Raw genomic sequence first — 112,903 nt, 5'->3', positions numbered from 1 at the left:
TCTAAGCGATGAAATGGGCTGGACTGCTCAAGGCATTGAGACCATAAAGATAAATGAAGCAGAAGGCGATTATGGTTTATCCCGTTTATCTGAACTGATAAAGGACTATACTATAGATAAAATCGTGCTCGGCTTTCCTAAGAACATGAACGGAACAGTCGGCCCGAGAGGCGAAGCCAGCCAAACATTTGCGAAAGTGCTTGAAACAACGTACAATGTTCCTGTTGTGCTGTGGGACGAGCGTCTTACCACAATGGCGGCTGAAAAAATGCTGATTGCAGCTGACGTCAGCAGGCAGAAACGAAAAAAAGTCATTGATAAAATGGCGGCTGTTATGATTTTACAAGGATATCTTGACAGCTTAAATTAAAGCCAGAGGTGAAGAAAATGGAACACGGCGAAAAAAATATTACAATTGTTGACGATCAAGGAAATGAACAGCTTTGTGAAGTGCTGTTTACATTTGAAAACGAAGAGTTTGGCAAGTCTTATGTCTTGTACTATCCAATCGAATCAAAAGATGACGAAGAAGTAGAAATTCTTGCTTCCAGCTTCACGCCAAACGAAGACGGTGAAAACGGTGAGCTATTCCCGATTGAAACTGACGAAGAATGGGATATGATCGAAGAAACACTAAACACATTCTTAGCGGACGAAGACGAAGAATAAAACATCGCGCCAAACCAAAGCCGGAGCTATACTGCTCCGGTTTTTTTCTGCTTTATGCAGGCCTCTTTTTGTAATAAATTGCCGAAATACAATGAATCATGTAGTATAAGAGCTGATGGGAGGAGACCTAATGTATATCGATCAGCAAAAAAAATCGTTTTTTAATAAAAAAAGAATCATACTGTCTTCCATTGTTGTGCTGTTTCTCATCATTGGCGGGGCATTTTTATATGGGAAATCATTGCTTGAACCTGTTGAAAAAGACAGTAAAACGACAGTTAATATTAACATTCCGAGCGGTTCTTCTGTTTCAGCCATCGCATCGATATTAAAGAAAAATGATGTCATAAAAAGCGAGAAGGCGTTTCAGTACTATGTGAAATATAAAGGTGCTTCCGGGTTTCAGGCCGGATTCTACCATCTGAATAAAGGTATGGATTTAGATGCCATTATTCAGAAGCTGACAAGCGGGGCTACAGGCTACGCTTTTCAAATCACAGTGACTGAGGGAGCACAGCTGACCCAAATCGCGGCTGCTATTGCTGATGAAACAAATTACTCTAAAAAACAAGTCATAGCGAAGCTGGACGATGAAACATTTATCAATCAGCTGAAGAAAGAATTCCCGGACACTGTGACAAATGATGTTTTCAATAAAAACATTAAGCACCCGCTTGAAGGGTACCTATTCCCGGCTACATACCCTTTTAACGATCCGGACACATCACTTGAAGACATTATCAAGGCAATGATAAAGCAGACAAATTCTTATGTGGAAACATATAAATCAGAAATGAAGAAAAACAAACTTTCTGTGCATAAGCTGCTGACGATGGCTTCTTTGATAGAAGAAGAAGCGACTGAAAAAGCCGACCGCCATAAAATTGCGAGCGTCTTTTATAACCGCCTGAAAAAGAAAATGCCGCTCCAAACAGATCCGACCGTGCTGTACGCGGCAGGCAAGCATAAAGATCGGGTTCTTTATAAGGATCTGGAAATCGATTCACCATACAATACGTATAAAAACACAGGGCTGACGCCAGGTCCGATTGCCAATGCCGGCATGTCGTCATGGGAAGCGGCGCTGCATCCGGATAAAACGGATTATCTGTATTTCTTGGCCAAATCAAATGGTGAGGTCGTATTTACAAAAACGCTAAAAGAGCATAATAAAGCAAAAGAAAAATACATTTCCTCAAAAAACGAGAAATAAAAGGAGAGCAAAAAGCTCTCCTTTTGTTCGCTTTCCGCAAGGTTTTATGATAAAATATATCGGGTTGTTTACCGATGTATCATGATGTATTCAGAGAGTGTCCTGCGCATAAGACTGGGGCACTCCTTTTTAGAACGGGAGGCTGTTTGTAGTGACTGACCGGTATGAACAAATAAATGACTATATAGAAGCATTATTAAAGCCTCGGCCGGATAACGTGAAGAAGCTTGAAGCATATGCAGAAGAACATCATGTCCCGATCATGGAAAAAGCGGGCATGGAGGTGCTGCTTCAAATTTTGTCTGTGAAACAGCCGAAAAAAATACTAGAAATCGGAACGGCCATTGGTTATTCAGCCATTCGAATGGCGCTGGAGCTGCCGTCTGCTGAAATATATACAATTGAACGCAATGAGAAACGGCATGAAGAAGCGGTAAACAATATCAAGGAATTTCAGCTTGATGACCGGATTCATGTTTTTTACGGAGATGCGCTTGAATTAGCCGACGCCGTTCATGTAACTGCGCCTTACGATGTCATTTTTATTGACGCTGCAAAAGGTCAGTATCAAAACTTTTTTCATTTATATGAACCGATGCTTTCACCGGACGGGGTGATTATAACAGACAACGTGCTGTTTAAAGGTCTGGTGGCAGAGGATTACAGCAAAATAGAACCGAAGAGAAGGCGCAGGCTTGTAACAAAAATTGATGAATATAATCATTGGCTGATGAATCATCCGGATTATCAAACTGCGATTATTCCTGTCGGAGACGGACTTGCGATTAGTAAAAAGAAGAGGTGAACGTCATGAAAAAACCAGAGCTCTTAGTGACGCCGACGAGTACAGCGGACATTTTGCCGCTCATACAGGCGGGGGCAACTGCGTTTTTAGTTGGGGAACAGAGATACGGCTTGAGATTAGCCGGAGAATTTTCTCGTGAAGATATAACAAAAGCCGTAGAGATTGCTCACAAAGAAGGGGCAAAAGTATACGTTGCTGTAAATGCAATTTTCCATAACGATAAAGTGGGTGAGCTTGGCGAATATCTGGCTTTCTTGGCAGAAGCCGGTGTCGATGCAGCGGTATTCGGCGATCCTGCCGTGCTGATGGCTGCCCGTGAATCTGCGCCTGCTCTGAAGCTTCATTGGAGCACAGAAACGACAGGCACCAACTATTATACATGCAACTACTGGGGACGCAAGGGTGCGGCGCGTTCTGTGCTTGCCAGAGAATTAAACATGGACAGCATTGTTGAGATTAAAGAAAATGCTGAAGTCGAAATTGAAATCCAGGTGCATGGAATGACGTGCATGTTCCAATCGAAGCGTTCTTTGATTGGAAACTATTTTGAATATCAGGGCAAAGTCATGGACATTGAAAGAAAGAAAAAAGAATCAGGCATGTTTTTACACGATAAAGAACGTGATAATAAATATCCGATTTTCGAAGATGAAAACGGCACTCACATCATGAGCCCGAACGATGTGTGCATCATTGATGAGCTCGAGGAATTGATAGATGCCGGAATTGATTCTTTCAAGATCGACGGTGTTTTGAAAACGTCTGAATACCTAATAGAAGTCACCAAAATGTACAGAGAAGCAATTGATTTGTGCGTGGAAAACCGTGACGAATACGAAGCGAAAAAAGAAGACTGGATCGAACGCATTGAAAGCATCCAGCCAGTAAACAGAAAAATTGATACCGGATTCTTCTTCAAGGAAACGGTTTATTAATCAAAAGGAGGTTAAGCTATGACTGCCGTAAATGATAATATATCCACAATCGTTAATGGAAAGCGTGTGATTACGAAAAAGCCGGAGCTTCTTGCACCTGCGGGTAATCTTGAAAAGCTGAAAATCGCTGTTCATTACGGAGCGGACGCGGTCTTTATCGGGGGACAGGAATACGGGCTGCGCTCGAATGCCGATAACTTTACGATCGAAGAAATTGCAGAAGGCGTTGAATTCGCAAAGAAATATGGCGCGAAGATCTACGTAACAACGAATATTTTCGCTCATAATGAAAACATGGACGGGCTTGAAGACTATTTAAAAGCGCTTGGAGACGCCAACGTTGCCGGTATTATTGTGGCAGATCCGCTTATTATTGAAACATGCCGCAGAGTGGCGCCGAATGTTGAGGTTCACTTGAGCACACAGCAGTCTCTTTCAAACTGGAAGGCTGTCCAGTTCTGGAAGGAAGAAGGTCTCGACCGCGTCGTGCTGGCACGTGAAACAAGCGCTCTTGAAATCAGAGAAATGAAAGAAAAGGTAGATATCGAAATCGAATCCTTCATTCATGGCGCAATGTGTATTGCATATTCCGGCCGCTGCGTGCTGAGCAATCACATGACAGCTCGGGATTCCAACCGCGGAGGCTGCTGCCAGTCATGCCGCTGGGATTATGATCTCTATCAAACAGACGGTGCCAACGCCGTTGCTTTGTATGGTGAAGAAGATGCACCATTTGCGATGAGCCCGAAAGATTTGAAGCTGATTGAATCCATTCCGAAAATGATTGAAATGGGGATCGACAGCTTAAAGATTGAAGGCCGCATGAAATCCATTCACTATGTAGCAACTGTTGTCAGCGTATACCGCAAAGTAATCGATGCTTATTGCGCTGATCCAGAGAACTTTGTGATTCAAAAAGAATGGCTTGAAGAGCTTGATAAGTGCGCCAACAGGGACACTGCGACAGCTTTCTTTGAAGGAACGCCAGGCTATGAAGAGCAAATGTTCGGCGAACACGCCAAGAAAACGACATATGATTTTGTCGGCTTAGTGCTGAATTATGATGAAGATACACAAATGGTCACGCTTCAGCAGCGCAATTTCTTCAAAAAAGGCGACGAAGTGGAATTTTTCGGTCCAGAAATCGAAAACTTTACACATACGATTGAAACCATTTGGGACGAAGACGGAAATGAGCTAGATGCTGCCCGCCATCCCCTGCAAATTGTCAAATTCAAACTAGACAAAAAGATTTATCCGAGCAACATGATGAGAAAGGGGAAGTAACAGCCCATGGGTAAGAATCCAGTAGTCATTGGAATCGCAGGAGGTTCCGGTTCAGGAAAAACGAGTGTCACACGGTCCATTTATGAACAGTTTAAAGGACACTCGATTTTAATGATCCAGCAGGACCTTTATTATAAAGACCAAAGCCATCTTCCGTTTGAAGAAAGGCTGAACACAAACTATGATCATCCGCTTGCGTTTGATAATGACTATTTAATCGAGCATATTCAGGATCTATTGAATTACCGTCCGATTGAAAAGCCGATTTATGACTATAAGCTTCACACACGTTCAGAAGAAACGGTTCACGTAGAGCCAAAGGATGTTATTATCCTTGAAGGCATTCTTGTTCTTGAAGACAAAAGGCTTCGTGATCTGATGGATATCAAGCTTTATGTTGATACGGACGCTGACTTGCGTATCATCAGACGGATTATGAGAGATATTAATGAGCGCGGACGCTCTATTGATTCTGTCATTGAACAATATGTGTCAGTGGTCCGTCCGATGCATAACCAATTCGTCGAGCCGACGAAACGATACGCTGATATTATTATCCCGGAAGGCGGTCAGAATCACGTCGCAATTGATCTGATGGTCACAAAAATTCAAACCATTCTTGAACAAAACGCGATTTTGTAATACCATAGCATAGACATAAATAACTCTGACCATATTATGTATAGGCAGGAAGGGAATGTGCGAATTCCCTTCTTTCCCTGTTTATAAACGCGAAATATTTGCAGAACGACAAGATTCAGTTTAAGATAAACAGTACCTATATGGGAGAGAAGAACGAGGACTGCCCTGTGTTCTCATTCTTGTATTTTTTAGTTTATGCTCTCATACATAATCGAAGATGTTGAGGGACAACCAGAAGGAGTGAAGGGACATGGCACAAGAGAAAGTTTTTCCTATGACTGCAGAAGGAAAACAAAAACTTGAACAAGAATTAGAATATTTGAAAACGGTTAAACGAAAAGAAGTAGTAGAGCGCATCAAAATTGCGAGAAGCTTCGGAGACCTTTCCGAGAACTCTGAATACGATTCAGCGAAAGAAGAGCAGGCATTTGTAGAGGGCCGCGTGACGACTCTTGAAAATATGATTCGCAATGCGAAAATCATTGAAGATGACGGCGGCTCTAACGTTGTCGGTTTGGGTAAAACCGTCACTTTCGTCGAACTGCCTGACGGTGACGAAGAATCATATACGATCGTCGGAAGCGCGGAAGCTGACCCGTTTGAAGGGAAAATCTCAAACGATTCACCGATCGCAAAAAGCCTCTTGGGCAAAAAAGTAGATGAAGAAGTCACAGTACAAACACCGGGCGGAGAAATGCTCGTGAAAATTGTGAAAATTTCATAATATCTGTTTAGCAGCGAAACACCTCGTCCACAATGTGGGTGAGGTGTTTTTTTATGAAGATATCGAAACGAATGAAGCTGGCAGTCATCGCTTTTTTGATTGTATTTTTTCTGCTTCTGCTGAGGCTTGCAGAAATCCAGCTGTTTTTCACAGAATCATTTTCTAAAAAGAAAATTAATTTGATTCAAGAAAGTGTGAAACAGCGGACGGAGGAAGTGCTCATTTCAGATGGAAGAGGCTCTTTTTTAGATCGAAACGGGCGGGCGCTGACAGGACAAAGCGAGCCTGCGGTTGTTTTGTTCCCTTTTCTGCTGACGCAGGATTGGCCGATCAAAAAAGTTGCGGACATCCTCGGCATGTCTGAAGATGATTTGCGCCAGACACTAGGTAAGGCAAAAAAACCGGTCATTTTGCAGCAAAAGAAAATCAAAACACTTTCAAAACAATCTATCACAAAAATCAATTCTTTGAAATATCCCGGCATTTACGGCGTATATATGGAGAATGAAGACGAGCCCAGCCTTGCTTCACATACCATAGGGAGCACGAACCAAGATCCGGCGCTGCTTCGCAAGAAATATCCTGACAAGGAGAGCCTTCCGATTACAACAGAAATCGGAACAACCGGTTTAGAACGGACATTTGACGAGTTTTTGCTTCCGGAACAAGACACAAAGCTTTTATATCATGTGGACGGAAAAGGAAACCCTTTGTTTGGCATGGACGTCAAATATACAGCTGAAGCCAATACATTTTATCCGCTCCAGGTCAAAACAACGATCGATCAAAGCATTCAAAATGTGATGGAGGAGGTATTGGATGAACAGGGGCTGAAAAAGGGAGGAGCTGTGCTGCTGGACATCGAAAATAGCAGTGTTCTGGGAATTGTAAGCAAACCAGATGCGGATGTGTCCCGGCAAAACACACTTCAAAATTATATGCTGACGCCAATCTATCCCGGATCAGTTTTTAAAACAGTCATTGCCGCAGCTGCAATCGAAAATAATATGGTGAAGCCTAGTCAAACCTTTAATTGCAATTTAAATCTGTACGGGGAGCCGGGGGACGACAAAGGAACCTTGTCTTTTGATGAAAGTTTTGCCCAAAGCTGTAATTACACATTTACGAGCCTTGCAGAACAATTAATGAAAAAAGACAGCTCGGTTATTGAAGATATGTCCGAGAAGCTGGCTCTCACTGATCGGGCAGGCTGGGAGGGAAAACTGTACCACGAAACCGATTTCCGCCAGCTGTATAACGAAAAAAGCGGCGTGATTTGGGGGGATGAAAAAGACAAATCAGTCAAAAAAGCCATTGCGCAAACAGCAATCGGGCAGAAAAATGTAAAGGTAACGCCGCTGGAGGTAGCCAATATGATGGCGACAATCGCCCGCGGCGGAGAAAAACGGCAGGTGAAAATTGCCGAACAAATTGAGTATAAGAACGGCACAACGCTCGTTACGTTTAAAGATCAGAAGCTCAAAGGGGAAACGATAGACAAATATACGTCACAGCAGCTTCAAAAAATACTGCGGCGGGTGGTAGAATCTCCTTCCGGAACGGGCAGAAGGTTTCAAGATCTTCCGTATACTGTAGCAGGGAAGTCGGGCACAGCTCAGACAGGCAAGCTTTCAAAAGAGAAGGAAACACTCTATGAAAAATGGTTTGCCGGATATTTTCCCGCGGATAAGCCGAAATACGCTCTGGTTGTTTTACACATGGATACACCGGGAGATAAGGCTCTGACAAATTCGGTGTTTTATGATATTGTTAAAAAAGTACACGAAATTGAAATCAATCAGAAATAGAACAACTTCTCAGCACATGTTAAAATATATGCTGAGCCAAGAGGGATAAAGGAGTGCAGAATTATTGAGCAATAATCAATCTCGTTATGAAAATCGTGATAAACGCAGAAAAGCCAATTTAGTGCTTAACATTTTAATCGCAATCGTATCCATACTAATTGTCGTAGTAGCAGCGAATCTCTTCATTAACAGTCCTTCTAGCAAAGATGTCAGCAAGGATTCTGAAACGGCGCAAAAACAGGAATCTCCGGCTTCAGGAAAGACGGAAAAGAAATCGGATGAGGATATAAAAGACAGCAAGAAAGATACATCTGACAGCGAAAAGGATTCTGAGAAGTCTTCTGACTCTGATTCCAAAAAAGATGATTCTTCTTCTAAAAAAGATGACTCTGATTCAGATTCAAGCTCAGATTCAGCCGGTGACGGGCTTAAAGATGCAAAAGTAACAGAAGGCGGCTCATCGAACGATGTGGAAAAAACGTATGAAAATCCTGACTGGAAAGCAGTCGGAACTGAGCAGACTGGCGAGCATGCCGCTACTTATGATTCAAGCTCACAAGACTGGGCTGAGATGCTGAAAGCCATCTCGTACGCAACTGGTGTCTCAACAGATAACATGACGGTGCTCTGGCTTGGAAATAACGGCAGCCCTCAGGATGCCAAAGGCAAAATTTTGGACAAGGCGACTGGGAATAAATATCAAGTCACGATTACATGGGTCGATGAAAAAGGCTGGAAGCCGACAAAAGTAGAAAAGCTAAAATAAACAAAAGCAGCCGGATTACAACCGGCTGCTTTTGTTTTAGGCTTCAGCTGCGAAATGAACCACCGCGCTGTACAATATTCGTCCTTCTGCCACAGCAGTTTGGTGTGAAACAGATTTCACCCGGAGCATGATGGCTTTATTGTTTTCAATTTGTGTATTGATTTTCTTTTCAAGCTCCTGCAATGAAGCCGCTTCAAAAAATTCCACTTTGTCTTTAATCAGATCTAATTGAAAATTCATGTCTTGACCCTCCAGCTTTCACAAGTCATATGAAGTATAAGCTTTTTTGCGGTCAATGCGCAATATGAGATGGCATTAAATACACAAAGTGTTTTAGTACCTGCTTTTCAGAAGATGTGGTATTATAGGAACTGTTCCATCATTAATTCATAGTATGCTTATAGGAATTATTAAATATGGAGTGTGACAAATATGGGACGTGAATTTATCCCTCTCTTTGAAGATTGGGCAGCAACTTATGATCAAACAGTACAAGGTTTAGATATTCAGTATAAAGAAGCGTTCAGAGGCTACGATCATATCCTTGATGCCATCGTCAGCAAATCTGGAACTCATGTGTTAGAATTTGGCCCGGGGACCGGGAATTTGACAGCTAAGCTGCTCGATGCAGGCAAAACTGTATTTGGAATCGAACCTTCTCCAGCAATGCGTAAACTGGCTTCTGACAAGCTTTCAGGCAGGACGGAAATCGTTGATGGAGACTTCCTGACATTCCCTGAGCCGCCATTTCAGGCTGATACAATTGTCAGTTCATATGCTTTTCATCATTTGACTGACGAAGAAAAGCGGGCTGCCATAAAGCAATATGGCAAATACCTTCACTTGCATGATAAAATAGTGTTTGCCGATACCGTCTTTGAAGATGCGCAAGCGTATCAACAGGCTATCGATAAAGCCCGTTCTCAAGGCTTCTATCAGCTTGCAAATGATTTAGAGACAGAGCATTATCCTACATTGGATGCGTTGAAAGAAATGTTTACAGCTGAAGGTTTTGCAGTCCGATTCACTCAGCAAAACGACTTCGTGTGGATAATGGAGGCGATCAAACGGTAAAGTGAAGGGAATGTGAATAGATGAGACTAGCAGTCATCGGAGCAATGGAAGAGGAAGTTACCATCCTAAGAAACAAACTTGAAAATGCAAAAACAGAAACGATCGCACACTGTGAATTTACAACAGGCGAATATGAAGGAACTGAAGTGATTCTTTTAAAATCAGGAATTGGAAAAGTAAATGCTGCTATCAGCACAACGCTTCTGCTTGACCGTTACAAGCCTGATTATGTCATTAACACAGGCTCAGCCGGCGGATTTCATCATACATTGAATGTAGGGGATGTCGTTATTTCCACTGACGTTCGCCACCATGATGTAGACGTAACGGCTTTTGACTATGAATACGGCCAAGTGCCGGGCCTTCCGGCTGCTTATGCGGCGGATGAAAAGCTGATCAGCATCACGGAAGAAGCGGTATCTGAACTCGACGGCATTCAGGTTGCAAAAGGAACAATTGCAACAGGCGATTCTTTCATGAACGATCCGAAGCGGGTTGAAGAGGTGCGTGCGAGATTTTCTGATCTGTACGCGGTTGAAATGGAGGCTGCGGCAGTTGCTCAAGTGTGCCATCAATTTAAAACGCCGTTTGTCGTCATCAGAGCGTTATCTGATATCGCAGGAAAAGAATCACATGTTTCATTTGACCAATTTTTAGAGCAGGCGGCTGTCCATTCAACAGAGCTTGTGTTAAAGGTGATCAAACGAATTCATTAAAACGGGGAGAATGTTCTCCTCCGTTTTTTCTAAAAACAACCTCTAATTAGGAGGAGGACATATATGACAGTGATTACGGACATTACTGAGCTGATTGGGAATACACCGCTTCTCCGCTTGAAGAACTTTGATGTTCCAGAAGGAGTCGCGGTGTATGCCAAGCTTGAAATGATGAATCCCGGGGGTAGCATCAAAGACAGACTGGGAGATATGCTGATTCGTGACGCGCTCGATTCAGGCAAGTTGAAACCTGGCGGAGTGATTATAGAAGCTACAGCAGGCAATACAGGGATCGGCCTTGCGCTAAGTGCCAGAAAATATGGGTTGAAAGCGATTTTCTGTGTCCCTGAACATTTCAGCAGAGAGAAACAGCAAATTATGCAAGCGCTTGGCGCATCAATCATTCATACACCGCGTCAAGACGGAATGCAGGGCGCCATTCAAAAAGCCATTCAGCTGGAGACTGAAATTGAAAATTCTTATTGCGTTTTGCAATTTAAAAACCAAGTAAATCCATCGACTTACTATAAGACGCTTGGACCTGAAATGTGGGAAGCGCTTGACGGGAATATTCATACGTTTGTCGCAGGGGCAGGATCAGGGGGCACGTTCGCAGGAACAGCTTCCTTCTTAAAAGAAAAAAATCCAGCAGTCAAAACGGTGATTGTTGAACCGGAGGGCTCGATTTTAAACGGAGGGGAACCCCACGCTCATAAAACAGAGGGCATCGGCATGGAGTTTATCCCTGATTATATGAATAAGAGCCACTTTGACGAGATCTACACCGTAACGGATGAGAATGCGTTTAGACTTGTGAAAGAAGCGGCAGAAAAAGAAGGACTGCTGATCGGAAGCTCTTCAGGTGCAGCGCTTTATGCGGCATTGGAGGAAGCGAAAAAAGCATCTGCTGGAACTAACATTGTCACAGTATTTCCTGACAGCAGCGATCGATATATCAGCAAACAAATATACGAAGGAGGCATCTGATATGAAGAAAAAAACATTGATGATACATGGCGGAATCACAGGTGATGAGAAAACAGGCGCAGTTTCCGTGCCGATTTATCAAGTAAGCACGTACAAGCAGCCGAAAGCAGGGCAGCATACAGGCTACGAGTATTCAAGAACGGCCAATCCGACTCGAACCGCTCTCGAAGCACTTGTGACAGAACTGGAAAGCGGGGAAGCAGGCTATGCGTTCAGCTCAGGAATGGCTGCCATTACAGCGGTTATGATGCTGTTTAACAGCGGAGATCATGTCGTGTTGACTGATGATGTGTACGGCGGAACATACCGCGTGATGACAAAGGTGCTTAACCGTCTTGGCATTGAATCAACATTTGTCGATACGAGCAGCAGAGAAGAAGTTGAAAAAGCGATTCGCCCTAATACAAAAGCCATTTATATTGAAACACCGACAAACCCGTTGCTCAAAATCACCGACTTGACGCTCATGGCTGATATCGCAAAAAAAGCGGGTGTTCTGCTTATTGTAGACAATACCTTTTACACTCCTTATTTTCAGCAGCCGCTTACTTTAGGCGCTGATATCGTACTTCACAGTGCGACAAAATATCTTGGCGGACACAGTGATGTCGTCGGAGGTTTAGTTGTGACAGCTTCGAAAGAGCTTGGAGAAGAGCTGCATTTTGTGCAAAACTCCACAGGCGGCGTGCTTGGCCCTCAAGATTCCTGGCTGTTAATGAGAGGAATCAAAACGTTGGGACTCAGAATGGAAGCGATCGATCAAAATGCGCGGAAAATCGCAAGCTTTCTTGAGAATCACCCTGCTGTCCAAACGTTATATTATCCTGGTTCTTCAAATCATCCCGAACATGAGCTTGCAAAAACGCAAGGATCTGGCTTCGGCGGCATGATCTCCTTTGATATTGGCAGTGAAGAACGGGTTGATGCGTTTTTAGGAAATCTGAAACTGTTTACCATTGCTGAAAGCCTGGGGGCGGTTGAAAGTTTAATTTCTGTTCCTGCAAGAATGACACATGCTTCTATTCCGAGAGAACGCCGGCTTGAGCTCGGCATTACGGACGGCTTGATCAGAATTTCTGTAGGAATTGAAGATGCGGAAGACTTGTTGGAAGATATCGGCCAAGCGCTTGAAAATATATAACAAATGGATAGAATTGCTTTCTCTGTAAGCCGCCGGATTATATTATAATAGTCGTATACTATGAATCTGGCAGGTGATTCTTTTGAACAAAAATAGAATGAAATCTTTAAAAGAAGACTACAAGCATTTTGCTTTTACATTGCTTGCAGTCAGCACTTTTTTATATATAGGCGCAGTTCTCCCTGATCAAGGCTTAACATTAGGCCAGAAATCGACGATGTTTTTAGCGGATTGCTTATTTTTAGCCGGTGCCTTCTTTTGCGCTGACCGTTCACTTATTTACAAGAAGCGTTTGGAAGAAGCCGACGAATAAAAAAACAGCCATCATCAGCGATGGCTGTTTTTCTGTTATTTTTCTCGAAGTTCTTTTCCCATGCCTTTTAAAAACTGAAGGCCGAAGCCGACGGCTCTGTTGATGTCAGGATCGTTCATTGCTTTTAACAGGTCGAGAATCCCGACTTTCTTGTCTTCTTTTAAAAAGCTTTGTGCCTGTTCAGTCCCAGCCATTACGCTTTCTAAAAGCTTTGCTGTAAACTCAGGATCGGCTTTTGTCAATGCGCCTCCGGCGGCCATCATCGTGTTGATGAGGTTGGTGACAGGCTCGCGGGAAACTTGGCCAAGCGCAATCTTGGCAATGTCTTCCTTCGCTCTGAGCATGCTTGTTGCCGCATCAAAAATTCCAAGATCATTGAGTTCATTCATTAACGTCATCGTTTTAGAGACGGCGTCCTCATTTTCCGCCAGCAGCTCTTTCAGTTCTTCTATTTTTTCAAGCTTAATTTGCTCAGCTGTTTTTGTTTCTTTTTTGATCGTCGTAATCGGAGTGGCCATTCGTTTTCCTCCTATCGTTTAATCAGTCAGATGGACATAGCCAGGACGGTTCCATTTTCTTTCTGCTTCGACTCCGTTTTGCGGATGCCGTTTTTTGTTGCGCGGATTTGTTTTTGGAAGCGGCGCTGTTTCACAGCCGCCAAGCACTTCCATGCGAACCTTAGTCTGTTTATAAGCAGGCGTGTTCGTCCGTTTATCAGCTGCAGGGCCCGTCAAGAAGTTAATCGCTGACTCCTTGTCTGTCGAGTTCATTGGCAGATAGAGTTCATTTTTCCGTACCCGGTCTGTGATCAGCGCGTTCAATTTGACTGCTCCGAACGGAGAAACGAGCCGTACAAGCGAACCGTCACAAACACCTCGCTCTTGTGCAAGCTCAGGTGAGATCTCAACGAATACATTCGGCACTTTCGCTTGGATGCCTTTCGATTTATTTGTCATGTTTCCTTCGTGGAAATGCTCCAGCATCCGGCCGTTATTGATATGAAGGTCGTATTCCTCCGGAAATGCCGCTGGCTCGGTCCAATCAGAAAGGGCAAAGCGGGCTTTTTTGTCAGGGAAATTAAATCCGTCTTCATACAGAAGCGGTGTGCTTTCACCTGTGAAGCTGCCCCATAGGAAGCTGTTCCAGCCTTCAAGCACCTCATAGCTTGCTTTGGCAAACAGAGGAGAAAGACTCGCCATTTCAGAGAAAATGTCACTTGGATGGCTGTAAGTCCAATTCGCTCCTAAACGGTTTGCCACCTCTTGAATAATCCACCAGTCCGGTTTTGCGTCACCAAGCGTCGGAAGCGCCTGATACAATCGCTGGACACGGCGTTCTGTGTTGGTAAATGTTCCGTCTTTTTCAAGTGAAGGAGTGGCCGGCAAGACGACATCGGCATATTGAGCTGTTCTTGACAGGAAGATGTCCTGTACCACGAAGAAATCAAGGCTTGATAAAATATCATGCACATGGTTCGCGTTTGAATCGACCAGTGCCATATCCTCACCGACAAGATACATAGCTTTCATTTTTCCTTCTTCAATGGCATGAAGCATTTGAATATTATCTAAACCAGGCTTTCCATCTATCTCGACACCATATGCCTCTTCAAATTTAGCACGGGCTTTGTCATCTGTAATATGCTGATATCCCGGCAGCCAGCCAGGCAATGTTCCCATATCACAAGCGCCTTGCACGTTATTGTGTCCGCGCAGAGGATAAGCGCCGGCACCTGGACGGCGATAGTTGCCCGTAGCGAGAAGCAGGTTTGAAATGGCTGCTGATGTATCAGAACCGCCTGTATTTTGTGTGACACCCATTCCCCAAAGGACACAAGTGCCGTCAGCATCACGAATCATTTCAGCAATTTGAATGATGTTTTCTTTTGAAAGGCCTGTGATGCGTTCTGCATAATCAAGCGTATACGTTTTAAGGGTTTCTTTATAATCTTCAAAGTAATTGACGTTCTCATCAATAAACGCCTGATCGTGCCAGCCTTGGTCGATCATATATTTCGTAACAGCCATTAGCCAAACTTGGTCTGTGCCTTGTTTAGGGCTGATGAACAGATCAGATCGCTCAGCCATCTCATTTTTACGCAGGTCGGCAACAATCAGTTTTTGACCGTGGAGCTTGTGTGCCCGTTTGACGCGTGTTGCGAGCACTGGGTGTCCTTCCGCCGGATTGGCACCGACAATGATGACGAGACCTGCTTTGGCAATATCTTTAATCGTGCCGGCGTCACCGCCCATGCCGACAGTGCGGAACAATCCGTCTGTAGCAGGAGACTGGCAGTAGCGTGAGCAGTTATCGACGTTGTTTGTTTCAAATACCTGACGCGCTAGCTTTTGAATGACGTAGTTTTCTTCATTCGTAATTTTAGAAGAAGAAATAAACCCTACAGAGCCTTTACCGTACTGCTCTTTGATTGATCCTAATCTGCTTGCGACAAGATCGAGGGCTTCTTCCCAAGAAGATTCCACAAAGGCTCCGTTTTTACGGATTAAAGGCTTTGTGATCCGTTCTTTTGAATTGACGAAATCCCAGCCGAATTTCCCTTTGACACATGTGGAAATCGCGTTAACTGGAGCATCAGAAACAGGCTGGATCTTTAAAATATCCCGTCCTTTTGTCCATACTTCAAATGAACACCCGACACCGCAGAACGTACATACAGTTTTCGTTTTTTTCGTTCTTGTTTCACGCATTGCCGCTTCGACTTCAGAAATGGCAAAAATGCTGCCATACCCCGGTTCAACATTTTTCACGAGATCAATCATCGGTTCCATGACGTCCTCTTTAATGCCTGTCATAAAACCAGCCTGCCCGAGCATTGATTTTTCCATCAGTGCATTACATGGACATACTGTTACACACTGACCGCAGCTGACACAGGAAGATTCATTGATCGAAACTCCCTCATCCCAAATGACGCGAGGGCGTTCGCGTTCCCAGTCGATTGAGAGTGTTTCATTTACCTGAAGGTTTTGACAGACCTCAACACACTGGCCGCAGGCAATACATTGGTTTGGATCATAGCGGTAAAAAGGATGAGACATATCAACCGCGCAAGAAGGATCTTCTTTTGGCGTATATGGGTATTTTTGATGCTCGATCCCCATCATTTCCGCTGTATTATGCAGCGTACAGTTGCCATTGTTGTTATCGCAAACTGTACAATACAGCAAATGATTTTCAAGAAGGCGGTCCATCGCTTCGGTTTGCGCTTCTTTCACTCGATTTCCTGAAAGATCAATTGACATCCCGTTTTCTGCAACCGTCGCGCATGAACGAACCAGCTTGCCATTTGCTTCTACTATGCAAGTATCACAAGTTTGAATCGGGTCAACCTCTGGTACGTGGCAAATCTGCGGGTATTCAATTCCGTTTTCATTTAAAATATCTAAAATTGTGGCCCCTGCTCGTGCTTGAATTTCTGTTCCGTCTACACGGACACTGATCGACTTAACGTCCATCATATTCATATTCCCCTCCATCTTTCTTTCAAGAAGTCAAAAAAAGCCATGTATAGATACACCTGCCCTTAATTCTAAGAAGGTGTAAACACACATGGCGGAATAGTTCACTAGCAAGTCTTACTAACAGACCAATCCTTGATTTTTATAAAACGATAGACTCATAACAAGATCCTATTACAAATCCATCAACACTGCTTTTATTATAATGTGATATTTATTATAATACAATATGGCAGGAAAATTTTAACCAAGTGAAATGTCCTGAGGGGAACCGGGAAAAGCCTTTATAAGGCAATATCGGAAGGGGTAATCAGCATGTCTAAAAAAATTCATGAATTCAATGATATTATTCGAAAACTTCGTAAAGAATTGTTCGGAAAAGGGCCTGAGAGAATTCATACTGTATTTGTAGAAAACATGGCAGTTTCAACACTATACGGAAATCTGAGTGCAAGCGAGCAGTTTATCGCCCGCACGCCTGAAGGAAGAGAGATGGTACATGCGGCCCGGACAAGCCTAATTCAAGACCTTTATTCCAAACAAACACCGGAAGGAATGGAGGAACTCATGGGAGCTAAGCTAGTCCATTTATTTTCTGATATTAAAATTGAGGAAAACATCGCTGTATCTGTATTTGTTTTTGACCGAAAAATAGATGAGCAAAAAGAAGTTCTGCAAAGCTAGTATATTTGTCATTGACACAAATTTGTCACATTTGATATGATGTTGCTACAGTTATAGAAGGCTAAAGCAATGGAATGTATGCACGAACTGTATATATTCTCTTTCAATATCTTATATACTGCTTGATATTGTTGTATGGGTATGCATACAAGTTAGGCAGCATTCAAACGCCTGGTTTGACACAGGTTATTTGAGTGCTGCCTTTTTTATTGCCTTTCTTGCATAACTGTGAGAAAAGAAGAAGTAATGGAGGCGTTTAATTATGGCTTTTCGAAAACCGGATGAAATAGCGGAAGCAGCAATTGAAGCAGGGATGAAAAAAATAAAGCTCCCGCTGCCGTCACTGCTTGTGCTGGGGTTTTTAGGCGGTGCATTTATCGCGCTTGGGTATTTGCTTGATATCAGGGTAATCGGCGATCTTCCGAAAGAATGGGGGAGCCTGTCCAGTTTGATTGGTGCAGCAGTATTTCCAGTCGGTCTGATCCTTGTCGTTCTCGCTGGCGCTGAACTGATCACAGGCAATATGATGTCAGTTGCGATGGCGTTATTTTCGAGAAAAATATCAGTAAAAGAGTTAGCGATTAACTGGGGAATCGTCACAATTATGAACTTAATCGGCGCATTGTTTGTTGCGTACTTTTTCGGGCATTTGGTTGGATTAACTGAAACAGGTCCTTATTTAGAAAAAACGATTGCCGTTGCCCAAGGAAAGCTTGATATGAGCTTTGGCAAGGTTCTCATTTCCGCCATCGGCTGTAACTGGCTTGTATGTCTTGCAGTGTGGCTTTCTTTCGGCGCCCAAGACGCAGCAGGAAAAATCCTTGGCATCTGGTTCCCAATCATGGCTTTTGTGGCTATCGGATTTCAGCACGTTGTCGCCAACATGTTTGTGATTCCTGCTGCCATTTTTGCAGGCTCATTCACGTGGGGGCAGTTCATCGGAAACATCATTCCGGCTTTTATCGGTAATGTCATCGGCGGAGCTGTATTTGTGGGTCTCATTTATTTTATTGCATATCATAAGAAAGACCGCTCCAGAAAAGAAATGAAGCAGGTGTCATGACCAACGGGCAAATCCATTCGATGATTTGCACAATTTCCGTCCATTTTTAGAAAAAGATGTTTACAAAATGGAATTTGGTGGATATACTTACAAAGTAAGAAAAAAGCAAAGGAGGCTGAACCAAAATGACAATGAGACAACGACGTCAACCTGTACGTGATACACATGTAAAAGTTCATGGTTTATTCAGCCTGTGGAAGAGTTCGTGTCCTTCCTTAACCGATGCTTATCGCACGCATTAAATTCGGAATAGTCGGACATACGCAACTCCCCGCAGGCAGTAGAGGCATTGGTGTCTTCTTTTGTCTGCGGTTTTTATTTGCCCGCAGCAGAAGGGGTGTGCCGCGGGTTATTTCGCTTGTGCGGACTTTGAAAGGGGGTGAGCGATATGACGATTAACCTATTCTTTTTAACGTTAACGCTTAAAAAACGGTTTAAAAGCCTGGAAGAACTCGAACGAGAACAGCAGATTGAGCAGATTTATGATGAAATGAAAGAGTCTCAGTTAAAGCATCTTTATTTAACAAACTGGCGCTAAAAGCAACGAAAAAAACTGAAGGGGGAATGGCATATGCTTAGAATGGAATTATTGATGCATTATACAATGGAGAAGGACCAAGTTTAGCGAAACAGCTGTCAAGAAAATGCCTGCCTGCATACAATAAATCAACGTTACTGTGAGGCAGGTGATGGCATGATGAACGATTATCAAAAAAGGCTGCCGTCGATTGGCCATGGTTATGCGTCCATGCCGCATTCCTTCAAACATGGTTATGGAAATCCATTCCGACAGCAGAGGCTGATGGCAATGCAGCAGCAAAGGCTGTATGTATTCCCTTATCATTGGCATTAGAAAGAGGGCAGAAAACATTTTGTTTTCTGCTTTTTTTGCGGAAAAAAATGAAAAAGTTTAGTTCTATTGAAACATTTTTCAATACATTGCCGTCTAGTTGGTACCTTCCTTCACTTTTAGAATGAAGATGATGTTTATTTTTTGAATATAATAAATAAACATAGGAAACCAAAAGCAGGTGTTTAAAATGCTAGAAAATAGACTCTATAAACGATCGGATTTTTGGAAATTATTTTCTCGGAAATATAAGCTAACCAAAACAATTGAGCATATGATGATTGACTCTATAGATATACAAGGAAATGACAGAATTTTAGAAATTGGAATTGGAAATGACACTGTCTTTAAAAGCATAACCAAGAAACTAGAAAAGGGAAGCCTAAAAAGCATTGATCCTTCAAAACGAAAGGTAAGACAGATATCACGTGCGAATCGAAAGAACATGGGGAACGGGGAGGTTTGTCATGGCTATCCAGAGGACATTCCCTTTGATGACCGTACCTTTAATAAAGTCTTTTCTTTACATACGGTTCAAAGCTGCACCGATATTAGGCTTGCATTAAGAGAAATTTACAGGGTGCTTCAAATTGACGGCCGGTTTTATATCAGTATTGACACAAATACCGGTGAAAAAGAGAAAACGTATATTCAACTGCTGAAAGACCAGCATTTCAGGGATCTTTCTGTTATCCGGCGTGATTCCTGTCTATGTATTGTGGCTGTTAAATAAAAAATTTCTCGGGAAATATATCCAAGATCCTCGCTTTAGGATTTGGGTATATTTTCTTAATTTTTTATTTTTTGCATATACTTTATATTAAAAAAAGTTTTTTTCATATAAACTTATAACAGAAGAAAGAACAAAGAGGTGATTTCAGACAGGGCAGACATTCTTTGTGAACAAAAGGAATGAATATTCATTCCGCAAACGAATCGGAGGTTGTCAGATTACATGTTATCCGCATCCAGCAGTAAATACGACATGATTATGAAAGCGTCGGTCTCACTTTTTACGGAAAGGGGTTTTGACGCTACCACTATTCCTATGATAGCTGAACGTGCTCATGTAGGGACAGGAACGATCTATCGTTATTTTGACAGCAAAGAAACACTCGTCAACGTACTGTTTCAAGAAAGCATCCAGCGATTTACGGAAAAACTGAAGCAAGACGTTTCAGAATTGCCTGTCAGAGAAGGCTTTCACCACGTATTTTGCTGTCTCGTTCAGTTTACGAAAGAGAGCGACTATGCGCTTTTTTTTCTTGAAACCAAAAAAGATGCTCATTACTTAAATCATACAAGCAAAAAAATGATAGAAAATCTGACTCAAATGCTTGATGACTATTTTAATAAGGGAAAAGCGGAAGGCGTGATTCGCAACCTGCCCTCTAATGTGTTAATTGCGATTGTATTAGGGGCGTTTCTCAAGATATATCAGCTCGTCCAAACAGGTGATATAGAGATGGACACTGATTTAATTACTGAATTGGAACAATGCTGCTGGGACGCCATTAAGCTTCATTCATCACAAAAATAAGGAAAGGGAGATGTTAATGAAACAGGCAAGCGCAATACCTCAGCCCAAAACATACGGACCTTTAAAAAATCTTCCGCATCTGGAAAAAGAACAGCTTTCTCAATCCTTATGGCGGATAGCTGATGAATTGGGACCGATTTTCCGTTTTGATTTTCCGGGAGTATCCAGTGTTTTTGTCTCGGGCCACAATCTTGTGGCTGAAGTATGTGATGAAAGCCGCTTCGACAAGAACCTTGGCAAAGGCTTGCAAAAGGTGCGCGAGTTCGGGGGAGATGGCTTATTTACAAGCTGGACGCACGAACCGAACTGGCAAAAAGCCCACCGCATTTTGCTGCCGAGTTTTAGTCAAAAAGCGATGAAAGGCTATCATTCTATGATGCTGGATATCGCAACCCAGCTGATTCAAAAGTGGAGCCGGTTAAACCCTAATGAAGAAATTGATGTAGCGGACGATATGACACGTCTGACGCTTGATACGATTGGGTTATGCGGGTTTAACTATCGATTCAACAGCTTTTACCGTGATTCACAGCATCCCTTTATCACCAGTATGCTCCGTGCCTTAAAAGAGGCGATGAATCAATCGAAAAGACTGGGCCTGCAAGATAAAATGATGGTGAAAACGAAGCTGCAGTTCCAAAAGGATATAGAAGTCATGAACTCCCTGGTTGATAGAATGATAGCGGAGCGAAAGGCGAATCCGGATGATAACATCAAGGATCTCTTGTCTCTCATGCTTTATGCCAAAGATCCAGTAACGGGTGAAACGCTGGATGACGAAAACATTCGATACCAAATCATCACATTTTTAATTGCTGGACATGAGACAACAAGCGGGTTGCTTTCCTTTGCGATTTATTGTCTGCTTACACATCCGGAAAAACTGAAAAAAGCTCAGGAGGAAGCGGATCGCGTGTTAACGGATGACACGCCTGAATATAAACAAATCCAGCAGCTCAAATACATTCGGATGGTTTTAAATGAAACCCTCAGACTGTATCCAACAGCTCCGGCTTTTTCTCTATATGCGAAGGAGGATACTGTTCTAGGCGGGGATTATCCGATCAGCAAAGGGCAGCCAGTCACTGTTTTAATTCCAAAACTGCACCGGGATCAAAACGCTTGGGGACCGGATGCGGAAGATTTCCGTCCGGAACGGTTTGAGGATCCTTCAAGTTTCCCTCACCATGCGTATAAGCCGTTTGGAAACGGACAGCGTGCTTGTATTGGCATGCAGTTTGCTCTTCAAGAAGCGACAATGGTTCTCGGTCTTGTATTAAAGCATTTTGAATTGATAAACCATACTGGCTACGAACTAAAAATCAAAGAAGCATTAACGATCAAGCCGGATGATTTTAAAATTACTGTGAAACCGCGGAAAACAGCGGCAATCAATGTACAGAGAAAAGAACAGGCAGACATCAAAGCAGAAACAAAGCCAAAAGAAACCAAACCTATACACGGCACACCTTTACTCGTTCTTTATGGTTCAAACCTTGGGACAGCTGAGGGAATAGCCGGTGAACTGGCTGCTCAAGGCCGCCAGATGGGCTTTGCAGCTGAAACGGCTCCGCTTGATGATTATATCGGCAAGCTCCCTGAAGAAGGGGCAGTCGTCATTGTAACGGCTTCTTATAATGGGGCGCCGCCTGATAATGCTGCCGGCTTTGTAGAGTGGCTGAAAGAGCTTAAGGAAGGCCAATTGAAAGGTGTTTCCTATGCGGTATTCGGCTGCGGGAACCGGAGCTGGGCCAGCACGTATCAGCGGATTCCCCGCCTGATTGATGACATGATGAAAGCAAAGGGGGCATCGCGTTTAACAGAGATTGGGGAAGGTGACGCCGCCGATGATTTTGAAAGCCATCGCGAGTCTTGGGAAAACCGCTTCTGGAAGGAAACGATGGACGCATTTGATATTAACGAAATAGCCCAGAAAGAAGACAGGCCTTCATTATCGATTACTTTTCTCAGTGAAGCGACGGAAACGCCGGTTGCTAAAGCATATGGCGCGTTTGAAGGGGTAGTGTTAGAGAATCGAGAACTCCAGACAGCTGACAGCACGCGTTCAACCCGCCATATTGAATTGGAAATTCCGGCTGGTAAAACATATAAAGAAGGCGATCATATCGGAATCATGCCGAAGAACAGCAGGGAGCTTGTTCAGCGGGTTCTCAGCCGATTCGGTTTGCAGTCCAATCATGTGATAAAAGTAAGCGGAAGCGCTCATATGGCTCATCTGCCGATGGATCGGCCGATAAAAGTAGTGGATTTATTGTCGTCCTATGTAGAGCTGCAGGAACCGGCATCAAGGCTTCAGCTTCGGGAGCTGGCCTCTTATACAGTTTGTCCGCCGCATCAAAAAGAGCTGGAACAGCTCGTTTCAGATGATGGCATTTACAAAGAGCAGGTACTTGCAAAACGTCTTACCATGCTTGATTTTTTAGAGGATTATCCTGCTTGCGAAATGCCGTTTGAACGGTTTTTAGCACTTTTGCCATCACTAAAACCGAGATACTATTCCATTTCAAGCTCACCGAAAGTTCATGCAAATATCGTGAGCATGACGGTAGGAGTTGTGAAAGCCTCAGCATGGAGCGGCCGAGGTGAATACCGGGGTGTCGCCTCTAATTATTTAGCAGAATTGAATACAGGTGATGCAGCAGCCTGTTTCATTCGTACTCCGCAGTCCGGATTCCAAATGCCGGATGAGTCTGAAACGCCTATGATTATGGTCGGGCCGGGCACAGGAATTGCGCCATTCAGGGGCTTTATTCAGGCAAGATCGGTTTTGAAGAAGGAAGGAAGCACCCTTGGTGAAGCACTTTTATACTTCGGCTGCCGCCGCCCGGACCATGACGACCTTTACAGAGAAGAGCTGGATCAAGCGGAACAGGACGGTTTGGTCACAATCCGCCGATGCTACTCGCGCGTCGAAAACGAACCAAAAGAATATGTCCAGCACTTGCTCAAGCAAGATACGCAGAAATTGATGACACTCATTGAAAAAGGGGCTCATATTTACGTATGCGGTGATGGATCGCAAATGGCTCCTGATGTAGAGAAAACTTTGCGATTGGCGTATGAAGCTGAAAAAGGAGCAAGTCAGGAAGAATCAGCTGAATGGCTGCAAAAGCTGCAAGATCAAAAACGTTATGTAAAAGACGTTTGGACAGGAATGTAAAACATAAAATCCCGCCAATCTGATTGGCGGGATTGCTTTGCATGTGAGAAAACCGGCACGATAATGAAATCTACTGAAAAGGATGTTATAGGGAGTATCGCGCCGGCCTTATTATTCATATCGGCATGCAGAGGCAAAAGTTTAGTTCTTTTTACCTTATTTTTAAAAATAAATAGTCTAAAAGTCTTGTTTTTGATTTTCAACTCAGGCTTTTGGCATTTTGTTCTTGCTTATTCCTTAAGATCAGTCATCTGTTGAAGATTGATGCTTGAATTGCTGTTCCACATGCTTACGGTAATGAAAGTCATGAATCAGCCGGATCGTGGGCCTGATTAACAGCAGCAAGCTTCCGATCGCAAACAGCCAAATCCCTGCCGACATTAATCGGTCATAAAAAAAGAAAAAGCTCCCGACGAGAAACAAAGCACCAATAATAAAATCGTTTACTGTATAAAGAATCTTATATCGTTTTTTGAAAAAAAGCTCATATCGTTTCAGCTCTTTTTGGATGTCACGTTCTTCATTTACTGTCACCATCATCCCTCCATTCTATTTTGGCTTACCCTTACGTAAACGGAATGTAAACATAAGGGCTGCCTTGCTGAAAGGAGACATAATCAACGATTTTAAGCAGTTAGAATACTCTTCTGTTTGAATGTTTAGTTATAGTCGCAAGATCTTCCTTCAAAAACCAGAGGCAATTAGTAAAAAAGAGATCCCATAGAATCTCTTTTTTTACGATTTCATCGCCTGAACAATAAGAGCAGTCAAAGTTTTTGCCCCTTTAGGAATCAAGTGAACACCATCAGGGGTAAAATATTCTGGATGCTGAAGAGCTTCTGTATGCCAGTCAACTAACGTAACATTTTGATGTGCGCTTGCCTGGTGTTGTAAAGACTCATTAACCTTGCTTTCCCATTGGCGGGGAACCCGTGTATTGACAAGATAGATATGAGCTTTTGAGAAAGATTGAAGCAGTTGTTCGATTTGGCTGTTTGTAAAGTAGCCATTGGTTCCAAGCTCAATGATGACAGCCTTGTTCGGCTGATTAAAAGACTTGTACTCCCTTGCGAGTTCCAAAGCTTGAGACATTTGTCTTCCTACCTTTCCATCAATCGTCACATTTGAAAATGACTGACGCAGGTGTGAAGAAATATCAAGCATGACGGAATCTCCTATAGCTAAAACTTCTTTCGCAGTGTCTGCTGGTTTTTTCTGCTGTTGGGATTGCGTGTCTTTCTTTTTATGAGTCTCTTGCCCACTATCTTTGTTTTCCTTTTGACGTTGATCCGATTCTGTTGTCTTTTGTTCAGGATAGTGTTTTTTATTTGCTGCAGCGTTCTTTTTATCCCCAGAAGCCTGGCTGGAGTCAGCATTTGTTTCTTGTGAGCTATAGGTCCATTTGGTAGGGTGCTTTTGCTCGCCGGCTAGCCCTGACAGCCCGCCTGCAAAAATAAGTATAGCGAAAATAATGAAACCAATTGACAGTTTGCTGATGACAGATGTCGTTTTCCATTCCTTGATTCTATGTATAAAAACACGGCGGAAAAATGACCTAAACCCCTGTGTCCGTATCGGCTTCTCAATAAAATGATAGGAAAGCTCGGCAAGTATACATGTCAAAATGACCTTTAGCACGATATGCCAAAAAACAGGGTTTCCGATTTCTTGAACTGGCGTGCTTAACACAATAACAGGGTAATGCCAAAGATAAATTCCGTAAGACCTCGTTCCAAGCCACCGAAGCGGCCTCCATGAAAGCAGATTGCCTAAAAAGCTGCTCGGATGGCAAACACATGCAATAAGGATTGCGGCAGTCACGCTAATGAATAGCATTCCGCCTCTGTAAAGAAAAGGCTCGTATTCATCTGTGAAATAGACACACAACACTAAAATACAAAATGCCGAAAATTCAGTGGCGTGCAAAGTGTGCTTCAGTTTGCTTGGCAGCCTGTTGGAAGACAGCCTTTTCATCGGCCATACCAAAGCCAAGGCACATCCGATGAGAAGTCCAAACGAACGAGTGTCTGTGCCATAGTAAACGCGGCTCGGATCTCCGCCAGGTTCATACAGTACGCTCATCATCACGGCTGAACAAAGCGCAAGCAATGATATCACCGTAGCCAATCTGGCGCGGCTTTTCATTATGTACATTCCAACAACTAAGAACATCGGCCATATGATATAAAATTGTTCTTCAATCGCCAGCGACCAAAGGTTTTTTAGAGGTGATGGGGAACCGAAACTATCAAAATATGATAGCTTGTGAAAAATAAACCACCAATTGCTCATATAAAAGAGAGAAGAGATCGCATCTCCACGTAGAGTGTGCAATAGTTCTCGATCAAACAATACGACCCACACAACAGTGGAAAAGATCATAAGGTACGCTGCCGGCAGAAGCCGCCGAATGCGGCGCACCCAAAAGTCCCGAAAATCAAGATTGATATCATTTCCATATGCCGGTAATAGAATAGATGTAATCAAATATCCGGATAAAACAAAAAAGATATCAACTCCGATAAAACCTCCGTTAGCCCAATTGAAATTTAGATGATAAGCGATAACTGACAGGACGGCGAAAGCGCGAAGGCCATCAAGTCCAGGGATGTATCGATGATGCTGTGTCTTGTGATACATGGGTATTCCTCCAATAGTATGCAAATATTCTCGTTGTTTTTGATAGCGAGGTTACGACCTCGAATAGAGAAGAGAGAAAACATCCATGATCTTAGATGGATGTTTTTATTTTATCGAATATAACGTTCTCCCACGAGCAAGTTTGAAATGACGCTGGTTGGAATTGTAAACTCGGTAACGCCCATATAGCCGGGGGCGACTTCATATTCGTCAAATGAGATCACAAGTTTATGGTCTTCAGTAATGTAAAACGTCTGATCAGGAAGAATCGTTTTGAACGGTTCTGCATCTTCGTCAGTGAGCCAATATATTTTATTTGGATCTTCCTTCATTTGCTGTTTCATTTGTTCTTTGATGTTTTGACTGATGACTTTGATATAGCGCTCATCTTTGAATAAGCTTTTTAATGTAAGTAAAATATCATTCTTTTTGTCAATTGTAATATAACGGCTTTGTGTGTAGGAAGATGCTTGTGTTTTTTCAATATTGCGCCGGATAGAGAGTAAATCTGGCGTGTCTGTGACCGTCTCGTAATCACTGTAGATGCTGAGATGCCCTTTTTTGTTTTTGGATGTGGACTGTATAAACTCTTTATACAGCTGCTGGCTTTCTTTCAAGTATTTCTGGTTAATGCTGTTTTCAAGCTCTTTATTAGAAAGCCCGGACAAAGCAGGTGTTTTGACATCAATGCTTGATTGGTCTTTTTCCTCTTTGATTTCAATAAAGGTGATCGCTTTGACGATTTTGCCGATGACAGGGATCTTTGACATAGCCTGAGCAGCGTCAGGGTTGATATTAACAAGCGCAGTGAATAAAATAGCTGCAGCGATTGCTGCTGATGTCGGCCACATGACGATTCTTTTCTTTTTTGGTTCTTGCTGAAGGGCTTTTTCAACAATGATATCCAATTCTTTAGGAATCTGAACATTTTTATATTCTTCTCTTAATTGCTGTAATCTCTTATCCATTAAGAAAGATCCTCCTTCGTCAACTGAATGCGCATCAGCTTCAATGCTCTGTATAGGCGCGTTTTGACGGTATTCGTGTTTTCTCCTGTAATTTCCGCAATTTCTTCTAATTTGAGGTCTTCAAAAAAGCGTAAAATAATAATGGTTTTATAGCGGTACGGCAATTCGTCAAGCGCTTCATGGAGATCAGTATCCTTGTAATGGTCTTCCTTTCCTTTGCTTAAAAATTCTATCGTTTCGTCGTCCATCACTCTTATCTTTTTTTGTTTGCGCAAAAAATCAATGGCTGTCCGTACTAAAATTTTATAAAACCAGCTTTTTATCGTCTCAGGGTTTCTGACCGTTTCAACTGAGCTCAGCGCTTTTTTTATAGATTCCTGAACAATATCTAATGCGTCATCTTGATTTTTTACATAACTGAAAGCCAACCTGTAGAAATCTTGCTTATGGTCAGTTATACATGTGACAAGCAACGCTTTTGTTGTTTGTTTTTTCTTCATTGCAATAAAGGGCTCCTTTTTGAATATACGTATATCGTAGGCTGTTACCTAGGATAGACGCGGCAGGATGAAAAATAGTTTGCGCAGAATTGCATTTTTTTAAAAGAGAGAAGTAAATCAGCAAGGGGGAGTTTTATGCATAAAAAAACACGGCTTGTTTTGTACAAGCCATGTTTTTGGGGTAAGAGATGCGAAACATTATTCCAAATAATGTTTTTTGAAATCTGAATGGATAGAAAATTTACGGCGCAACTGGATGAGATTTTTCCCGAAGCTCTCTTCTAAAAGCTCTCTATGCTTTTTCAGAATTTCCATGAGGTACAGATCATGAATGATCACTTCAGTAATAGGCATGACTAAACCTACATGCATCGTCCATGCAGCACGGCTGTCGTTGCCAAGTGAGACAATGCCCGCTACTACTTCTGAATCATCTCCGCTATAGACAAGCCACCGTCCGTCATACTCTTCTGTAATTTCACTGCTCATATCATGAAGGTAAACATTGGCAAAATCAGATACGATGTCTCCGTACGCAATAATGGTGACAATAACGCCTTGATCTGCCGCATGTTTGAGCTCTGATTCTATCTCCTCAAAATCCTCTTTCCATATTTCTAAGAGGATTCTTTTTTTGGCAGATAAGATACAAGCCTTCACCTTTTCAAGAATTTCACTGCGGCCGGTGATATTCCAGATGTTTTCCCGGTCATTTGCGGTCTCCTCGAACTTTTCAAAATATTTCTCAGCCTGATCAAAATGCTCTTCCGCTTTGAGCCGGCGGTTTTTAATCAGTTCTTTTGCGGGGACTGGAACATACTGAGGCGTATTTCCATGACTGACAAAAACATCTCCCCTTATGACAAGGCTTTCCAAGACTTCATAAATTTTAGAACGGGGAACTCCGGATTTTTTGGCAACGGCATAGCCTGTTAAAGGTGATTCTTGCAATAATGCCAAATACGCTTTCGATTCATATTCTGTAAAATTGAGGTTTTTTAAAATGTCTAACATATTTTCTTTCATATATCCTCCAATAAAAAGAGCAATCGCTGCCTTTGTAATCGCTATTTTAACAAACCATATTGATTTATTCCAAACTGATTGATACACTTTTATAAGTAGTTACTTTTGTAGTCACTAAATTATTGAGGGGATTTTTTAAAGGGGGAGAGAACAGTGCACAGCTTACTCGCATACATACCAATCGCTGCCATGATGGTTATCATGCCGGGGGCAGATACGATGCTTGTGATGAAAAATACGCTTAGGTATGGTCCGAAAGCCGGCCGTTATAACATTCTCGGATTGGCAACAGGACTTTCCTTTTGGACGGTGATTGCCATTTTAGGGTTATCAGTGGTGATCGCAAAGTCAGTGATTCTTTTCACAACGATCAAATATTTGGGAGCGGCATACTTAATTTATTTAGGTGTAAAAAGTTTTTTTGCTAAAAGTATGTTTTCGTTAGATGACATGCAATCCCAAGCAAAAAATATGGCAAGTTCTCCGAAACGGTATTATAAAACTTCCTTTATGCAGGGTTCACTCAGTAACATTCTCAATCCTAAAACTGTTTTGGTGTATGTTACAATCATGCCCCAATTTATCAATTTGAACGGAAATATAAACCAGCAGCTCATCATTTTAGCTTCAATCCTAACCTTATTAGCGGTGTTGTGGTTTCTGTTTCTTGTTTATATTATTGATTACGCGAAAAAATGGATGAAAAACTCGAAGTTCCAGAAAGTGTTTCAAAAAATTACCGGAATAATATTAGTAGGTTTCGGCATCAAAACTGGTTTGAGTTAACACTTAAATGAAGTGAATGAAATTTGAAACCAAAGTTTAATTTAGTGTTTGGCCCTATAAAAAAGACAAGGGAGTGAGTATCCCTTGTCTTTTTTTTTATTTCATCTTATGTCCTCTGCGGGTTTGCACCTTATACAAAATAATCAATAAAACAAACCAGACCGGGGTTACAAACAAAGCAATACGTGTATCATTCGCCAGTGCCAATATGACAAGAATGAACGCGAGAAATGCAAGTGTTAAATAGTTGGATAATGGGTAAAAAGGCATTTTAAATTTGTTTGCTTTCGCTTCATGCTGCCTTGTTTTTCGATATTTCAAATGGCAAATCACCGTGATGCCCCAAATAAAAATGAAGCATATTGTAGAAACACTTGTAATCAGTGTGAAGACTTGCTCGGGCATTAAATAATTCAGACTAACGCCAATCAGAATGGCGACGGATGAAAAGAACAGCGCATTGCTTGGCACGTTAGAAGAAGTTAATTTCTTTAATAGTCCAGGTGCGTGATGATCCTTTGCAAGTGAATAGACCATTCGGCTTGTGCTGAATAAAGCGCTATTTGCAGCTGACGCGGCTGATGTTAATACAACAAAATTGATCAAACTGGCAGCCACAACGATGCCTACTGCAGAGAAGACCTGAACAAATGGGCTTTCGTTTGGATTCAACACATTCCAAGGATAGATACACATAATCACGAAAAGTGCGCCAACATAAAAAAGTAAAATCCGGACAGGGATTTGATTGATGGCTTTAGGGATCACTTTTTGGGGATTTTCTGTTTCACCTGCTGTCAGCCCAACAAGTTCAATACCCACGAAAGCGAAGACGACCATTTGGAACGATAGGATAAACCCATGCCATCCATTTGGGAACATGCCGCCGTGGCTCCAAAGGTTGGTGAGGCTGGCAGGGCCGGAAGCTGCGGAAAAACCTTTCGCAATCAGGAAAATACCAGTTACGATCAGAGCCAGTATGGCAATGACTTTGATCAATGCAAACCAAAATTCTAATTCTCCGAAAAGTTTAACGGTGGCAAGGTTCATGATCAGCAGGATAATAAGCGCAAGAAGACCCGGCAGCCATTGAGGCACATCGGGAAGCCAATATTGCGTATAAATGCCAACCGCCGTTAAATCAGCCATCGCGAGGGAAATCCAACAGAACCAGTAGGTCCACCCAGTGATAAACGCTGCCATGTTTCCTAAATAGTCCCTTACAAAATCAACAAAAGAGTGGTATCCCGCATTTGATAAGAGCAGTTCTCCGAGCGAACGCATAATGAAAAAGCAAAATACGCCGGTGATCAAGTAAGCAAATAAAATGGATGGTCCTGCAAAATGGATGGATTTACCTGAACCTAAAAATAAACCTGTACCGATTGCACCCCCAATCGCCATTAATTGTATATGCCTGTTTTTAAGGCCTCTAGACAATTTCTGTTGCTGGCCAAAATTGTCTTTGCTAGAATTGCCTATCAATTTTATTTTCCTCCAGTAATAAAAAGATGAGTAAAGTTTTATCGGATATTATAACATTTAAAAGAATAGATACTTTTATTTTTAAATTTTAAAACTATTTTAAGTGCTGTTACATGTCTTCTGGCTCTATTTTTCACTCGTGATTCTACCTGAATAGCAGAGTAAAACAGGAAAGTCATTTGGACAACTGACAGCCTAGTTTTAATCGGTAACGATTTGTATAATTGCATACCCACTATGATTGAGGCCTGCAGGGGGGATCAAATCGAGAGAATCGGAGATAAAGTTTTTAAGCTTACAGATTCCTTAACCTTCAAGGTGGATTGCAAAAATGACGAAGTTTTGCATATTGTAATACTGCGGCGGTCACATAGAGTGTCCGTCTTTTTTGTTGTGAACGAACTTAAGGGGTTATAATTAGGAAAAATGTCCTGATCTATAAGATTCATTTTTTGTCATTGATGATTTTGACATCATTACATTCCCCAAGAATGATAAACTGTTTACTGATTATTACTTTTGAAGGGGACTGGCCCTCAAGAACTGCGAATCTATCATACTAATATGAGATGCAAATGATTCAAAATGTAAATATATACGCATAAAAGCCAGCTTTGTCAATCTGCTATAGAGACCTTTTTAAACGTGTATCAGCAGATAATCTCAACGCGGACTATAAAGTTTCGAAATATTCTTGTTAATGGCTTATCTAATAAGGACAAAGGATGATAGACGTGAGAAGAAAAGATAAAATATACCATCAGCTCATGCATAATTTTCATGATTCAACCTTAGATCATCTTTTAAAAATACAAGGGAATTCAGCAAAGGAAATTGCCGAGCAGCTGAAAATGGAGCGGTCTAATGTCAGCTTTGAATTGAACAATCTCGTCCGGTCCAAAAAGGTCATCAAAATTAAAACGTTTCCTGTAAGATACATCCCAGTCGAGATAGCAGAAAAATTATTCAACAAGAAATGGGATACAGAGATGATGGAAGTGAAAGACCTTCAGGCGTTTTCCGGAAATTCAAAGCAAAAACATCAACACATTTCCACGAATCCCTTAGAGCTTATGATAGGGGCAAAAGGGAGTTTGAAGAAAGCGATCTCCCAGGCAAAAGCAGCTGTCTTTTATCCGCCGAACGGTCTGCATATGCTCCTCCTAGGGCCGACTGGTTCCGGTAAATCCCTTTTTGCGAACCGAATTTACCAGTTTGCCATTTACTCTGACATATTGAAGGCCGGCGCACCATTTATTACATTTAACTGTGCAGACTACTACAACAACCCTCAATTATTGCTTTCTCAATTATTCGGACACAAAAAAGGTTCATTTACAGGTGCTGCCGAGGATAAGGCAGGTTTAGTCGAACAAGCCAATGGGGGCATTCTTTTTATGGATGAAATCCACCGTCTCCCTCCCGAGGGACAAGAAATGCTGTTTTATTTTATTGACAGCGGTTCTTATAACAGGCTTGGAGAATCTGAACATAAACGAACATCGAATGTATTGTTTATTTGTGCGACTACAGAAAATCCGAGTTCTGCACTATTGAAAACATTTTTGCGAAGAATCCCAATGACCATTCATATTCCTTCGCTTGAAGAACGATCGCTTAAAGAAAGAGTAGATTTGACGACGTTTTTATTAGGGAAAGAAGCAGAGCGAATTAAGAAGAATCTGAGTGTGCATATCGATGTCTATAATGCGCTTATTCATTCTGCGAAATTTGGGAATGTCGGACAGCTGAAATCAAATGTCCAGTTAGTTTGCGCACACGGATTTTTGCATAACCTTGACAGAAATGAAGTTATTGAACTGACTGTTCGCGATCTGCCTGATGAAATCAAGCAAGAATGGATGTCCAGCAGCAAAAACATGCAAAGAAGCAAAGCCATTTCTGAATATGTCAATATTACAACGATTATCTCTCCGATTGTAGAAGATGAAACAACAAAAATTGACGAAGACCTCTCATTTAACTTATATCATTTGATTGAGGAAAAAGTGAAAACGCTTATGAAAGAAGGTTTATCCAAAAAGGATATTAACCAGTACATCTTGACTGATGTCCATTTGCATGTCAGAAGTTTTTTTCATCATCAAGCTTTTCAAAAAGACAACCTGCTGACATTCGTTGAAGATGATGTGATTCAAATGACAAAACAGTTAAAAGAAATAGCTGAACATGAGCTGGATTGCACATTTGACCGTAAGTTTATTTATTTCTTGAGTATGCATATTGACGCATTTTTAAAGCGAGGAAAGCAAATTGATGTTTTGAATACACAGGAGACGGATGAAATTCGTGATACTCATGTGAAAGAATATCGGGTGGCGATGATTTTTAAAGATAAAATTCAGGAATATTTTAAAGTGGCTATTCCTGAAATAGAAGTCATCTACTTAACGATGTTAATCCATTCCATCAAATCGTTAAAGGAGAACAAAAGAGTCGGTATCATCGTGGCTGCTCATGGAAACAGCACGGCGAGTTCAATGGTTGAAGTCGCGACAGAACTGCTAGGGAGCACGCCGATTGCAGCAGTTGACATGCCGCTTTCTGTTTCACCTTCGGACATTATTGAATGCGTAGCGGAAAAAATGAAACAGGTTGATGAAGGTGAAGGTGTTTTAATGCTGGTAGATATGGGGTCGCTTGCAATGATGGAAAGCAGGCTGGAGGAAAAGACAGGCATTTCCATCAAAACGATCAGCAATGTTACGACTTCAATGGTGCTGGATGCTGTCAGAAAGGTCAACTATTTGAATTTAAATTTGCATGCGATCTATCAATCGGTCACGAAGGATTTTATCGAGTTGTGGGAGCGTCAGCCAGCGGCACCCGGCAAAAAGAAGGCATTGGTATCCATCTGCACGACGGGCAGCGGAACGGCCAAAAAGCTGGAAGACATTCTAACCACGATCGTAAACAAGGCCTCCGATACCCCGATTCACATATTGACCGTATCATCGATTAAGCTGGCCAACAGCATAAAAGAAATCGAAAAAGAGTATGAAATCCTTGCGACAGTCGGAACGAAAGACCCTAAAATCAATGCTCCGCATGTATCTTTAGAAGTGTTAATTGAAGGGGAGGGAGAGAAGCTGATTCAACAGGCGATTACAAAAGGAAGCATCCCCTTGAGCAATGGATTGAACAAAGCAAATATTATTGTCAGGGAGCTTTGCGAGGATAGTCTGAAAAAATACCTTGTCTTCTTGAATCCTCATCATGTGATCGAAATGTTATTGGAGTGGCTGCAAACCGTTCAAGATGAGCTGGGAGTCATTTTCAATAATGCGGTTTTGATCAAAGTCATTATGCACACGGCTTTCGCCTTTGAAAGGGTAATTAAGCAGAACCCGATCGCTTTCTCGGAGGAAGAAGAGATCAATGATCAGCTGAAGGAAATGGTGTACGTGACAGAGCGAACATTAGCCCCTTATGAAGAAAAGCTCGGACTTCGCATAAGTGATGATGAAAAATTATTTATAGCCGCCATATTTGCTGAAGAAGTGCATGGCCAGCTGTTTTAAAAATAGTTTTTTTATATGAACCTGTATTAAATGGAACACCATTTTAATACAGGTTTATTTTTTTCGTTTTAAGTGTTTCAACAACAAATTGCTATTGGCTGAAATAACAATGAAAACGCTTAACACAACTGTGTTGGCACGATCCTTGCATTATATATGGATGTACAAAACAGGAAAGGAGCAATAGATATGATTTCAGTTATTATCAGCGGTCATGGAGATTTCCCCATAGCATTAAAAGAATCTTCAGGGATGATATTCGGTGAAGAAAATAACCTGATTGCAGTGCCGTTTTTTAAAGGGGAAGGAATACAAACGTTGCAAGAAAAATATCATCAGGCGCTCAAGGATATCCCGGAAGAACATGAAGTGCTTTTTTTAGTCGATATTTTTGGAGGGACGCCATATAACGCGGCAGCTTCCTTTATTGCTGAGGATCAAAGAATGGATATGGCAGCCGGCGTAAACCTGCCGATTCTGCTGGAGGTATTAAGCCTGAGAGAACATCTGGCTCTCAAAGATTTGCTGAACAACTTAAAAGCAATGAGTCAGCAAAGCTTTCAAGTGTGCAGTGAACATTTAGAAAAAGTAAAAACAGCCAATCAAGATACAAGAGAGGATGAATTATGATGAACATTGTGTTAGCAAGAATTGATGACCGCTTTATTCACGGCCAAATCCTGACAAGATGGATAAAAGTCCATGCAGCCGACCGAATCATCGTTGTCTCCGACGATATTGCTCAGGACGAAATGAGAAAAACGCTGATCCTTTCTGTTGCGCCTTCAAATGTAAAGGCGAGTGCCGTCTCGGTTTCTAAAATGGCAAAAGCATTTCATAGTCCGCGCTACGAAGGGGTAACGGCAATGCTCTTGTTTGAAAATCCGTCCGATATTGTATCTCTTATAGAAGCAGGTGTACCGATCAAAACCGTAAACGTGGGGGGAATGCGTTTTGAAAATCATCGCAGGCAAATCACAAAATCAGTCAGTGTCACAGAACAAGATATAAAGGCATTTGAAACATTAAGTGACAAGGGCGTGAAACTGGAATTGAGGCAGCTGCCTTCAGATGCCAGTGAGGATTTTGTACAGATTTTACGGAACGTAACAAAATAATCAAGGGGATGAGAATATGTCTTCATTACAAATTATTTTGTTGTTAATCATTGCAGCAATCACCGGAATCGCAAGTGTATTGGATGAAGGGCAGACACACCGTCCGCTTGTGGCCTGTACGTTGGTTGGCTTGGTGCTCGGGGACTTAAAAACGGGAATTATTCTTGGAGGCACACTGGAGCTGATGGCGCTCGGCTGGATGAACGTCGGGCTTGCCATGGCACCTGATACAGCGATCGCCTCTGTCATCTCAACCATTTTAGTTATTACCGCTGATCAGGGAATTGGCGAAGGGATTGCTGTCGCTGTTGCTTTAGCAGCTGCGGGTCAGGCGCTGACGATTTTTGTTCGGACGATCACTGTCTTTTTCATCCACCGCGCTGATCAATATGCAAAAGCGGGAAATATAAAAGGAATTGAAATTATGCATATTACCGCGATGGTGTTTCAAGCTTTGCGCGTCATGATTCCTACATTGATTGTTGCTTTGATTAGTGTCAGCGCTGTTCAGGCGTTCCTGGGAAATATTCCTGATGTCATTACAAAAGGACTGCAAATAGGCGGAGGCATTATTGTAGTTGTCGGGTATGCCATGGTGATCAATATGATGAATATTCCTTATTTAAAGCCATTTTTCTATATTGGTTTCTTATTAGCGGCGTTTACCGATTTTAACTTAGTGGGATTTGGAGCCCTTGGTCTCTGTCTGGCGCTTTTATACCAGCAGGTGATGCAAAAACAAAGCGCTCACGGAGCAGTCGCGGCCGCATCAGACAGTGGCAGTGTTGCTGTTTATGATGACGATGATGATGATCTTGATGCCTAAACGATGAGGGGGGAAGAAAAATGGAGAAAGAAAAACGATTAACGAAAAAAGAAATTTTCAGCATGTTTATTCGTTCAAATTTTTTACTCGGTTCCTTTAACTTCGAACGTGTGCAGGCAATGGGATATTGTTATGTCATGATACCGGCGATCAAAAAATTGTACGGTCCCGGAGCGAAAAGAAACGAAGCCTTGCAGCGGCATTTGGAATGGTTTAATACACATCCGTGGCTGACAGCGCCTATATTTGGCGTGACGGCAGCCATGGAAGAAGAAATGGCGAACAATAAAGGAATTGACGGAAAAGCGATAAGCGGAATGAAAATCGGTTTGATGGGACCAATAGCGGGCGTAGGCGACCCGATTTTCTGGGGAACGATTCGTCCTGTCTTAGCTGCGCTAGGAGCCTCCCTTGCTTTAGGAGGAAACATTGCCGGTCCTTTGCTATTCTTTTTCTTGCTGAATGCCATAAGATTAAGCACAAAATATTACGGATTAAAGTATGGCTATGTGAAAGGAATGGAGATTCTTCAGGATTTAGCGGGGAATCGCATTCAGAAGCTTACAGAGGGCGCTTCGATTCTCGGATTATTTGTTATGGGGGCTCTCGTGTCCAAATGGACCACCATCAACATTCCAATCGTTGTATCCAGGATTAAGGATGAAAGCGGAAAAGTAGATGTTCAAACTGTACAAAACGTGTTAGACAGCATTATGCCGGGTGCTCTGCCTCTCGGATTAACGTTATTGGTGGCATGGATGCTTCGCAAAGGGGTGAATCCTCTTCTCATTATTTGCGGCATCTTTGTCATCGGGATTCTCGGGTATTGGGCTGGATTCTTAGCATAAGCTGTGTGAAGGAAAAAGAGAGAAACTGCAGCAGTCTTTTCATATATAAATCATTCGGATAACAGCGAAACAGAGGAGAATTGCCAGAAACGGACCAGCTTGCTTAGCAGTCTCTCTTGAAAGTGTTCAAACATGAAGAGAGGAGCGAAGGAACAAATGAAAAAGAGACTTATTCAAGTCATGATCATGTTCACCCTGCTGTTGACTATGGCATTTTCGGCAGATGCAGCCGATTCAAGCTACTATGATGAGGATTACCGTCCTCAATACCACTTCACACCAGAGGCAAACTGGATGAATGACCCAAACGGAATGGTATATTATGCCGGGGAATATCACTTGTTCTATCAATACCATCCATACGGGCTTCAGTGGGGGCCCATGCATTGGGGGCATGCCGTCAGCAAAGATTTGGTTACATGGGAACACCTTCCTGTTGCGCTGTATCCGGATGAAAAAGGCACGATCTTTTCTGGAAGCGCAGTTGTAGATAAAAATAACACAAGTGGTTTTCAAACAGGCAAAGAGAGTCCGCTTGTGGCCATTTATACACAGGATCGGGAAGGCCATCAAGTGCAAAGTATTGCCTATAGCAACGACAAAGGAAGAACATGGACGAAATACGCTGGCAACCCTGTCATTCCAAACCCGGGTAAAAAAGATTTTCGCGATCCAAAAGTCTTTTGGTATGAGAAAGAAAAAAAGTGGGTAATGGTGCTTGCGGCCGGTGACCGAATCCTCATTTATACATCAAAAAATCTGAAGCAGTGGACGTATGCAAGTGAATTTGGACAGGGTCAAGGAAGCCACGGGGGAGTATGGGAATGCCCGGATTTATTTGAGCTTCCGGTAGACGGCAATCCGAATCAAAAGAAATGGGTCATGCAGGTCAGTGTCGGAAACGGAGCGGTCTCGGGAGGATCAGGCATGCAATATTTTGTAGGGGACTTTGATGGAACTCATTTTAAAAATGAAAACCCGTCAAACAAAGTTCTCTGGACGGATTACGGCAGAGACTTTTATGCCGCTGTATCCTGGTCCGATATTCCAGCCACAGATAGTCGGAGACTATGGTTAGGGTGGATGAGCAATTGGCAATATGCGAATGATGTTCCGACATCCCCATGGAGAAGTGCAACGTCCATTCCAAGAGAGTTAAAATTGAAAGCGTTTACCGAAGGGGTTAGAGTGGTCCAAACACCAGTGAAAGAGCTGGAAACGATTCGCGGGACCTCTAAGAAGTGGAAGAATCTGACCATATCGCCTGCAAGTCATAATGTGTTAGCAGGGCAATCTGGAGATGCCTATGAAATAAATGCAGAATTTAAAGTAAGCCCTGGTTCAGCTGCTGAATTTGGTTTTAAGGTCCGAACAGGTGAAAATCAATTTACGAAGGTCGGCTATGACCGAAGGAACGCCAAATTGTTCGTTGACCGGAGCGAGTCGGGCAACGACACCTTTAATCCGGCCTTTAACACCGGAAAAGAAACAGCCCCATTGAAGCCGGTAAATGGGAAGGTTAAGATGCGCATTTTTGTTGACCGCTCCTCGGTTGAAGTATTTGGGAATGACGGAAAGCAGGTCATAACGGATATTATTCTCCCAGACCGATCAAGCAAAGGGCTTGAATTATATGCTGCAAAGGGCGGTGTAAAGGTAAGATCTTTAACCATACACCCTTTAAAAAAGGTATGGGGAACGTCACCTTTTATGTCCAATATGACTGGCTGGACGACTGTAAATGGCACGTGGGCCGACACAATTGAGGGGAAACAAGGGAGGTCGGACGGAGATTCCTTTATCTTGTCTTCAGCATCCGGGTCAGACTTCACTTATGAATCTGATATCACCATTAAGGATGGAAACGGAAGAGGGGCAGGAGCACTAATGTTTCGCTCTGACAAAGATGCCAAAAACGGTTATCTTGCCAATGTGGACGCGAAGCATGACCTGGTGAAATTCTTTAAATTTGAGAACGGTGTTGCTTCTGTCATTGCTGAATACAAAACACCGATAGACGTTAATAAAAAGTATCATCTGAAAACAGAGGCCGAGGGCGATCGCTTTAAAATCTATTTAGATGATCGTCTTGTGATTGATGCAAATGATTCCGCATTTTCAGAAGGCCAATTTGGCTTGAATGTGTGGGACGCGACTGCTGTCTTTCAGAATGTAAAGAAGGAGTCTTAATTTTAAAAAAGGCACAGACCCGAACAGTCTGTGCCTTCTCGTTATTTTAACAAATTTAAAGATTCGCGGTTAAATGCTTCCAAATCATCAGGTGTTCTGCTTGTGACAATGTTGTGGCTGACGACTACTTCTGCATCTTTGTAGTTTGCACCGGCATTGATTAAATCTTTGCGGATGCTGCGGTAGCCTGTGATATCTTTGCCTTTTAGAAGATCCGTATCAATCAGTACTTGCGGGCCGTGGCAAATTGCGAAAACAGGTTTTTTGTTTTCGACAAATGCTTTTGCGAATTCACCCGGACGGTCATCTGCACGAAGCAAATCCGGAGAGAATCCCCCAGGAATTAAAAGTGCATCAAAGTCACTTGCATCCACATCAGAGATGGCTTTGTCAATCTTTACTTTCTCGCCATGCTTACCGGTCACTTCTTTGCCGGCTTCCAAATCGATAGCTACAACACTGTAGCCAGCTTCTTCGTATGCTTTTACCGGACTTGTATATTCGATGTCTTCGAATTGGTCTGTAACAAGAACTGCAATTTTTTTGCTCATAAAAAACCCTCCTAATAACTCTCTATTCATAGAATAACAGGAAGATTGACCGGCCTTCAAAATATTTGCTTAACGAGATCGTTTTTCGTGAGTTTCAATAAAAGCGGGTCAGCCCATATAAGGACTTACCTATTACAATGTGGAAATATCAATCACAAATCGATAACGGACATCGCTTCGGAGGATACGTTCGTATGCTTCGTCCACTTGGTCAGCTCGGATGACTTCGATTTTAGGTTCGATGTCATGCTCAGCTGCGAAATCCAGCATCTCTTGAGTTTCTTGAATTCCGCCGACTAGAGAACCTGCAATGCTGCGGCGCCCCATGATTAGGGAAAACACACTGTATGTGTCCGGCTTGGCAGGAGCTCCAACGTTTACAAGTGTCCCGTCTATACGAAGCATTGATAAATAGGCATCCACATCAAGATTCGCCGATACCGTATTTAAGATCACGTCAAAACGCCCGGCCAATGCAGTGAATGTAGCTGGGTCACTTGTTGCAAAGTAATGATTTGCACCGAGTTCCAGAGCTTCTTCTTTCTTATTCATGGAACGGCTCAGGACGGTTACCTCTGCACCCATCGCATGTGCAAATTGAATCGCCAAATGTCCAAGGCCACCCACGCCTACAATCGCAACCTTTTTACCAGGGCCAACATTCCAGTGTTTCAGCGGGGAATACGTTGTGATACCTGCACACAACAGCGGACTGGCAACATCCATTTCCAAACGGTCTGGTATGCGAACAACAAATCTGTCAGTGACAACGATTTTTTGGCTGTACCCGCCATAAGTGGGGTTTCCGTCGTAGTCTACTGAGTTATACGTTTGAACAACACCCTTCGTGCAGAATTGTTCCTCTCCGTTGAGACAGTATTCGCATTCTCCGCAAGAGTCAACAAAACAGCCGACACCAACGCGGTCTCCGACAGCAAACTTGGTGACTTCTGCTCCAACGGCTGTTACGACACCGGCTATTTCATGTCCTGGCACCATTGGGAAGATGCCACCGCCCCATTCATCAAAAGCACTATGAATGTCTGAATGGCAAATACCGCTGAATTTAATATCGATTAAGACATCGTGCGGCCGTAATTCTCTTCGCTCAATCGTCGTTTGTTCAAATTTGGCTTTTGCATGTGACACGCTTAATACACGGGTTTGATGTTGAGTACACATATGAACCTTTCCTTTCTTCATCATAAGTGTTGTAAAAAAACATGCACTTATTTATGTTTTATGGTGTCTTCAACATAACGATAAACCTTAAAGTCTGCTTTAAGGCAAGGGTTTTTTTAAAATAGCATTTAAAATGAACCTGATTTATAAGGTGAGCTACAGTCAGCAATTAACGCAGAAACTGTAATCATGCTGCGATCCCGGGGTGAAAGTTCTTCCTCTCTTGCCCAAATGTCACCGAATAGAACATCATCATGAAGTTCAGCAAACTTTGGCGCAAATTCTCCTAATTGTTCTCTTCCGGCAGTTTGTTTATTTGCCATTCAGCAATCCCTCCATCTAAACTGTTTTTATTGCATGGAGAAGTATAGAGCTTAAAGTGTGCTTTAAGGCAAGTCCCGAATATATAAACCCAGATTCAGCAGCTAACCACTTGTTTTGAGCTTGACTTAAAGTTAACTTTAAGTGTTACCTTCACAATATGCAGGATAGAGAGGTGAAGATCATGAATATTGCTCAGGTGGCAAAGCAGTTTGGCCTGACAGCCGCAACACTCCGATATTACGAACGTGTCGGGTTGATCCCGCCGGTAAAACGAAAAGAAAGCGGCATTCGCGATTATGATGAAGAAGATATCAAATGGATTGAATTCATTAAATGCATGCGAAATGCGGGCCTATCAATAGAAGCGTTAATTGAATATACAACGTTATTTACTGAAGGAGATCGTACGGTAGAAGCCCGCAAAAATATCCTGGCTGATGAAAGACAGCGGCTGATAGAGAAGCGGAAAGAAATTGATGAAACAATTAAAAGATTAGATACAAAAATTGAAGATTATGATGGGAAATTGCGTGAAAACGAGGCAAAGCTCAAAAGCAGGCCTAAAACGGAAAGTCTTCAGGAGAAGTGACGCAAGATAGCATTCTTTGCGCCCGAGGGGGCAGGTTAAAAATAAAAATTCACCCCGCAAGAAATCATACCAAAAGAGGTGGTTACGATTCCTTATTCCATTGGAGAATTTGCAAACATCATCGGTGTGACAACAAGTACCCTCAGGTATTATGAAAAGGAAGGGCTCCTGACTCCTCATCGAAATGAGAATAATATACGGGAATTTACGGATCATGATATCGGATGGGTGCGGTATTTGCTCCATTTGAAAGATTCAGGAATGTCGATGACAGAGCTAAAACAATATACAACATGGCGAGCAATGGGTGATGAAACGATTCATGATAGGATGCATTTACTTGAAAAGCGTAAGCACTTTGTAGAATTAGAAATTCAAGCTTTACAGCAAAACCTGCATGTATTAAACCGTAAGATTGAATTCTACAAGGACCAGATGAAGGGGGATCAATATGAGTTTGTCCTTTATCCAAATGAAGAGGGAAAGCCATAAAAACAAATGGTTTAAGGCTGAAGGTGATTTTTAAAAATAAAAAATCTCTTCAGCCTTTATTGTTTAGGAATGAGGAGGAAAGCAGCTTTTATATTTGACGTTAAGTCGAAAACTTACTTTAGCTATCAAAAAACAGTTAGTATGGTCTTTAAAAAATATAAATTCCCGTTGCTCATTTAGTCAGATTTTCCCCTCAGCCGTTTAATATCTTCTTTAGGCGGAAAACCAAACATGCGGGAGTATTCACGGCTGAATTGTGATGGACTTTCATAGCCGACCCGGAATGCAGCATCTGCGGCATCTGTTGACTTCGTTAATAACAGGCGTCTGGCTTCCTGCAGTCTCAGCTGTTTTTGGAACTGAATCGGGCTCATAGCCGTCACAGCTTTAAAGTGCCTGTGCAGGGAGGAAACACTCATATTCACTATATCTGCAAGTTCCTCAGTTCGAAGGGGCCGGTCAAATTCCCTCATGATGTGTTCGATGACATCTTTGATTCGATAGGTATAGCTCCCCTCAATCGCAATTTGCTCCAGAGTTCGTCCGTGCGGCCCTTGCAGAACCCTATAGAGAATTTCCTTTGTAAATATAGGGGCAAGTACCGAGATGTCTTTCGGGGTGTCCAGCAAAAAGGCTAACCTGAGAACTGCATCCAGCAAAGCTGGCTCTATTTTACTGACAAACATAGCCCTCTCCGTGTGTTTTTTCGGCCCTGCTTGAAAGTCAGAATCACTTAAAACCTCTAAGACTTGGCTCGGAGTAAATTCTAGCTTAAGGGCCAAATAAGGCTCATCACATGAGGCTTTTATCACTCGCCCGGCAACCGGCAAGTTAACAGATGCGACAAGGTAATCAGCAGGACTGTACCTCATGCGCTCCTTTGCAAGTAATACTTCTTTTTCACCTTGAACGATCACACAAAATGATGGCTTGTAAACGCTATAAACCGGTTCGGAAGCATGAGATTCACGGATGAAAAATAAAGACGGAACAGCAGTCTTGTGAACACCGTCCCGGCATGAATAACGTTCAATGAGTTCGGTCAGCTCTTCCTGTTGTTGGGCTATTCGTACAGACATACGTCGCTCTCCTTCACTTGATATTTTTCATTATAATGCTTGTTTGCAAGTAGTGTCATTGGCTGTGAGAGGATTAGGCAATCATTTGATACAAATGGGATAACGGCTGCTTTTGCATTCATTGCATAATGAGAAGCAGATAAAAGGAAAGAGGGGACTCAAGAAATGGATTATGTAAAACTTGGACATTCCGGTTTAGAAGTCTCCAGGCTTTGTCTGGGGTGTATGAGCTTTGGTGCAGCAGAAAAGTGGGTTCATCAATGGGTACTCGATGAAGAAAAGAGCCGCCCCATCATCAAAAAAGCGCTTGAGCTTGGCATCAATTTTTTTGATACGGCGAATGTGTATTCAATGGGAGCAAGTGAAGAAATACTTGGCAGAGCGTTAAAGGATTATGCCAATCGAGATGAAATCGTGCTTGCAACGAAGGTTCATCAGCGAATGCATGAGGGCCCAAATGGTGCCGGCCTCTCACGAAAGGCGATCATGAGTGAAATTGATAAAAGTCTTAAGAGACTGGGAACAGACTATGTAGACCTTTACATCATCCACCGCTGGGATTACCATACACCCATTGAAGAAACGATGGAAGCATTGCATGATGTGGTGAAGGCCGGGAAGGCAAGGTATATTGGCGCTTCTGCGATGTATGCGTGGCAGTTCCAGAAGGCGTTACATGTTGCAGAGAAGAATGGATGGACCAAATTTGTGTCGATGCAGAATCACTTAAACCTGATATACCGAGAAGAGGAGAGGGAAATGCTGCCGCTTTGCAAAGAAGAAAAAATTGGAGTGACCCCGTACAGCCCGCTCGCATCTGGAAGATTGACACGTGAATGGTCTGAAACAACGCATCGCTCCGAAACCGATCAAATCCAGAAATCCAAATACGATGCGACTGCTGATGCTGACCGGCTGGTCGTGGAGCGGCTTGCGGCAATCGCAGAAAAACACGGAGTTTCCCGAACCCATATCGCGCTTGCTTGGCTGCTGCAGAAGAAACCAGTAACAGCTCCTATTATTGGAGCTACGAAAATGTCCCATCTCGAAAATGCTGTCAGAGCTCTATCTGTTAAGTTAACATCTGAAGACATCGCGCTTTTGGAAGAACCATATGTACCCCATCCGATAGTCGGCCACCATTAAATGCCGTTACTATGGGGATAAGGAGCATGGGAGCATGATTGAAAAACAGTATACAATTATTGCAATTACAGGGTTTGCCCGTGCAGCAACCTTGCTGGTTCGTGCAGCCTGCAAGTTTCATTCTCACGTATTTCTTCTACATCAGAAGAAATGCGTTCATCTGAAAAATCCGCCAAAGTCCCTTATTGATGTGATGTCATTAGGCATTACACCTGGTACTCACATTCAAATCAGAGCTGAAGGGATTGACGAGGAACAGGCCTTGCAAGCGATTGAAGATCAGATGAGAAAAAGCGGGTTCATAGACAGCTCATGAATCGGGCGGAGAAGGAGAAGCGGAGGAATTATTATGATTCCTCATAGTCGCCCTCACTTCTATTCAGCTTTTTCTTAACATACAGAAGCTGAAGAACAGTTGTGGCCAATCAATACTGTTCCTCAGCAAATCAGTCATTGTATGTTAAAGGGTTGGCAATTGAATGGCTGTATCAATATTTTTTAAATTCAGCTTGACTTGTTCGTCAGGGTTCCAAGGATGGTACCAGCCTTTTTCCATCATATAGCTCGAGAGTTGTTCGTGCATATCGAGTGCTTCTTCCAAATGGCGGATAAGGACTTCTTTTACTTCAGGCGTTCCGGCTTCAGTGGCTGCCATCGCATAATTTCTGACTCCGTTTTTTGCTGAAATTAATAAGTCCATAGCAATGATTTGGTCTGTTAGAACATTCATGCCAGTCAGATATTCTATGATAGGATTCATGATTTATTCATCTCCTCATTCGTGCTTTGCATTAGATAAAATAGAGGCAAATTCCTGCAGCTGGCGTGTGGTGATATCAACATCTTGCTGCATGATTTCTTTCAGCTTCGGATCAGATACCAGTGCTTTCATTGTTTTAGATTTCGTCAAACAAAGTGTCTTAAATGAAGTCATTTCCTGAACCTCAAGCACTTCGTGTAAGGCGTATTCCATTTCTGTAACCTCCGTTTTTTAAGGCTTTAACACAACTTTGATACAATCATCCATTTTTGAATCAAAAATGTCATAGCCATGCTTGGCTTCACTAAGCGGCAGGACATGGCTGACAACATCTCCCGGATCAATTTTGCCTGTCGATACTAGTTCAAACATGTACGGCATATAGTGGATCACCGGAGCCTGGCCAGAGCGTATATTGACGTTTCGCTGCATAATATCTCCTAACGGAAAACCGTTATATCTGCCTCCGTACACACCTGTAATTTGTATGGTTCCTCCTTTGCGAACAGCTTGAGAGGCAATGACCAATGCACTCATTGTTCCGCCATGAAGTTTTAATCCGCTGGCAAGGAACTCGAGATCGCTCATTTTACCATCCATCCCAACAGCGTCAATGACTACATCCGCTCCGCCTTTCGTGATTTCCTTTAAATAATTCCCTGTATTCTCATGGTCTTCAAAATTAACGATTTCTACTTTGTTTGTACGTTTCGCATGCTGTAAGCGATAGTTTACATAGTCAACTGCTATGACGCGTTTTGCGCCTTTTAGCCAACAAAACTTTTGAGCAAACAGGCCGACTGGTCCGCAGCCGAGAACGATAACTGTATCGCCTTTTTTTACGCCGGCATTATCCACACTCCAAAAGCCGGTGGTCATGGCATCGGCAATCACGCTTAATTTCTCATCGGGTTCCTCACAAGATTCAGGGATTTTAAAATGGGTAAAATTCGCAAACGGCACTCTTAAATATTCCGCTTGCCCGCCTGGATAACCGCCAGTTTGCCCTGAATAGCCGAAATAAGCACCCATTTCCCCATTGTCATTAGACTGATCACATTGGCTTTCCAGCTGGTTTTTACAAAAAAAACATTCACCGCAGGCGATCGTAAAAGGGATAATGACGCGGTCACCTTTTTTGACCTTTGTAACCCCTGGCCCAACTTCTTCAACAATTCCCATCGGTTCATGGCCGATGACATAGTCTTCATGGAGATTAGGAATCAATCCATGGATTAAGTGTAAATCTGATCCGCAAATGGCTGTACTGGTGACTTTGATAATCATGTCATCGGATTTTTCAATCTTTGGATCGGGGACATCTTTGACAACAACATTTTTAATGCCTTGATACGTTACTGCCTTCATGCTGTAAAACCTCCAGTGTTAGTGTTCATCAGGTGTCCGGTCAAACATCCCTTTGCGATTTGTTTCATCAGGAAAGAGGTTCATATTGCCGACCATGATCGTGTTTTTTGCAGAGAGCTGATCCAGCTTATACTGTTCGCTCAGCTCATATGGATGGAACCACTTTTTGCTGATCATCAGTTCCGTAATCTCTTGGTGCATCGCAATTCCTTGCATCAGCTGTTTCCGAAGCAGTGCTCTTACATCTGGTGAAGCGGTTTCTGTCAAAGCTACAGCAGTATTCCTTACGCCTTCCTTAGCTCGTATAAGAAAATCCATCGCGAATGTAGTGTCTGCTAGTTCAGGCACATTCAGCGAATTAATGGGGTCTAAATGATCATTATTCAAAGAGGCTTACCTTCCTTTCAATTGATGATTGGCGTTGGGCGGCTTTGAGGGACAGGGGCCTGAAATGAGGCACGCTCATAAACCGCTTGTAATTCAGTAAGGTCTTGAATGGATTGCTGTACATCTTTTTCCATCAAGTCCTTCAGTTCTTGGTCAAACACAAGCCCTTGCATTAACTTTGATTTCGCTATACAAAGTGTTTTAAAGTTCACGATTTCATGTAAGTCAACAGCCTCATGAGCTGCCAATGTTTGATGATCCATATTGATGTAACCTCCTTTTATCAACGTTACATTTCCCGAAATGAAGTTGAAGCATACAGAAAATACACTCGGTATCATTTTTTGTTTTAAGAATCGCTGTTTTTGCTCGTTCTTATGACATGGACTAAACTGCACTTAAATCTGAAATAAGGGTGAAGTATGGAAATTTATTTATGGAAACTTGACATAGTGCTGTCAGGTTTCTTTGGTATCATTAAATTGGATGACCAGTAAAAGTATGGTTTTATAGGAGGCACTCGATATGAAGCTGTTACAAATTAGACTGTTGGTGAATGATTTTAAGAAAAGCGTCGAGTTTTATAAAGATTCATTAGGACTTCCAATAAGTTGGTTAGAGAATGAAATGGAATATGCACTCTTTGATAATGGGGAAACGAAAATAGAGCTTTTATCTCGAGAAACGATGGCTGAAATCGTTGGAGAGGAAAAAAAGTCCTTGGAAGGAGAAGCTCAATCAAAATTTTTGCTTCAGTTTAAGGTAGAAGATGTTGATAAAACGTATGACGATTTACACGAAAAAGGAGTTAAATGTGAGAATAAACCGCATGATCGCAAGGAATGGAGTGCCCGAGTTGCTCACTTCAGAGATCCAGATCATAATCTGATTGAAATATATAAAATGTTATGATTTTTCGACTCGCAAAATCATAGAATAACGTTTGATAACGTACCTCATCATTTTTATACGCCCTGGTAAAAGAAAGCAAAGTCATAATAGGTTGCGGACACTGAACTTGCAGCATTTACGCTGATTTGTATGGTGTCCGTTTTTGATTGGTGAAAAAGGTGGAGTATCTATGAATCGAGAAGAAGCGTGGATACAAGGAAGCAGTACACTGATTGAGTTAATTGGTGGAAACGAAGCCGCTTGATCCATGTCCTTTTTCCGGATTGTCAATCGTGCAAATGATTAAGAGCCAAATTGAACACACCATCAATATCAAGCCTGAATACCATTTATTTTGTATCCTTAATTGTCGAAAACATAGGAATAATTCCACTTTTGAAAGATCTAGTTTATGGTACATTGATAAATATATGGGAGGGGAGGGGGCATGGTATCTGAAAGTAAATCCTTAACTGGATGTAAGAAAGTCAAACGTACGGCATTTATAAGGGGAGGGTATAAGGTGAATAAGTTAAAGAGGCTAAGTATGCTAACGGTGATGATTGCATCTTTGTTCATTTTTTCTAGCCATGCACTTGCAGCTCAGTATTATACGGTTTCAACAAGCAGCGGTGCTCCTGTCAATATGCGCAGCGGCCCAGGTACAAGTTGGGGAATTGTAACGACCATTCCGAGTGGAACCCGCATCCCGATCTATTGCTACAAAACCGGTACAACTGTAACTGGAAAGTATGGAACGAGTAATATTTGGAATTACACAGAGCGGACGCTTGCCAGCGGGGAGATCGTTCCTGGATTTGTCTCTGATACATATATGTATACAGGCTCAGACGGTCCGGTTGTTCCTAAATGCAGCTGGTAGCATTGTTCTATTGTTTCTTAAAATGAAGGAATTGAAGAAAGAGGGATGACATTGACTAAACTGAAAATGCTGAGTATGTTAACCGTTATGATTGCATCTTTATTCATTTTTTCCAGTCAGGCACTTGCCGTTCAGTACTTTACTGTCTCAACAAGCAGCGGTGCGCCTGTCAATATGCGCAGCGGTCCTGGTACAAATTATCCTATTATGCTTTCCATTCCGAGCGGCTCCCGTGTTCCTTATTATTGTTACGCTTATGGAACGACTGTTACAGGGAAGTATGGAACGAGTAATATCTGGGACCAAATCCAGTGGAAAGATTCCCGGGGTGTCGTGAATATTGGATATGTTTCTGACACATATGTGTACACAGGTTCAGACGGCCCTGTCGGTTACAAATGCAATTAGCTAAATACTCCGTACAATAGAATCTCTTCTTAAGGGCCTATCTAGGACGAACCATACCAACAACAATAGTTGGTATGGTTTTTGTTGCGATGAAGTCTTCCATACCTGCATTTGTGGTGATTTTCAAAAGAGATTCATGATGTTAGACACTGGTTGTTGTTGAGGACAACATAACGAGCCGCTTTAGAGTTGTATCTAATGGTATAAAATACGGAATTAAGATAGGAAATAATCAATAGGAGAACGTAATGTACAAACCTATTTTTCGATGAAATTCCTAATATCACTTTGGTTAAACATCTCACATTGCGTTCTCGTTAGTGAAAAGTTCTTTTTACGCTTCGTGAAATCTTCTCTAATTCTATAGTTAGTTTTACCTGTCCTATTTTGAACACGTATGTTTCTTTTCTTTTTCTAACATGTCGTGTAACCTCTCAGAAAATTCTTTATGGTACATTGTGTACCCCGTATGATTTCCGGGGAATTCAACCAATTCTGTTTCCAATAGTTCCGCTAGGGCGTTCGCGCAACGATAAGGAAAAAGCTCCCGAGAAGCACTTCCGCCAGCTGGGAGTACCTTTATCGGTGAAGATGTAAACACAGTTTTTAATGCTTCGAAATCTAATGTATAGCTGAGAATTTCTTGAATTTCATACTCAGTGAAATACGTTGAATTGCCGAGAAGCCGCTTTGTCAGCACAGCCTTTGATTGTTCGTCTGTCTCTAATCTTGACATTAACTTAATGACTTCACTTCGATGATTTTTCTTAAGGTCTTCCATGAATTGCTCGGCTTGTTTCAGCTCATTTCCATGCAGAAGCTGCAATAAGATTGGTTCGTGTGGGATCATGACATGTACTTGTTCGGGATGGCGTATGCACAGATCAAGCCCGATAACAGCCCCGGAGCTGCTTCCAAATACGTATGCCGGCTTATTGGTGATTTTGGCTAGAAGACGGTGAGCATCGTCACTGTGTGTTTCCACACGGTAATCCTCAATCTGATTGGCGAGATTGCTGCGGGAATGGCCGCGGCGATCGTAAGTAACAACCGAGTACCAGTTAGCCAGATGATTGGCAACTTGATGGAACTTGTCGGCATCACCGCCTCCGCCATGAACCAAAAGAATGATGGGACCTGAGCCACGCACCTGATAGTGGATGTTCGCGCCGGGTACTTGCAACGTTCCATTGTTTATCGTCATTTGTAGGACCTTCCTTTCTTCTCATCTCCCTTAACTTTACACAATTGGCCAATGGTATCATATGCAGGAAATAACTAAGAAACAAACTCGCCATATAAAAAGCACTGATTATTTTTCATCAGTGCTTCCGTTTTGTTTATTTAGAGTAGACAATTTTTTTTATTGTTTCAATAGAGAGGTGATATTCATAAGATAAATTATGAATGGTTTTGCCGTTTTTAAATGCTTTTTTAATAGAAGCGTTTCTGTCATCGATCAGCTTTCTTGTTCCTGAACACGCACCCCATTTTTGATGAGAGGATTCAGGTTTAGGGATATATATTGTTTTTCCTTGAACATACTTTTGAATTTCCGATATCAGCTTTTCAGGTAAAATAGCGGTTGCTTTTACATATGCCATTTCTGCCAGCTCCTTATTTTTTTATGTCAAATAAGGTGCAAAGCCACTATATCAGAAAAGCTTACTTGGGCGATCTTTTAGAAAGTCTACCCCATGCAAAGTATCGCCTTCCCAATAATAGGCTTTGCATGGGACGTTGCGGAATCTGGCATTCTCATCTTGCTTGCCATTTACATCACCTCCCTAACGATTTTCGATGATCATTTCCATTATAAAATAGAGTAAAGCCTTATGGCATCTTGTTAATTAAAGTTGAAGCAGTATGAAAATCAAGGGACCTTCCAAGTGAGAGGGGCTAAGGCTGATTGGCAATCAAAAGAGTAAGATTCAAGCTATATTACTTTAGATTCAAAATATTGACAAATTGATGTATTTTCAACAATAGGGCAGTCTCTTCATGTATACTGAGTCTGTATTTACAATATTTAGAAAGGGGAAGTGCAATGAAAATCAGTATGCAAACAGCAGATTTTTGGAAAAAGACAGCGATCTCATTACTTGTTTTCACCATGTTTTTTACCCTGATGATGAGCGAAACGGTTTTTGCGGCGGGACTGAATAAAGATCAAAAGCGCCGGGCGGAACAGCTGACAAGTATCTTTGAAAACGGCACAACGGAGATCCAATATGGATATGTAGAGCGATTGGATGACGGGCGAGGCTATACATGCGGACGGGCAGGCTTTACAACGGCTACCGGGGATGCATTGGAAGTAGTGGAAGTATACACAAAGGCAGTTCCGAATAACAAACTGAAAAAGTATCTGCCTGAATTGCGCCGTCTGGCCAAGGAAGAAAGCGATGATACAAGCAATCTCAAGGGATTCGCTTCTGCCTGGAAGTCGCTTGCGAATGATAAGGAATTTCGCGCCGCCCAAGACAAAGTAAATGACCGTTTGTATTATCAGCCTGCCATGAAACGATCGGATAATGCCGGACTAAAAACAGCATTGGCAAGAGCTGTGATGTACGATACGGTTATTCAGCATGGCGATGGTGATGACCCTGACTCTTTTTATGCCTTGATTAAACGTACGAACAAAAAAGCGGGCGGATCACCTAAAGACGGAATAGACGAGAAGAAGTGGTTAAATAAATTCTTGGACGTACGCTATGACGATCTGATGAATCCGGCCAATCATGACACCCGTGACGAATGGAGAGAATCAGTTGCCCGTGTGGACGTGCTTCGCTCTATCGCCAAGGAGAACAACTATAATCTAAACGGACCAATTCATGTTCGTTCAAACGAGTACGGTAATTTCGTAATCAAATAAGCATTAAATGAATAAAACGGCAGCATTTTTGTCGATGTTTAGCCAGCATTTTCAGCATGATGCGGAAAAGACAAGAGACAAACAAGCTCTTGTCTTTCCTAATATGATAGTTCAGTATAAATATATAAGAAAAATGTCAGTATTGAGTAATGAATGTATCACCAGGCGTATGCCTCAGGTGTCTCTCCTCCAGGTCCGGGAAAGATATCATTTAACATGCGGAGAATCTCCTTATCCAGACTGATTTCAACGGCTTTTATCGTATCACGCAGCTGCTCAACCGTTCGTGGTCCAATGATCGGCGCAGTTAAAACTGGATTCGCCAGCACCCATGCCAAAGCCACATTTGCTTCTTTTTCTCCTAGTTCTTTGCATAAATCTGAAAATTTCTCGAGTTGCAAACGATGTTTTTCAATTAAATCTGCTCTTTTTGCTGTACGAGTTCCGGCATTGCTTTTCAATGCCTTCCCGCCAAGAAGCCCTCCTGCAAGGGGACTCCACGCCACTACTCCTAAACCAAGATCCCGTGCAGCCGGCAGCACTTCCATCTCAGCTGTTCGTTCTAATAAACTATACTTGTGCTGTTCAGTGACGAGTCCCATGAATCGCCGTTTTTCAGCTTCAGCTTGCGCTTTAACTAAATGCCAGCCTGCAAAGTTACTGGATCCAATATAGTCTACTTTGCCGGAGCGAACCTGAGTCTCAAAAGCTTCCCATATCTCATCCCACGGTGTCCGCCTATCGATATGATGCATTTGGTACAATTCGATATGATCTGTCTGAAGCCGCTTCAGTGATCCTTCCAGATGACGTCTGATTTTGTATAGAGACAAGCCCCTCATATCATTTGGTCCGTCATTCGGATCAGAAATCGGTTCATATACTTTTGTCGCCAGAACAACTTTCTCGCGGCGCTGTCCTCCTTGTGCAAACCATTTTCCAATGATGCTCTCTGTCAATCCTGCGTTTTCGCCCCAGCCGTAAATATTGGCAGTATCAAAAAATTGAATGCCGTTATCAAGCGCTTCATCCATGATACGGAACGCAGTCTTTTCGTCTGTATCAACTCCAAAATTCATCGTGCCTAAACATAAACGGCTCACCCGCAATCCTGTTCTCCCTAAATAGGTATACTCCACAACAAACCTCTCCTTTATCATTATTTTTTGCAACAGCTGCAATACAGTTGATTCAACAATTGTTTCGCTCTTTGTTACGATTAAAAAGACGAAGCAAATGTAAAACAGACGCAAAATTATAGGAGGTTTTTTCAAATGAATATAGAGGATCTATGGGATCAATTTCATCAGCCGTTAAAAATATATATTTCACATAGGGTTAACGATCAATCTAACGTTGATGATCTCTTGCAAATCGTATTTATGAAAATACAAGTGCATCTCCCAAATCTGATCGATGAACAAAAGATCGACAGCTGGATTTATCGGATCACTAGAAATACGATTATTGATTTTTACCGTACAAAAAAAACAAGCGAAATATTGCCTGATGTTCTACATTTTAATGACAGTGCAGAGGAAGAAAATTTCACCAAGGAAGCAGCTGTGTGTATTCGATCGACCATCAAACGGTTGCCTGAAAAGTATCGAGAGGCTCTCGAGTTAACTGAATTCCAGGGGTTATCACAAAAAGAGTTGAGTGAAAAGCTCGGCATTTCTTACTCGGGAGCAAAATCAAGGGTACAACGCGGACGGAGAAAATTAAAACAGCTGCTTGAGGGGTGCTGTCATATTGAAGCGGATCGATATGGAAATATCGTAGACTTTCGTATTTTAAAGGAATAACTGATGAACAAAGTCAGTTATTCCTTTAAAATAGGCCATCCGCATGAAGAGCATTTTCCCTTTGATGTTTGTAAGAGATGTATGTATAATATAAATCGTAACGTTTTCGATTTAATAAAAAAGGAGTGTTGGAATGAACATTTTATTTTCAAAGCCGCTAGGCATATTAACGATTGGTTCATTACTAGTTTTGGCAGGATGTCAGACTTCCGGTTCTTCTGCAGGTGAGTCTAATCAAACAACATCATCCTCAGCAGTTGAAGAAGACTCTTCCAAAACGCAAGAGCAAACATCTGACAGTCATACACACGAACATTCTCACGATCATAGTCATGCGCATGATGAAGAAACAGAAAAAATATATGAAGGCTATTTTAAAAACAGCCAAGTAAAGGATCGCTTACTTTCTGATTGGGAAGGAGATTGGCAATCTGTATATCCATACCTGCAAGATGGTACTCTTGACGAAGTGTTTTCATATAAATCAGAATACGAAGGCGGCAAGACAGCTGAAGAATATAAAGAGTATTATAAAAAAGGCTATCAAACAGATGTTGACCGTATTGTAATCCAGAAAGATACTGTAACGTTCTTCAAAAATGGAAAAGAATATTCTGGTAAGTATACGTATGACGGATACGAAATTCTAACCTATGATGCGGGCAATAGAGGGGTAAGATACATATTCAAACTAGCTAAAAAAGCAGAAGGGCTGCCTCAGTATATTCAGTTTAGTGATCATAGTATTTACCCGACTAAAGCTAGTCATTACCATCTCTATTGGGGGGACGACCGTGAAGCTTTACTTGATGAAGTCAAAAACTGGCCTACCTACTACCCGTCAAAAATGGATGGACACGATATTGCCCATGAGATGATGGCTCATTAAATGATGATTACTCTATTAAAGTTGTTCTGCCATAGCCATTTTTTCTGTGGAGAATTGATAGAATGGGGAAAAAACTGATTGAGACCATTCAGGATCCGCCACATTATTGTGACGTGCATACCTTGAGTTCATCCCACATGAAGAGTAGAAGAAACCTATTTCAAAATAAAATCATTGGATGTATGGCAGTGGATTCCGCTTGAAATCTATAGGCTTATATAAAGCAAAAAAGAGACCCAAAGACCGCAAAGCTTCTTCAAGAAAGCTTTGCGGTCTTTTATATGATTCATCTCACCATAAAAAGGTATTTCAACTTTCTCTTTTGATCGACAATAGTCCATAAAGAGAAGAACATTTCCCTCACAAGTCGCGGCAGTAATCTTCATAGGTGTGTTTGCATGGCCCCACTTTAATGGTTTTGTTTAAAAAATCTAATAAAAAACAGACGCCATAAAGATTTCTTATGGCGTCTGATGGATATGAGGTAAGGTGTGTTCTTAATAGCCACCAAAGAAAGATGTCCCAACGATGATTAATAGGATGAATAGAACTACAATTAATGGAAATGACCTCATAACATCACCTTCCTTAAAAGAGGATAGTACATGATATGCAGATCGAGCTTATTCGATAGTGATACTAGTTTAATTGATGTAAAAATATTTTTTAGCCTAAGGCTGGACTGCTAACTGATCTATATTAGTTATGGGATCATACTTATCATTTTGGAATGAATCCGTTTCAAAGTGATGTGTTGTTCTCGGCCAATCGCTGGCTAATCTTCCTGATGCAATCGAGCTATATGAAGACATCCCTCTTTTATGGAATTACACCCAAAACTTCTCTCTCTTGCAGACCCTTAATCATTTGACTTGCATATCGAGCGTAAGCATGCCTCATCTAATAATAAAGTGCACCATCTGCCATTTGTTTTAACATTTTTAAGACAGTGATGCACACCTTTTGCGTTGAGCAAATGGAACAGGTTCAGAAGGGGCGAGCTGCTCCTTACTTTACCCAGATAAAAGACGGAGATAGACGGCATGTACCGAAGCTAACTGAAAGTTAAATTGAAATGAAAAAAGGGGCATGTTAAGCCCCCTTTAAGACTATCGAGAGCTTCTCAATAGCCTAACGCATTTTATGTTTAACATGTTTTAATTTTTCACAACGGATAAACTGACACTGTTGCCTGAGACTGTTACTTTAGCGAAGTCTTGTGTATCAATTACAGGTGTTATTGCTTTGTTGTCGATGGTGATGTTTGTAAAAGATGTTGAAAAGTTTGATTTGATAGATTGGCGTGACCCTGTTGTAGCAACTGTAGCGAGCGCTTTCCATTTGGAGATGGAGCCGACATTTGTTTTGCTGATTTCTGAAATGAGACGGCCGTTGTATCCCGCATTGTTCGTGCCCCAGTATGTAGCGCGGGTATTGCCGTTAAGGTTTTTGTAGATGGTAAGTTGTACGGTGCTGCCGGGACGGAAGCCTTTCGTATTCGTGAATTGGCTTCCTCCTTCGAGGTACTGAACCTGATCCTGCCCTTTTGAACCAACTTTCATATATGGTTTCCATACATTATATTTATCACTGTACTGAAACCCGATATCGGATTCTGTGCCTCCGCTAAAGCCAGAGTAGATATAGGCTGTCCCATTTGAAACCTGAATGGAGCTAGGAAGCTGGATTTTTGTAACAAAAATTGCACCAGTGCTGTTCAAGTAAGCCCTTCCGCCGATTCCATCAGTTAGCTGTGATGCAGCTTCTGCGGTTTTTGGACTAATAATACCCGGCACATCTACTGCACATGTGCCAAAAAGCACAGTTGCCGTAAGCGCACCCGCAAGCAGTCCTTTTTTTATCATCATTATTTCCCCCTATCATTATAATTAGAAAGCGTTATCATCTTGTATTATAAAACATTATGAAAATAATTCCATAATAAACATGAAAATAGACACAGAATTTACACATTATGACTTTGTGTATCTGGCAAACGGTCGATTCGCAATCTCGAAAAATGTCCCGTGAAGTGTACATGTTACGATAACTTTTCAATCGATACTTGTGCTTTATTGAAATAGAAAAGCCTAGAGATGGGGTAGAAATAAGAGGGGAAAGAGCGAAAACACTGTAATCAGATATGTGTGTATAACTCAATTGTTTGTTAGAAAAAAAGTGGGCTTTTTAAGCCCGCTTCTTAGTTCATGTTTTTCTTCAGGAGATTGTCTTTTTCATTTACATTGGATAACAAACCCGAGAATTCATACTTCTCTCTTTTGTAAATTTACTGAAAAATTGTTTATAACCAGAGCCCCTTACATTCAATGTCCAACATGACTCTTTTGAGTTTCATCTAATATTTCAAACAATCTTTTGTACTTTGATATGACTTCTTGGTCTACAATTTTATGGCCAGAATTGAAAAAGGTGATTGAGCCCGATCCTTTACCAAGCTGATTACGATCTGCAAGAACTTTTTTCAACTGTTTTGCAGTACCGACACTGCCTGAAATAATATCAACTTTTATCCCAAACAGTTTTTCAAAACTGTTTTTGAAAAACGGAAAATGAGTGCATCCTAACACAATCGTTCCGTATTGTTTCAAATCAAAAGAAGATAGTTCGTTCTTTAGATATTTAATGATTTTGTCTTCACTAAAATCAAAGTTCTCAGCAAATTCAACTAGTCCTGGAAGAGCTAAGCAATCAACAAGGTCATGTGATCAATTTCTTTAACTAGATTATGAAATTTCTCTTCTTTAAGCGTCAAATTAGTAGCAACTACGAGAACTCTTTTTCTTTCCTCTGTACATTTATTTATAGCAGGCTTTACAGCGGGTTCGATTCCGATTATCGGAAAGTCGAAGTTTCTCCGAAGATCCTCTATCGCAATGCTAGTAGCTGTATTACACGCAATAACAAGAGCTTTGATATTTTGACTGGCCAGGAATTCAGCTGCATTGAAAATATATTCTTTCACTTTACCCTTTGATTTTTCACCGTATGGAACGTTTAACGTATCTGAATAAAAAATGTAATCTTCATAAGGAAGAACTTTTATGGCCTCATACAATACAGTCATGCCACCAATTCCAGAATCAAAAAATCCTATTTTCATCACTTCTCACGCTTTCTGTCTCATTCTTTTTTTATCATATGACTTTATATCATCTGAATCAAACGAAAAACAACCATTTTACTATTCGAATGTAATATGGGAGCTATCGATTTTTCGAATAGATAGCAAAACTTGAGAAGAGGAGATAAGATCGAAATGTTGGTGATGTATTGTGGTTGTGGTGAAATCATTAAGATCGCATCGTATCAGTGGGATGATTGATAACCCGAATCAATTAGCTTTGAAAATGTAGGAGTATTGAGATTTCCAGAGTCAGAGGATGAAATTACAAAAAAAAAAGCAAACTGCCTGTCGAAGTTTGCTTTTTGCTCTATCAATGAGGTGCGCCGATGCATTTCATTGTTGATATAGCAGCAAAAAAGCAAACTTCGATATGTAGTTTGCTTTTTTCTTCGTGATTTTGCACTCTGAATCGTTAAACCTAGTCGATATTAGGATGTAGATTTTCCTCATCCAAAGAATTTTGAACGAAGATCATTGCCCTAGACACTTGGTTGCGTCTTGAAGTTAAAGGCTGACTATTTCCTAAAGAGTCAATCGCTCTCACAAATATTAAATATTCACCTACAGATTTCGGGTACCAACGGAAAGAGAATTTCTGCCACTCTACACTCTTACGGCCTTCAACCTTGGCTTCTTTCCAATTCTCTCCTCCATCAGTAGATACTTCAACTGATACAATTGGATTTTCTGCCCATGTCCAACCGAAAATATCAATCTCTTCAAGTTCAACCAATTGTCCATTCTGCGGATGTACAATAATACTGTTTGGGCTAACAGTCCATACCGGTGACTCTTTTAGTTGTCCATCTACTACTTCCCGGTCAACATAATATTTGGTAGTGAAAGCACTGTTGCTTCGGGAGTCTGAAACAGTCAAATGAGTCAGCCATTTTGTGGAATTAGTTCCATAATAGCCGGGAACAACAAGTCGAACAGGACCTCCTCTCTCTACAGTTAACGGCTCATTGTTAATTTCCAAAGCTATTAATACATTTGGATTTAACGCCTTTGCTAGGGGGAGATCTTTCTCGTATTCTGAATAGTATTCTTGGTTGTAAACTCCTTGATCAATACCTTTTGAGATAACATAGCATGCCTCTTCTTTTACACCTACCACACTTAATAAATCTGTGAGTCTGACTCCTTTCCAAACAACGTTTCCAACTCTCCGTTGCGGCACTTTTGGATTAAGGGGATTTCCTGCACACTCATGAAACGCCATTACAGATGTTTGTGGAAATGCTTTTAAATCTTCCAAACTGAATTGATTCGGTCTATCAACCATTCCGTTGATACTTAGCATCCATTCACGATTATTAATATCAGGAATACCAAGATGCCATACTTTGAATAAATCCGCTTCCCTAGTAATTTTTCTCGAAAGGCTGTCTTTATCTTGATTTTGAATGAGCCCAAAACCTGAAAACTTCATTGGTTGATTCGATTTTGATGACTTCACCATATTACACCACCAACATTTTTTAAACATTTCCACCCTATCTCTCCCTTCTGAAGTTTTGCTCTAAGGTAACATATTGAATTAAAACTATCCTATTCGAAAAATAGATATCTCCCATATTAAATTCGAATATTAAAATGGTTCTTTTTCGTTTGATTAAGATGATATGAAGTCATATGATAAAAAAAGAATGAGATAGAAAGCGTGAAAAGTTATGAAAATAGGATTTTTTGATTCCGGAATAGGTGGAATGTCTGTATTATATGAGGCCATAAAAGTTCTTCCTTATGAAGATTACATTTTTTATGCAGACACTTTAAACGTTCCATACGGTGAAAAATCAAAGATAGAAGTTAGAGAATATATTTTTAATGCAGTTTGAATTTATGGCCAGTCAAAATATCAAAGCTCTCGTTATTGCATGTAATACAGCTACTAGCATTGCGATAGAGAATCTTCGGGAAAATTTCGATTTTCCGATAATCGGAATCGAACCTGCTGTTAAGCCCGCTATAAAAAACTGTGAAGACGAAAGAAAAAGAGTTCTCGTAGTTGCTACTAACTTGACGCTCAAAGAAAAGAAATTTCATAATCTAGTCAAAGAAATTGATCACCATGACCTTGTTGATTGCTTAGCTCTTCCAGGACTAGTTGAATTTGCTGAGAACTTTGATTTTAGTGAATACAAGGTCATTAAATATCTAAAGACCGAGCTGTCTTCTTTTGATTTAAAACAATACGGGACCGTTGTGTTAGGTTGTACTCATTTTCCGTTTTTTAAAAAAAGTTTTGAAAAATTGTTTGGTATAAATGTTGATATTATTTCAGGCAGTATCGGTACTGCAAGACAGTTGAAGAAAATTCTTGCAGATCATAACCAGCTTGGTGAAGGATCGGGTTCAATCACCTTTTATCGTTCTGGTCATAAAATCGAGGACCAAGAAATCATATCAAAGTATAAAAATTTGTTTGAAATATTAGATGGAAATCAAAGGAGTCATGTTGGCCATGGAATTTAAGGCTCTGGTTATAAACAATGCAAATCATAATTTTTCAGTAAATGTCCAACAGTTAACTTCTTCTGACTTACACAAGGGAGAAGTATTAATTCGTGTTTGTTATTCCAGTGTAAATTATAAAGATAGTCTTGCTGCCATTCCTGAAGGGAAAATTGTATCAACCTATCCATTTGTTCCTGGTATTGATTTATCTGGAGTGGTCGTTTCTTCAGAAGATGACCGTTTCAAAGTAGGAGACAAAGTAATTGCTACTAGCTACGAAATAGGTGTTTCCCATTTTGGAGGCTATAGTGAATACGCTCGTATTCCTGCTGATTGGATCGTCCCCCTTCCTGAGGGTCTTACTTTAAAAGATGCGATGATTATTGGTACTGCTGGCTTTACTGCAGCATTATCCGTACAGCGCCTTGAAGAAAACCATGTTACACCTAAAAAGGGTAAGGTACTTGTTACAGGAGCGACAGGCGGAGTCGGTAGTTTTGCTGTGTCTATGCTCTCAGCAGGCGGCTATCATGTTGAAGCAAGTACAGGGAAAGAAAAAGAAAGCAGTTATCTGAGAGAACTGGGCGCTAAAACTGTCATTCATCGGAATGAAGTATATAACGGCACCTTAAAACCATTGCAAAAACAAAAATGGGCAGCTGCTGTCGATCCTGTAGGCGGAGAACCTCTAGCATCAATACTTAGCCAAATTCAGTACGGAGGTGCAGTGGCTGTTAGTGGGTTAACAGCCGGTACAACGCTTCCAACCACAGTATTTCCATTCATACTACGTGGAGTGAATTTGTTAGGAATAGATTCTGTTTATTGTCCAATGGAAACTAGACAAAAAACGTGGGAACGCCTAGCGGGCGAACTGAAACCAGCAAATTTAGAAAAATTCGTTCATAATGAAGTAACACTTGATCAATTACCAGATGTTCTTCCTACCTTACTAAGAGGCGAAGCAAGAGGAAGAATTATTGTGAATTTGGTAGAACGCGATTAATATGCAAAGAATTAGGCCTTCTTTTTTTTCGAACAATCAATCTTGTAAAGTTATTCCGCCGAAGTATATCAATAAGAAAAGTCCGTTATTTCAAGTATCTGAAGACATTCATAACATCCATTTATACCGGTTTATATCTTTTTTAGTCACAAGATTAGCAATCAATCCAAATAAAAAAGGAAGGTTTAATCACCTTCCTCTTTATGCACCAACTCGATCTGCGGCAATTTTGAAACCACCATTTGGAGTACTGTCTCCATCTACAAAATGAGTAAATGTTAAGAGACTATTTTGTCAAAGAGGAAATGTTGATCCTATCCGCTTCCATGATTTGAGGCATTCACATGTAGCCTTACTTATCCATCAAGGGGAAGATTATTTAGTAATAAAAGAACGATTAGGGCATAGTTCCGTTTCTTTCACAATGAATACTTACGGACATCTTTTTCCTAATAAACAGAAGGAAACTGCCGACCGTTTGGATGACTTACTTTAAGTAACTGGTGAGTTTTGGTGAGCAAGTCTTCTCCCATAGCCGTATTTTCCGCATAAAAAAATAATACCAAAGGTGGTTAAACCCTTGGTATTATTGGGATGCGGCCGAGAGGACTTGAACCTCCACGGGTTATTCACCCACTAGGCCCTCAACCTAGTAAAAACCTATCATGGGTTACAAAAGCTTTTAACCAAAGCATCTGTTTATTTTGTTTACACCTATTTTCATCATTTTTTATGAATTCTGGGCACAAATTGGGCACTGTTTTTAGGATAATTAAACCGCTGAATAATTGGTTGTTATGCACTTCCCACGATGAGCTTTTAAGAGTAAACTTTTTAAACATCTTATTATACTTGCTCCTGACCAGAAATCGAAAAACAGCCTTAAGATGTTTTAATTCTATTTATCTTTTAATATTTTGCGCTAGTAAATATATCAAATCAGTGGCAATTGTCGCAGCTGCTAATGATGTGACCTCGCCAGCATCATACATTGGAGAGACTTCCACAAGATCAGCCGCAACGACATTTAACCCAGCTAATTCCTGCAGTAACCGTCTTATATTGTAAGTATCCGGTCCACCAACAACAGGTGTCCCTGTACCGGGTGCAACACTTGGGTCAAGTGAATCTATATCAAACGTTATATAGACAGGCATATTTCCAATAATGCTCTTAATTTTTTGTGCTAACTCTTCTGTAGACATTTCCAAGGCTTCATTTGCGTATATGATATTATAATTTTGATCATTCGGCATATTGGTCCTAATAAACACTTGTACTGATTTCAAAGCATCAACATAACCAATTTCCGCTATATCATTTGCAAATGTACCATGAAATATTTCACCATCATTTCCAGACAGAGAATCTTGATGACTATCAAAATGAAGAAGCGCAATCTTACCATGCTTCTCATAGGCAGCTCGAACCAAACCATAAGGGATAGTATGATCTCCGCCTAATGTTAGTAATTTCGCTCCTGACTTTAATATCTTAGAAGCATGAGAATAAGTTTCGTCAATCATTAATTTTGTAGAATTTTCACCGATATTTGCTCCAACATCGCCGTAATCAATAATGTTCAACTTTTCTTTGACATCATACTTATAAGGATAAAGAAAATTCCCCGCATGCAATGACATCTGACGAATAGATCTTGGTCCAAATCGAGCGCCTGGACGATTTGAAACACCTACATCAAAAGGGACCCCCATAACCGCTATATCTACGTTTGTTACATCTCTTGTTTGTGGAGTTCTCCAAAAAGTCGGAAGGCCTGAGTACGCTAAAAATTGTTTCTTTTCCATTATATAAATCCCTCCTTTGCTAATATGCTGATAGCATAAACTCTTGTGCGACCCAAATGTCAACCATACAACTTTAACTAACGTTTTTTATGTTTCACTACAGGAATTTGAATTTCAAACATAGCTTCATTCGGCTCATCTGTTATTGAAATATCCACTTGAACCATTTGAAGTGCATTCCCAGCAAGTTTGTAATCCTGTTCTTTGATGAAGGCTATCAATTGGGTTAAACTATCCGTTCTATCCCATATTTCTCCGTAGTGTCTTAAACACACAAATTCCCCCTTTGGTATACGAATCACATATTCCTCAGGGATATCTTTTATATGATTGGTTCTAGCAATTAAAGTTGTCGGCGCTGAATAATGATTTGAAAGAAGATCCTCCTCTTCAATTAAAACCCCTAAACGATTACTTGCGACAAGTGGTGCTTTCTCCAGCATCAGATTCTCAATTTCAATAACCCCATAACTTAGTTCTAAATCATTTGATATTTTCGTGTTTTTCGTAATGAAAAACCGTTCTTCTAAGGAATAGATTTTTATCCCCGGGAACACCCCTTCCTCAGATACCCTGTGAAAATTTTCTATCTTTTCATTTATACTTTTTTCTAGATCGATTAATTCTTTTATATTTCTTTGCAATGCTTTATGTTTTTCTTTTAGGATTCTGATTGATTTTTCCGTATTTCTTTCTGTTAAAAAAATTTTGATCTCTTCAAGAGTCATACCAATTTGACGCAATTCTTTTATTGTCCCAAGAACCTCATATTGATAAATCGAATAAAAACGATAACCCGTATTCGGGTCAATATATGCAGGTTTAAATAGCCCAACACGATCATAATGTCTTAACGTTTCAGCAGTTATTCTTCTTAATTTAGCCATCTCACTAATTGATAAAAGCTCTTTTAACAATGTCTTTTCACCTTCTTTTATTGTTCATCATGATATGTTCAGACTTTCTTGACTTTTTTGTTACACAAAGGGTTATGTTAATAACAGTTATCTTGATATAACTTGATCTTAAGTAAATCTTTAATTAAATATCTAAGGAGGATCGTTATGAATCGCAATTGGTTCTATGTATTAGTTGCCGGAATTTTGGAGATCGGCTGGGTGTCTGGGTTAAAACATTCAACAAATTTGATTGAATGGATATTAACGATTGTAGCAATCGTTTTAAGTTTCTGGCTATTAATTATTGCCTCAAATAAATTACCAGTAGGCACTGTATATGCAGTATTTACTGGAATAGGTACGGCTGGTACTGTTACAGCTGAAATGCTCTTATTTGGAGAACCTTTTCAACTCATAAAAATATTATTAATCTTATTGCTTCTGGCAGGAGTAATTGGATTGAAACTCATAACTAAAGACTCAACAGAGCCGGAAGGAGGACATGAATAATGGCTTGGTTGCTTTTAATATTAGCCGGCTTATGTGAAGTTATTGGAGTTTCCGGGATTAATCGCTTTGTCATCCGGAAAGATATTAAATCCATATGTGTCCTCATTGTAGCATTCACATTAAGCTTCTTCTTCCTTTCACAAGCTATGACTAGTATCCCTATGGGTACCGCTTACGCTATCTGGACTGGCATCGGGACAGTTGGAGCCGCATTAGTCGGGATGTTTATATACGGTGAACCTAAAGAATGGCGGAGAATCCTCTTCATCTCAATGATTTTATGTGCGGCTATTGGGTTAAAACTGCTTTCTTAGTCTAAAATTTTCATTTAAAAAAGGCATACTTGTTACAGTATGCCTTTTTTAATCACTGTTTAAGTGTTTTTAGATTTAATCATTACATAAATCACTTACAAACTTAGGCAAAACAAACGCTGCGTTATGAATTTCCTTTGTATAATATTTGCTTCCAGTGTCATAAAATCTATCTTTATCAATATTTAAAGGATCATGCTTTTTTGAGCCCATAGTAAAAGTCCATAAACCACTTGGATAAGTGGGTATATTACAAGTGTATAATTTAGTAATAGGGAAAATCTCTTTTACATCTTTGATAACCGTTTGAATGAGATCACCTTTAAACCATGGATTATCAGATTGAGCAACTAATATGCCATCATCTTTCAATGCTTTTGATATACCGGCATAAAAACCTTTCGTGAATAAATTAGCAGCTGGTCCAACCGGTTCAGTTGAATCGACTAGAATTACATCATATTCATTTTCACTTTCAAGAATATGCATATAACCATCTTCAATTCGCAAATCAAAACGCGTATCAGCTATATTCTCAGCAAACCCTGAAAGATATTTTTTAGAGTACTCAACTACTTTACTGTCTATTTCTACTTGAACTACACTAGTAACTGATGGGTGTTTCAATATTTCACGAATGACACCACCATCCCCTCCTCCGACTACAAGGATTTTTCTTGGATTTGGATGAGTAAATAACGGAACATGTACCATCATTTCGTGATATACAAATTCATCTTTTTCTGTAGTCATCACCATTCCATCAAGTGTGAGCATATTTCCGAATTCTTCTGTTTCAAATATATCAAGCTGTTGAAACTCCGTTTTTTCTGAATGCAGAGTTCTTTTCACTTTAGCTGTTATACCAAAAGAATCTGTTTGTTTTTCAGTAAACCATAAACTCATATGATTCCACCCTTTTCTGTTAAAAATCATTTTTCAGTATAATCTTTTGTGTTACACAAAAGTCAATATTATAAGACTAAAAACATAAAAAAACATACCAGTATTATTTGGTATGTTTTCTTCTTTAGATAGCCCCTCAATCCCTCAACCTAGTAAAAACATATCATGGGTTACAAAAGCCTTTATTCTAAGCATCTATATATTTTATTTACACCTATTTTCATCATTTATCATGAATTATGAGCACAAATTGGGCACCTTACTGAGACCAATTAACACTACATTTCATCAGCATCTAGCGATATACGACTCATTGCCCTCTCATAATGAAAATCTTCCAATTCTCTTTGATATTGTTCCCATTCTTGCTTTGTATACAGGTATCTCTCCGCATCCACTTCCTTCATTACGTTTCTTTCTGTGATATGTTCTTGGAAAAAATCAAGTATATGACTATATAAAAATTTTATCTTCTCAACTAACTCATTAACACTGGGTTCATCTAAAATGATTGAATGATGTGTTATATGATTTCGATAGTCATTAATAAGGGTTATTGCCGTCTCAACATCTTCTGATATATCTATATCAAGTAAAAACTTAATTCTTTTAATTGCTTCGTTCAAATTAATTGTAAACAATTGTTTCTTTTTATTGCCGTTACCTAAATCAACATCAAAAACGTTTCGCTTGTTATTAAATTCAAACGGGTTTTTCTTACCCTTACTTTCATTCTTTAGCTTTTCTTTTGCTTCCATATATAAATTTATATCAGTAAATATTAACGATTCATTTTGCTTTGACAATATGTATTTCAATAAAATTTCTATTCCATGATTAAGAAATATAATTGCATCTTTTAAAAAGTGATAACTGCTTCCCTTATGATACTTCTCAAATTCTACTATGTTAATTTTAGCTTTCTTTAATGAATCTATGCCATTTTCTAATAAAGAGTATTCCATTTCGTTTTCCTTCTTTTCTTATCTTTTTTTATAAAAAAGCTTAATCAAAAAGATTAAGCTTTTTTCTAATTAATTTAGCAACCTCTATGCCCCTACCCTATCTGCAGCCACTTTGATCTCAGTATTATGATCACTTTGCAAATAAGTCATTGAAAATACACTACCTAAAATCACTGCTGCCAATAGAATCCGGCTGATTTTCATCAATAATCTCCCCTTTTTTAATTTTTCGTCTTGCTTCAATACTCATACGATAATATTCATTAGAGAGCATTAAATTTCCTTGTTCATGAAAATAATCAGCGACTTCAATCGAAAAATTTTCAACATCAGCAAACATTTTTCTCGAAGCCAGATATGAAAATGCATTCTTTATTAATTGAGTCTCACCATCAGAAAAAAATAATCCCTCTAATATTTTGAATTTCGCTGAGTATTCCTTATCATCACTTTTATCGGCAATAAATCGCCCTTTCCTAAAGTATATCAAAGCAACATCATAATTTTGTTGTTTTGCTTCTACATAGGTTAGAGTGAATAAAGTCTTTGTTAGGAAACTATGTTTTGATTTTTCAAAAATTTCTAACGCTAAAATTAAATGTTGTGAAGCCTTTTTATATTCTTTCAATTCATCATAACAAATCCCAATATTCATGTGTGACATTGCAATTAAATGCTCTATGTTACTTTCCTTGGCAATTTCCAAAGAATTTAGAAATTGTTCCAAGGCTCTTTCGTATTCTAAAGAATCGATCAGGTTACCTGCAACAATAAATTGACAACGCACAGTTTGTACCGCATACTCTTCATACTCTCTAAATATTTTGAGTGCACGATTTGCATAATTCATGGAGAAATATGTTTGTTTCATATAATAATATACATAGGACACTTTGAAAAAAAACTCTGCTTTTTCTATTTCATCCTCAACTTCCGATAACTTTGATTCAGCTATTCGATAGGCACTTATCGCTGAAGTTAATTCTTTTCGCCTAAACTCATACATACCCTTAAAAAAGTAAAAATAATATTCCAACATGCCAGTTAATTGCCCTTGTTTCTCAATTTCTTTTATAGTCTCATAAGCATTATTGAGATCTTCTATTTCCTTAGATTTCATATAACTCAGCATTATCTCGTGCCTAAAATCTAATAACTGATAATATAACAAGGCATCTTGGTTTTCTTCCATGTTTAGCAATTCTTTCTCTACTTCTATTTTTATAATCTCTGCATGCTCAACTTGATCATCTTTTATTAATGTATACCAATCATTTAACTTTTTTGTGACTATGTCGTACGGAATTTTATCTTTATCTAAGAAAACACCCCGCAAGAAAATTCCCCCATCCTTACATAAATTGTTCGAATATTTACATTAATTGTATTATGTCAGAACACCCTTTATTTACAAAGATGAATTGTAAAAAGGTACATTATATCTACTCCTTTGCGGTTTTTTTGCGGTTACACCAATACTTTTGCGACTTGACGCCAACATCACGGCAACCCTTTCATAAACACAAAAAAAGAGGAGTAAACACATGGTTTACTCCTCTAACTTAGTTTCTTTACCTTTTGCTTCTTCATAATCTGGTGTTTTCCTTGATAAGCCAAGTCGATCATTTTCTCCATTCCCCGGCATATCAGTCATCTTTTCATATTTATCTCCTAATTTTTCATAATACTTAAATGTTGTTAATTCACGTGAAGAGTTATCCGGCATATAAAATGCAAACTGAATATATTTGCCCCCTTCATAGACTCTAACAATCGCATTCTCTCTTTTAATATTTATCTCTGTGTCATTTCCTTTATGCTCTTTATATTGGCTAATTACATCATCAATCGCATCATCATACTTGCTTCCACCACATGCAGTTAAAACAAACATCATCATCAAACTAAGGAAAATAAAAATGTTTTTCAAAATAAACATTACCTCCTTTTTCAATATTTAGTATAAACAAACAAATTGATCTTTTCCACCTTTTATCCATTTCCCTTAACCTGCACATTATCGACTAACCAACCATCCTTTTCTTTCTTCATAGTCGTTTGTACAATTAACACTTGATTCGTAGTGACTGAATTTGCAGTTGTGGCGACTTCAACAATGTTTAAAAACAATTCATGAGACTCATCTAACGGCTTTGAATAACTCTCTAGTGAAAGTAATTCACTTTGCACGCTGACTGTGTGCTTTTGATCAGAGCGAGAAGGGAATGCATAATCAAACCCTTTTCCAGTTGTGTGCTTCTTAACTGTTTCATATCGTTTATCTATGTCGGAGTAATTAAAAAACGCTTCAAAAAATGCCTTATTTTCCGAAGCGCTACTTGTTGATTCTATATGGTTCAATTCCTTAATTTTTTCGCTCAAAACTTCATTTTTATCTTTTAACTTTTCAATCTTATACGTTTGCTGTCCATTCGTAAAAAATCCAGTCAGCAATATCAATAATAAACAAGCTGAAGCCCATGCAATATGTGTTTTCATGTTTTCACTCCTAGTTATTTAATGCGTCCAAAAGATACAAGGTGATCTCTCCAGTAACCTGATTTCAGATCAGAATATTCGATTCCACTGTCATTTGAATTAAACATTCTGCCATTGCCTACATAGATGCCGACGTGAGTAATGGCTTTTCCTTCGTATGTGCCGCCAAAGAACACTAAGTCACCCGCAGTCGCTTCTTTTTCACTTATTTTCTTTGTTGCCGCATGCTGTTCCTGAGCTGTTCTAGGAAGAGTAATTCCAGCTTTCGCAAAAGACCACTGAACAAGGCCAGAACAATCAAATCCAGTTTTCGGGTTTGAACCTCCCCAGGCATACGGTTGCCCTTCATATTTCAAAGCTTCTTTCATGACCGTTTCATAGAAATCCATAGAGCCATTCACAGGCTTCACATTTTTATCAGAGCCTTTCACATACCTCATGACATGGTCAACATAACTTGGGTCACCGTAGCTTTTCCAGCCCATTTTAAAAGCTTGCAATCGGCTGAAATCAAGTGCTAATTTCTTTGTGTATTTCCCGCCATTCTTTTTGACATAGTCTATAAATCCAGAACCAAAGTTGTATGCCTGTAGGGTTAAACGAACATCACCGCCAGCCTGTTTAAAAACCTTCTTAAAATGTTTAATGCCGACTTCAATCGAACGTTCTGGGTCAGTTATGGAGTTGGGAGGTAAGCCGATACTTTCGGAACTTTGCATGATATCTAAAGAACGCCCACCACTTTCTTGCATGGTGAGCGCCATAATAATATTCACTTGGTCAAAAACGCCTTCTTGACGGGCATATTTCTCAAATACTGCTCTAAATCGTTCCACTTCCGGCGCAATTCCACCTGTTTCATATTCGCCATCCCCGCCGCCTATAAAATCGTCCCCGACTTGATTTTCTCTTGAAATCGTCATAACCACTACGATACATAAAACAAAAAAGAAGATAAAAGGAGCCGAGAATACCAAAGGAAGAACTACCTTTTTACTTATCATCTTGTTCTTTCATCCCTTCTCAGTCGATCTTCTACTTTTGATGAAGAGCGTCTTGCAATTTCATTCAAAGACACTTGGTCAAATGAATTAACGCTTTGTTCAGTCCGTTTAATTGTTTGTGATGAAGGCTGTTTTTCTCTTGATACAGTCTTATTTTCAGCAGGAGCAACAGCCTGTTTTTCATCAACACGAATACCATCTGAATGAACTTTTGCGGGTTCAGATGGTCTGATTTTACGTTCGTTATTGGCAATAGGTTGATTTTCTACTTTTGTAGATTGAGGACTTTCAAAACCGAGCTGCGTTTCAGGTTGATTCATCATGACTTTTTGATCTGATCGTTTGATTTCTGCTGTTTTCTCTTGTGCTACAGGCTCACTATTGGAAACAGAATCATCTTTCTGGACTTCAAAATCTTGTTGCTGATCTGTTTCAAGATTCTGATTTTGTTCGTCATAAACATACGCTTTCTGATCAGTACGTTCTGTATCTTTTTCATTCTCTTGTAAGACAGGCGCACGATTAGAAGTAGATTCTTCTTCATGCTGTAATGATGCATCGTCAGTTTGTTGCTGGTTATTGGGCTGTTTAAGAAGCTGTTCCACATATTCTTTTTGATCTGTTCGTGCTGATTCATCTTTTTTATCCTGCAAGATAGGTGCTCGTTTGGATAAATCCTCATTTCCTTCATTCAAAGCATCTTTCAGCATAGGAGAGTTTATCCCGTCTTTTCTCAATCTGTCTAAATGGGATTGCTGTTTATTTTCTTTTGCATTTGCAAAGGCTTCTTTTTGTTTTTGCTTTTCTTGTTCTTTCGATAGAGTTTGAGGATTGCGTTTTAAGCTTCGACTGTTATGATTAGCTATTCCGTTAGCTGTTTCTTTTTGCGGGGTTCTTGAAATAGCATGAGTATTATCATATCCCATAGCAGCCCCACTCGGTGAATTACCGCCACCACTTGGAGGACCAGTTACGCCATCAGCATTCGAACCGTCTTTTCTTCCCCCAAAATTCTTTGTAAAGTCAGTAAATACGCCGCCTCCGTTACCCCATACTCCACCTATTTTCTTTGCTTGTTCCCAAGCAGGCTGAACAATGTTTTGTCTCATGTTTTCCATCATATTATTATCAACTGAAACAACTTTTCCAGCAGTCACAAACTTGATAATGGCATCCCTCTTGTGAAAACCAATCCACAAAATTGAGGCAAGGACAGCAACATTTAAAAGATACATTCCAAAACCATTTGGCGGTATTAATTTGTCAACGATAAAACAAGTCACGTACACAAACAGAACGATAACCCCTAACATTGCTTTCAGTAGGTAAACACTCCCCAAGCGTCCAAGCGTAACAAATCCCGAATAAGCTAATTGGGGAACATACGCTAAGATGAAAGCAAATGGCACAAAGAATACAATCACTAAAGCGATAATTTGAAGCAAGAAATTAAAGAACGCTAATGCTAAAAATGGTATCCCAATGACAATAGAAGCGACCACAGCGATAAAAGACTCTCCCAGCTGATTAAACACATTTCCAGAAGTCATAGATTCATTTTTATAATCATCAATTTCAGTCTCTTTTATATAATCTTTTTTATCTTTTTCTCCATCCTCTGAAAGCTTATAAGAAAGCAGTTTATCTATACGATTAAGTCCGCCTTTATCTGTATCTTTCTCATTGATTTTCTTTTCGCTTGTTTCATCAAAATTCACAATTAAAAAAGGCTTCATCAAAGCAATGTCAAAGTAAAGATTACGCATAACCGCAATTGTGCCTTCCATTTCTTTTCCTTTTTCAATCGCTGAACTGTCTGCAAAATTGCCTTCATCTTGAACAATGCCAACCAATCCATTTCCCGCAGTTAAAAGCTTTCCTTGCGCTTCTACGGACAAGGCATTCAACGCTTTCATGTAATAACCAGCGTTCGACATCCAAAGCCCACCGATCACCATGACACAAATAAATAGAATACTCCGCCGCATTGCTTCTTTTACGCTACCTCTCACACAGAATAGGTAGACAACATAGGCGCACGTGAAAATAAATAAAGCTTCACCGAAATTCTTTTTCAGTGTCTTATAAACTGTTTTAGAGACGTTTGTAATAGAATTTGCGAACTCGTCAATTGGTTGCAAGTTATACAAAATATCCATTCCCGCATCAACCACACGGACAATGTTTCCTGCAAAAGAAAAAGTGACGTTTGTCAGTCCAACAAACGCCCCCTTGATTAAATCGTCAGATGCTTCATTATTCGCTTGATAGCGTGAGATAGGAAACCTTTTTACCTTCAATTCCACGCCGCCAGCTTTTTCGACTTTTGGCTGTGTCGTTGTGTCTCCATCAGCCGAAATAACAGTGACAGCTGAAGCAACAGTTAGAAACAACAACACGATAGCCGACACAATCAGTATCCTTTTCTTTTTCATTACAGCCACCTCCTAATCTAATCGAGTTAATAAATAAAATTGGTATCTGGCTTTCTCTAAGTCTCTTTGTGTTAGCAGCACGTTTTCGGGATATCGTTCATACAGAGAGAAACAGATTGCTTTTTGATATTTCATATGCCTAAAAGTCTTTCGGTTTTGTTCAATCTTGATGCCTAATAATTTTTGCAGAAACTGTGCCGTTGATTTATGTCCGATAAAACTTTTGTATCGCCCGTCATAATGATTCAGCCATTGTTTCACTTCATCCAATGTGATTTTTTCAGCTTTATAAAAGCCAGGACTTGTGACAACAAGAGAGTTTAAGAAAGCTATTTCCATGTACGATTCAACCCCTTTTACAAATATTTTTCTTCTGCATATGCGACAGCTTTTTTCTCGACTGTTTTTAAAGCGCCTTGCCATTCTTCGAATAGACATTCAATTGAAATTTTGGAGGTACGGCCATAGTAATCTTTAAATAAGCATTGACCTTGAAACATGGATTCCATCATTTTTTTGTTTTCTTTTGTGACCTCCATGTTCATCCATTTCAACACTTCTTCACGCTCATTCGGCTCATCAAAGGCAAAGGCAACACCGAAGTTTCCAGAATCCTCTTCTTTTAAAGCATCTTTTGTGGATTGGGAAATGAAGTATTCCGCATTGTTATATGAGCGACCAATCCGGCGCATTTGTCTTTCTACTTTTTTTCCTTGTTGTGACGTGGTAAATATCCAAGCTTCATCTATAAATTCAACAGTCTGTTCATCTTGATTCATGCCGAATAGTTCGCAAAACTTACCTAGTGCAAACATGACGGCACTAGATTTTAATTGTGATATCGTGTAATTTTCGAGTCGCTCAGCATGATCCGGCAAATCCATATTTTCAACTTCTAAAATGGTGATTCGCTTTTCTAGTGACAATGCAGGATTTGAACCATCATGAATACAAAGTTTCAAAATGGAATCTGACACGACCTCATTTAAATAGTCACCAGCTTTTTGTACAGCTTCTTCGGGATGACTCTGCATCTTCCGAATAATATCAAGTGAGCCGACCTGTTCACCTTTTTGTTTCGCATCAATCACTTCTGACGTAGCACGAAGGAAAGCTGTGTTTATGTCGTCCTTCCCTTTAAAGTCATATACTTGTTCAAAAATGACTTGAACTAGCTCTTTTGCTTTCATAGGAGGGAGGAAGGAGATAGGGTCAAGCGCCCCCCAGTTGTGCGTGCTTTCATGATCTAGCGTGATATAGCTGTATTTCTCTAAATGTGCAATATATAAGGGAAAGTTCTCTCTAATGTACTCATCATTCAAGACTCTTTGAATCCACTTTCTCATTTCCTTTTTAGGGTCTATATACAGAGATTTGATGTTTAACATGCTGATATAGTTAAAGATCAATTTCGCTAGATATGACTTGCCGTTTCCTGTGTCTCCTGTGATTAAGCAGTGAGGAGAACGTGTCTTTGAACCTTTTAACTGCTGATTCGCTAAGAAAGGATGGAATAAGACAAAATCACGGCTGGACATAATGGCACTTTCTAAGTCGGTGTGCTCTTGGAAACGATCAACCCAACCGAGAAAGAATCCGATTTTCGAACCAATATCAGAGTTAACAGCAAACAGACTTTCTGCCACACCGTCTTGCGTTGTTTTTTGAATCCAGTTCTTATCAGTTATGTCTAACTTTTCACCAGGAAGCATTTTATAAAAAAGGTTCAGTTGATCAGCCACTGGAAGCCGACAAGTAATGCCAGCGCCTTTTAAATGCCTTTTGACAATCGTTGCTTTTCCCACACACTCTTTTTTTGTCTTTCCATGAACGACTATCACCGACAGCCAGTTCATCACATGCACATCTTCTTTCTTTATTTCATCTTGTAAATGCCTTATCATTGTGGCACTTGTGACAGTGGAAACATCACTTCGATCGCCTGTGCTTTGTTGTTCTTTTTGTTCTTCTTTCAATTGCTGTCTTTTGAGGTTGAGGGCAGGCTTGGTAATGGACTTTGATTCCGTTTGAATTTTCATCTGAACTTCAACAGGGAAGGGAAGAGACTGCGCTTCATAAAACAAATCACTTTCCGACATATTGTGAAGAAATTCGTCAATCACGACAAAAGCTGAATAGCCTTCATCTTGGTCACTATGCAGATGTAAAACTGATGGGTCAGTGGGGTCTATGATCGTGTTTGTAATAGAGCGAACATCCTTTATCTCACTTTCTTCATTCGTTTGGTGCTTTAACCCACGTACAAAGTGATAACGGTTAATGTATGTCATTTCTGTTTCTGAAAGCCGTTCTCCGCGAACAGAAGCCATGATATTCGCTAGTGTTTCTTCGACTTCCTCATATTTTTCAAAAAAAGAGGTGGAAACATTTTGTTCCCACCCGAGCATTTTCACGACTGTATCAGTCGCTGTATTGAAAAAAGATAGTATATTGTCTTTAAGTTCGACACTAATATTTACAAGACTGCTTTTCAGTTTTACACCTAATATGAAGTCATACTTTGTCAGCCTTCCTAATCGCTGTTCTAACAGTCTTACCGTTTCTTCATTGTAGTAACGTGCCACATCCATTGCATCTGCCGAAATATCTGTTTCTAAATCCTTAAATCGTTTTTCTAATTCATACTCACTTGGATACATCATCAAGTGAAAATCCTCATAAGATGTAATTTCTTCGAAAAGATGCTGCCACTTCTTTTTATACGATTCAACTTTTTCTTTATTTTGCATAGGGATCGAATTGCTTTTTATTCGGTAGTACGCCCACACGTCGCCCGTTCTTGTTAACAGCAAATTCTTGTGTATTGCCTTCATAGGCGTTTTTAGTCTCATTCGAATAATCCACCACCTTCAAAAGTTTTCGAAACTCAATTTGTTTTTCATTACTTAAATCAACCTTTCGGTCATTGCAAAACTTCTTTTGTGGAAGCTTGATAAAGAAGTAATACTTTGCAAAATCAATGAAGTATAAATAGATGTTTTTGCCTTCCGGCTTTATTTTCGTAACAAGCATTGTTAAAAAAATCGGTATTCCAAAAATCACGATGACGAAACTGTTATCAAAAGCGTGAGGAAAAATCATCCTCACGCCGTACCAAAATCCAAAGCAGAGACCAACAAAAATGAAATAGTTAATAGCCGGTATTAACTCAACTGCAAAGGGTAACGAATAATTTTCGGTTAATTGCTGAATCTTTTTCGGCTCTCTCATTGCCTTCCGGTAGTTGAACACCAGACGCCCCATTCAGATGCCCCCTTACAGTTTTTCCATTAGCGCATTGATCCAGCCGGAGAATTCTGGCCAGTGCTTAATAATCCATGTAACCGCACTACCAATACAGCAAACAAAGATAATGCCGCCCATTTTTAATTTCATAAGATTCTTTGCGGCTATGAACATGACCACGATCGTAATGAATTGGATAACAACATCTGATGCCCAACCTTTTACCCCTCCAAGTGTTGGAAGGTCTGCGCCAAGAATAAAGAAATTCATAAAATCCATATTTAAACCTCCTATTGATGATTAAGTTTTTTCACGTAATATTGACCGCTGTTTTCCGTAATCTCTAAACTGAATTTTTCATTTACCGGAATATCATTTTCTTTTTCCTTAAATCGAACAGCACAAAAAACCTCGAAACCTTTTTTCGTCTCGAAGATTTTCATTGACTGAACTTCCCCAAATAACAAGTTTCCTTCCAATGCTTCCGGCTTTTTCATCATATAAACCATTTCTTCTTTCTTTTCAGAAGCGTATTTCTCAAAGAAAGTATGAAGGAAAGATTCGATAGATTCTTTTTTCTCGCCTGCATATTCGTCTCTAGTCTCTTCTTTACTCTCAGAAGCAATATTGCCTTTCAGATCATAAATTTGTGTAAAGTAAGGGACAGCAGACACCGCAAAGGAATCACCTTTATTTGTGACTGGAATATTCAGCAACATTTGTTTTTCAGATTTCTCGTTTGTTTTAACCTTTTCTTTCACCTTCTTTTTCTTCTTTCCGTCTTTAACTTCTTTTTCAACTTCCTTTTCTACAGGGTATAGATTTTCATATGTGACCTTATATTGAAAAAGGCTGTTTTTATCACCTTCTTTCACGTTATATAAGCTGTAACCCTTTAACTCTCGATCACCTTTTAAACCATCCACATTGAAGCGTTCTTCATCTTCAAAATGGTTATCTTCCTGTTTCACCATGTAGCTTTCAAGGCTCTCCATACGTTTTTCAATAGACTCTTGATCGTTTTTCACATTCACATATTCATTGATGAACCCTGACAGAAAGTTTTCAGCAGCAGTCACCGAGATTTTTTGTTTATCGTCATTTGTTGGCTTATTCGCTTCGTCTTTCATGTTATTAAGTTGGGAGCGAGTATTAATTGACAGAAGCACAGCAAGCATAAAGATAAACAGCAAGCCCCCTACACAAGACCACAATGTGACGGCTATCAGCTTTGACCTGTCACGAGGTACTTTTTGTTTGTCTTTTTCCGGTCTTTCAATGCGTTTCAGTTTTTGAAAGGCAGACCGAAAAAAAGACTCTTCTTTTTTATCCGAGCCAATTTCTTTATGGAGCAATTCGATTCACTCTCCTTTCATATATTTCTAAGCACTTTCCTCCTGGTTAACTTTCATGTTTCTTGTCATTTTCAAAATGGCTCTCGCCATTTTTTCATAGTTCGGTTCGTTTAACTCCGTCACAATCACTTCCACTGGCTTACCTTTAATTTCAACGACCTCAACACTCTGTTTCATGAAAGACCTCGCTTTCTTCAAACCTGTTTTGTTTTTTCAAGGAATAATAAAAAGGATGCTACATGTTGTAACATCCTTACTTGTTCATCACATTTGAACTGATGATTATAGATTTTTAATTTGCTTCAAAAGAAGGCTTTTTCCCAATAAGTCTTAATATACTGCTTAGAACAACAATAGATGAAAATACTAATAGAGGTGTACTTATCTGTTGTTCGGTTAATAACTTAATACCAATAATTAAGACTAGCGTTACTATACAAGCTATGTTTATCCATTTCCACCAAGACATTAGTAAAACTCCCTCTAACTTGATTTACATTTCCATCATAAGTATAACATACCCCTTTTTACCACTCCCTTCTTATATAATTTGCTTTGTTTTTTCTAGGAATAATAAAAAGGATGCTACACGATGTAACACCCTTTTTATGCTTTGATTCTCCATATAAACTTTTAAGCTAGTCATTCGACCGTCCGGCAAATATCTTGTCTTGTAAAATGTGTAACGATATTCAGCAAATCCTTTTACTCTTCCTCCTTCTACAACTAACATGCAATCTCTACTTAAACTTCTTACAAAAACTAAAGAGGGAATACCAACATTAAAGCCCAGTCTTTTGAAGTGATTATCAACCGCAGACACTTGATCACCTCGTTATATTCGTCCTCCGTTTTTAAGATGATTTTCTTCGTAATCTTTTCTTATAACATGAGGATCATACATTACAAATTCGACAAGAACTATCCCGTCATCTGATTCCGTTTCATTTTCTTCAAGGACTCTAAAGTGAAAATACAAGTTCGCAACCATGTCCCCGCCGTTATCCTTTCTAACATGAATAATGATCATTTGATCATATCCCGATGAAATTTCATCCCTTAATCTTTCGAGTACGTCATCCAACAAGTGTATATTAAGATGCCTTTCTAATGTGTTTATAAGGGAGGACTCATTTAAAATCCTGTAATCCATGTTTTCACCCCTCAGTGATAGTAGGTTATTCCTTCAAATTCGACGCTCCGTTCATCTGTCTCAAAATCTTCATCCTCCAGTATGTTGAATGTGGCTTGAAGTTTAGCATTCACGTTATCTATAACCGCAAGAGTTTGGACTATGACTCTTTGAGCAACATCACTGTAAAAGACATCTTCCATCATTTTTTCAATTAATTCCTCAGCAATATCCAAACAGCCAAGAGACTCCAAATCACTCTCTAGTCGGGCCTGATTCAACAGATTAATGTTAAACATCTTATCCCTCCGATTTAAGTTCTTGGGTTTCACCCAAACCCACCAACGGAAGCCCGTTGGATTGCTGTTAATCTATCCCCCTATTCCCCCGAATCATCGGGGGACTCCCTCGCCGGTAGGCAGGAACAAACGGTTGTTTGTTCAATGCCAAGAGGGTTTTGGTAGCGCTGAATATGTCAACTCCTTATCCTCACTTCGTTCCGGTACCGTTGACACATACATTTAATCGCATCACCTGTGTTTATAAAGGTTTAGCAGCTTGTTTTTAAACGACCATGTCAGCAACATCAGCTATAAACACATTCAACATTTTTTCATGTTTTTCCGCCAGTTCAGCTTCTGCGATCATATCTGACAGATCAGTTTTCCCTAAGTGCTGATCAGCTTCCAGCACCATTTTCATAGTGGGAGCGCAAGAGTTACGAAGCCAGTTTCTTGATTTTTGATAGAAGTCTTTTTGTGGTTTGACGTACAAAGGAAGTTTTCCAACATCACCTATAAATTCAGACCAAAAAAGGCTCGTTTTCCAATGCTCTCTAGTGATGTTTTCATCAGCATCAACGAACCTTACATAATTATTAATGATTTGCATAGCGATTAAGGTTAAATCCTTTGTTTTCAATAAAGCATCTATAGCCACTTGTGCACGTTCATTTTTAAGCCGCAATTCATAACGATTCCAATCTCCCAGTTCTTCTAACGGAATGTTATACCTTTCTGCTTGTTCATAGTTTTTTTCGTAAAAGCAAAGGTACGCTTCTGACTTTTTAGAACCAAAATATATTGTCGTTCCGCCTGTAATGCCATCAGATAGATCAAAGGAGCCGTTGAAATCGGATTTTCTAAAACGTGAAATACATTCGCCCTTTTGGGCTTTCTTTAATAATTCCGGTATAGAAAAGTACGTCTTTTTATCATCAATCGCCAAATCAAAGCGAGTAAATGAACCGCCTTGTGCCATGCAATCTTGAAAGAAGTCGTACCATGTTTTCTTCCGGCATTCCAAGAAGGATTCAAATTGACGGCAACCTTGACCGGACATTTCTATCAAAACACCTCTGTTATCATCCGGCGCAGAATAAAAGACTTTGATATAGTCCAGTTCGTACGTGCCAACGTAGCCATAGAAACCAGATTGTTTCTCAGTCATAAAGTCTTTGCTAAGGTGAAGAACCTCTTCAATAATTCGGTCAACATCATGAGTTTTAAAAGAGACTCGAATATAGTCAACCATTGATAACAAAGGGCTTTCAACGGTTTCATTTTTTTCTCTTACGATTACTACCCCCCTGTTAGCGTGGGGGGGTTGGTTTAGTTCAGTCATTCGCTACGCTCATTCCTTCCTCGGGCGTCAGTTCGGTCGCTTGCTCGCTTACGCTGCCGCTGGCGACTGCCGTCGCCTGCGCTCCCCGCGCTCCCTCCTTCGCCCTTCGTATTTCTTCTAAAAAGTCATACCCACGTGGCACAAGAGGACTGTAAAATTCAAATACAGTACCGGTTCCCATGTCTGCATATCCTCGGCCAGTCACTTTTTTATTTCCAAAGGCTTTATCACTGTCTCCAAACATCATTCCGTAACCTGTCTCGGACATTCTGCCTACAGTAACACGAAAATTGAACTGATCACGAATACCATCAACCAAATATTTTGCATCTGGACGTTGTGCCGCCATAACAAGAAAATAGCCAGCTTGCCTTCCAAGCATGACTAATTGTTTCATATGGGACAGCGCTTGATTTCTCTCTTTCATGTCGAGTAAATCCATAAAAGCCACATATTCATCAAAGAAAATGAAAACAGGTTTTAATCCGTAATAAGCATAGTTTTCACCTGTCTTATAATTCGGCATGTTTTTCATCTCATCCATTCTCTTCATCATGCCTTCAACTGATTCTCTTAAACACTTAAGGATGCCAATTTTCTTCGAATAAACGTTACCTGGGAACACTTCTTCCAAGTCTGCTAAATCTGCATGTTTCGGATCTAATATTTTAATTTCTGCACCATAGCCAGTACATGCTTTGATAACAGTTAATATATAATAAGTTTTACCGCCACCAGTACCACCAGCTATAAGCATGTGCGGCAACTTATCAAATTGCCATGAAACATGCTTCATTAATTGCATAACACCATCTTTTGCAACAGCTTCATCAATTGAAATACTGTTCTTTTTGACATCGTAAAGAAGCTTGAAGCAGATAAAACCTTCTTCCATTTCTTTATCAACCATGTCACAAAATAAACCGTTCTCCAAATCCTTTCCTAACTCTAGGAAGCGATTCTGAAAACGGCTCATATCCATAGCAATACGGATATAAATGTGATTGTTTTTAACTTGGTAATACATCCTAGGAAAATACGTGATTTTTTCCTTTGTCCCTGTATCATTTGAGAATAGCTTTTTAACCTTCACATTATCTTTTTCATAAAACTTGTTAGACAAAATCATTCTTGCAAGCATTTGCCTGTGCTTTAACCTTTTAAATAGTCCATTAAAAGCTATATAGGCAACATAAACACTTCCAATACCAATAGACAACGAACAAATCAAGCTTTTAACGATCAAAGAAACATTCCATTTAAAGTGATGAATCAATTGAAATACATCAAAGTGAAGAAGGTGATCTCTCCAAAAGATAAACATTGATAACAAAAAAACAGGCACAAATATCATTGCGCCTGCTAAAATTAAGTTATTCCTCATATATGGACGAATTCGTTTTCCTCTATACTTCCAGATCCTTTTCTGTAAGAAATCATTCATACACATCACCCGAAATATGGCTTAAAGAGAGCATTTTACTTTTTATCATTGCCACTAGTAGCCGCCGCAGGTTTCACAGAAGAACCGCCTTTTACAACAATATCATCAGCTTCAAGTTTCCACATCACATTGGCAAAGGTTGAATCCCTTTGACTAGTTGCTATAGCGCTAATTTTCGGGTTTTTCAACTCAATATCTGCAAAAGGAGGAATTTCTTTTGCCCCAGCATACTCAGGAATAGTTACCTCAATTTGACCACCTTGGACCGCACTAGCAATGTTATAAACCCTAGATTCCAGTACGTCAGTACGCTTATTGTTTTCCCGATCATAAACATATCTTTCTTTGTTAAGTCCCATGAATTTCATGTCCCCAAAAGTCATATTGATATCCGGTACAATAAAGTTTAAGTTCATTTTTCATATCCCCATTTCATTTTTTATTATTTATTTTCAAAAGATCGTTAAATTTCGATTTTATATTTTGGATTCGCTCCGGTTCTGTATCCATCTTGGCGCTTATCAGTTGCTAACGGCGTAATGCCCTCATGGCAACCTAGTAGGCTAATTATAGCCATCAAGCTGACTACAGCTATTCCGCACGCTTATTCTAGCCTGCTACAGCATTTAAAGTGATTGCTGTTCATCACTCAAATACTCACGCATGACATTTCAACAAGAATACCGTATAATAAAAGTGTCTAGTTTTTATTTTCCGGCGTTCTTGATGATTATTCGTCAAGGCGCTTTTTTTGTTTATATATAGTTTTCAAAGAACAAACACTCCTAGCGACATAAGTTATACAGATCATCGTTATATAAAGTAAACACCTGATTTTCCTTTCTACTCATTGGTCGAGTAGACCAGATACACCACCAATCCCAGCCTTTTAACAGCTCAGATATTTCATTATTAGCCTTCAAATAATTATCAGCTTCAACAACGAATGTTTCACAAGTGGCATACTCTTTAAAATGATTTAAATCCTTATCAGCCTTTAAAGCTTCAACATCAGTAATGATTGTTGCATTCACTCTTATTTTCATCGCATCCCCCCTTTCAAAGGATTCTTAACGGCTCCCTATAGTGGTATATAACGTCACACTATGGATGATTGCCGAAGCTTTTCAATGTCTTTTCTTCCAATGCCGTAATGCTTACATATCCTGCGATATGAAACGCCTTTTCGCAGTAATTCATTAACATTTTCAATTGTTAAGGGAAGGTTTAAATAATGATTTATGATGACTGAATTCAGAGCAATTTTCATTCGTGCTATCCAATCACCTTCCATTTGTTTGGCTAAAGGAACAGCTTCTTTCATAAACGAGTTTGTTATATCAATGTTTATAAAAATCACCCCGTTTGAGATTTTGGACCTTTGTAACAATAACACTCTTCAAACTTAGCTCTACTCACCTTACCTTGAATGACCATATATCCATCTTTTTTCATTTGAGCATTCAAAGTTCTAATGATGTCATAAGATTTAGACTGTTTAACTCCAAGAATTTTTTGAATATCTCTCGCAGTTAAAAACTCTCCTTTCAAAATATCACCTCCTCGTTAACTCAACTCTTTGTGAATTAACTTTATTATAAAACTCCTTTTCGTGTAAGTCAACACAAAATTCACCTTAAAGTGTATTTTTTTGAACATATATGGAAATAATGATAATTAAACTCTCCAGAAAGAAGAAACAAACACTCCTAAAAGGAGAATTTTTAATTATTTATTTAACTTATAGGTGAAATTAATGAATTCTCCAAAAAATGTTGTTATGATTTTTATAAAAATCAACTCTTTGTGAAATGGATGATAAAAATGAGCCTAGGCAAACGATTAAAAGAAGCTCGACAAAAAGCTGGATACACTCAGAAAGAAGCCGCAGAGAAACTTAATATCGGTAACAATAACTTGTCTAATTACGAAAGAGATTACAGAGATCCTGATACAGACACACTCTTAAAATTGAGCAATTTATATAACGTATCTACAGACTATTTATTAGGAAAGGATGAAGTAAGTAAGAAAAACGAAACTGATTTACTCAATAAAACAATTAATGAAGCCATACAGGAATTAAAGGATGAAGATACACTCCTTTTTATGAATGATGGTGAATTTGATGAGGAAACTGCACGCCTTGTTAAAAAAGCATTAAAAAACGGAATTAAATTCATTGATGAATTAAAGAAGAAAGAGTGATAACAATTTATACAAGCAAAGGAATTAAACATAAAGTCCAATCAGTAATTAAGACACATGGTACAAATAATGTATATGAAATTTGTGACATCCAAAAAATTTATATACTCAAAAATGATCTTGGACAAGCAAACGGTTTACTACAACATGACAAAGCCACAGATCAATATTTAATTCATATCAACGAGAACCTCCAACATCAACAATTTGTAATTGCCCATGAATTAGGGCATTACTTTCTCCATAAAAGATTGAACACTTTTAAAGTTGTGAATTGCTCTAAAGTTCTAAAAGATAAACTTGAGCATCAAGCAAGCCTATTTGCATCAGAATTAATACTGACAGATAAAATGCTTAATGAAGCCCTTCCATATATACAGGGTTTTAGCAAAGAACAAATAGCAGCATACTTCAACGTACCATCATTTGTTACTGATTATAAACTTTCTCAAATTGGCTCATTTAGTAACAGAATCTATTCACACGAAATAAGCGCTTTTGGTTAAAGGAGAAATAAAATGTCTGTAAAAAAACTTGAAAATGGTCAATATCAAGTTGACGTTAGCTTTGGATTTGACCCGATTACTGGAGAAAGAATTAGGACGAGACCAGTAGCATCAACCAGAAAAGAGGCTTTAGAATTAGAAGCAAAATTAAGAAGAGAATTTCAAGAAGAAAGAGCAAGAAAGTCCAGATCAGTAAGCTTTCCGACTCTAATTTCAATTTATTTAGCAAATTGTGAAATAGATAGTAAACCAAACTATTATCAGAATCAGAAGTACATTATAAACAAACATATATCTGATTACTTTTTGAAATCTGATATACAAAAAATCACACATAGAGAAGTAACTGATTTCAGAAAACATTTAATGGAAACAGGTCTAAGCAATAAATCGGTTAATAATATAATGACTAGTCTAAGCAAAATTTTTGATACAGCTGTACATGAAGAAATCTTAAAAAGAAATCCGTGTGACAACGTTAAACGATTACCTTTAACAAGAAAGAAAATGAAGTTTTGGAGACCAGAAGAATTCAAAAAATTTATTAGTTTAATTCCTCAAGATCAATTATTGTTTAAAACCTTTTACACTGTTGCTTTTTTAACTGGACTAAGATGTGGTGAAATGCTCGCCCTGCAATGGAAAGATATTGACAAAATCTTATTAGAAATAGATGTGCATAAATCGTGCACCTGGCTTGATGGTCAATTTGTTGTTACTACTCCAAAAACCAAAAATTCGATTCGGCGAGTTAGCATCAATAAAAAATTGCTTAAGCTACTAGAACGTTGGAAAGAAGCACAAGAAGAGTTGTTTAATGAATTAGGTATTAGACATTCACATGATACCTATATCTTTCAATATAAAGATACACCTTCAAGAAAAGATATTTTCAGTCGGAAAATTAAATACTTTTGCAAGGATAGCGATCTTACTCCTATACGTTTACATGATTTTAGACATTCACACGTTGCACTATTAATACACCAAGGAGAAGATTACATAACAATTAAAGAGCGTTTAGGACATGGTTCTGTAAAAACAACAATTGATGTTTATGGACACCTATATCCAAACAAGCAAAAGGAAATGGCTGATAAATTAGATGACTTACTTTAGGTAAGTGGGCAGTTTGTGGGCAGTAAATCATTTGAAAATAAACACAAAAAAATACCAAGGGCGTCAAAACCCTTGGTATCATTGATGCGGCCGAGAGGACTTGAACCTCCACGGGTTATTCACCCACTAGGCCCTCAACCTAGCGCGTCTGCCATTCCGCCACGACCGCGTGATCATGAAATTGTGTTTGTGCTGGTTTAGTAGGCTCTTAACCTAGTAAAAACCATTTGCGTGCACTTTGTAAATAAAGTGCGGGTGAAGGGACTCGAACCCCCACGTCGTAAGACACTAGATCCTAAGTCTAGCGCGTCTGCCAATTCCGCCACACCCGCAAAAAGACAAATGGTGAGCCATGAAGGACTCGAACCTTCGACCCTCTGATTAAAAGTCAGATGCTCTACCAACTGAGCTAATGGCTCTTACTATTAGATTTTAAAAAATAAAAATGGCTGGGCTAGCTGGATTCGAACCAACGCATGACGGAGTCAAAGTCCGTTGCCTTACCGCTTGGCTATAGCCCAACGAAATGGAATGACCCGTACGGGATTCGAACCCGTGTTACCGCCGTGAAAGGGCGGTGTCTTAACCGCTTGACCAACGGGCCGATGGTTGAGAACTTATATCGAAATCTTATGGCGGAGAAGGAGGGATTTGAACCCTCGCGCCGCTTACGCGACCTACACCCTTAGCAGGGGCGCCTCTTCAGCCACTTGAGTACTTCTCCAATATGGCTCCACAGGCAGGATTCGAACCTGCGACCGATCGGTTAACAGCCGATAGCTCTACCACTGAGCTACTGTGGAATAATGAGACAAGACTTATTATATCAGCCTTGATTTACAGTGTCAAGAGGTAAATGTTTTTATTTATCTCTCGTAACGACTTTTATAATGTAACACAGGCTTGCCATATTCGTCAACCTTTTTCACGAAAAAATTCTTTTTATTTTTCCGCGGCATTTTCCGCACCTGTATCTGTCAGGGTTCATGGCGCGCTTCTTTATATACTGTTGGCCGCAGGCCGTACAGATATACATATAAGTTTTTTTGTTTTCCGCTTTTTTCTTAAGGGGTGTACAGAACCTCGGCGCGTTGACTTGCTGCAAAAGCATTCTAAAATCTCTGTCTCTGTGCTTGTACCCTTTTCCTTCAAGATGAAGATGATAATGGCAGAGCTCATGCTTGATGATGCCGACCAGTTCCTCCCTGCCGTGTTCAATCAAATATTTTCTGTTCAATTCAATGTTATGGGAGGTTAACAGGTACCTTCCGCCCGTGGTTTTAAGCCTGTCATTAAAAAGCGCCTGATGGCGGAACGGCTTTTTAAAATATGTTTTAGAAATATCCTCTGTCAGCTTTTGAAGCTCTATATTATCCATAGTGCACCTCACTTAAAAAACATTGAACGGGACAATTCACCGTTCGCATACAATATGGTAATCACCGTCCCTCTTATGATAAAAGCTGAGGAGGAATGAGCCTATGCCAAATTGGCTTAAAAAGCAGATGCAAAAAGCGTTCCTTGAAAAAGATAATTACCAAATTAAACTGCTGAATCAATGCTGGTATTTCTATAGGAAAAAACACTGCTCGTAAGCAGTGCTTTTATTTTACCATAGACAGCGATACTCTGCCTTTTTGTACATCTACGCCGTCAACCCAGACTGTCACGATATCGCTGACAGATACGACATCAAGAGGATGCTTAACGAATTGATTGCTCAGTTTTGAGATATGCACAAGCCCGTCTTGTTTAACTCCGATATCAACAAACGCTCCGAAGTCCACTACATTGCGCACGGTGCCCTGCAGTTCCATTCCCTCTTTCAAATCTTCCAGCTGAAGGACGTCTGTTTTCAGCAAAGGCTTAGGCACCTCATCACGTGGATCGCGTTCCGGCCTTGTCAGCTGTTCACAAATATCTTTCAGAGTGATTTCTCCGATTCCCAGCTCTTTTGCCGTTTCAGAAAGCGCCAGCTGATTGATTTTATCCTTCAATTCCGCCGTGCCGATATGTTCTGTTGAAAGTCCGAGTTTTTTCAAAAGCGCTTTTGTTTCTTTATAGCTTTCCGGGTGGATGCCTGTTCTATCCAAAGGCTCTGTCCCTTCCTGCACTCTTAAGAAACCGATACATTGCTCATAGGTTTTCGCACCGAGCCTCGGGATGTCCTTCAGTTCTTTTCGATTTGAAAACTTTCCGATTTCCTCACGTTTTTTGACAACGTTGCCTGCTACAGACTTCGATAATCCAGCTACATATTGAAGCAGCGCGGCGGAGGCTGTGTTAACGTTTACTCCCACCTGGTTTACGACCGTTTCGACGACGAACCGCAGAGATTCATTTAAGCGTTTTTGGCTGACGTCATGCTGATACTGCCCAACACCAACAGACTTCGGATCGATCTTAACGAGCTCCGCGAGCGGGTCTTGAAGTCTTCGCGCAATAGATACGGCACTGCGCTCTTCAACCTTAAGGTCAGGGAATTCTTCTCTGGCAAGCTCTGAAGCCGAATAGACGCTTGCTCCCGCTTCATTGACAATCACATAATAAATTTTGCGCGGCATGTCTTTCAGTACATTTACGATGAATTGCTCTGTTTCTCTGGATGCTGTGCCGTTTCCGATCGCCACCATCTCGACTTGATACTGCTCAAGAATCTTTTTTACTTTTTCATGGGCTTCTTTTGTTTTGTTGACTGGCGCATGCGGATAGATCACATCAATTTTCAAGACTTTTCCGGTCTCATCTGACACAGCGAGCTTACAGCCAGTTCGAAAGGCTGGGTCAACACCGAGAACGGTTTTGCCTTTCATCGGCGGCTGCAAAAGAAGCTTTCTCAAATTCTCTGAGAAAATATGAATCGCCTGTTCATCAGCTTTTTCTGAGAGCTCTTTCCTGATTTCACGTTCGATTGCCGGCTGGATCAGCCTTTTATAGCTGTCTTCAATTGTCTCCTGCAAAATCTCTTTTACGGATGTTGAGCGATTTTTGATGATTTGTTTTTCTAAATACGCCTTAATGTGATCCGCAGGCGGTTCGATCGACACCTTTAAAATGTCTTCTTTTTCGCCGCGGTTCATTGCCAGCACCCTATGCGGAACGACTTTTGCAATTGGCTCTTCATACTCGTAATACATTTCATACACATTTTTCTCATCGGTGTTTGCCGACTTTCCGGCTGCAGACTTAATGGTTCCTCTTTTGAAGGTTTCCTGGCGAATCCACTTTCTGAAAGTCGGCTCGTCTGAGATTTGTTCCGCAATAATGTGCTTGGCGCCTTCAATCGCTTCTTCTCGTGTGAACACTTCTTTTTCTTCGCTGATGTATTGGTCTGCTGTTGCTGCCAGACGATCTTCTTGTGGAAGTGTCAGGATATAGTCGGCAAGCGGCTCAAGGCCTTTGCTTTTGGCGACTGTCGCCTTTGTTTTACGTTTTTGTTTATAGGGGCGATAAAGGTCTTCCACTTCCTGAAGCTTCACCGATTGCTCGATTTTACGTTTTAGATCATCTGTCAGTTTATCCTGCTCTGCAATCAGCCTGATGACTTCTTCTTTTCGCTGATTCAGGTTTTGTATGTATTGCCAGCGTTCAGAAATCGTCTGAATCTGAACCTCATCCATTGAACCCGTCTGCTCTTTTCGATACCGGGCAATAAACGGGACTGTATTGCCGTCCTCAAGCAGGCGGATGACACTTTCAACGTGTTTTTGTGATAAACCTATTTCTTTCGCAATTTGCTGTTTTAAAAGGGCTGACGTTTCCATGTAACCAAAGCCTCCAATTTTGTCGTTCTTTCTCTAGTGTATCAAAAACCGAAAAAAACACATAAAAAAAGAAGCCGGTATTCCAGCTTCTTCTTGTTCTTATTCTCTTAGGACAGCTGTCCGAGAATATAGGTCAGGTCATCTTTTCTCGATGTCGTATACATTTTCAGCGAATTCGATATGTCTTCTACCGATTGGCCTTTTTTCAAATGGGAGCGGATATCAGGTACGTTGAGTCCATCTGTATGTATAATGAACTTTGAACCCTTTTCATAGGTGGCGGTGTGCGTTTTGTATTTTTGCGGCTTGCCTGATAAATAGCCCGAAATCGGCAGAGGATAAAAGCTTTCACCAGACGGGGAATGCAGAATAAACCGTACATTTCCGACAGAGCAGTACGTAAACTGCCTTTGCTCAAAATTGATTTTCAGGATAGATGCTGTAGCGCCTCTTTTGTTTTTCATCGCCTGATTACAGCGTTCGATAATGCTTTCTACGTCTTCATTCGCATAGTTTTCCACTAAGTCTTTGATGGCTGCAGAGGATTCGTTAGCAAGTGATCCACTTCCCAGTCCGTCAGCAACCGCACAAATTAACTCCTTATCATCAGCTTTCATAAAAAAGCTGTCACCGCAAATCGATTTCCCTTCTTTATTCAGTTGATATACTAGAGTTTGAATATGCTCGTTTTCTTCAACCTGGATCATTACATTAACTCCATCGAGGGATCTTCAATCAAGGCCTCTCTGAGCTTCTTCACAGCTTTGCGCTGCAAGCGCGAGACGTGCATTTGAGATATACCGAGAATGTCCCCAGTTTCTTTTTGGCTTTTGTTTTGAATATACGTAAGGTCTATGATTTGTTTTTCACGATCTGAAAGGACATGAAGCACGCTTTGCAGCATCAATTGCTGATTGACCCGCTCATATCCGTCCTCCTGTGATCCGACGATATCAAGAATCGTGACGGTGCTTCCGTCCGAATCCGCTTCAATGCTGTGGTCAACGGATAAGGCTTGATAGCTTTTGCCCATTTCCATCGTTTCAAGAACCTCTTCTTCAGAAACATCGAGGAATTCGGCAATCTCTTCGACTTTCGGCGATCTTTGTGTTTCAGTGGTCAGCTGATCAACCGCCATTTTGATTCTTGGACCCAGTTCCTTAATTCGTCTCGGCACATGAACGCTCCATGTTTTATCTCTGAGGAAACGTTTAATTTCACCGATGATTGTCGGGATTGCAAAAGCTTCAAACGATTTGCCGACAACAGGATCGTATCGCTTAATCGCGCCTAGCAGCCCGATCATGCCGACCTGGCGGAGATCCTCGTGGAAGCTTTTGCCTTTTGAGTATTTTTTCGCAAGCATGTCAACCAGATTTGTATACACCCGCACAAGCGTTTCCTGCGCCTGTTCATCTTGCTTTGTTTGGTAATCGCTTATGAGCCGATCGACTTCATCTTTAGTTAGTTTCGTAGTTTTTGATGGTTGTGTCATGATCAACTCGCTCCCCATTTAAATACTTTGTCATCGCTACGGTGACGCCGGAGTGGTTTTGCACTCTGACTTCATCCATGAGCGTTTCCATTAAATATAGACCGAGCCCTCCTTCTGATAATTGATCAACTGTGTGCGAAGGTGTGTACGGCCCTAGATCCTGCTGCTTTTGATCAAAGTCAAAGCTGTCTCCTTCATCCGCCACAATAACCTCTAAACGGTCTTCAAACACACCGAATCGGATTGACACTTCCCCATTTTTATCTTCTTTGTAAGCGTGCTGAACCGCATTTGTGCATGCCTCGCTGACTGCGATTTTCAAATCTTCAATTTCATCGTACGTATAGCCCATTCTGCTTGCGACCCCTGACAGCGTCAGTCTTATAATTCCCACATATTCAGGTTGGGCCGGCACTTTCATTTCGATGTAATCAGCATTATTCTTCATTGCACTCCACCTTCTGACTTTGCAGAAATATCAATGATGTCCTTCAAGCCTGTAATGTCAAACAGTCGGATCAGCCGTTCAGAAAGATTTTCAAGTTTCAGCGAACCACCTTGTTTTTTCACCATTTTAAAGGTCCCTACAAAAACGCCCAATCCGGTACTGTCCATGTAGCTGACATCTTTCAGGCAAATTCTTAAGTCAGCTCCTTGTTCTGCCAGAGGAACGAGCTTCTCTCTAAGCACCGGTGCTGAGTATACATCAATTTCTCCTGCAATGTTTACTTGTATATCATTCTCGTTTTGCTTCACATCAACATTTATATTCATTCGTATCACCTCAAATTTTCCTTCAAATCACTAGTTGCTTTATACCCTCGTCTGACAGACGTTAAACCTTTCTCCGCAAAACAATTAACGTAAAATCATCGTGAAGCTGAAAATCCTGCAATTTGAGGAGGCTGTCATAAATGTTTTTGACCATTTCCTGCGCGGAGGAACACATATGTTCCTCAATGAGCTTCTGCAGATCAGGACGCTCCAAGAAACCGTTTTCCGTTCTGCATTCTGTGACGCCGTCAGAAAATAAAACAATCATATCGCCCTTTTCCAGATGCTGATCGAATTGTTTGTAGTCATAGTCCTGCGAGATGCCGAGAACGAGTCCTTTGGCCTCTAAATCGTAAAACGTGTTGTCTTTTTGAGAATAATAGAATCCCGGTTCATGTCCCGCTGAAGCATATGTAAATTGATGCTTGTCCATATTGTAATTCGCATAAAACATCGTAATAAACATACTGGCATCAACGTTTTGTTCAACAACACGATTCAAATTTTTCAGCACTTGAGAAGGGTGTATGCCCGTTTCCGGCAAAGAGTCCATCGCGTATTTAATCATGGACATGCATAAAGCCGCTGGAATGCCTTTTCCGATCACGTCCGCGATTGCGATATTGATGGATTCCTTGTCTTTGACAAAGTGGTAGTAATCACCGCTCATCTGTTTAGCGGGAACACTGATGGCGCCGATATCCAGCGCTTCCTCCTGAGGAACTTTAGTTCCGAGCAGCGTCTGCTGGACATTTGCCGCGATTTCAATTTCTGATTTGATTTCCTGCTGTATCCCTCTAAGGGTTTGATGCTCCTGATAAGCCATTCCATAACCAATCATGACTTCTATTAAAAAATCCAGCGAATGAAACACATCTTCCGGGAGACTTGGATACAGCTCCTTCAGCACTTTTCTGTGAATGCTGATGATTTCTTCCGGAGGAATTTGGTGCTCGATTGTTTTTCGGCTGAATTTTTGGGCTTGATATAAAGATGTTTCTGTTAATTCGGCTATATATCGACTAAGCAGCTGATGATACCGCTGCTCAATAACCTCCCTAAAATCCACGTTCTTACCTCCTACCGAAGCCATTTGATGGCTTGTATCTCTGTTCCTTCCCCCGCTACGGAATTTAAGCTGAATTCATCCATCAGCCTTTTGACCCCGGGAAGTCCCGCACCAAGTCCTCCAGACGTTGAAAACCCGTCTTCCATGACTTTTCGGATATCAGGAATTCCCGGCCCTTGGTCTTCCGCTATGATTTTCAGGCCTTTTTTTCCTCTGTCTGCGACCTGTTCAATTCCAATCTGCCCTTTGCCGGCATATAAATAAATATTCCTGGCTAATTCTGAAATAGCCGTTGTAATTCTAGCCTGGTCTACCGTGCCGAAACCCAGTTCTTTCGCAACGTTTCGTCCCAGCTGTCTGGCGGCCACAATATCCCATTCTGTCATGATTCTTACACAGGATTGGTCGTTCATTCGCTATTCCCCCAATTCCCGCTTCAATGTCTCAAGCCCCTGCTCTAAGTCGAGCGCAGTTTCGATTTCCTCAAGTGCGATTCCAAGTTCAATCAGCGTCACTGCCACAGCAGGCTGAATGCCGGTCAAGACGACTTTAGCCCCCATTAACTTAGACATTGTAATGACGTCGCCCAGCACTTTCGCGATAAATGAATCAATCATATCCACAGATGTCAGGTCAATGACGACTCCGTTAGCACCTGTTTCGTATATTTTATTTAATAAGTCTTCTTGAAAAGTTAATGCTGTCTGGTCATCAAGTTCCCATTGAATGGATACTAATAAGCAATTATACAGTTTCAAGATCGGGATTTTCGGATGTCTCAAAATGTTATTCCCCCAATGAAACGATTTTTCGATCCGTCATTTCCAATGCTGTTTGAATTCCTTTTTGCAGGGTATTCTTAGTTATAACTTGGGATAAATCAATCCCCAGGTTGACGATTGTTTGAGCAATTTCCGGACGGATTCCGGCCAGCAGGCATTTTGCTCCGACAAGCCTTACAGCTTCTGATGCCTGAATAATATGATGGGCAACCATCGTATCGACGACAGGGACACCTGTAATGTCAATCAGCACGACTTGGGAACGGTGTTTGACGACGCCATTAAGAAGGTTTTCCATAATTCGTTTCGCGCGTTCGGTATCAATTGTTCCGACAAGAGGCATCACAGTGATATTTTCAAACACCGGGATAAGCGGCGCAGACAGCTCTTGCAGCGCGATTTTTTGCAGGGATACTGTTTTCTCCCATGAGATTGAGTATTGATTAAAAATTTCTGTGTTAATCGGGCTGAAAAAGCGGTCAATCTGCCAGATTAATTCCGTGCTCTCTTGATCTGACAATCTCTTATCATTCATTTTCGTGTAGAGACGCTTCCAGAATTCAGCAAGCGCAGTAGCCAAAAACTTCATAGACAGTCCGATTTGGACCGCTCGAAGCGCCAGTTCGCTGATTTGGCTTTCAGCAGCGTTTTCGTCCTTAACAGACAGCAACAGAATGTCGATATATTCTTTAGATATATTTTCATACACTTGGTCAGTCAGCTGATAGGATTCTTGCTCGCTTAATTCTTTTAGTGTGTCAGTCCACAGTTGGAGCAGTTCATTTTGATTTTCGGCAATGAACTGGTATACAGTCTGATTCGACATCAAATTCGCTTACCTCCCAATAAAAAACAACATATTTTTTTCGTTATTTCACTATTATATCGTTTATGTTTTTTGAAAACAAAAAAAGTTGCTCTATGTGAGCAACCTGCAAATATGTCTAAAAATCAATGAGTGCCAAACTGATTTGTAAGGCTTCATCAACCTTATCCATCATTTCATCATCCAGATGAGTAATCTTATCCGTTAACCTTTGCTTGTCAATCGTCCGAATTTGCTCCAGCAAAATAACGGAATCTCTTTCAAAACCGTAGCGTTTTGCATCGATTTCGACGTGGGTTGGTAATTTCGCTTTCTGTATTTGTGCTGTTATGGCTGCAACAATAGCAGTTGGGCTGAAGCGATTTCCGATGTCATTTTGGATCACTAAAACCGGGCGCACCCCGCCTTGCTCTGAGCCAACAACAGGAGATAAATCAGCAAAATAAACATCGCCGCGTTTCACAATCAAATGATTATCCTCCGCTGACTAAGCGCTCAACTGTCGTTTCAGCCTCGCACTCCGCAAAGTGAGCCTCAGAAGAAATATTCAGGTTGATTTTCGCCATTTCCATATAGCCGCGTCTCATCAAATCACGGTTGTGACGAGTTGTTCGTTCGCTGACATACGCTCTCACTGCTTGTGATATCAGTTCGTTTCTGCTTCGTTTCTCCCGCATCGCTACACCATCCAATTCAGCTACTAGGTTTTCGGGCAAGCTGATTTTCATTTCGGTTCTTGCGCTGGATTCAGACAAAAAACATACACCTCCACCAAACTTACGGATACGACTCTTTTATCCATCCAGTGATAATGATACCATTATTCACTCTTCAAGCAAAGCTGTTTTATGAATTCTCCATTTAGGTAAGTTAATTGCTTGTATTTACCTGCAATAAAGGATTTCTTACTTCCATTATACTCCCATTTTCCAAAAACATACGGGGAACACGGGAACTTATTGTACAGGCCACCTCATAGTTAATGGTTTCGAGCCTTCCTGCAATCTCATCCATGGAAATATATTCATCCCCCTGCCGGCCTATTAATGTGACTTTTGTGCCCGGCGGATATTCCTGATCCAGCTCCACCATAAATTGGTCCATGCAAATTCGGCCGGCAATTTTCAGGCGTTTTCCCTTCACAAGGATGTCGGTCCCTTTCAATTTTCGGAGCCACCCGTCCGCATAGCCTACAGGCACCGTCCCGATCCATGTGTCTTTTTCTGCTGTGTACTCGGCTCCGTAGCTGACGCTCTCGCCTTTTCTAATCAGTTTGACATGTGACAGCGTCGAATGCAGGGTAAATGCCGGACGCAGCTGAAACGGTATCTCGTCCGAAATGTCAGCAGACGGGCGAAGGCCATACATGCCGATGCCGAATCTGACTGCATTAAAAAAGCCTTTTTTCAGCCGGAGTCCGGCGGCGCTGTTCGCGCAGTGGACCATCAGATTCTTTAACGGCAGCGGAGCAATCAGCTCTTTAAAACGCTCAAATTGCATTAAGAAATAGCCTCTTTCTTTTTCATCCGCTGTCGCAAAATGGGTAAATACCCCTTTGCACTTTAAACGAGGGTTGCGGTCAAGAATTGCCATCACGTTCTGAACTTCTTCCTCTGTTTTTACACCAAGCCTGTTCATCCCCGTATCGACCTTCAGATGAAAATGAAGAGAACCTTTTTTCGTGTGGCGGGCTGCTTCCTGAAGCCATTCAACAGAATAACCTGTTAAGGTCACGTCATACTCAGCAGCGATTGCCACATACTCTGGGGGAACCGCGCCAAGCACCAATATAGGCGCCTTCAAGCCCTTTTTGCGCAGTGAAATCGCTTCATCCAAAATGGCCACAGCCAAGCATGAAGCACCTGCGTCAAGAGCAGCCTTTGCTGTTTCTGCATCACCATGCCCGTAGGCGTTTGCTTTCACAACTGCCATCAAGTGGACATGTTCACCGATATGTTTTTTCATATTGCTGACATTTTCCTTTATCGCGGACAAGTCAATTTCCGCCCACGTATCTCTGTAAAAAGGTTTTGTGCTCATTACGACACTTCCTAGCTTTTATTCAATATCATTTACATATCATACTAAAATTAAAGGCTAAAGGGAAACGATGTCTAACGAAAAAAAGGCCAAATCATGTTTGGCCTTTGGCGGTTATTTCGATGATTGTCCCTGCATGCTTTTCGCTACTGTCACCATTTCCTCTTTAGAAAGATCTTTAGAAGAGAGAAGGTAATCTACGCCGTCATATGTCCATGATAATGATGCATCCGACAGGGCGCCGATGGTGTAGCCGAGATTTACCGGTTCGCCGTTCAGCGTAACGGAGGAGGAAGCCTTGGCAATCTGGGCTTTTTCCTGAATTAACGTAAATGATTTTTCTCCTCCGTACGTCATGATGATGCGCTTCCCGTCTTCAGTAGATAGATCTTTTTCTTCAAGCAGCTTGACGCCAAGCGGCAGTTCCAGCGGCGTTTTGACCGCAAATGTATCGGAAGGCTTCGCGCTTGTGGCGACATCCATTTGAGAAAGGGTCATATTTTTCTTTTCATCAAATGATTCTTTATCAAATTGTTTATTAAATTCAAAGCTGCTGAATTCTACTTTGACCATCACTTTCCGGTCAGTATCCATCACTTTGACAGATGACGGGCTCATATCTTTTTTGTTAAATGTGATTTCTTGCGTGGGCAGCATTTTGTTATGCTGATAGTTTGTTTTTGTTTCGAATACGTATTTCTTTTCTTTCGCTGTGAAAACTGCATCCGAATCGTTTTGAACATCCTTTACGAGCGATTCAAACAGATAAACCTGGCTGCTGTTGTTCGGCCAATCGCTTTGAAATCTGAAGCTCTTATTTAAAGACGGCGTGAGAACGAATACTCCGTTTTCATTTCGTAAAATGACTTGGTTTTGGTCCTTTTTCGGATTTTCTAAATAAACCCTGTACAGAGACGGCTTTTTGTGCCAGATTTCCACATTGTATACTTGAGGCTCACTCCCTGTCTCGATGGTCATTTTCGCTTTTGCTTTGTACGAGGTGTATTCTTTCGCCTTTTCATCTAACCCGGCCACAATATCTTGCTGTGTTTTTTGCCCGCAGGCAGAAAGAATAAGAACAGCAAGCAGTCCCGTTAAAAGCAAAACAAAGCTTTTTCTCACCTTTTTCAACCCCTTTTTCTCAATTGATGTAAAAGGAAGAAATCGCTTGTTTGACTTTAACGGTACGCTCGGTACACGTTTAGGCAGAACAGATGCGTACCATAAAAGCCTCAAACAACTTGTCTCCCTTAATGCACTATCAAATATATGAGTGGGGTTTCCCTAATATGCAGACTAGCTTGACAACCTTTCAATCACAACCTGCGCGGCAGCGTATTCTTTTGTATGAGTGATCGATACGTGAACGGCAGCCTGGCTCAGTTTCGTGCAAATGATATAGGGCTTGCCATTTTGGTCTTTCCTAATTTCAATGTCCTGAAAGCTGAGCTGCCTCCCAATGCCGGTGCCAAACGCTTTCGAGAAAGCTTCTTTTGCCGCGAATCTGCCCGCGAGAAATTCGATTTTTCTTTTCTCTGAAAGCTCATAGTATTGGTCAAGCTCGCTTCGCGTCAAAATCCGCTCGGCAAACCTTTTCTGGCGTCCAGCCATAGAGGCGATCCGTTTAAGCTCGGTAATGTCCAGCCCAATGCCGTAAATCATGTATGATAACCTCCTTTGCGTACGTACTATTTAAATGGTTTGTCTCATAAACGTGTTACTATAGATATACCAAAATGAAGAAAAGGGGCTCGGAATGTTTATACGGACTGAAAATTTTCAAACATTTATCAGGCTTTACCCCGTTGTCACCTTTATATTGGCTTTGCAAGCTGTTCTCTGGCTGTTTTTTTCACTTCCTGCCCATTCAGTCGTGTTATGGAGGGATACCGTCACAGGCTATAATCTAGGTGTCGCAAACGGTGAATGGTGGCGGCTGATCACACCGATTTTGCTGCACGCCGGTTTCACACATCTGCTGTTTAATTCCATGTCCATCTTTTTATTCGCCCCGGCTTTGGAACGCATGCTGGGAAAAGCGCGTTTCCTTCTTGTATACGCCGGCTCCGGCATCATCGGCAATATCGGCACTTATGTTACAGAGCCGCTTGATTACGTGCATGTCGGTGCTTCAGGCGCAATTTTCGGGCTATTCGGCGTGTACCTGTTTATGGTTCTTTTTCGCAATGAGCTAATAGGGCAGGAGCATTCCAAAATGATCATCACACTGCTCGCATTTGCCGTTCTCATGTCGTTTATCAACTCCAATATTAACATGATGGCCCATCTGTTTGGACTATGCGGCGGGTTTCTTCTTTCGTTTTTATGCGTGCAAAAAAAAGAGCGGCGGTATTAACCGCCGCTTCAGATTGTTGACAAAATCCTAAAATGGTTTTCATTTTAGGATTTTGTCATCTTTTCAGCGTGATTGAAAACCCTTGAAGTCTAGGAAGGACGAGCATAGGAGCGGAGCGAATGTTCTAATTCGTGAGCACCGAAGCGCAGTCCTGACAACGAATGCGAGGGTTTGCCGACACGCTGGAGCGGCGGTATTAACCGTCCGCTTTTTCATATGAGTACCACTTTAAAATGAAGGCTGCATCCTCTTCACCTACGTCCCTCACCGTTAACTCTTCCATATGGCTCGATGATTTCACCGAAGTAGAAATGGTATACAAGCGGCCTTTCTTTTGGAAATAGGATTGGCTGAACTTGCAGACCTGCATTCGTTTTTTCAGTACAATGGCGGTTGTTCTGCCTATAAATCTAGACGTCAGCTGAAGACGGTCCCCGTTGATCGTCCATGCAGCCTCTTTATACGCGAGATAGCCGAAGAGCAATTCTATCGGCAGCAGGATCACTGACAGATAGCCCCATGGCTGAAAGAAGATACATAACGGGATGATCAAAAAGAGTGAAAAAATGACAGAACGGAACAAATAGCGTTTCAACGCGCGCCGCGGCAGGCGGCGGCAGTTTTCTTCCAGCGTATATTCCGGCGTAAATGTTCGGAGCATGTGCGGAAGCTTTTTTTTATGAATCATTGGAAAGAGAATGGTCAAAGCGCCTTCTTCTTTTTCCCGGTCGCCGCCTCCTGCGCTGACGATGGACACCGTTACAAATCCGAAAAGCTGGCGAATGATATTTTCTTTGATTTTAATGGCTTGTATTTTTCGCAGCGGAATCGTGACTTGATGTTTTTCAATAATTCCCCTTGAAATCACCAGTTCCTGTTCTTTTTTTATGATTTGAAAGTTTGCGTATCTAAACATCATGCCCGCGATGCTGAAAATCCAGGCGATAAATAAACCGATAAAAATGAGTACCGCGTAAATACCAATACTGGCGTGCTTAAGGAAGGAAAATTTATCGAATAACCAATCCATCGGCAGCACTTCATCAAGCTGGGAAATAAGTGCAAATACAGCGGAGATAATGACTCCGATTCCGCCGGAGGTAGAAGCGGCCATGAGCAATTCTTTCGCGTTCATGCGATAGTGCTCTTGCACCTCAACGGACGGATCCAACTCCTCTTCAGCTTCAAGCCGTTCTTCATCAAGTTCATTTTCTCGTCTTTGCGCTTTTTTCTTAAAGACAGCTTCTTTGATGCGTTCGGCTTCTTCAACAGAAATAGCAGAAAGAACAGCTTCTGCCTCCTTGCCTCCGCCTGCTGTTTCAATTTGCAGCTTCACAAGCTTAAAGATTTGCTGGACAAGGCCCGCGCTCGTATTCATTGTTTGAATCCGATCAATCGATATGTATCGCTTTTTCGTCACAAATAAGCCTTCTTCGATTCTAAATTCATCATCTTCAATTCGATAGGTAAACCTTCTCCATTTGATAATGCTTGCCGCTACAAGCCAGATGAACAGCACACCGAGCGCAATGGCTCCGTAAAAACGGACAGTATGGTTTGAATTGACAATATACACAAAAAAGAATGGCAGAATGATATTTTTTATCGTTTGAATAATGGTATGGCATAAATTCAAAATGACTGCCGCCGGGTGCAGGCGTTTCGGTTCAGACATCATCGTCAGTCACCCTCGCCAGACGGGAAATGGAGTCTCTCAGCCGATCCGCTTCCTCCATCTCTAAAGCGGGGATCGAATGAACGGTCGCGGCCGTGGAAATTTTCACCGTTGCCAGGTTGTATTTTTTTAATAATGGCCCTTGTGAAGTATCGACGTGCTGAACTCTGACCATCGGAACAATCACACGTGTCACCACAAAAATACCTGACTGAATATCTATTTCATGTTCATGGACTTCATATCGCCACACCTTATGACGGACCTTCGGAATGATAAAGACCGTCACAATCGATCCCAGCAGCCAAACCGCGCCGAGCACGCCGCTGATCCAGTACGGCCAATGAAAATAATAACTTAACACTGCAACTGCAATGACAATAAGCAAGCAAACAGCGGATATGATGATCTCTTGAAGTCGCCAAACCTTTAATCCGTCTGGACTGATTTGGTTTTTTGGCTGCTCTCTCAAAAATACCTACCTCCCTTTTTTTCGTCGTTATTTATACGTCTCTTTTACAGAAAGGTTTCATTCTTAAGCATACAGAGAAAAATGGCTTCCGTCAGCTGAAAGTTTGCTGAATAACAAATCGCGAACATAAAAAAGCCCAAAACATCATGTTTTGGGCTCTGAATCGATCAAATTAGTAAGATTTTTTCTGGCGTCTGTCACCTGAAGAACGGCGATCGTTTGAACGCTTTTTGTCATAGGAAGAACGGTTGTTGCTTTTCCCTTTTCCGCCGCGGTAGCCGCCGCCTTGACCGTCTCTGCGTTTAGAAGAGCGCTGGTTCTTGTAGCGTTTGCTGACCATCGGCGCTTCGTCTGTTAAGCGAACCGGTGTGTCGTCTGGCTCTTTTGTAGCCATTTTGATAGCCGCCGCAACCACTGTTACTGCATCATGATCTTCAAGCAGCTCAGCTGCCGCTGTCATGTAGAAGTTCAGGTTGTTTTCACTGATTGTTGTGCGAAGACGTTCAACAGTAACCTGCTGCTGGCCTTCTAACGCTTCATCAAGTGTAGGCTCCTTCATGCGGTCCATTTTGCGTTTTGTTGTTTGTTCAATTGCGCGAAGCATGCTTTTCTCACGCGGTGTAATGAACGTCATCGCCATACCTGTTTTTCCTGCACGGCCCGTTCTTCCGATACGGTGAACGTAGCTTTCAGGATCTTGAGGCACGTCGAAGTTGTATACGTGTGTAACACCTGAGATATCAAGTCCGCGAGCGGCAACATCAGTTGCGACTAGAACTTCGATTGCGCCTTCTTTAAATTTACGAAGCGCAACCATACGTTTCGCCTGCGTTAAGTCACCGTGAATTCCTTCAGCTGCATATCCGCGAAGGTTCAGGGCTTCAGCAAGCTCATCGACACGGCGTTTTGTACGTCCGAATACGATCGCAAGCTCAGGAGACTGAATGTCAAGAAGGCGAGTCAATGTATCGAATTTTTTGCGTTCTTGCACTTCCAAATAGAACTGCTGAATGTTAGAAACCGTCATTTCTTTCGCTTTTACTTTTACGTGTTCCGGCTCAGTCATAAATCGCTCTGCAATGCGTTTGATCGGCGCAGGCATTGTGGCAGAGAACAGAAGTGTCTGATGCTCGCTTGGCACGTTTGAAAGAATAGATTCAATATCATCAATGAATCCCATGTTCAGCATTTCATCCGCTTCATCCATTACAACAGTATTTACATTGTTTAAACGAATTGTGCGGCGGTTGATGTGGTCAAGAAGACGTCCAGGTGTTCCGACAATAATATTCGGATTCTTCTTTAACGCCCGGATTTGCCGTCCAATATCCTGTCCGCCGTAAATAGGAAGAACCTTCGCACGTTTATCTTGTCCGATTTTATACAATTCTTCAGATACTTGAATGGCTAATTCACGGGTTGGCGCGATTACGATTGCTTGAATATTAGGAGACTCGGGGTTAATTTTTTCAACAAGGGGTATACCAAACGCAGCTGTTTTACCTGTACCTGTTTGCGCTTGTCCAATGACGTCTTTATTTGAAAGTCCGAGCGGTATCGTTTGTGCCTGAATCGGTGTTGCTTCTTCAAATCCCATACGATTAATTGCTTTCATGAGATCAGAACTTAAATTAAAATCTTGAAACGTTATAGTCAAATTATTCAAACTCCTTCTAATTGCTGTTTCAGTAATGTCGTGATTTACCACTTATAAAACTGCCCTTTAGACAAGAAGGACAGGATCCATCCGTATACAAAGCCCGAATTACTTTAAGTTTTATCTTACCATTACACTATTTGTTTTTCAATAAGATGAGAAGCAGATCGGCATCTCGAATATGCCGGCTGCTGCTCCATCCGCTCCCAAGAATCCGGCGGAGAACTTCGGGTCACGATGAAAAGTCCGGACGAATATGTTCGTATCGCGAAATAACCTATATATATTGTATCATAGCCGCAGCCGGCCAGATATACATAATTTTCGGCCGGCATACATTAGTGTTTGCATATCATGTTATTTTATGATGCAATATGCGTTTTTTCGCAAAATATTTTCTTATGAAAGCGGGCTCTCTATTAAATCTTTAACGATTTCTTCAAGCTTCATACCTCTGGACGCTTTGAATAAAATCAAATCGCCTTTTGATGCGTTTTCCTTCACAGCTTGGAGGAGATCTTTTTTCTCAGTGTAATGGCTGACGCGGTCTTTCTCAAAGTGTTTCAGGGCGCCTTCCGCGATAAAAGCTCCCAGTTTTCCGTACGTAAAGACGCGGTCGATCTTCTCAGGGCTGATCACAGCGCCGCACTCTTTATGGAACGTTTCTTCAAGATCGCCGAGTTCAAGCATATCACCGAGCACGAGCATTTTTTTGCCGTAGCCTTCGAGGCTTTCTGTCAATTGAATTGCAGCTTTCATGGAAGTCGGGCTCGCATTATAAGCGTCATTGATTATCGAAAGGCCGCTGTCTGTTTTGATGAGTTCAAGTCTCATCCCGGTTACCTTTAGGCTGCTCAGTCCTTTTGCCGCACCCTCAGGCGTGATGCCAAAATAAGCCCCTGCAGCAATCGCAGCCATGGCGTTCATCACATTGTGCTTGCCGAGTATCGGAATAAAAAACGTGTGTTCTATCCCTTTGATTGTAAAATGGGTTCCTTCCTCACTCTGGCTGACATCCTGAAGCTGATAATCATTATGCGCTCCCGTCCCGTACGTTTTCGTCTGGCAGCTGTATGCATTTTGAAGAAGCGGTTCGTCCCCGATATAAATCAGCACTCCGTCTTCTTTAAGCCCGTTAATGATTTCAAGCTTCGCCTCCGCGATGCCCTCTCTAGAGCCAAGGTCTTGCATATGCGATTCGCCGATATTCGTAATCACTGCCGCATCCGGGTTTGCCAGTCGGCTCAAGAGGTCAATTTCTCCTTTGGCGCTCATTCCCATCTCCAATACGGCGATCTCCGTATTTTCAGGCATCGCTAAAACCGTCAGCGGCAGACCGATGTGATTATTGAAGTTTCCTCCTGTTTTGTGAACACGGTACTGGGTCCCCAGTACGGCGTGAATCATATCTTTTGTTGTCGTTTTGCCATTGCTTCCAGTTACTCCGATGACACGCGTGCCAAGCTCCTGCAAATAGGCTTTTGCAAGCTGCTGAAGTGCGGTAAGGGTATCGTCCACTAAAATGACGGCGTGATTCTCGGGCGGATTTGGTTCTGACCGATCCCAAAGAACAGCCGCTACACCAGCTTCAAAAGCCTGCTCCACAAAAGTGTGGCCGTCAAAACGTTCCCCTTTCAGCGGAATGAAGAGCTGATGTTGTTCCAGTTTTCTTGTATCGGTTGCCACTCCATGAATGACTGTTTGTTCATATTGCGGATTTGTTAGTGTGCCTTTAACCATTTCGGCAATGTTTTTTACTGTTCGCTTAATCAAGTAAGGTCCCTCTCTTTCTTTTGTATATACGGGAAAAAACACTGCCCTTTTACCGGCAGTGTCCTTCTTCATTAGAATGTATGCTTAATCAATTGTTTTTCAGCGTGGCGTTCTTTTGCAAGCTCCACAAGCTGTTCAATCAGGTCAGCATATTCCACTCCGGCTTCTTTCCAGAGCAGCGGGAACATGCTGAAAGGTGTAAAGCCAGGCATTGTGTTGACTTCATTGATCAGAACTTCGCCGTCAGCTGTCAGGAAAAAGTCCGCTCTGACGAGTCCTGAACCATCGATCGCTTTAAACGCTTTGATCGCCATATCACTGATTGTTGCGTATTCCTCATCGGTCACAATTGCCGGAATCATCAGATCAGTATCTCCATCCTCATATTTCGCTTTGTAATCGTAGAAATCTGTCTTCGGTGCGATTTCTCCCACAACAGAGCATTTAGGATCGTCATTTCCAAGAACGCCGATCTCAATCTCGCGGCCGTTAATTCCTTCTTCAACGACGACTTTGCGATCATATTGGAAAGCAAGCTCAAACGCTTTTTGCAGTTCTTCACGGTTTCGGCATTTGCTGATTCCGACACTTGAGCCGAGGTTCGCCGGTTTTACGAAGCAAGGGTAGCCTAATTCCTGTTCAACCTGCTCACAGCTTTCTTTCGGAGAACGAGTCCAGTCTTTCTTAAGGAAAGCTGCGTATTTAGCCTGAGCAAGGCCGGCCTGCGCAAATAAATGTTTCATGACAACTTTATCCATGCCAGCTGAGGAAGCAAGCACTCCGTTGCCGACATAAGGAATGTTCAACAGCTCGAGCATTCCCTGGATCGTACCGTCTTCTCCGTTCGGTCCGTGGAGGAGCGGGAATACGACGTCGATGGCTTCATTTTGCTGTGACGCTTCCTGCGGAAACATCTCCTGGTTCAGGGCAGCTGGAGAAAAAGCACTGCCTCCTTGCTCAAATTGAAGCATTTTCACGTTTGAAACAGGCTCAGTTAAACGGGCGCCTCTAACCCATTCGCCTTTTTCTGTTATATAAATCGGATGTATATCAAACTTCTCAGTATTTAGCGCTTTGATTACAGCCAGAGCTGTCTGCAGGGAAACATTATGTTCTGCCGACTTTCCTCCGTACACTAATCCTAGACTTGTTTTCAATGGATACTCCCCCCACTACAATTCATCTTTACTATCTTATCATTTTCACCGGAAAATGATCTAATTATTTTTGGGCATGCTGATGTTGAATGCATTTGTATGTAATTCCTTTTTATTTTATATTAAAATGGCATTGAAAAGGAGATGTGACATATGAAAAAAATCACAACAAACGAACAATTTAATGAACTGATTCAATCCGATAAAGAAATCATTGTAAAGTTTTATGCTGATTGGTGCCCAGACTGCACACGCATGAATATGTTCATCGGCGATATTTTGGAAGAGTATAACCAAAACGATTGGTATGAGCTGAATAAGGACGAGCTTCCTGACCTGGCTGAAAAATACCAAGTAATGGGCATTCCCAGCCTGCTTATCTTCAAAAACGGTGAAAAAACAGCTCACCTTCACAGCGCCAATGCCAAAACGCCTGAAGAAGTGACTGAATTTTTATCTGAACATATAAGCTAATTCGTTAAACAGCCTTATTTTATGTCGTCAGGCTCTACATGAACATGAACATGAGTGACATCGTGTTCATGTTTTATTTTGTCTTCTACTTCATCCGCCACTCCATGGCCTTCTTCTACTGTAAGCTTCGGATCAACCGTAATGACCATCTCAATATGAACTGTACTGCCTAAATACCTCGCTTTCACATCCTTTAGGCGATGCACATTTTCAATCCTGCCGACTGTCTGTTTGTAAGGCTCAAGATCTTTTAAATGGAAGCCGTCTGTTAAGGAATGTGAAGCGTCTTTAAAGATATCCCAAGCAGTTTTGCAAATGATGATGCCGATGATAAAAGCCGTTACCGGATCAATCCACGGCAGCTTCAGCTGGGACGAAAAAACACCGATAAACGCGCCGGCACTTACAAAAGCGTCTGACCTGCTGTCCTTTGCCGCTGCCATCAGGGCAGAGCTTTTAATGGACGCTGCCAGCCTTTTGTTATATAAATAGATGCCATACATAAACACAGCACTGCCTAACGCCGTCCATGCCGCGATAAGATTTGGCGTTTCCGTTGTGCCGCCCGCAATCGCTTTTCCTCCGCCGATTAACACTTCAATGCCGACTGCCATCATAATAAAAGACGCAACAAGAGACGAAATTGTTTCAGCCCGATAATGGCCGTATGGATGATCGCTGTCAGCCGGTCTTTGAGAAATCCGCAATCCTATCAGCACTGCTACTGACGCAACAATATCTGTTCCATTATTTAACCCGTCTGCTCTCAGCGCTTCAGAATGATATAGAATCCCGATGACTAGCTTTACAACAGCAAGAATGACATATGCAAAAATATTGAGGAGCGCCCCTTTTTCTCCCTTTTTCAGATTTTCTGTCCGCTCCATTGAATACCAGCCTCCATTCTATTACATAGTATGGTTCAAAACATGAAAAATAGCAGGACGCGTTCAATGAAGCGGAATATTTCGACAGCACATTATTGCCCGGGAAACTTTTTGTCGATTTGTTGAATGTTTGTAAATTGGCCAAGAATAGGACTCTTTTCATCTTTACAGGCTATTGCGGACATTGTATACTGAAGTTAATTGATAATGATTATCAATATCGTTTGATTGGAGGTTGGTGACACAATGACACCTCAGTCTGCAGAAATCAGAAAAAAACAGCTCATTCATCTGTTAATACAGAATGGTATATACAAAAAGTCAAAGCGTCATCTGTATGAATTGTCGCTGACGGAGTTAGAAAGTGAATACAAACATGTCAGGAGGGCGCCGGAGCATGCCGAAGCGTAAAGTGAAAACTTACCAACAGCTGATCCAGGAAAACAAAGAGGCGATTATGGGCAATCCAAAGCTGATGAACGTTATTTATGACAGGATCGACAGCAAGCATCAAAAAAATCTGCAGGAGCAAAACAATACATAAAAAGAGCCGGTAAGGCTCTTTTTTTATGACTCAAATGCTTCAGCTGCCAGCTTGTGTATCACGGCGTCATCCATCGGCGGGTTGTGAAGACCGGCGCGCACATCACGGTAATAGCGTTGAAGCGGGTTGGTTCGTTCCAGGCTTTTGGCCCCGACAATTCTCATCGCTTTATCAACAACAGACAGCGCAGCGTTTGTGACGATATGTTTCGCCGCACCTAGCTCGCTGGTCAAGTGTGGACGCCGCTCCGGATCGTCATACAATTGAGCGATATGGAATAGAAAGTGTCTGGCATTGAGCAGTTCAAGCTCCATCTCGCCTGTTCTTTGCTGTACGGCCGGGACATTCTTGATCGGTCCATTCAAACTGTTTGGAGAATACTCAGATGCAAATTGCACTGCATAGTCACGAGCAGCTTGAGCAACACCAAGATAAATCGCCGGAATATGAAGCAGCCATCCATTCGGCTTAGCTCCGCGAGGCCCTTGAAGCAGTTCCACCAGCTTATTCTCATCAAGCATGACTTCGTTCAGTACGAGGTCATGGCTTCCAGTCGCCCGCATCGCCATCATATTCCACGTTTCTTCAATCGACAAACCGGGATCATCTTTATGAATGAGAAACACGCCTGTTGTTTGTTTTTCCTCAATCCATGCGGTTACTAAAAAATAATCCAGTGCTTGTGACATCGTCGTAAAGGTTTTTCTTCCGTTCACTGCCCATTTGCCATCCTTTTTGACGGCGTGTGTACCGGGGCGCCCTCCTCTTGTCGGGCTTCCGGTTTTCGCTTCAGTCGCCGCCCTGTTAATGACGGCTCCGTTTTGGACTTCCTTGGCAACAAATGCAAATACGTCTTCATCCCAGCTGTTGCCTTCTCCAAGCTCCCCGATTACACTCAAATGCCAGCCGATGCTAAGAGCCGCAGGAGCATCTCCCCGTGCAAGCCGTTCTTGAAACAGGAGCATATCGTAAACAGAAATGCCCCCTCCGCCATGAGATGCCGGCAATGTTAATGCTGTATACCCAGCATCACGCAGTTTTTGTATTTTCTCTGCAGGAAAACGTCCCTGTTCGTCATCTTCAGCAGCTGTTTGCTGAAATTCATCCGCAATCCGTCCGATTTTCTCCATCCATTGCCGCTGTTGATCGTTTTGTATAAATAATGACATCCGGCAGCCCCCCAGTTTTAATTCCGATAAATTTAATATGTATTATAGATTTCCTGCCATTTTTCCGCAACTGTTAATCTTTTGCCCAGTATAGAAAAACACGCTGTTCCCCAAGGGAACAGCGCGATTACACAGGATTTGCATCCCGGTCTTGTTTCATGCCGAGATAAATCAGCATATATGTCAGGTAACCCATCGTCATCACCAGGCCGCCAAAGAAAAAGCTTGAGAAAATCGGCTCTTCAAAAGCGGTCACTGCGGCCAACACAATCCAGCTGGCATACAGATAGATGATAAAATAGCGGATGCCCGTCTTCATTTTATATATCATGTACAGTCCCACGAGAGAAAACAACCCAAGCGCGAGCCTGAAATAAACAAGATGTTCAAACTGAAACATGAATGACACAAATGAGAATCCAAGCAGCAATACAATCGGTAAAGCGGTAATAAAGTTCCTCAATCGAGACACCTCCGTCAGTACCTTTAGTATAAACCAAAATATCATTTGATATTGATTTACGTGAGCTTTTTCACAAAAATGTCATTCCTTGCCTTTAGACCCGAACATCCCGTTTACAGAAGCACCACCAGCCAACAACGATGAAGAATATGGCATGTATGATGAGAATTCCAATTGAAAACAATGGCGTCATGCCTGAAAACAACGCTGTCTCTCCGCTTCTGTATTGCGTAAAGTCAGTGTTCGCAAAAAGCAAAAAGCTGCCCCACTTGTTTTCAAACAACTTCATGAGCTGAACAAGTGTACTCGCTCCGTATAAAACGACAAAAGAAACAACAACTGCTACCGCGCTATTGCGGAACAGCGAAGAACAAAGCAGCCCGAATAATCCCATCATTACAGCTTCAAGCCAGTTTGACCCGATCAGCGCCAAGGTGTTGACCAGCAATGTCTTTGATTCCGCAGTCACCGATGTTCCAAAAAACACGAGACCGAATAATAATGCCAGAATGTAGTATGCCAGATACAAATAGAAGCTGACCATCACGACTGTGATTAATTTTGACCAAAAGACCTTTTGGCGTTTAACCGGACGAATGAGCAAAAATTTGATCGTCTTTTTATCAAATTCCATCGAAACAATTGTTGCTGCAATTACGATCGTTAAAGCCTGCAGCAAAATGTTCAGGCTCGGTGTATACGATAAATAGCCGATGAAGTTTTCATCTGTTCCGGCACTGATGACAATCCGTTTAATGATCAATGCCATGAAGAATTGAAAGACAGCCATCAGGATAAGGGAAACCAAAGTGACCTTCCGATTAAAAAGTTTCATATGTTCATTCCAAATTAATTTAGACAAGCTCTTCTCCCTCCTCTTGATGAGCTGTTGTCGCTTTTATAAATTCGTCTTCCAGTGACTGCGTGTAAGGCGTAATGGAAAATACATTCAGATCTTGTCCGACAAGTGATCGGTTCAGCTCCGGTATGTTTTCTTTTGCCACCTCAACTACAATCGTCCCGTCTTGGCTCTCAGCTTGATATTGATTGCCTGTCAGCCAATTGAGCGCTTTTTCTTGCGGCTGCACTTCTATAATCGCTTTTTCTGTGGTTTGATCAGTTCCTTGTAAGCTGACTTCCGCTTTGATCTCACCTTTTTGAATGATGATGACACGATCGCACAAGTCTTCAACCTCGCGCAATAAATGAGTGGCGAACAGGACAGCTGTTCCTTCCATTTCTGCGAGTTCCTTAATATGATCCCGAAAATCCTTCATCCCCGCAGGATCGAGGCCGTTTGTCGGTTCATCTAGAATGAGAAGCTTCGGCCGGTGAAGAATGGCCTGGGCGATTCCCAGACGCTGGCGCATCCCAAGGGAATAGGTTTTCACCTTATCATGAATCGCTGACGTCAGCCCGACACGTTCCACCACTTCATCAAGCCGTTCATCCGCTATTTTTTTGTGCATATTCGCAAAGTGCTTGAGGTTTTCCCAGCCTGTCAGGTACGGATAGAACTCAGGGTTCTCAACAATCGCTCCAACCGCTTCCATCGCTTTTTCAAACTCTGTATCATGCTGGAATCCGCTGATTGTCACGCTTCCGCTGTTTTGTTTCAGCAGCCCGACGATGATACGGATGAGTGTTGTTTTTCCGGAACCATTCGGACCGAGCAAGCCGATGATTTCACCCTCCATGACGTCCATGCTAATCTGTTTTAAAATCTGTTTAGACCCAATCTTTTTATCGAGGCCTTCAATATGTAAAATCGGCTCAGCCATAAAGCCTTCCTCCTTTTTCGACAAAAAATAAACAGTGCCCAACATTAGGCACTGTTTGTATTATAGCATTTGTTGCTTCCAAATGTTTGGTTAAACCGATGATGAGCGTTTGCTCCGACTGTTTGTTCTTTTCAGTTTCTGTAATGATGACAGGCATTGTCACCTGTTGTGTTCACCACTGTGCGAAGCAATGTCAAGCTCCGATCCCGAGCCTTAATTCCATGCCCTGAACAGGCAGGCCGGCAGATCGAGGCACACTCATTATTCGATTTTAAACTACTTTTTATCGCTATTCTCTCGGGGTCCTTTAGACCTATCTTCCTTGTTGGTGACATCCAGAATATCAAGGAGAAACACAAAGATCGGAATCCCGATAATTAAACCCCATATGCCAAAAAAGTGTTCAGAGAAAATGAGTACAGTGAAGGTGAAAAAGATTGGCAGCTCTGTTTTCGCCGACATCAGCTTCGGATTTAAGAAATATGTTTCGATCGCATGAATGGCGAATATGACAAGGACAATGTAGAGCACATACATTCCACCGCCAGTGCTGTAGGCGATAATGCTGAGCGGAATCAGGGAAATGACGACGCCTGCTACAGGGATCAATCCAAGGAAGAACACCATAATCGAAAGCCCAAACAGCTGCGGAAAATGCATAATCCAAAGCGCGATAAACGTCAGAATACAGTTGACGAGCGCAATGATAAATTGAGCCTCGAGCACCTTGCCGAACGTTCTTGCAAATTTGCTTCCGAAAAAAGCAATTTCCTCATAAAAGACCCTCAGTTTGCTCGTTTTAAATTTCGCCATGAATTCAGAAAGCCGTTTTTTCTCAAATAAGAAAAACATGCTGAGAATGAGCGCCATCACGACCTGCAAACCGAATGTGCTGATATCGGCCAGATACGTATACACTACATTGAAGCCCTCTTTGACATATGAACTGATGTTAATATCTCCGAAGACACTGGTGATCTCATCAAAGAAAGGGATGCTGTCAGGATGATACGCAATATGTTTAATCTGCTTTACCAGCTGCTGGATCTGCGCCGCGACGACCGGATAAAACACAAAGCCCCCGACTGTAAGCAGCACAGCCAGCAACATGTAAAGAAACGTAATGACAACCCGCTGGCTCACGCGGAAGAACTGGCTTACAAACTGCCGCACGACAAGCTCCAAACGATCCATTAGAAATGTGAAAATGAAGGTAAGCAATATTAAGTTGATCATGCTCTTAAATAGATATAACACACCAGTTAACACGACAAAGATGGAGAAACGCCTTACTCCCGGGTGCTGAAAAAATTTAACTAAAGCGGCCATTTATACACTCCTGTTAGGACAAACGTCCTTCATTCAATATAGTATCCATTTGTAAATTATATAACAAAAAAATGCTGAGGTCTCTGTCCTTACCTTAATAATTCTTAAACAATTAAAAAAACGGCCCCATGAATGGGCCGTTCTTTTTTCAGACTGCTGTTTTCATTTTTTTCATGCCTTCAACAGCCTCTACGCTTTTTGCTTCATCAAATTCATTTTCGCTTTTTGCAACAATGATCGTGGCGATTCCGTTTCCGATCAGGTTCACAATGGCTCTCCCTTCACTCATGAAACGGTCGACCCCGAGCAGGAGTGCAAGACCCTCCAGCGGAATGACCTGCAGCGCTGACAGCGTTGAGGCAAGGACGATAAATCCGCTTCCCGTCACACC

132 protein-coding genes, 7 tRNA genes and 5 pseudogenes (2 of these 144 running past the window's edge) are annotated in these 112,903 nt (G+C 41.1%); 55 read left to right on the top strand and 89 right to left on the bottom strand.

Features of this window, described 5'->3' with window-relative positions; translation table 11 throughout:
* The 10 genes from ruvX to AC0OMU_RS14175 form a co-directional block, all read left to right on the top strand.
* A protein-coding gene (ruvX, locus tag AC0OMU_RS14220; RefSeq protein ID WP_003229795.1) for a Holliday junction resolvase RuvX crosses the window boundary here: on the top strand, positions 1-370 show its 3' portion. 47 nt of this gene lie to the left of the window's left edge; the window shows 370 of its 417 coding nt (coding positions 48-417); its start codon lies off the left edge, out of view; its stop codon occupies positions 368-370.
* Between the two features lie 17 nt (positions 371-387).
* Positions 388-669 carry a DUF1292 domain-containing protein gene (locus tag AC0OMU_RS14215; RefSeq protein WP_003246199.1) on the top strand — a complete coding sequence of 94 codons (282 nt, stop codon included), beginning with the start codon at positions 388-390 and terminating at the stop codon, positions 667-669.
* A 130-nt stretch (positions 670-799) separates the two neighbouring features.
* Positions 800-1,882 carry an endolytic transglycosylase MltG gene (mltG, locus tag AC0OMU_RS14210; protein WP_181219975.1) on the top strand — a complete coding sequence of 361 codons (1,083 nt, stop codon included), beginning with the start codon at positions 800-802 and terminating at the stop codon, positions 1,880-1,882.
* A 151-nt stretch (positions 1,883-2,033) separates the two neighbouring features.
* On the top strand, positions 2,034-2,687 hold the full coding sequence (locus AC0OMU_RS14205) for an O-methyltransferase (RefSeq protein ID WP_015384228.1): 654 nt from the start codon (positions 2,034-2,036) through the stop codon (positions 2,685-2,687).
* Between the two features lie 5 nt (positions 2,688-2,692).
* Positions 2,693-3,622, top strand: a complete 930-nt coding sequence (locus AC0OMU_RS14200; protein WP_015483497.1) for a peptidase U32 family protein — start codon at positions 2,693-2,695, stop codon at positions 3,620-3,622.
* An 18-nt stretch (positions 3,623-3,640) separates the two neighbouring features.
* Positions 3,641-4,909, top strand: a complete 1,269-nt coding sequence (locus AC0OMU_RS14195; protein ID WP_015384226.1) for a peptidase U32 family protein — start codon at positions 3,641-3,643, stop codon at positions 4,907-4,909.
* 6 nt (positions 4,910-4,915) lie between these two features.
* Complete coding sequence (gene udk, locus AC0OMU_RS14190) at positions 4,916-5,551, top strand: uridine kinase (RefSeq protein WP_003225916.1); 636 nt, start codon at positions 4,916-4,918, stop codon at positions 5,549-5,551.
* A gap of 250 nt (positions 5,552-5,801) precedes the next feature.
* The gene (greA, locus tag AC0OMU_RS14185) at positions 5,802-6,275 is read left to right on the top strand and encodes a transcription elongation factor GreA (protein ID WP_004399078.1); all 474 of its coding nucleotides are present in this window, start codon (positions 5,802-5,804) and stop codon (positions 6,273-6,275) included.
* A gap of 53 nt (positions 6,276-6,328) precedes the next feature.
* Positions 6,329-8,083, top strand: coding sequence for a peptidoglycan D,D-transpeptidase FtsI family protein (locus tag AC0OMU_RS14180; protein WP_015483496.1), 1,755 nt, complete (start codon positions 6,329-6,331; stop codon positions 8,081-8,083).
* Positions 8,084-8,147: 64 nt separating this feature from the next.
* On the top strand, positions 8,148-8,849 hold the full coding sequence (locus AC0OMU_RS14175) for a YrrS family protein (protein ID WP_015384224.1): 702 nt from the start codon (positions 8,148-8,150) through the stop codon (positions 8,847-8,849).
* Positions 8,850-8,885: 36 nt separating this feature from the next.
* Here AC0OMU_RS14175 and AC0OMU_RS14170 read toward each other — a convergent pair whose 3' ends face one another.
* On the bottom strand, positions 8,886-9,089 hold the full coding sequence (locus tag AC0OMU_RS14170) for a YrzA family protein (protein ID WP_014477495.1): 204 nt from the start codon (positions 9,087-9,089) through the stop codon (positions 8,886-8,888).
* Between the two features lie 192 nt (positions 9,090-9,281).
* Here AC0OMU_RS14170 and AC0OMU_RS14165 point away from each other — a divergent pair, with 192 nt between their 5' ends.
* The 5 genes from AC0OMU_RS14165 (at position 9,282) to AC0OMU_RS14145 (ending at position 13,080) form a co-directional block, all read left to right on the top strand.
* Positions 9,282-9,923, top strand: coding sequence for a class I SAM-dependent DNA methyltransferase (locus tag AC0OMU_RS14165; protein WP_015384223.1), 642 nt, complete (start codon positions 9,282-9,284; stop codon positions 9,921-9,923).
* Positions 9,924-9,943: 20 nt separating this feature from the next.
* On the top strand, positions 9,944-10,639 hold the full coding sequence (gene mtnN / locus AC0OMU_RS14160) for a 5'-methylthioadenosine/S-adenosylhomocysteine nucleosidase (RefSeq protein WP_009967881.1): 696 nt from the start codon (positions 9,944-9,946) through the stop codon (positions 10,637-10,639).
* A gap of 63 nt (positions 10,640-10,702) precedes the next feature.
* Positions 10,703-11,626 (top strand): O-acetylserine dependent cystathionine beta-synthase, encoded by a 924-nt coding sequence (locus AC0OMU_RS14155; RefSeq protein WP_181219969.1) that lies wholly within the window; start codon positions 10,703-10,705, stop codon positions 11,624-11,626.
* A 1-nt stretch (position 11,627) separates the two neighbouring features.
* On the top strand, positions 11,628-12,767 hold the full coding sequence (locus tag AC0OMU_RS14150) for a bifunctional cystathionine gamma-lyase/homocysteine desulfhydrase (RefSeq protein WP_015384221.1): 1,140 nt from the start codon (positions 11,628-11,630) through the stop codon (positions 12,765-12,767).
* 82 nt (positions 12,768-12,849) lie between these two features.
* On the top strand, positions 12,850-13,080 hold the full coding sequence (locus tag AC0OMU_RS14145) for a YrhC family protein (protein WP_015483495.1): 231 nt from the start codon (positions 12,850-12,852) through the stop codon (positions 13,078-13,080).
* A gap of 35 nt (positions 13,081-13,115) precedes the next feature.
* Here AC0OMU_RS14145 and AC0OMU_RS14140 read toward each other — a convergent pair whose 3' ends face one another.
* On the bottom strand, positions 13,116-13,598 hold the full coding sequence (locus tag AC0OMU_RS14140; RefSeq protein ID WP_014477490.1) for a helical membrane plugin domain-containing protein: 483 nt from the start codon (positions 13,596-13,598) through the stop codon (positions 13,116-13,118).
* A gap of 18 nt (positions 13,599-13,616) precedes the next feature.
* Positions 13,617-16,559: a formate dehydrogenase subunit alpha gene (fdhF, locus tag AC0OMU_RS14135; protein ID WP_181219968.1), complete on the bottom strand. Its 2,943-nt coding sequence runs from the start codon at positions 16,557-16,559 to the stop codon at positions 13,617-13,619.
* Between the two features lie 315 nt (positions 16,560-16,874).
* On the opposite strand from fdhF, the gene AC0OMU_RS14130 reads away from it, so the two are divergent.
* The 7 genes from AC0OMU_RS14130 (at position 16,875) to cypB (ending at position 23,877) form a co-directional block, all read left to right on the top strand.
* Positions 16,875-17,243 (top strand): Na-translocating system protein MpsC family protein, encoded by a 369-nt coding sequence (locus AC0OMU_RS14130; protein WP_003229814.1) that lies wholly within the window; start codon positions 16,875-16,877, stop codon positions 17,241-17,243.
* Positions 17,244-17,505: 262 nt separating this feature from the next.
* The gene (locus tag AC0OMU_RS14125; protein ID WP_003229815.1) at positions 17,506-18,306 is read left to right on the top strand and encodes a formate/nitrite transporter family protein; all 801 of its coding nucleotides are present in this window, start codon (positions 17,506-17,508) and stop codon (positions 18,304-18,306) included.
* 388 nt (positions 18,307-18,694) lie between these two features.
* Complete coding sequence (locus AC0OMU_RS14120; protein ID WP_015384217.1) at positions 18,695-18,844, top strand: YrzI family small protein; 150 nt, start codon at positions 18,695-18,697, stop codon at positions 18,842-18,844.
* Between the two features lie 156 nt (positions 18,845-19,000).
* Entirely contained in the window at positions 19,001-19,159 is a 159-nt protein-coding gene (locus AC0OMU_RS14115) for a hypothetical protein (RefSeq protein WP_003229817.1), read from the top strand.
* Between the two features lie 187 nt (positions 19,160-19,346).
* Positions 19,347-19,889 (top strand): class I SAM-dependent methyltransferase, encoded by a 543-nt coding sequence (locus AC0OMU_RS14110; protein ID WP_474241248.1) that lies wholly within the window; start codon positions 19,347-19,349, stop codon positions 19,887-19,889.
* A gap of 222 nt (positions 19,890-20,111) precedes the next feature.
* On the top strand, positions 20,112-20,696 hold the full coding sequence (fatR, locus tag AC0OMU_RS14105; RefSeq protein WP_015483491.1) for a transcriptional regulator FatR: 585 nt from the start codon (positions 20,112-20,114) through the stop codon (positions 20,694-20,696).
* Between the two features lie 16 nt (positions 20,697-20,712).
* Positions 20,713-23,877, top strand: coding sequence for a bifunctional cytochrome P450/NADPH--P450 reductase CypB (cypB, locus tag AC0OMU_RS14100; RefSeq protein ID WP_474241247.1), 3,165 nt, complete (start codon positions 20,713-20,715; stop codon positions 23,875-23,877).
* A 243-nt stretch (positions 23,878-24,120) separates the two neighbouring features.
* On the opposite strand, the gene AC0OMU_RS14095 is transcribed toward cypB, so the two are convergent.
* The 5 genes from AC0OMU_RS14095 to AC0OMU_RS14075 form a co-directional block, all read right to left on the bottom strand.
* A complete protein-coding gene (locus tag AC0OMU_RS14095; protein WP_015483489.1) occupies positions 24,121-24,411 on the bottom strand; it encodes a YrhK family protein in 291 nt (96 codons plus the stop codon).
* Positions 24,412-24,612: 201 nt separating this feature from the next.
* Complete coding sequence (gene oatA, locus AC0OMU_RS14090) at positions 24,613-26,517, bottom strand: peptidoglycan O-acetyltransferase OatA (RefSeq protein ID WP_474241246.1); 1,905 nt, start codon at positions 26,515-26,517, stop codon at positions 24,613-24,615.
* Positions 26,518-26,627: 110 nt separating this feature from the next.
* A complete protein-coding gene (rsiV, locus tag AC0OMU_RS14085) occupies positions 26,628-27,485 on the bottom strand; it encodes an anti-sigma-V factor RsiV (RefSeq protein WP_015384210.1) in 858 nt (285 codons plus the stop codon).
* Entirely contained in the window at positions 27,485-27,985 is a 501-nt protein-coding gene (gene sigV / locus AC0OMU_RS14080; RefSeq protein ID WP_004398891.1) for an RNA polymerase sigma factor SigV, read from the bottom strand. The genes rsiV and sigV overlap by 1 nt, the downstream gene beginning before the upstream one ends.
* 198 nt (positions 27,986-28,183) lie before the next feature.
* Positions 28,184-29,011 (bottom strand): TrmB family transcriptional regulator, encoded by an 828-nt coding sequence (locus AC0OMU_RS14075; RefSeq protein ID WP_015483488.1) that lies wholly within the window; start codon positions 29,009-29,011, stop codon positions 28,184-28,186.
* A 153-nt stretch (positions 29,012-29,164) separates the two neighbouring features.
* On the opposite strand from AC0OMU_RS14075, the gene AC0OMU_RS14070 reads away from it, so the two are divergent.
* Positions 29,165-29,797 (top strand): LysE family transporter, encoded by a 633-nt coding sequence (locus AC0OMU_RS14070; RefSeq protein WP_014477480.1) that lies wholly within the window; start codon positions 29,165-29,167, stop codon positions 29,795-29,797.
* Between the two features lie 96 nt (positions 29,798-29,893).
* Here AC0OMU_RS14070 and AC0OMU_RS14065 read toward each other — a convergent pair whose 3' ends face one another.
* Positions 29,894-31,282: an amino acid permease gene (locus tag AC0OMU_RS14065; RefSeq protein ID WP_015483487.1), complete on the bottom strand. Its 1,389-nt coding sequence runs from the start codon at positions 31,280-31,282 to the stop codon at positions 29,894-29,896.
* A gap of 38 nt (positions 31,283-31,320) precedes the next feature.
* On the bottom strand, positions 31,321-31,461 hold the full coding sequence (locus AC0OMU_RS14060; RefSeq protein ID WP_121517033.1) for a hypothetical protein: 141 nt from the start codon (positions 31,459-31,461) through the stop codon (positions 31,321-31,323).
* Between the two features lie 555 nt (positions 31,462-32,016).
* On the opposite strand from AC0OMU_RS14060, the gene levR reads away from it, so the two are divergent.
* The 7 genes from levR to sacC all read left to right on the top strand — a co-directional run bounded on the left by levR (position 32,017) and on the right by sacC (position 39,806).
* The gene (levR, locus tag AC0OMU_RS14055; protein ID WP_474241245.1) at positions 32,017-34,824 is read left to right on the top strand and encodes a transcriptional regulator LevR; all 2,808 of its coding nucleotides are present in this window, start codon (positions 32,017-32,019) and stop codon (positions 34,822-34,824) included.
* A 189-nt stretch (positions 34,825-35,013) separates the two neighbouring features.
* Positions 35,014-35,454 (top strand): PTS fructose transporter subunit IIA, encoded by a 441-nt coding sequence (levD, locus tag AC0OMU_RS14050; protein ID WP_003246144.1) that lies wholly within the window; start codon positions 35,014-35,016, stop codon positions 35,452-35,454.
* Positions 35,454-35,942, top strand: a complete 489-nt coding sequence (gene levE, locus AC0OMU_RS14045) for a PTS fructose transporter subunit IIB (protein ID WP_004399158.1) — start codon at positions 35,454-35,456, stop codon at positions 35,940-35,942. The genes levD and levE overlap by 1 nt, the downstream gene beginning before the upstream one ends.
* A 16-nt stretch (positions 35,943-35,958) precedes the next feature.
* The gene (gene levF / locus AC0OMU_RS14040) at positions 35,959-36,768 is read left to right on the top strand and encodes a PTS fructose transporter subunit IIC (RefSeq protein ID WP_003229833.1); all 810 of its coding nucleotides are present in this window, start codon (positions 35,959-35,961) and stop codon (positions 36,766-36,768) included.
* A 20-nt stretch (positions 36,769-36,788) separates the two neighbouring features.
* A complete protein-coding gene (levG, locus tag AC0OMU_RS14035; protein ID WP_003229834.1) occupies positions 36,789-37,616 on the top strand; it encodes a PTS fructose transporter subunit IID in 828 nt (275 codons plus the stop codon).
* Between the two features lie 116 nt (positions 37,617-37,732).
* Positions 37,733-37,864 carry a hypothetical protein gene (locus AC0OMU_RS14030; protein WP_223497671.1) on the top strand — a complete coding sequence of 44 codons (132 nt, stop codon included), beginning with the start codon at positions 37,733-37,735 and terminating at the stop codon, positions 37,862-37,864.
* Positions 37,803-39,806 (top strand): levanase, encoded by a 2,004-nt coding sequence (gene sacC / locus AC0OMU_RS14025; RefSeq protein WP_474241583.1) that lies wholly within the window; start codon positions 37,803-37,805, stop codon positions 39,804-39,806. Before AC0OMU_RS14030 ends, sacC begins: the two co-directional genes overlap by 62 nt.
* Positions 39,807-39,847: 41 nt before the next feature.
* On the opposite strand, the gene yraA is transcribed toward sacC, so the two are convergent.
* From yraA to AC0OMU_RS14010, 3 genes are all read right to left on the bottom strand, one after another.
* Positions 39,848-40,357 carry a cysteine protease YraA gene (yraA, locus tag AC0OMU_RS14020; RefSeq protein ID WP_003229836.1) on the bottom strand — a complete coding sequence of 170 codons (510 nt, stop codon included), beginning with the start codon at positions 40,355-40,357 and terminating at the stop codon, positions 39,848-39,850.
* Between the two features lie 132 nt (positions 40,358-40,489).
* Positions 40,490-41,539 carry an NAD(P)-dependent alcohol dehydrogenase gene (locus AC0OMU_RS14015; RefSeq protein WP_047182940.1) on the bottom strand — a complete coding sequence of 350 codons (1,050 nt, stop codon included), beginning with the start codon at positions 41,537-41,539 and terminating at the stop codon, positions 40,490-40,492.
* Between the two features lie 128 nt (positions 41,540-41,667).
* Positions 41,668-41,862, bottom strand: coding sequence for a carboxymuconolactone decarboxylase family protein (locus tag AC0OMU_RS14010; RefSeq protein ID WP_047182939.1), 195 nt, complete (start codon positions 41,860-41,862; stop codon positions 41,668-41,670).
* 182 nt (positions 41,863-42,044) lie between these two features.
* Between AC0OMU_RS14010 and adhR the strand changes: the two genes are divergently transcribed.
* Both adhR and AC0OMU_RS14000 read left to right on the top strand, forming a co-directional pair.
* Entirely contained in the window at positions 42,045-42,452 is a 408-nt protein-coding gene (adhR, locus tag AC0OMU_RS14005) for an aldehyde stress transcriptional regulator AdhR (RefSeq protein ID WP_181219853.1), read from the top strand.
* A gap of 78 nt (positions 42,453-42,530) precedes the next feature.
* Positions 42,531-42,944 carry a MerR family transcriptional regulator gene (locus AC0OMU_RS14000; RefSeq protein WP_436835276.1) on the top strand — a complete coding sequence of 138 codons (414 nt, stop codon included), beginning with the start codon at positions 42,531-42,533 and terminating at the stop codon, positions 42,942-42,944.
* A gap of 176 nt (positions 42,945-43,120) precedes the next feature.
* Here the strand turns inward: AC0OMU_RS14000 and AC0OMU_RS13995 are convergent, their stop codons facing one another.
* Positions 43,121-44,023, bottom strand: coding sequence for an AraC family transcriptional regulator (locus AC0OMU_RS13995; RefSeq protein WP_181219851.1), 903 nt, complete (start codon positions 44,021-44,023; stop codon positions 43,121-43,123).
* A gap of 165 nt (positions 44,024-44,188) precedes the next feature.
* Here AC0OMU_RS13995 and AC0OMU_RS13990 point away from each other — a divergent pair, with 165 nt between their 5' ends.
* On the top strand, positions 44,189-45,169 hold the full coding sequence (locus AC0OMU_RS13990; RefSeq protein WP_181219849.1) for an aldo/keto reductase: 981 nt from the start codon (positions 44,189-44,191) through the stop codon (positions 45,167-45,169).
* A gap of 34 nt (positions 45,170-45,203) precedes the next feature.
* Positions 45,204-45,485, top strand: coding sequence for an HPr family phosphocarrier protein (locus tag AC0OMU_RS13985; RefSeq protein WP_181219846.1), 282 nt, complete (start codon positions 45,204-45,206; stop codon positions 45,483-45,485).
* A 144-nt stretch (positions 45,486-45,629) separates the two neighbouring features.
* Here AC0OMU_RS13985 and AC0OMU_RS13980 read toward each other — a convergent pair whose 3' ends face one another.
* Genes AC0OMU_RS13980 through AC0OMU_RS13960 form a run of 5 tightly spaced genes read right to left on the bottom strand, consistent with a single transcriptional unit; the run spans position 45,630 to position 47,947 of the window.
* Complete coding sequence (locus AC0OMU_RS13980; RefSeq protein WP_003246006.1) at positions 45,630-45,929, bottom strand: spore coat protein; 300 nt, start codon at positions 45,927-45,929, stop codon at positions 45,630-45,632.
* Positions 45,930-45,944: 15 nt separating this feature from the next.
* A complete protein-coding gene (locus AC0OMU_RS13975; RefSeq protein ID WP_021480190.1) occupies positions 45,945-46,142 on the bottom strand; it encodes a hypothetical protein in 198 nt (65 codons plus the stop codon).
* An 18-nt stretch (positions 46,143-46,160) separates the two neighbouring features.
* The gene (locus AC0OMU_RS13970) at positions 46,161-47,297 is read right to left on the bottom strand and encodes a zinc-dependent alcohol dehydrogenase (protein WP_021480189.1); all 1,137 of its coding nucleotides are present in this window, start codon (positions 47,295-47,297) and stop codon (positions 46,161-46,163) included.
* Positions 47,298-47,315: 18 nt separating this feature from the next.
* Entirely contained in the window at positions 47,316-47,684 is a 369-nt protein-coding gene (locus AC0OMU_RS13965; RefSeq protein ID WP_009967868.1) for a spore coat protein, read from the bottom strand.
* Positions 47,685-47,701: 17 nt separating this feature from the next.
* Complete coding sequence (locus tag AC0OMU_RS13960) at positions 47,702-47,947, bottom strand: spore coat protein F-like protein YraG (protein ID WP_003229845.1); 246 nt, start codon at positions 47,945-47,947, stop codon at positions 47,702-47,704.
* 262 nt (positions 47,948-48,209) lie between these two features.
* On the opposite strand from AC0OMU_RS13960, the gene AC0OMU_RS13955 reads away from it, so the two are divergent.
* The 4 genes from AC0OMU_RS13955 (at position 48,210) to AC0OMU_RS13940 (ending at position 49,866) form a co-directional block, all read left to right on the top strand.
* Positions 48,210-48,596: a VOC family protein gene (locus AC0OMU_RS13955; RefSeq protein ID WP_004398984.1), complete on the top strand. Its 387-nt coding sequence runs from the start codon at positions 48,210-48,212 to the stop codon at positions 48,594-48,596.
* A 142-nt stretch (positions 48,597-48,738) separates the two neighbouring features.
* Positions 48,739-48,840 (top strand): hypothetical protein, encoded by a 102-nt coding sequence (locus AC0OMU_RS13950; protein WP_119123071.1) that lies wholly within the window; start codon positions 48,739-48,741, stop codon positions 48,838-48,840.
* 258 nt (positions 48,841-49,098) lie between these two features.
* Positions 49,099-49,458: an SH3 domain-containing protein gene (locus AC0OMU_RS13945; RefSeq protein ID WP_119899611.1), complete on the top strand. Its 360-nt coding sequence runs from the start codon at positions 49,099-49,101 to the stop codon at positions 49,456-49,458.
* A 51-nt stretch (positions 49,459-49,509) separates the two neighbouring features.
* Positions 49,510-49,866, top strand: a complete 357-nt coding sequence (locus AC0OMU_RS13940; RefSeq protein ID WP_004398671.1) for an SH3 domain-containing protein — start codon at positions 49,510-49,512, stop codon at positions 49,864-49,866.
* A gap of 382 nt (positions 49,867-50,248) precedes the next feature.
* Here AC0OMU_RS13940 and AC0OMU_RS13935 read toward each other — a convergent pair whose 3' ends face one another.
* Entirely contained in the window at positions 50,249-51,070 is an 822-nt protein-coding gene (locus tag AC0OMU_RS13935; RefSeq protein WP_474241244.1) for an alpha/beta hydrolase, read from the bottom strand.
* A 136-nt stretch (positions 51,071-51,206) separates the two neighbouring features.
* Positions 51,207-51,470, bottom strand: coding sequence for a CD3324 family protein (locus AC0OMU_RS13930; RefSeq protein ID WP_474241243.1), 264 nt, complete (start codon positions 51,468-51,470; stop codon positions 51,207-51,209).
* Between the two features lie 443 nt (positions 51,471-51,913).
* Between AC0OMU_RS13930 and csn the strand changes: the two genes are divergently transcribed.
* Entirely contained in the window at positions 51,914-52,747 is an 834-nt protein-coding gene (gene csn / locus AC0OMU_RS13925) for a chitosanase (protein WP_047182934.1), read from the top strand.
* A 158-nt stretch (positions 52,748-52,905) separates the two neighbouring features.
* Here the strand turns inward: csn and AC0OMU_RS13920 are convergent, their stop codons facing one another.
* Positions 52,906-53,886 (bottom strand): aldo/keto reductase, encoded by a 981-nt coding sequence (locus AC0OMU_RS13920; protein ID WP_474241242.1) that lies wholly within the window; start codon positions 53,884-53,886, stop codon positions 52,906-52,908.
* 135 nt (positions 53,887-54,021) lie between these two features.
* On the opposite strand from AC0OMU_RS13920, the gene sigZ reads away from it, so the two are divergent.
* From sigZ to AC0OMU_RS13905, 3 genes and pseudogenes are all read left to right on the top strand, one after another.
* On the top strand, positions 54,022-54,552 hold the full coding sequence (sigZ, locus tag AC0OMU_RS13915; RefSeq protein WP_474241241.1) for an RNA polymerase sigma factor SigZ: 531 nt from the start codon (positions 54,022-54,024) through the stop codon (positions 54,550-54,552).
* Positions 54,553-54,685: 133 nt separating this feature from the next.
* A complete protein-coding gene (locus tag AC0OMU_RS13910; RefSeq protein WP_322839720.1) occupies positions 54,686-55,441 on the top strand; it encodes a metal-binding protein ZinT in 756 nt (251 codons plus the stop codon).
* A 62-nt stretch (positions 55,442-55,503) separates the two neighbouring features.
* A pseudogene (locus AC0OMU_RS13905) lies at positions 55,504-55,663 on the top strand (hypothetical protein).
* 275 nt (positions 55,664-55,938) lie between these two features.
* On the opposite strand, the gene AC0OMU_RS13900 reads toward AC0OMU_RS13905, so the two are convergent.
* The 5 genes and pseudogenes from AC0OMU_RS13900 to AC0OMU_RS13880 all read right to left on the bottom strand — a co-directional run.
* Entirely contained in the window at positions 55,939-56,016 is a 78-nt protein-coding gene (locus tag AC0OMU_RS13900; protein ID WP_072175780.1) for a YjcZ family sporulation protein, read from the bottom strand.
* Positions 56,017-56,598: 582 nt separating this feature from the next.
* The gene (locus AC0OMU_RS13895; protein ID WP_076458184.1) at positions 56,599-57,306 is read right to left on the bottom strand and encodes a YrpD family protein; all 708 of its coding nucleotides are present in this window, start codon (positions 57,304-57,306) and stop codon (positions 56,599-56,601) included.
* A gap of 459 nt (positions 57,307-57,765) precedes the next feature.
* Positions 57,766-58,562 (bottom strand): annotated as a pseudogene (gene murI / locus AC0OMU_RS13890) (glutamate racemase).
* Between the two features lie 442 nt (positions 58,563-59,004).
* A complete protein-coding gene (locus AC0OMU_RS13885) occupies positions 59,005-59,319 on the bottom strand; it encodes a hypothetical protein (RefSeq protein ID WP_474241581.1) in 315 nt (104 codons plus the stop codon).
* Between the two features lie 126 nt (positions 59,320-59,445).
* Positions 59,446-60,018 (bottom strand): annotated as a pseudogene (locus tag AC0OMU_RS13880) (molybdopterin-dependent oxidoreductase); the annotation flags it as partial.
* A gap of 241 nt (positions 60,019-60,259) precedes the next feature.
* On the opposite strand from AC0OMU_RS13880, the pseudogene murI (AC0OMU_RS13875) reads away from it, so the two are divergent.
* The 3 genes and pseudogenes from murI (AC0OMU_RS13875) to AC0OMU_RS13865 form a co-directional block, all read left to right on the top strand.
* A pseudogene (gene murI / locus AC0OMU_RS13875) lies at positions 60,260-61,064 on the top strand (glutamate racemase).
* The gene (locus tag AC0OMU_RS13870; RefSeq protein WP_474241579.1) at positions 61,048-62,052 is read left to right on the top strand and encodes an NADPH:quinone oxidoreductase family protein; all 1,005 of its coding nucleotides are present in this window, start codon (positions 61,048-61,050) and stop codon (positions 62,050-62,052) included. Before murI (AC0OMU_RS13875) ends, AC0OMU_RS13870 begins: the two are co-directional and overlap by 17 nt.
* Positions 62,053-62,344: 292 nt before the next feature.
* Positions 62,345-62,548, top strand: a pseudogene (locus tag AC0OMU_RS13865) (tyrosine-type recombinase/integrase); the annotation flags it as partial.
* Positions 62,549-62,954: 406 nt separating this feature from the next.
* Here the strand turns inward: AC0OMU_RS13865 and speB are convergent.
* Both speB and AC0OMU_RS13855 read right to left on the bottom strand, forming a co-directional pair.
* On the bottom strand, positions 62,955-63,860 hold the full coding sequence (speB, locus tag AC0OMU_RS13860) for an agmatinase (RefSeq protein ID WP_474221884.1): 906 nt from the start codon (positions 63,858-63,860) through the stop codon (positions 62,955-62,957).
* A 77-nt stretch (positions 63,861-63,937) separates the two neighbouring features.
* Positions 63,938-64,777 carry a MerR family transcriptional regulator gene (locus AC0OMU_RS13855; RefSeq protein WP_474222457.1) on the bottom strand — a complete coding sequence of 280 codons (840 nt, stop codon included), beginning with the start codon at positions 64,775-64,777 and terminating at the stop codon, positions 63,938-63,940.
* Between the two features lie 147 nt (positions 64,778-64,924).
* Here AC0OMU_RS13855 and AC0OMU_RS13850 point away from each other — a divergent pair, with 147 nt between their 5' ends.
* The gene (locus AC0OMU_RS13850; protein WP_333513996.1) at positions 64,925-65,269 is read left to right on the top strand and encodes a DMT family transporter; all 345 of its coding nucleotides are present in this window, start codon (positions 64,925-64,927) and stop codon (positions 65,267-65,269) included.
* Positions 65,269-65,583: a DMT family transporter gene (locus AC0OMU_RS13845; RefSeq protein WP_333513997.1), complete on the top strand. Its 315-nt coding sequence runs from the start codon at positions 65,269-65,271 to the stop codon at positions 65,581-65,583. The genes AC0OMU_RS13850 and AC0OMU_RS13845 overlap by 1 nt, the downstream gene beginning before the upstream one ends.
* A gap of 75 nt (positions 65,584-65,658) precedes the next feature.
* Here the strand turns inward: AC0OMU_RS13845 and speE are convergent, their stop codons facing one another.
* From speE to xis, 25 genes are all read right to left on the bottom strand, one after another.
* Positions 65,659-66,489, bottom strand: coding sequence for a polyamine aminopropyltransferase (gene speE, locus AC0OMU_RS13840; RefSeq protein WP_326229860.1), 831 nt, complete (start codon positions 66,487-66,489; stop codon positions 65,659-65,661).
* Between the two features lie 278 nt (positions 66,490-66,767).
* Complete coding sequence (locus AC0OMU_RS13835) at positions 66,768-67,454, bottom strand: hypothetical protein (RefSeq protein WP_474221882.1); 687 nt, start codon at positions 67,452-67,454, stop codon at positions 66,768-66,770.
* An 84-nt stretch (positions 67,455-67,538) separates the two neighbouring features.
* Positions 67,539-67,658 carry a phosphatase RapI inhibitor PhrI gene (gene phrI, locus AC0OMU_RS13830; RefSeq protein WP_474221881.1) on the bottom strand — a complete coding sequence of 40 codons (120 nt, stop codon included), beginning with the start codon at positions 67,656-67,658 and terminating at the stop codon, positions 67,539-67,541.
* Positions 67,615-68,790: a response regulator aspartate phosphatase RapI gene (rapI, locus tag AC0OMU_RS13825; RefSeq protein WP_474221879.1), complete on the bottom strand. Its 1,176-nt coding sequence runs from the start codon at positions 68,788-68,790 to the stop codon at positions 67,615-67,617. Before rapI ends, phrI begins: the two co-directional genes overlap by 44 nt.
* Positions 68,791-69,003: 213 nt before the next feature.
* Positions 69,004-69,384: a DUF4467 domain-containing protein gene (locus tag AC0OMU_RS13820; RefSeq protein WP_474222416.1), complete on the bottom strand. Its 381-nt coding sequence runs from the start codon at positions 69,382-69,384 to the stop codon at positions 69,004-69,006.
* Positions 69,385-69,446: 62 nt separating this feature from the next.
* Positions 69,447-69,953, bottom strand: coding sequence for a hypothetical protein (locus AC0OMU_RS13815; protein ID WP_031600193.1), 507 nt, complete (start codon positions 69,951-69,953; stop codon positions 69,447-69,449).
* Between the two features lie 14 nt (positions 69,954-69,967).
* Entirely contained in the window at positions 69,968-70,957 is a 990-nt protein-coding gene (locus tag AC0OMU_RS13810; protein ID WP_474221878.1) for a bifunctional lytic transglycosylase/C40 family peptidase, read from the bottom strand.
* The gene (gene conG, locus AC0OMU_RS13805) at positions 70,954-73,401 is read right to left on the bottom strand and encodes a transposon conjugation system subunit ConG (RefSeq protein ID WP_474221877.1); all 2,448 of its coding nucleotides are present in this window, start codon (positions 73,399-73,401) and stop codon (positions 70,954-70,956) included. The genes AC0OMU_RS13810 and conG overlap by 4 nt, the downstream gene beginning before the upstream one ends.
* 3 nt (positions 73,402-73,404) lie before the next feature.
* A complete protein-coding gene (locus tag AC0OMU_RS13800; protein ID WP_041904620.1) occupies positions 73,405-73,731 on the bottom strand; it encodes a YddF family protein in 327 nt (108 codons plus the stop codon).
* A 17-nt stretch (positions 73,732-73,748) separates the two neighbouring features.
* Entirely contained in the window at positions 73,749-76,244 is a 2,496-nt protein-coding gene (conE, locus tag AC0OMU_RS13795) for a VirB4-like ATPase ConE (protein ID WP_474221876.1), read from the bottom strand.
* Entirely contained in the window at positions 76,132-76,656 is a 525-nt protein-coding gene (locus tag AC0OMU_RS13790) for a conjugal transfer protein (RefSeq protein ID WP_413599832.1), read from the bottom strand. The genes conE and AC0OMU_RS13790 overlap by 113 nt, the downstream gene beginning before the upstream one ends.
* Before the next feature lie 12 nt (positions 76,657-76,668).
* On the bottom strand, positions 76,669-76,917 hold the full coding sequence (gene conC / locus AC0OMU_RS13785) for a transposon conjugation system subunit ConC (protein ID WP_003240418.1): 249 nt from the start codon (positions 76,915-76,917) through the stop codon (positions 76,669-76,671).
* 11 nt (positions 76,918-76,928) lie between these two features.
* Entirely contained in the window at positions 76,929-77,993 is a 1,065-nt protein-coding gene (locus tag AC0OMU_RS13780) for a conjugal transfer protein (RefSeq protein WP_474221875.1), read from the bottom strand.
* Positions 77,994-78,020: 27 nt separating this feature from the next.
* The gene (locus tag AC0OMU_RS13775; protein WP_003328171.1) at positions 78,021-78,170 is read right to left on the bottom strand and encodes a hypothetical protein; all 150 of its coding nucleotides are present in this window, start codon (positions 78,168-78,170) and stop codon (positions 78,021-78,023) included.
* Positions 78,171-78,285: 115 nt separating this feature from the next.
* The gene (locus AC0OMU_RS13770; RefSeq protein ID WP_221776881.1) at positions 78,286-78,462 is read right to left on the bottom strand and encodes a hypothetical protein; all 177 of its coding nucleotides are present in this window, start codon (positions 78,460-78,462) and stop codon (positions 78,286-78,288) included.
* Between the two features lie 72 nt (positions 78,463-78,534).
* A complete protein-coding gene (locus tag AC0OMU_RS13765) occupies positions 78,535-78,816 on the bottom strand; it encodes a hypothetical protein (protein ID WP_474221873.1) in 282 nt (93 codons plus the stop codon).
* A 12-nt stretch (positions 78,817-78,828) separates the two neighbouring features.
* Entirely contained in the window at positions 78,829-79,146 is a 318-nt protein-coding gene (locus tag AC0OMU_RS13760) for a hypothetical protein (RefSeq protein ID WP_413599830.1), read from the bottom strand.
* Between the two features lie 11 nt (positions 79,147-79,157).
* The gene (locus AC0OMU_RS13755; protein WP_080624164.1) at positions 79,158-79,424 is read right to left on the bottom strand and encodes a hypothetical protein; all 267 of its coding nucleotides are present in this window, start codon (positions 79,422-79,424) and stop codon (positions 79,158-79,160) included.
* A 265-nt stretch (positions 79,425-79,689) separates the two neighbouring features.
* Entirely contained in the window at positions 79,690-80,748 is a 1,059-nt protein-coding gene (gene nicK / locus AC0OMU_RS13750) for a DNA relaxase NicK (protein ID WP_474221872.1), read from the bottom strand.
* On the bottom strand, positions 80,741-82,192 hold the full coding sequence (locus AC0OMU_RS13745) for an ATP-binding protein (RefSeq protein ID WP_474221871.1): 1,452 nt from the start codon (positions 82,190-82,192) through the stop codon (positions 80,741-80,743). Before AC0OMU_RS13745 ends, nicK begins: the two co-directional genes overlap by 8 nt.
* A 35-nt stretch (positions 82,193-82,227) precedes the next feature.
* Positions 82,228-82,608: a helicase processivity factor HelP gene (gene helP / locus AC0OMU_RS13740; protein ID WP_119900046.1), complete on the bottom strand. Its 381-nt coding sequence runs from the start codon at positions 82,606-82,608 to the stop codon at positions 82,228-82,230.
* A gap of 47 nt (positions 82,609-82,655) precedes the next feature.
* Positions 82,656-82,772, bottom strand: coding sequence for a hypothetical protein (locus AC0OMU_RS13735; protein WP_142394250.1), 117 nt, complete (start codon positions 82,770-82,772; stop codon positions 82,656-82,658).
* A gap of 205 nt (positions 82,773-82,977) precedes the next feature.
* On the bottom strand, positions 82,978-83,238 hold the full coding sequence (locus AC0OMU_RS13730; RefSeq protein WP_474221869.1) for a hypothetical protein: 261 nt from the start codon (positions 83,236-83,238) through the stop codon (positions 82,978-82,980).
* Positions 83,239-83,291: 53 nt separating this feature from the next.
* Positions 83,292-83,552, bottom strand: coding sequence for a hypothetical protein (locus AC0OMU_RS13725; RefSeq protein ID WP_268441060.1), 261 nt, complete (start codon positions 83,550-83,552; stop codon positions 83,292-83,294).
* Entirely contained in the window at positions 83,549-83,743 is a 195-nt protein-coding gene (gene xis / locus AC0OMU_RS13720; RefSeq protein ID WP_474221867.1) for an ICEBs1 excisionase, read from the bottom strand. Before xis ends, AC0OMU_RS13725 begins: the two co-directional genes overlap by 4 nt.
* A 273-nt stretch (positions 83,744-84,016) precedes the next feature.
* On the opposite strand from xis, the gene immR reads away from it, so the two are divergent.
* The 3 genes from immR to AC0OMU_RS13705 are packed head-to-tail and all read left to right on the top strand — an operon-like array spanning position 84,017 to position 86,025.
* Positions 84,017-84,400: a helix-turn-helix transcriptional regulator ImmR gene (gene immR, locus AC0OMU_RS13715; RefSeq protein ID WP_003240393.1), complete on the top strand. Its 384-nt coding sequence runs from the start codon at positions 84,017-84,019 to the stop codon at positions 84,398-84,400.
* Positions 84,397-84,906 carry a metallopeptidase ImmA gene (immA, locus tag AC0OMU_RS13710; protein WP_009966616.1) on the top strand — a complete coding sequence of 170 codons (510 nt, stop codon included), beginning with the start codon at positions 84,397-84,399 and terminating at the stop codon, positions 84,904-84,906. The genes immR and immA overlap by 4 nt, the downstream gene beginning before the upstream one ends.
* 12 nt (positions 84,907-84,918) lie before the next feature.
* Positions 84,919-86,025 carry a tyrosine-type recombinase/integrase gene (locus tag AC0OMU_RS13705; protein WP_474221866.1) on the top strand — a complete coding sequence of 369 codons (1,107 nt, stop codon included), beginning with the start codon at positions 84,919-84,921 and terminating at the stop codon, positions 86,023-86,025.
* An 85-nt stretch (positions 86,026-86,110) separates the two neighbouring features.
* On the opposite strand, the gene AC0OMU_RS13700 is transcribed toward AC0OMU_RS13705, so the two are convergent.
* The 8 genes from AC0OMU_RS13700 to AC0OMU_RS13665 all read right to left on the bottom strand — a co-directional run bounded on the left by AC0OMU_RS13700 (position 86,111) and on the right by AC0OMU_RS13665 (position 87,403).
* Positions 86,111-86,194, bottom strand: a tRNA-Leu gene (locus AC0OMU_RS13700).
* 81 nt (positions 86,195-86,275) lie between these two features.
* Positions 86,276-86,357: transfer RNA gene (locus tag AC0OMU_RS13695), tRNA-Leu, on the bottom strand.
* A gap of 11 nt (positions 86,358-86,368) precedes the next feature.
* Positions 86,369-86,444: transfer RNA gene (locus tag AC0OMU_RS13690), tRNA-Lys, on the bottom strand.
* A gap of 27 nt (positions 86,445-86,471) precedes the next feature.
* A tRNA-Gln gene (locus tag AC0OMU_RS13685) sits at positions 86,472-86,546 on the bottom strand.
* Positions 86,547-86,557: 11 nt separating this feature from the next.
* Positions 86,558-86,629 (bottom strand) — tRNA-Glu (locus AC0OMU_RS13680).
* A gap of 29 nt (positions 86,630-86,658) precedes the next feature.
* Positions 86,659-86,749: transfer RNA gene (locus AC0OMU_RS13675), tRNA-Ser, on the bottom strand.
* A 4-nt stretch (positions 86,750-86,753) separates the two neighbouring features.
* Positions 86,754-86,828 (bottom strand) — tRNA-Asn (locus AC0OMU_RS13670).
* Positions 86,829-86,950: 122 nt separating this feature from the next.
* The gene (locus AC0OMU_RS13665) at positions 86,951-87,403 is read right to left on the bottom strand and encodes a SprT family protein (protein ID WP_047182126.1); all 453 of its coding nucleotides are present in this window, start codon (positions 87,401-87,403) and stop codon (positions 86,951-86,953) included.
* 103 nt (positions 87,404-87,506) lie between these two features.
* Between AC0OMU_RS13665 and cmpA the strand changes: the two genes are divergently transcribed.
* Complete coding sequence (gene cmpA, locus AC0OMU_RS13660; RefSeq protein WP_003225207.1) at positions 87,507-87,620, top strand: cortex morphogenetic protein CmpA; 114 nt, start codon at positions 87,507-87,509, stop codon at positions 87,618-87,620.
* Between the two features lie 9 nt (positions 87,621-87,629).
* Here the strand turns inward: cmpA and AC0OMU_RS13655 are convergent, their stop codons facing one another.
* The 14 genes from AC0OMU_RS13655 to acpS form a co-directional block, all read right to left on the bottom strand.
* A complete protein-coding gene (locus tag AC0OMU_RS13655; RefSeq protein ID WP_474241240.1) occupies positions 87,630-89,789 on the bottom strand; it encodes a Tex family protein in 2,160 nt (719 codons plus the stop codon).
* Positions 89,790-89,896: 107 nt separating this feature from the next.
* Complete coding sequence (rsbX, locus tag AC0OMU_RS13650; RefSeq protein ID WP_015382836.1) at positions 89,897-90,496, bottom strand: phosphoserine phosphatase RsbX; 600 nt, start codon at positions 90,494-90,496, stop codon at positions 89,897-89,899.
* Entirely contained in the window at positions 90,496-91,284 is a 789-nt protein-coding gene (gene sigB / locus AC0OMU_RS13645; protein ID WP_003246715.1) for an RNA polymerase sigma factor SigB, read from the bottom strand. The genes rsbX and sigB overlap by 1 nt, the downstream gene beginning before the upstream one ends.
* Entirely contained in the window at positions 91,250-91,732 is a 483-nt protein-coding gene (gene rsbW / locus AC0OMU_RS13640) for an anti-sigma B factor RsbW (protein WP_003234299.1), read from the bottom strand. Before rsbW ends, sigB begins: the two co-directional genes overlap by 35 nt.
* Positions 91,729-92,058 carry an anti-sigma factor antagonist RsbV gene (rsbV, locus tag AC0OMU_RS13635; protein ID WP_003234298.1) on the bottom strand — a complete coding sequence of 110 codons (330 nt, stop codon included), beginning with the start codon at positions 92,056-92,058 and terminating at the stop codon, positions 91,729-91,731. The genes rsbW and rsbV overlap by 4 nt, the downstream gene beginning before the upstream one ends.
* Positions 92,059-92,119: 61 nt before the next feature.
* Positions 92,120-93,127 carry a phosphoserine phosphatase RsbU gene (gene rsbU, locus AC0OMU_RS13630; RefSeq protein ID WP_003234295.1) on the bottom strand — a complete coding sequence of 336 codons (1,008 nt, stop codon included), beginning with the start codon at positions 93,125-93,127 and terminating at the stop codon, positions 92,120-92,122.
* Between the two features lie 11 nt (positions 93,128-93,138).
* The gene (rsbT, locus tag AC0OMU_RS13625) at positions 93,139-93,540 is read right to left on the bottom strand and encodes a serine/threonine-protein kinase RsbT (protein WP_003246640.1); all 402 of its coding nucleotides are present in this window, start codon (positions 93,538-93,540) and stop codon (positions 93,139-93,141) included.
* Positions 93,541-93,543: 3 nt separating this feature from the next.
* A complete protein-coding gene (gene rsbS / locus AC0OMU_RS13620; RefSeq protein ID WP_003225190.1) occupies positions 93,544-93,909 on the bottom strand; it encodes an RsbT antagonist protein RsbS in 366 nt (121 codons plus the stop codon).
* A gap of 4 nt (positions 93,910-93,913) precedes the next feature.
* A complete protein-coding gene (gene rsbRA / locus AC0OMU_RS13615; protein ID WP_474241239.1) occupies positions 93,914-94,738 on the bottom strand; it encodes an RsbT co-antagonist protein RsbRA in 825 nt (274 codons plus the stop codon).
* 115 nt (positions 94,739-94,853) lie between these two features.
* Complete coding sequence (gene ndoA, locus AC0OMU_RS13610) at positions 94,854-95,204, bottom strand: type II toxin-antitoxin system endoribonuclease NdoA (protein WP_003156187.1); 351 nt, start codon at positions 95,202-95,204, stop codon at positions 94,854-94,856.
* A 4-nt stretch (positions 95,205-95,208) separates the two neighbouring features.
* On the bottom strand, positions 95,209-95,490 hold the full coding sequence (gene endB, locus AC0OMU_RS13605) for a type II toxin-antitoxin system antitoxin EndoAI (RefSeq protein WP_003225183.1): 282 nt from the start codon (positions 95,488-95,490) through the stop codon (positions 95,209-95,211).
* Between the two features lie 115 nt (positions 95,491-95,605).
* Positions 95,606-96,775 carry an alanine racemase gene (gene alr, locus AC0OMU_RS13600; protein WP_015252766.1) on the bottom strand — a complete coding sequence of 390 codons (1,170 nt, stop codon included), beginning with the start codon at positions 96,773-96,775 and terminating at the stop codon, positions 95,606-95,608.
* A gap of 114 nt (positions 96,776-96,889) precedes the next feature.
* Positions 96,890-97,906, bottom strand: a complete 1,017-nt coding sequence (locus AC0OMU_RS13595) for a LolA family protein (RefSeq protein ID WP_080030712.1) — start codon at positions 97,904-97,906, stop codon at positions 96,890-96,892.
* A 165-nt stretch (positions 97,907-98,071) separates the two neighbouring features.
* A complete protein-coding gene (gene acpS, locus AC0OMU_RS13590; RefSeq protein WP_015252768.1) occupies positions 98,072-98,437 on the bottom strand; it encodes a holo-ACP synthase in 366 nt (121 codons plus the stop codon).
* Between the two features lie 94 nt (positions 98,438-98,531).
* Between acpS and AC0OMU_RS13585 the strand changes: the two genes are divergently transcribed.
* Entirely contained in the window at positions 98,532-99,131 is a 600-nt protein-coding gene (locus AC0OMU_RS13585; RefSeq protein WP_003246687.1) for a rhomboid family intramembrane serine protease, read from the top strand.
* 196 nt (positions 99,132-99,327) lie between these two features.
* On the opposite strand, the gene AC0OMU_RS13580 is transcribed toward AC0OMU_RS13585, so the two are convergent.
* The 5 genes from AC0OMU_RS13580 to AC0OMU_RS13560 form a co-directional block, all read right to left on the bottom strand.
* A complete protein-coding gene (locus AC0OMU_RS13580) occupies positions 99,328-100,809 on the bottom strand; it encodes a PH domain-containing protein (RefSeq protein WP_181218296.1) in 1,482 nt (493 codons plus the stop codon).
* Positions 100,799-101,278 (bottom strand): PH domain-containing protein, encoded by a 480-nt coding sequence (locus AC0OMU_RS13575; protein WP_003234318.1) that lies wholly within the window; start codon positions 101,276-101,278, stop codon positions 100,799-100,801. The genes AC0OMU_RS13580 and AC0OMU_RS13575 overlap by 11 nt, the downstream gene beginning before the upstream one ends.
* A 172-nt stretch (positions 101,279-101,450) precedes the next feature.
* Positions 101,451-102,935, bottom strand: coding sequence for a degradosome RNA helicase CshA (cshA, locus tag AC0OMU_RS13570; protein WP_003246685.1), 1,485 nt, complete (start codon positions 102,933-102,935; stop codon positions 101,451-101,453).
* Between the two features lie 399 nt (positions 102,936-103,334).
* Complete coding sequence (locus AC0OMU_RS13565; RefSeq protein WP_181218289.1) at positions 103,335-104,708, bottom strand: UDP-N-acetylmuramoyl-tripeptide--D-alanyl-D-alanine ligase; 1,374 nt, start codon at positions 104,706-104,708, stop codon at positions 103,335-103,337.
* Between the two features lie 71 nt (positions 104,709-104,779).
* Positions 104,780-105,865, bottom strand: coding sequence for a D-alanine--D-alanine ligase (locus tag AC0OMU_RS13560; RefSeq protein WP_014475870.1), 1,086 nt, complete (start codon positions 105,863-105,865; stop codon positions 104,780-104,782).
* A gap of 153 nt (positions 105,866-106,018) precedes the next feature.
* On the opposite strand from AC0OMU_RS13560, the gene AC0OMU_RS13555 reads away from it, so the two are divergent.
* Positions 106,019-106,339 carry a thioredoxin family protein gene (locus AC0OMU_RS13555; RefSeq protein WP_003234326.1) on the top strand — a complete coding sequence of 107 codons (321 nt, stop codon included), beginning with the start codon at positions 106,019-106,021 and terminating at the stop codon, positions 106,337-106,339.
* Between the two features lie 14 nt (positions 106,340-106,353).
* Here the strand turns inward: AC0OMU_RS13555 and AC0OMU_RS13550 are convergent, their stop codons facing one another.
* Positions 106,354-107,226, bottom strand: a complete 873-nt coding sequence (locus AC0OMU_RS13550) for a cation diffusion facilitator family transporter (RefSeq protein ID WP_014475869.1) — start codon at positions 107,224-107,226, stop codon at positions 106,354-106,356.
* A 246-nt stretch (positions 107,227-107,472) separates the two neighbouring features.
* Here AC0OMU_RS13550 and AC0OMU_RS13545 point away from each other — a divergent pair, with 246 nt between their 5' ends.
* Together AC0OMU_RS13545 and fbpB are read left to right on the top strand one after the other, a co-directional pair.
* Positions 107,473-107,637, top strand: a complete 165-nt coding sequence (locus AC0OMU_RS13545; RefSeq protein WP_003225157.1) for a Fur-regulated basic protein FbpA — start codon at positions 107,473-107,475, stop codon at positions 107,635-107,637.
* Positions 107,591-107,770, top strand: a complete 180-nt coding sequence (gene fbpB / locus AC0OMU_RS13540) for a Fur-regulated basic protein FbpB (protein ID WP_080344154.1) — start codon at positions 107,591-107,593, stop codon at positions 107,768-107,770. Before AC0OMU_RS13545 ends, fbpB begins: the two co-directional genes overlap by 47 nt.
* Before the next feature lie 23 nt (positions 107,771-107,793).
* Here fbpB and AC0OMU_RS13535 read toward each other — a convergent pair whose 3' ends face one another.
* The 7 genes from AC0OMU_RS13535 to dctP form a co-directional block, all read right to left on the bottom strand.
* A complete protein-coding gene (locus AC0OMU_RS13535) occupies positions 107,794-108,939 on the bottom strand; it encodes an acyl-CoA dehydrogenase family protein (RefSeq protein WP_474241238.1) in 1,146 nt (381 codons plus the stop codon).
* 127 nt (positions 108,940-109,066) lie between these two features.
* A complete protein-coding gene (locus AC0OMU_RS13530; protein WP_003225151.1) occupies positions 109,067-109,402 on the bottom strand; it encodes a hypothetical protein in 336 nt (111 codons plus the stop codon).
* Positions 109,403-109,496: 94 nt separating this feature from the next.
* A complete protein-coding gene (locus AC0OMU_RS13525; protein ID WP_015715273.1) occupies positions 109,497-110,264 on the bottom strand; it encodes an ABC transporter permease in 768 nt (255 codons plus the stop codon).
* Positions 110,257-111,183, bottom strand: coding sequence for an ABC transporter ATP-binding protein (locus tag AC0OMU_RS13520; protein WP_003246573.1), 927 nt, complete (start codon positions 111,181-111,183; stop codon positions 110,257-110,259). The genes AC0OMU_RS13525 and AC0OMU_RS13520 overlap by 8 nt, the downstream gene beginning before the upstream one ends.
* On the bottom strand, positions 111,176-111,340 hold the full coding sequence (locus tag AC0OMU_RS13515; RefSeq protein WP_014475863.1) for a hypothetical protein: 165 nt from the start codon (positions 111,338-111,340) through the stop codon (positions 111,176-111,178). The genes AC0OMU_RS13520 and AC0OMU_RS13515 overlap by 8 nt, the downstream gene beginning before the upstream one ends.
* 119 nt (positions 111,341-111,459) lie before the next feature.
* The gene (locus tag AC0OMU_RS13510; RefSeq protein WP_003246523.1) at positions 111,460-112,512 is read right to left on the bottom strand and encodes an AI-2E family transporter; all 1,053 of its coding nucleotides are present in this window, start codon (positions 112,510-112,512) and stop codon (positions 111,460-111,462) included.
* Between the two features lie 148 nt (positions 112,513-112,660).
* Positions 112,661-112,903 carry the 3' portion of a C4-dicarboxylate transporter DctP gene (dctP, locus tag AC0OMU_RS13505; protein WP_014475862.1) on the bottom strand. The gene runs 1,023 nt beyond the window's last position, so 243 of the gene's 1,266 nt are visible here — the last part of the coding sequence; its start codon lies off the right edge, out of view — the gene reads right to left on this strand; it ends in the stop codon at positions 112,661-112,663.

This window comes from Bacillus sp. FAU18 (genome assembly GCF_056033885.1).
This window is presented reverse-complemented; position numbering and strand designations above follow the sequence as displayed.

What these genes read in the sequence shown, in the direction of transcription:
- AC0OMU_RS14215 (WP_003246199.1), top strand. Translation starts at nt 388, where the DNA reads ATGGAACACGGCGAAAAAAATATTACAATTGTTGACGATCAAGGAAAT.
- AC0OMU_RS13770 (WP_221776881.1), bottom strand. Translation starts at nt 78,462, where the DNA reads ATGTCTTGGTGGAAATGGATAAACATAGCTTGTATAGTAACGCTAGTC.
- AC0OMU_RS13970 (WP_021480189.1), bottom strand. Translation starts at nt 47,297, where the DNA reads ATGAAGGCAGTAACGTATCAAGGCATTAAAAATGTTGTTGTCAAAGAT.
- mltG (WP_181219975.1), top strand. Translation starts at nt 800, where the DNA reads ATGTATATCGATCAGCAAAAAAAATCGTTTTTTAATAAAAAAAGAATC.
- AC0OMU_RS13835 (WP_474221882.1), bottom strand. Translation starts at nt 67,454, where the DNA reads ATGGAATACTCTTTATTAGAAAATGGCATAGATTCATTAAAGAAAGCT.
- AC0OMU_RS13535 (WP_474241238.1), bottom strand. Translation starts at nt 108,939, where the DNA reads ATGTCATTATTTATACAAAACGATCAACAGCGGCAATGGATGGAGAAA.
- cmpA (WP_003225207.1), top strand. Translation starts at nt 87,507, where the DNA reads ATGCCAAATTGGCTTAAAAAGCAGATGCAAAAAGCGTTCCTTGAAAAA.
- udk (WP_003225916.1), top strand. Translation starts at nt 4,916, where the DNA reads ATGGGTAAGAATCCAGTAGTCATTGGAATCGCAGGAGGTTCCGGTTCA.
- helP (WP_119900046.1), bottom strand. Translation starts at nt 82,608, where the DNA reads ATGAACTTAAACTTTATTGTACCGGATATCAATATGACTTTTGGGGAC.
- AC0OMU_RS14125 (WP_003229815.1), top strand. Translation starts at nt 17,506, where the DNA reads ATGGCTTTTCGAAAACCGGATGAAATAGCGGAAGCAGCAATTGAAGCA.
- AC0OMU_RS13975 (WP_021480190.1), bottom strand. Translation starts at nt 46,142, where the DNA reads ATGGAATACGCCTTACACGAAGTGCTTGAGGTTCAGGAAATGACTTCA.
- adhR (WP_181219853.1), top strand. Translation starts at nt 42,045, where the DNA reads ATGAATATTGCTCAGGTGGCAAAGCAGTTTGGCCTGACAGCCGCAACA.
- AC0OMU_RS13800 (WP_041904620.1), bottom strand. Translation starts at nt 73,731, where the DNA reads ATGGAAATAGCTTTCTTAAACTCTCTTGTTGTCACAAGTCCTGGCTTT.
- AC0OMU_RS13815 (WP_031600193.1), bottom strand. Translation starts at nt 69,953, where the DNA reads ATGAAAACACATATTGCATGGGCTTCAGCTTGTTTATTATTGATATTG.
- levG (WP_003229834.1), top strand. Translation starts at nt 36,789, where the DNA reads ATGGAGAAAGAAAAACGATTAACGAAAAAAGAAATTTTCAGCATGTTT.
- AC0OMU_RS14180 (WP_015483496.1), top strand. Translation starts at nt 6,329, where the DNA reads ATGAAGATATCGAAACGAATGAAGCTGGCAGTCATCGCTTTTTTGATT.
- AC0OMU_RS13955 (WP_004398984.1), top strand. Translation starts at nt 48,210, where the DNA reads ATGAAGCTGTTACAAATTAGACTGTTGGTGAATGATTTTAAGAAAAGC.
- AC0OMU_RS13580 (WP_181218296.1), bottom strand. Translation starts at nt 100,809, where the DNA reads ATGATGTCTGAACCGAAACGCCTGCACCCGGCGGCAGTCATTTTGAAT.
- AC0OMU_RS13900 (WP_072175780.1), bottom strand. Translation starts at nt 56,016, where the DNA reads ATGAGGTCATTTCCATTAATTGTAGTTCTATTCATCCTATTAATCATC.
- AC0OMU_RS14010 (WP_047182939.1), bottom strand. Translation starts at nt 41,862, where the DNA reads ATGGCAAATAAACAAACTGCCGGAAGAGAACAATTAGGAGAATTTGCG.
- AC0OMU_RS13745 (WP_474221871.1), bottom strand. Translation starts at nt 82,192, where the DNA reads ATGAATGATTTCTTACAGAAAAGGATCTGGAAGTATAGAGGAAAACGA.
- greA (WP_004399078.1), top strand. Translation starts at nt 5,802, where the DNA reads ATGGCACAAGAGAAAGTTTTTCCTATGACTGCAGAAGGAAAACAAAAA.
- AC0OMU_RS14015 (WP_047182940.1), bottom strand. Translation starts at nt 41,539, where the DNA reads ATGTGTACTCAACATCAAACCCGTGTATTAAGCGTGTCACATGCAAAA.
- speE (WP_326229860.1), bottom strand. Translation starts at nt 66,489, where the DNA reads ATGAGTTTATGGTTTACTGAAAAACAAACAGATTCTTTTGGTATAACA.
- rsbW (WP_003234299.1), bottom strand. Translation starts at nt 91,732, where the DNA reads ATGAAGAATAATGCTGATTACATCGAAATGAAAGTGCCGGCCCAACCT.
- AC0OMU_RS13510 (WP_003246523.1), bottom strand. Translation starts at nt 112,512, where the DNA reads ATGGCCGCTTTAGTTAAATTTTTTCAGCACCCGGGAGTAAGGCGTTTC.
- AC0OMU_RS13520 (WP_003246573.1), bottom strand. Translation starts at nt 111,183, where the DNA reads ATGGCTGAGCCGATTTTACATATTGAAGGCCTCGATAAAAAGATTGGG.
- AC0OMU_RS13705 (WP_474221866.1), top strand. Translation starts at nt 84,919, where the DNA reads ATGTCTGTAAAAAAACTTGAAAATGGTCAATATCAAGTTGACGTTAGC.
- csn (WP_047182934.1), top strand. Translation starts at nt 51,914, where the DNA reads ATGAAAATCAGTATGCAAACAGCAGATTTTTGGAAAAAGACAGCGATC.
- AC0OMU_RS13730 (WP_474221869.1), bottom strand. Translation starts at nt 83,238, where the DNA reads ATGAAAATAAGAGTGAATGCAACAATCATTACTGATGTTGAAGCTTTA.
- rsbV (WP_003234298.1), bottom strand. Translation starts at nt 92,058, where the DNA reads ATGAATATAAATGTTGATGTGAAGCAAAACGAGAATGATATACAAGTA.
- alr (WP_015252766.1), bottom strand. Translation starts at nt 96,775, where the DNA reads ATGAGCACAAAACCTTTTTACAGAGATACGTGGGCGGAAATTGACTTG.
- yraA (WP_003229836.1), bottom strand. Translation starts at nt 40,357, where the DNA reads ATGAGCAAAAAAATTGCAGTTCTTGTTACAGACCAATTCGAAGACATC.
- cypB (WP_474241247.1), top strand. Translation starts at nt 20,713, where the DNA reads ATGAAACAGGCAAGCGCAATACCTCAGCCCAAAACATACGGACCTTTA.
- rsbT (WP_003246640.1), bottom strand. Translation starts at nt 93,540, where the DNA reads ATGAACGACCAATCCTGTGTAAGAATCATGACAGAATGGGATATTGTG.
- AC0OMU_RS14195 (WP_015384226.1), top strand. Translation starts at nt 3,641, where the DNA reads ATGACTGCCGTAAATGATAATATATCCACAATCGTTAATGGAAAGCGT.
- rsbX (WP_015382836.1), bottom strand. Translation starts at nt 90,496, where the DNA reads ATGATCCAGGTTGAAGAAAACGAGCATATTCAAACTCTAGTATATCAA.
- nicK (WP_474221872.1), bottom strand. Translation starts at nt 80,748, where the DNA reads ATGACTGAACTAAACCAACCCCCCCACGCTAACAGGGGGGTAGTAATC.
- levD (WP_003246144.1), top strand. Translation starts at nt 35,014, where the DNA reads ATGATTTCAGTTATTATCAGCGGTCATGGAGATTTCCCCATAGCATTA.
- AC0OMU_RS13990 (WP_181219849.1), top strand. Translation starts at nt 44,189, where the DNA reads ATGGATTATGTAAAACTTGGACATTCCGGTTTAGAAGTCTCCAGGCTT.
- AC0OMU_RS13760 (WP_413599830.1), bottom strand. Translation starts at nt 79,146, where the DNA reads ATGGATTACAGGATTTTAAATGAGTCCTCCCTTATAAACACATTAGAA.
- AC0OMU_RS14060 (WP_121517033.1), bottom strand. Translation starts at nt 31,461, where the DNA reads ATGACTTTCCTGTTTTACTCTGCTATTCAGGTAGAATCACGAGTGAAA.
- AC0OMU_RS14115 (WP_003229817.1), top strand. Translation starts at nt 19,001, where the DNA reads ATGATGAACGATTATCAAAAAAGGCTGCCGTCGATTGGCCATGGTTAT.
- AC0OMU_RS13985 (WP_181219846.1), top strand. Translation starts at nt 45,204, where the DNA reads ATGATTGAAAAACAGTATACAATTATTGCAATTACAGGGTTTGCCCGT.
- AC0OMU_RS13850 (WP_333513996.1), top strand. Translation starts at nt 64,925, where the DNA reads ATGAATCGCAATTGGTTCTATGTATTAGTTGCCGGAATTTTGGAGATC.
- phrI (WP_474221881.1), bottom strand. Translation starts at nt 67,658, where the DNA reads ATGAAAATCAGCCGGATTCTATTGGCAGCAGTGATTTTAGGTAGTGTA.
- AC0OMU_RS13775 (WP_003328171.1), bottom strand. Translation starts at nt 78,170, where the DNA reads ATGAAACAGAGTGTTGAGGTCGTTGAAATTAAAGGTAAGCCAGTGGAA.
- AC0OMU_RS13980 (WP_003246006.1), bottom strand. Translation starts at nt 45,929, where the DNA reads ATGAATCCTATCATAGAATATCTGACTGGCATGAATGTTCTAACAGAC.
- AC0OMU_RS13545 (WP_003225157.1), top strand. Translation starts at nt 107,473, where the DNA reads ATGACACCTCAGTCTGCAGAAATCAGAAAAAAACAGCTCATTCATCTG.
- AC0OMU_RS14165 (WP_015384223.1), top strand. Translation starts at nt 9,282, where the DNA reads ATGGGACGTGAATTTATCCCTCTCTTTGAAGATTGGGCAGCAACTTAT.
- conE (WP_474221876.1), bottom strand. Translation starts at nt 76,244, where the DNA reads ATGAGACTAAAAACGCCTATGAAGGCAATACACAAGAATTTGCTGTTA.
- fatR (WP_015483491.1), top strand. Translation starts at nt 20,112, where the DNA reads ATGTTATCCGCATCCAGCAGTAAATACGACATGATTATGAAAGCGTCG.
- AC0OMU_RS13935 (WP_474241244.1), bottom strand. Translation starts at nt 51,070, where the DNA reads ATGACGATAAACAATGGAACGTTGCAAGTACCCGGCGCGAACATCCAC.
- AC0OMU_RS13790 (WP_413599832.1), bottom strand. Translation starts at nt 76,656, where the DNA reads ATGGGGCGTCTGGTGTTCAACTACCGGAAGGCAATGAGAGAGCCGAAA.
- sacC (WP_474241583.1), top strand. Translation starts at nt 37,803, where the DNA reads ATGTTCACCCTGCTGTTGACTATGGCATTTTCGGCAGATGCAGCCGAT.
- AC0OMU_RS14200 (WP_015483497.1), top strand. Translation starts at nt 2,693, where the DNA reads ATGAAAAAACCAGAGCTCTTAGTGACGCCGACGAGTACAGCGGACATT.
- levE (WP_004399158.1), top strand. Translation starts at nt 35,454, where the DNA reads ATGAACATTGTGTTAGCAAGAATTGATGACCGCTTTATTCACGGCCAA.
- levF (WP_003229833.1), top strand. Translation starts at nt 35,959, where the DNA reads ATGTCTTCATTACAAATTATTTTGTTGTTAATCATTGCAGCAATCACC.
- AC0OMU_RS14130 (WP_003229814.1), top strand. Translation starts at nt 16,875, where the DNA reads ATGTCTAAAAAAATTCATGAATTCAATGATATTATTCGAAAACTTCGT.
- AC0OMU_RS13810 (WP_474221878.1), bottom strand. Translation starts at nt 70,957, where the DNA reads ATGATAAGTAAAAAGGTAGTTCTTCCTTTGGTATTCTCGGCTCCTTTT.
- AC0OMU_RS13930 (WP_474241243.1), bottom strand. Translation starts at nt 51,470, where the DNA reads ATGGCATATGTAAAAGCAACCGCTATTTTACCTGAAAAGCTGATATCG.
- rsiV (WP_015384210.1), bottom strand. Translation starts at nt 27,485, where the DNA reads ATGGATAAGAGATTACAGCAATTAAGAGAAGAATATAAAAATGTTCAG.
- AC0OMU_RS14150 (WP_015384221.1), top strand. Translation starts at nt 11,628, where the DNA reads ATGAAGAAAAAAACATTGATGATACATGGCGGAATCACAGGTGATGAG.
- AC0OMU_RS14075 (WP_015483488.1), bottom strand. Translation starts at nt 29,011, where the DNA reads ATGAAAGAAAATATGTTAGACATTTTAAAAAACCTCAATTTTACAGAA.
- AC0OMU_RS14155 (WP_181219969.1), top strand. Translation starts at nt 10,703, where the DNA reads ATGACAGTGATTACGGACATTACTGAGCTGATTGGGAATACACCGCTT.
- AC0OMU_RS13910 (WP_322839720.1), top strand. Translation starts at nt 54,686, where the DNA reads ATGAACATTTTATTTTCAAAGCCGCTAGGCATATTAACGATTGGTTCA.
- AC0OMU_RS14120 (WP_015384217.1), top strand. Translation starts at nt 18,695, where the DNA reads ATGACGATTAACCTATTCTTTTTAACGTTAACGCTTAAAAAACGGTTT.
- AC0OMU_RS13585 (WP_003246687.1), top strand. Translation starts at nt 98,532, where the DNA reads ATGTTTATACGGACTGAAAATTTTCAAACATTTATCAGGCTTTACCCC.
- conC (WP_003240418.1), bottom strand. Translation starts at nt 76,917, where the DNA reads ATGGATTTTATGAATTTCTTTATTCTTGGCGCAGACCTTCCAACACTT.
- AC0OMU_RS13555 (WP_003234326.1), top strand. Translation starts at nt 106,019, where the DNA reads ATGAAAAAAATCACAACAAACGAACAATTTAATGAACTGATTCAATCC.
- oatA (WP_474241246.1), bottom strand. Translation starts at nt 26,517, where the DNA reads ATGTATCACAAGACACAGCATCATCGATACATCCCTGGACTTGATGGC.
- fdhF (WP_181219968.1), bottom strand. Translation starts at nt 16,559, where the DNA reads ATGATGGACGTTAAGTCGATCAGTGTCCGTGTAGACGGAACAGAAATT.
- AC0OMU_RS14110 (WP_474241248.1), top strand. Translation starts at nt 19,347, where the DNA reads ATGCTAGAAAATAGACTCTATAAACGATCGGATTTTTGGAAATTATTT.
- sigB (WP_003246715.1), bottom strand. Translation starts at nt 91,284, where the DNA reads ATGACACAACCATCAAAAACTACGAAACTAACTAAAGATGAAGTCGAT.
- AC0OMU_RS13665 (WP_047182126.1), bottom strand. Translation starts at nt 87,403, where the DNA reads ATGGATAATATAGAGCTTCAAAAGCTGACAGAGGATATTTCTAAAACA.
- sigZ (WP_474241241.1), top strand. Translation starts at nt 54,022, where the DNA reads ATGAATATAGAGGATCTATGGGATCAATTTCATCAGCCGTTAAAAATA.
- AC0OMU_RS13755 (WP_080624164.1), bottom strand. Translation starts at nt 79,424, where the DNA reads ATGTTTAACATTAATCTGTTGAATCAGGCCCGACTAGAGAGTGATTTG.
- immR (WP_003240393.1), top strand. Translation starts at nt 84,017, where the DNA reads ATGAGCCTAGGCAAACGATTAAAAGAAGCTCGACAAAAAGCTGGATAC.
- AC0OMU_RS14140 (WP_014477490.1), bottom strand. Translation starts at nt 13,598, where the DNA reads ATGGCCACTCCGATTACGACGATCAAAAAAGAAACAAAAACAGCTGAG.
- AC0OMU_RS13515 (WP_014475863.1), bottom strand. Translation starts at nt 111,340, where the DNA reads ATGCCTGTCATCATTACAGAAACTGAAAAGAACAAACAGTCGGAGCAA.
- AC0OMU_RS13895 (WP_076458184.1), bottom strand. Translation starts at nt 57,306, where the DNA reads ATGATAAAAAAAGGACTGCTTGCGGGTGCGCTTACGGCAACTGTGCTT.
- mtnN (WP_009967881.1), top strand. Translation starts at nt 9,944, where the DNA reads ATGAGACTAGCAGTCATCGGAGCAATGGAAGAGGAAGTTACCATCCTA.
- speB (WP_474221884.1), bottom strand. Translation starts at nt 63,860, where the DNA reads ATGGAAAAGAAACAATTTTTAGCGTACTCAGGCCTTCCGACTTTTTGG.
- AC0OMU_RS13845 (WP_333513997.1), top strand. Translation starts at nt 65,269, where the DNA reads ATGGCTTGGTTGCTTTTAATATTAGCCGGCTTATGTGAAGTTATTGGA.
- AC0OMU_RS13550 (WP_014475869.1), bottom strand. Translation starts at nt 107,226, where the DNA reads ATGGAGCGGACAGAAAATCTGAAAAAGGGAGAAAAAGGGGCGCTCCTC.
- AC0OMU_RS13655 (WP_474241240.1), bottom strand. Translation starts at nt 89,789, where the DNA reads ATGGAAACGTCAGCCCTTTTAAAACAGCAAATTGCGAAAGAAATAGGT.
- sigV (WP_004398891.1), bottom strand. Translation starts at nt 27,985, where the DNA reads ATGAAGAAAAAACAAACAACAAAAGCGTTGCTTGTCACATGTATAACT.
- AC0OMU_RS14170 (WP_014477495.1), bottom strand. Translation starts at nt 9,089, where the DNA reads ATGAATTTTCAATTAGATCTGATTAAAGACAAAGTGGAATTTTTTGAA.
- acpS (WP_015252768.1), bottom strand. Translation starts at nt 98,437, where the DNA reads ATGATTTACGGCATTGGGCTGGACATTACCGAGCTTAAACGGATCGCC.
- AC0OMU_RS13995 (WP_181219851.1), bottom strand. Translation starts at nt 44,023, where the DNA reads ATGTCTGTACGAATAGCCCAACAACAGGAAGAGCTGACCGAACTCATT.
- AC0OMU_RS13960 (WP_003229845.1), bottom strand. Translation starts at nt 47,947, where the DNA reads ATGGATCATCAAACATTGGCAGCTCATGAGGCTGTTGACTTACATGAA.